The 115,343-nt window shown below is 35.4% G+C and carries 101 protein-coding genes, 2 tRNA genes, 3 rRNA genes and 1 other RNA gene (2 of these 107 only partly in view); 66 read left to right on the top strand and 41 right to left on the bottom strand.

What is annotated here, in order from left to right:
- The 6 genes from WHC90_RS04210 to dnaN all read right to left on the bottom strand — a co-directional run.
- On the bottom strand, positions 1–80 hold the start of the coding sequence (locus tag WHC90_RS04210; protein WP_188597252.1) for an RluA family pseudouridine synthase. The gene continues 790 nt to the left of window position 1, outside the view; 80 of the gene's 870 nt are visible here — the first part of the coding sequence; the start codon lies at positions 78–80; its stop codon lies off the left edge, out of view.
- On the bottom strand, positions 81–500 hold the full coding sequence (locus tag WHC90_RS04205) for a VOC family protein (RefSeq protein WP_188597251.1): 420 nt from the start codon (positions 498–500) through the stop codon (positions 81–83).
- A gap of 139 nt (positions 501–639) precedes the next feature.
- Positions 640–2,322, bottom strand: a complete 1,683-nt coding sequence (ggt, locus tag WHC90_RS04200; protein ID WP_188597250.1) for a gamma-glutamyltransferase — start codon at positions 2,320–2,322, stop codon at positions 640–642.
- The gene (locus WHC90_RS04195) at positions 2,319–2,924 is read right to left on the bottom strand and encodes an ACP phosphodiesterase (protein ID WP_188597249.1); all 606 of its coding nucleotides are present in this window, start codon (positions 2,922–2,924) and stop codon (positions 2,319–2,321) included. Before WHC90_RS04195 ends, ggt begins: the two co-directional genes overlap by 4 nt.
- 296 nt (positions 2,925–3,220) lie before the next feature.
- Positions 3,221–3,784: a hypothetical protein gene (locus WHC90_RS04190; protein ID WP_188597248.1), complete on the bottom strand. Its 564-nt coding sequence runs from the start codon at positions 3,782–3,784 to the stop codon at positions 3,221–3,223.
- 72 nt (positions 3,785–3,856) lie between these two features.
- Positions 3,857–4,975, bottom strand: coding sequence for a DNA polymerase III subunit beta (gene dnaN, locus WHC90_RS04185; RefSeq protein WP_188597247.1), 1,119 nt, complete (start codon positions 4,973–4,975; stop codon positions 3,857–3,859).
- A 234-nt stretch (positions 4,976–5,209) separates the two neighbouring features.
- On the opposite strand from dnaN, the gene WHC90_RS04180 reads away from it, so the two are divergent.
- Together WHC90_RS04180 and WHC90_RS04175 are read left to right on the top strand one after the other, a co-directional pair.
- Positions 5,210–7,741, top strand: a complete 2,532-nt coding sequence (locus WHC90_RS04180; protein WP_188597246.1) for a PIG-L family deacetylase — start codon at positions 5,210–5,212, stop codon at positions 7,739–7,741.
- A gap of 125 nt (positions 7,742–7,866) precedes the next feature.
- A complete protein-coding gene (locus tag WHC90_RS04175) occupies positions 7,867–9,537 on the top strand; it encodes a sodium:solute symporter (RefSeq protein ID WP_188597245.1) in 1,671 nt (556 codons plus the stop codon).
- Positions 9,538–9,594: 57 nt separating this feature from the next.
- On the opposite strand, the gene WHC90_RS04170 is transcribed toward WHC90_RS04175, so the two are convergent.
- The 3 genes from WHC90_RS04170 to WHC90_RS04160 form a co-directional block, all read right to left on the bottom strand.
- On the bottom strand, positions 9,595–11,763 hold the full coding sequence (locus WHC90_RS04170) for an acylase (protein ID WP_188597244.1): 2,169 nt from the start codon (positions 11,761–11,763) through the stop codon (positions 9,595–9,597).
- A 292-nt stretch (positions 11,764–12,055) separates the two neighbouring features.
- The gene (locus WHC90_RS04165) at positions 12,056–12,352 is read right to left on the bottom strand and encodes a putative quinol monooxygenase (protein WP_188597243.1); all 297 of its coding nucleotides are present in this window, start codon (positions 12,350–12,352) and stop codon (positions 12,056–12,058) included.
- Positions 12,353–12,367: 15 nt separating this feature from the next.
- Positions 12,368–13,201, bottom strand: a complete 834-nt coding sequence (locus WHC90_RS04160) for an SAM hydrolase/SAM-dependent halogenase family protein (RefSeq protein ID WP_188597242.1) — start codon at positions 13,199–13,201, stop codon at positions 12,368–12,370.
- A gap of 183 nt (positions 13,202–13,384) precedes the next feature.
- Between WHC90_RS04160 and WHC90_RS04155 the strand changes: the two genes are divergently transcribed.
- The 6 genes from WHC90_RS04155 to WHC90_RS04130 all read left to right on the top strand — a co-directional run bounded on the left by WHC90_RS04155 (position 13,385) and on the right by WHC90_RS04130 (position 18,554).
- Positions 13,385–14,332, top strand: a complete 948-nt coding sequence (locus tag WHC90_RS04155) for a PhoH family protein (RefSeq protein WP_188597241.1) — start codon at positions 13,385–13,387, stop codon at positions 14,330–14,332.
- Positions 14,329–14,943 (top strand): hypothetical protein, encoded by a 615-nt coding sequence (locus WHC90_RS04150; RefSeq protein ID WP_188597240.1) that lies wholly within the window; start codon positions 14,329–14,331, stop codon positions 14,941–14,943. Before WHC90_RS04155 ends, WHC90_RS04150 begins: the two co-directional genes overlap by 4 nt.
- A 49-nt stretch (positions 14,944–14,992) precedes the next feature.
- Positions 14,993–15,946: a phosphoribosylaminoimidazolesuccinocarboxamide synthase gene (locus tag WHC90_RS04145; RefSeq protein WP_188597239.1), complete on the top strand. Its 954-nt coding sequence runs from the start codon at positions 14,993–14,995 to the stop codon at positions 15,944–15,946.
- A 141-nt stretch (positions 15,947–16,087) separates the two neighbouring features.
- Positions 16,088–17,278: an enoyl-ACP reductase FabV gene (gene fabV / locus WHC90_RS04140; RefSeq protein ID WP_188597238.1), complete on the top strand. Its 1,191-nt coding sequence runs from the start codon at positions 16,088–16,090 to the stop codon at positions 17,276–17,278.
- Positions 17,278–18,081 carry an endonuclease/exonuclease/phosphatase family protein gene (locus tag WHC90_RS04135; RefSeq protein ID WP_188597237.1) on the top strand — a complete coding sequence of 268 codons (804 nt, stop codon included), beginning with the start codon at positions 17,278–17,280 and terminating at the stop codon, positions 18,079–18,081. Before fabV ends, WHC90_RS04135 begins: the two co-directional genes overlap by 1 nt.
- Positions 18,078–18,554: a hypothetical protein gene (locus WHC90_RS04130; RefSeq protein WP_188597236.1), complete on the top strand. Its 477-nt coding sequence runs from the start codon at positions 18,078–18,080 to the stop codon at positions 18,552–18,554. The genes WHC90_RS04135 and WHC90_RS04130 overlap by 4 nt, the downstream gene beginning before the upstream one ends.
- 8 nt (positions 18,555–18,562) lie before the next feature.
- On the opposite strand, the gene WHC90_RS04125 is transcribed toward WHC90_RS04130, so the two are convergent.
- Together WHC90_RS04125 and WHC90_RS04120 are read right to left on the bottom strand one after the other, a co-directional pair.
- Positions 18,563–19,336 carry a sulfite exporter TauE/SafE family protein gene (locus WHC90_RS04125; protein WP_188597235.1) on the bottom strand — a complete coding sequence of 258 codons (774 nt, stop codon included), beginning with the start codon at positions 19,334–19,336 and terminating at the stop codon, positions 18,563–18,565.
- Between the two features lie 102 nt (positions 19,337–19,438).
- On the bottom strand, positions 19,439–20,356 hold the full coding sequence (locus WHC90_RS04120) for an AraC family transcriptional regulator (RefSeq protein ID WP_188597234.1): 918 nt from the start codon (positions 20,354–20,356) through the stop codon (positions 19,439–19,441).
- A gap of 209 nt (positions 20,357–20,565) precedes the next feature.
- Here WHC90_RS04120 and WHC90_RS04115 point away from each other — a divergent pair, with 209 nt between their 5' ends.
- From WHC90_RS04115 to WHC90_RS04070, 10 genes are all read left to right on the top strand, one after another.
- Positions 20,566–22,062 (top strand): aldehyde dehydrogenase family protein, encoded by a 1,497-nt coding sequence (locus WHC90_RS04115; RefSeq protein WP_188597233.1) that lies wholly within the window; start codon positions 20,566–20,568, stop codon positions 22,060–22,062.
- Between the two features lie 67 nt (positions 22,063–22,129).
- Positions 22,130–22,489, top strand: coding sequence for a DUF779 domain-containing protein (locus tag WHC90_RS04110; protein ID WP_188597232.1), 360 nt, complete (start codon positions 22,130–22,132; stop codon positions 22,487–22,489).
- Between the two features lie 4 nt (positions 22,490–22,493).
- Positions 22,494–24,392: an AMP-binding protein gene (locus WHC90_RS04105; protein WP_188597231.1), complete on the top strand. Its 1,899-nt coding sequence runs from the start codon at positions 22,494–22,496 to the stop codon at positions 24,390–24,392.
- A gap of 6 nt (positions 24,393–24,398) precedes the next feature.
- Positions 24,399–26,309: an acetate--CoA ligase gene (acs, locus tag WHC90_RS04100; RefSeq protein ID WP_188597230.1), complete on the top strand. Its 1,911-nt coding sequence runs from the start codon at positions 24,399–24,401 to the stop codon at positions 26,307–26,309.
- Between the two features lie 80 nt (positions 26,310–26,389).
- Positions 26,390–27,481: a sensor histidine kinase gene (locus WHC90_RS04095; RefSeq protein ID WP_188597229.1), complete on the top strand. Its 1,092-nt coding sequence runs from the start codon at positions 26,390–26,392 to the stop codon at positions 27,479–27,481.
- A gap of 3 nt (positions 27,482–27,484) precedes the next feature.
- On the top strand, positions 27,485–28,810 hold the full coding sequence (locus WHC90_RS04090; RefSeq protein WP_188597228.1) for a sigma-54-dependent transcriptional regulator: 1,326 nt from the start codon (positions 27,485–27,487) through the stop codon (positions 28,808–28,810).
- Between the two features lie 384 nt (positions 28,811–29,194).
- Positions 29,195–30,490, top strand: a complete 1,296-nt coding sequence (locus tag WHC90_RS04085) for a Glu/Leu/Phe/Val family dehydrogenase (RefSeq protein ID WP_188597227.1) — start codon at positions 29,195–29,197, stop codon at positions 30,488–30,490.
- A 12-nt stretch (positions 30,491–30,502) separates the two neighbouring features.
- Complete coding sequence (locus tag WHC90_RS04080; protein ID WP_188597226.1) at positions 30,503–30,910, top strand: GreA/GreB family elongation factor; 408 nt, start codon at positions 30,503–30,505, stop codon at positions 30,908–30,910.
- Positions 30,911–30,918: 8 nt separating this feature from the next.
- Positions 30,919–31,296, top strand: a complete 378-nt coding sequence (locus WHC90_RS04075; protein ID WP_188597225.1) for a hypothetical protein — start codon at positions 30,919–30,921, stop codon at positions 31,294–31,296.
- A gap of 103 nt (positions 31,297–31,399) precedes the next feature.
- Positions 31,400–32,146, top strand: a complete 747-nt coding sequence (locus WHC90_RS04070) for a DUF6503 family protein (RefSeq protein WP_188597224.1) — start codon at positions 31,400–31,402, stop codon at positions 32,144–32,146.
- On the opposite strand, the gene WHC90_RS04065 is transcribed toward WHC90_RS04070, so the two are convergent.
- The 3 genes from WHC90_RS04065 to WHC90_RS04055 are packed head-to-tail and all read right to left on the bottom strand — an operon-like array spanning position 32,130 to position 34,926.
- On the bottom strand, positions 32,130–32,669 hold the full coding sequence (locus WHC90_RS04065) for an NUDIX hydrolase (protein WP_188597223.1): 540 nt from the start codon (positions 32,667–32,669) through the stop codon (positions 32,130–32,132). The genes WHC90_RS04070 and WHC90_RS04065 overlap by 17 nt on opposite strands.
- Before the next feature lie 6 nt (positions 32,670–32,675).
- On the bottom strand, positions 32,676–33,836 hold the full coding sequence (locus tag WHC90_RS04060) for an aminotransferase class V-fold PLP-dependent enzyme (protein ID WP_188597222.1): 1,161 nt from the start codon (positions 33,834–33,836) through the stop codon (positions 32,676–32,678).
- A 1-nt stretch (position 33,837) separates the two neighbouring features.
- Positions 33,838–34,926, bottom strand: coding sequence for a M42 family metallopeptidase (locus tag WHC90_RS04055; RefSeq protein ID WP_188597221.1), 1,089 nt, complete (start codon positions 34,924–34,926; stop codon positions 33,838–33,840).
- 136 nt (positions 34,927–35,062) lie between these two features.
- Between WHC90_RS04055 and WHC90_RS04050 the strand changes: the two genes are divergently transcribed.
- The 10 genes from WHC90_RS04050 to cmk all read left to right on the top strand — a co-directional run bounded on the left by WHC90_RS04050 (position 35,063) and on the right by cmk (position 48,073).
- Entirely contained in the window at positions 35,063–35,953 is an 891-nt protein-coding gene (locus WHC90_RS04050) for an ABC transporter ATP-binding protein (RefSeq protein WP_188597220.1), read from the top strand.
- 42 nt (positions 35,954–35,995) lie between these two features.
- A complete protein-coding gene (locus tag WHC90_RS04045; protein ID WP_188597219.1) occupies positions 35,996–39,646 on the top strand; it encodes an ABC transporter permease/M1 family aminopeptidase in 3,651 nt (1,216 codons plus the stop codon).
- Positions 39,647–39,778: 132 nt separating this feature from the next.
- Positions 39,779–40,495: a DUF4294 domain-containing protein gene (locus WHC90_RS04040; protein WP_188597218.1), complete on the top strand. Its 717-nt coding sequence runs from the start codon at positions 39,779–39,781 to the stop codon at positions 40,493–40,495.
- 611 nt (positions 40,496–41,106) lie between these two features.
- Positions 41,107–42,630: ribosomal RNA gene (locus tag WHC90_RS04035) — 16S ribosomal RNA — on the top strand.
- Between the two features lie 82 nt (positions 42,631–42,712).
- A tRNA-Ile gene (locus tag WHC90_RS04030) sits at positions 42,713–42,786 on the top strand.
- Positions 42,787–42,870: 84 nt separating this feature from the next.
- A tRNA-Ala gene (locus tag WHC90_RS04025) sits at positions 42,871–42,944 on the top strand.
- A gap of 158 nt (positions 42,945–43,102) precedes the next feature.
- Positions 43,103–45,977 (top strand): 23S ribosomal RNA (locus tag WHC90_RS04020).
- A 150-nt stretch (positions 45,978–46,127) separates the two neighbouring features.
- Positions 46,128–46,237, top strand: a 5S ribosomal RNA gene (gene rrf, locus WHC90_RS04015).
- Together the 16S, 23S and 5S rRNA genes with 2 tRNA genes alongside form the textbook arrangement of a ribosomal RNA operon.
- A 111-nt stretch (positions 46,238–46,348) precedes the next feature.
- Positions 46,349–47,380 carry a type IX secretion system protein PorQ gene (gene porQ / locus WHC90_RS04010; RefSeq protein WP_188599287.1) on the top strand — a complete coding sequence of 344 codons (1,032 nt, stop codon included), beginning with the start codon at positions 46,349–46,351 and terminating at the stop codon, positions 47,378–47,380.
- Positions 47,381–48,073, top strand: coding sequence for a (d)CMP kinase (gene cmk / locus WHC90_RS04005; protein ID WP_188599288.1), 693 nt, complete (start codon positions 47,381–47,383; stop codon positions 48,071–48,073). It begins immediately after the preceding gene.
- A gap of 26 nt (positions 48,074–48,099) precedes the next feature.
- On the opposite strand, the gene WHC90_RS04000 is transcribed toward cmk, so the two are convergent.
- On the bottom strand, positions 48,100–48,729 hold the full coding sequence (locus tag WHC90_RS04000) for a 7-carboxy-7-deazaguanine synthase QueE (RefSeq protein ID WP_188599289.1): 630 nt from the start codon (positions 48,727–48,729) through the stop codon (positions 48,100–48,102).
- A gap of 227 nt (positions 48,730–48,956) precedes the next feature.
- Here WHC90_RS04000 and WHC90_RS03995 point away from each other — a divergent pair, with 227 nt between their 5' ends.
- Positions 48,957–49,523, top strand: coding sequence for a hypothetical protein (locus WHC90_RS03995; protein WP_188599290.1), 567 nt, complete (start codon positions 48,957–48,959; stop codon positions 49,521–49,523).
- Positions 49,524–49,534: 11 nt separating this feature from the next.
- Positions 49,535–49,900 carry a cupin domain-containing protein gene (locus WHC90_RS03990; RefSeq protein WP_188599291.1) on the top strand — a complete coding sequence of 122 codons (366 nt, stop codon included), beginning with the start codon at positions 49,535–49,537 and terminating at the stop codon, positions 49,898–49,900.
- A 3-nt stretch (positions 49,901–49,903) separates the two neighbouring features.
- Here the strand turns inward: WHC90_RS03990 and WHC90_RS03985 are convergent, their stop codons facing one another.
- The 4 genes from WHC90_RS03985 to WHC90_RS03970 all read right to left on the bottom strand — a co-directional run bounded on the left by WHC90_RS03985 (position 49,904) and on the right by WHC90_RS03970 (position 53,209).
- Positions 49,904–50,779, bottom strand: a complete 876-nt coding sequence (locus WHC90_RS03985; RefSeq protein ID WP_188599292.1) for a bifunctional 5,10-methylenetetrahydrofolate dehydrogenase/5,10-methenyltetrahydrofolate cyclohydrolase — start codon at positions 50,777–50,779, stop codon at positions 49,904–49,906.
- A gap of 59 nt (positions 50,780–50,838) precedes the next feature.
- Positions 50,839–52,167, bottom strand: coding sequence for a signal recognition particle protein (ffh, locus tag WHC90_RS03980; protein WP_188599293.1), 1,329 nt, complete (start codon positions 52,165–52,167; stop codon positions 50,839–50,841).
- Between the two features lie 71 nt (positions 52,168–52,238).
- Positions 52,239–52,685, bottom strand: a complete 447-nt coding sequence (locus tag WHC90_RS03975) for a hypothetical protein (RefSeq protein WP_188599294.1) — start codon at positions 52,683–52,685, stop codon at positions 52,239–52,241.
- The gene (locus WHC90_RS03970; protein WP_188599295.1) at positions 52,682–53,209 is read right to left on the bottom strand and encodes a DinB family protein; all 528 of its coding nucleotides are present in this window, start codon (positions 53,207–53,209) and stop codon (positions 52,682–52,684) included. The genes WHC90_RS03975 and WHC90_RS03970 overlap by 4 nt, the downstream gene beginning before the upstream one ends.
- A gap of 139 nt (positions 53,210–53,348) precedes the next feature.
- Between WHC90_RS03970 and WHC90_RS03965 the strand changes: the two genes are divergently transcribed.
- From WHC90_RS03965 to WHC90_RS03945, 5 genes are all read left to right on the top strand, one after another.
- Entirely contained in the window at positions 53,349–54,725 is a 1,377-nt protein-coding gene (locus WHC90_RS03965; protein ID WP_188599296.1) for a hypothetical protein, read from the top strand.
- A gap of 80 nt (positions 54,726–54,805) precedes the next feature.
- Positions 54,806–55,996, top strand: coding sequence for a thioredoxin family protein (locus tag WHC90_RS03960; protein ID WP_188599297.1), 1,191 nt, complete (start codon positions 54,806–54,808; stop codon positions 55,994–55,996).
- A gap of 103 nt (positions 55,997–56,099) precedes the next feature.
- The gene (locus tag WHC90_RS03955; protein WP_188599298.1) at positions 56,100–57,113 is read left to right on the top strand and encodes a sensor histidine kinase; all 1,014 of its coding nucleotides are present in this window, start codon (positions 56,100–56,102) and stop codon (positions 57,111–57,113) included.
- Entirely contained in the window at positions 57,110–58,135 is a 1,026-nt protein-coding gene (locus WHC90_RS03950) for a histidine kinase (protein ID WP_188599299.1), read from the top strand. The genes WHC90_RS03955 and WHC90_RS03950 overlap by 4 nt, the downstream gene beginning before the upstream one ends.
- A complete protein-coding gene (locus tag WHC90_RS03945) occupies positions 58,135–58,890 on the top strand; it encodes a LytR/AlgR family response regulator transcription factor (protein ID WP_188599300.1) in 756 nt (251 codons plus the stop codon). Before WHC90_RS03950 ends, WHC90_RS03945 begins: the two co-directional genes overlap by 1 nt.
- Here the strand turns inward: WHC90_RS03945 and msrB are convergent.
- Positions 58,887–59,372 (bottom strand): peptide-methionine (R)-S-oxide reductase MsrB, encoded by a 486-nt coding sequence (msrB, locus tag WHC90_RS03940; protein WP_188599301.1) that lies wholly within the window; start codon positions 59,370–59,372, stop codon positions 58,887–58,889. The two genes, WHC90_RS03945 and msrB, sit on opposite strands and share 4 nt — an antisense overlap.
- Before the next feature lie 140 nt (positions 59,373–59,512).
- Between msrB and WHC90_RS03935 the strand changes: the two genes are divergently transcribed.
- The 3 genes from WHC90_RS03935 (at position 59,513) to lon (ending at position 64,294) form a co-directional block, all read left to right on the top strand.
- Positions 59,513–60,331: a M48 family metallopeptidase gene (locus WHC90_RS03935; RefSeq protein WP_188599302.1), complete on the top strand. Its 819-nt coding sequence runs from the start codon at positions 59,513–59,515 to the stop codon at positions 60,329–60,331.
- 30 nt (positions 60,332–60,361) lie between these two features.
- Positions 60,362–61,657, top strand: a complete 1,296-nt coding sequence (locus tag WHC90_RS03930; protein ID WP_188599303.1) for an MFS transporter — start codon at positions 60,362–60,364, stop codon at positions 61,655–61,657.
- Positions 61,658–61,837: 180 nt separating this feature from the next.
- Entirely contained in the window at positions 61,838–64,294 is a 2,457-nt protein-coding gene (lon, locus tag WHC90_RS03925; RefSeq protein ID WP_188599304.1) for an endopeptidase La, read from the top strand.
- A gap of 28 nt (positions 64,295–64,322) precedes the next feature.
- Here the strand turns inward: lon and WHC90_RS03920 are convergent, their stop codons facing one another.
- The 6 genes from WHC90_RS03920 to ruvX all read right to left on the bottom strand — a co-directional run bounded on the left by WHC90_RS03920 (position 64,323) and on the right by ruvX (position 67,983).
- Complete coding sequence (locus WHC90_RS03920) at positions 64,323–64,826, bottom strand: cupin domain-containing protein (protein WP_188599305.1); 504 nt, start codon at positions 64,824–64,826, stop codon at positions 64,323–64,325.
- Positions 64,813–65,553 carry an SDR family NAD(P)-dependent oxidoreductase gene (locus WHC90_RS03915; RefSeq protein WP_188599306.1) on the bottom strand — a complete coding sequence of 247 codons (741 nt, stop codon included), beginning with the start codon at positions 65,551–65,553 and terminating at the stop codon, positions 64,813–64,815. The genes WHC90_RS03920 and WHC90_RS03915 overlap by 14 nt, the downstream gene beginning before the upstream one ends.
- A gap of 139 nt (positions 65,554–65,692) precedes the next feature.
- Positions 65,693–66,472 (bottom strand): nucleoside triphosphate pyrophosphohydrolase, encoded by a 780-nt coding sequence (gene mazG / locus WHC90_RS03910; protein WP_188599307.1) that lies wholly within the window; start codon positions 66,470–66,472, stop codon positions 65,693–65,695.
- Positions 66,473–66,481: 9 nt separating this feature from the next.
- Positions 66,482–66,898, bottom strand: a complete 417-nt coding sequence (locus tag WHC90_RS03905) for a DUF5606 domain-containing protein (RefSeq protein ID WP_188599308.1) — start codon at positions 66,896–66,898, stop codon at positions 66,482–66,484.
- A gap of 26 nt (positions 66,899–66,924) precedes the next feature.
- A complete protein-coding gene (gene def, locus WHC90_RS03900) occupies positions 66,925–67,512 on the bottom strand; it encodes a peptide deformylase (RefSeq protein WP_188599309.1) in 588 nt (195 codons plus the stop codon).
- Positions 67,513–67,572: 60 nt separating this feature from the next.
- Positions 67,573–67,983: a Holliday junction resolvase RuvX gene (gene ruvX, locus WHC90_RS03895; RefSeq protein ID WP_188599310.1), complete on the bottom strand. Its 411-nt coding sequence runs from the start codon at positions 67,981–67,983 to the stop codon at positions 67,573–67,575.
- Between the two features lie 120 nt (positions 67,984–68,103).
- On the opposite strand from ruvX, the gene WHC90_RS03890 reads away from it, so the two are divergent.
- Genes WHC90_RS03890 through WHC90_RS03870 form a run of 5 tightly spaced genes read left to right on the top strand, consistent with a single transcriptional unit; the run spans position 68,104 to position 73,392 of the window.
- The gene (locus WHC90_RS03890; RefSeq protein WP_188599311.1) at positions 68,104–68,919 is read left to right on the top strand and encodes a 2,3,4,5-tetrahydropyridine-2,6-dicarboxylate N-succinyltransferase; all 816 of its coding nucleotides are present in this window, start codon (positions 68,104–68,106) and stop codon (positions 68,917–68,919) included.
- Positions 68,920–68,940: 21 nt separating this feature from the next.
- The gene (locus WHC90_RS03885) at positions 68,941–70,701 is read left to right on the top strand and encodes a glycosyltransferase (protein WP_188599312.1); all 1,761 of its coding nucleotides are present in this window, start codon (positions 68,941–68,943) and stop codon (positions 70,699–70,701) included.
- 12 nt (positions 70,702–70,713) lie between these two features.
- The gene (locus WHC90_RS03880; RefSeq protein WP_188599313.1) at positions 70,714–71,364 is read left to right on the top strand and encodes a class I SAM-dependent methyltransferase; all 651 of its coding nucleotides are present in this window, start codon (positions 70,714–70,716) and stop codon (positions 71,362–71,364) included.
- A gap of 6 nt (positions 71,365–71,370) precedes the next feature.
- Positions 71,371–71,946 (top strand): L-threonylcarbamoyladenylate synthase, encoded by a 576-nt coding sequence (locus WHC90_RS03875; protein ID WP_188599314.1) that lies wholly within the window; start codon positions 71,371–71,373, stop codon positions 71,944–71,946.
- Positions 71,947–71,973: 27 nt separating this feature from the next.
- Positions 71,974–73,392, top strand: coding sequence for a CCA tRNA nucleotidyltransferase (locus WHC90_RS03870; RefSeq protein WP_188599315.1), 1,419 nt, complete (start codon positions 71,974–71,976; stop codon positions 73,390–73,392).
- A 1-nt stretch (position 73,393) separates the two neighbouring features.
- On the opposite strand, the gene WHC90_RS03865 is transcribed toward WHC90_RS03870, so the two are convergent.
- From WHC90_RS03865 to WHC90_RS03850, 4 genes are all read right to left on the bottom strand, one after another.
- A complete protein-coding gene (locus WHC90_RS03865) occupies positions 73,394–75,229 on the bottom strand; it encodes an ABC transporter ATP-binding protein (protein WP_188599316.1) in 1,836 nt (611 codons plus the stop codon).
- Positions 75,229–76,938, bottom strand: coding sequence for a phospho-sugar mutase (locus WHC90_RS03860; RefSeq protein WP_188599317.1), 1,710 nt, complete (start codon positions 76,936–76,938; stop codon positions 75,229–75,231). Before WHC90_RS03860 ends, WHC90_RS03865 begins: the two co-directional genes overlap by 1 nt.
- 33 nt (positions 76,939–76,971) lie before the next feature.
- The gene (locus WHC90_RS03855) at positions 76,972–77,928 is read right to left on the bottom strand and encodes a glycosyltransferase family 2 protein (protein ID WP_188599318.1); all 957 of its coding nucleotides are present in this window, start codon (positions 77,926–77,928) and stop codon (positions 76,972–76,974) included.
- Between the two features lie 90 nt (positions 77,929–78,018).
- Positions 78,019–78,543, bottom strand: a complete 525-nt coding sequence (locus WHC90_RS03850; RefSeq protein WP_188599319.1) for a DUF4199 domain-containing protein — start codon at positions 78,541–78,543, stop codon at positions 78,019–78,021.
- Positions 78,544–78,717: 174 nt separating this feature from the next.
- Here WHC90_RS03850 and ffs point away from each other — a divergent pair.
- The 16 genes from ffs (at position 78,718) to WHC90_RS03770 (ending at position 92,137) form a co-directional block, all read left to right on the top strand.
- Positions 78,718–78,816, top strand: an RNA gene (gene ffs / locus WHC90_RS03845) — signal recognition particle sRNA small type.
- A gap of 83 nt (positions 78,817–78,899) precedes the next feature.
- On the top strand, positions 78,900–79,703 hold the full coding sequence (locus WHC90_RS03840) for an SDR family oxidoreductase (RefSeq protein ID WP_188599320.1): 804 nt from the start codon (positions 78,900–78,902) through the stop codon (positions 79,701–79,703).
- 139 nt (positions 79,704–79,842) lie between these two features.
- Positions 79,843–80,496: a fructose-6-phosphate aldolase gene (fsa, locus tag WHC90_RS03835; RefSeq protein WP_188599321.1), complete on the top strand. Its 654-nt coding sequence runs from the start codon at positions 79,843–79,845 to the stop codon at positions 80,494–80,496.
- 106 nt (positions 80,497–80,602) lie between these two features.
- The gene (gene menD / locus WHC90_RS03830; protein ID WP_188599322.1) at positions 80,603–82,276 is read left to right on the top strand and encodes a 2-succinyl-5-enolpyruvyl-6-hydroxy-3-cyclohexene-1-carboxylic-acid synthase; all 1,674 of its coding nucleotides are present in this window, start codon (positions 80,603–80,605) and stop codon (positions 82,274–82,276) included.
- A 4-nt stretch (positions 82,277–82,280) separates the two neighbouring features.
- Positions 82,281–82,700 (top strand): DNA-binding protein, encoded by a 420-nt coding sequence (locus tag WHC90_RS03825; protein ID WP_188599323.1) that lies wholly within the window; start codon positions 82,281–82,283, stop codon positions 82,698–82,700.
- Between the two features lie 31 nt (positions 82,701–82,731).
- Positions 82,732–83,574: a 1,4-dihydroxy-2-naphthoyl-CoA synthase gene (locus tag WHC90_RS03820; RefSeq protein ID WP_188599324.1), complete on the top strand. Its 843-nt coding sequence runs from the start codon at positions 82,732–82,734 to the stop codon at positions 83,572–83,574.
- Between the two features lie 81 nt (positions 83,575–83,655).
- Positions 83,656–84,264: a fumarylacetoacetate hydrolase family protein gene (locus WHC90_RS03815; RefSeq protein WP_188599325.1), complete on the top strand. Its 609-nt coding sequence runs from the start codon at positions 83,656–83,658 to the stop codon at positions 84,262–84,264.
- A 121-nt stretch (positions 84,265–84,385) separates the two neighbouring features.
- Positions 84,386–85,636 carry a CinA family nicotinamide mononucleotide deamidase-related protein gene (locus WHC90_RS03810; RefSeq protein WP_188599326.1) on the top strand — a complete coding sequence of 417 codons (1,251 nt, stop codon included), beginning with the start codon at positions 84,386–84,388 and terminating at the stop codon, positions 85,634–85,636.
- A gap of 77 nt (positions 85,637–85,713) precedes the next feature.
- Positions 85,714–85,953: a 50S ribosomal protein L28 gene (gene rpmB / locus WHC90_RS03805; RefSeq protein WP_188599327.1), complete on the top strand. Its 240-nt coding sequence runs from the start codon at positions 85,714–85,716 to the stop codon at positions 85,951–85,953.
- Positions 85,954–85,978: 25 nt separating this feature from the next.
- Entirely contained in the window at positions 85,979–86,161 is a 183-nt protein-coding gene (gene rpmG, locus WHC90_RS03800; protein WP_188599328.1) for a 50S ribosomal protein L33, read from the top strand.
- Positions 86,162–86,217: 56 nt separating this feature from the next.
- Positions 86,218–86,370, top strand: coding sequence for a DUF4295 domain-containing protein (locus tag WHC90_RS03795; protein WP_188599329.1), 153 nt, complete (start codon positions 86,218–86,220; stop codon positions 86,368–86,370).
- Positions 86,371–86,586: 216 nt separating this feature from the next.
- Positions 86,587–87,540 (top strand): signal recognition particle-docking protein FtsY, encoded by a 954-nt coding sequence (gene ftsY / locus WHC90_RS03790; RefSeq protein ID WP_188599330.1) that lies wholly within the window; start codon positions 86,587–86,589, stop codon positions 87,538–87,540.
- A gap of 264 nt (positions 87,541–87,804) precedes the next feature.
- Entirely contained in the window at positions 87,805–89,313 is a 1,509-nt protein-coding gene (locus tag WHC90_RS03785; RefSeq protein WP_308421302.1) for an amidase family protein, read from the top strand.
- A gap of 113 nt (positions 89,314–89,426) precedes the next feature.
- The gene (gene rimO, locus WHC90_RS03780; RefSeq protein ID WP_188599331.1) at positions 89,427–90,743 is read left to right on the top strand and encodes a 30S ribosomal protein S12 methylthiotransferase RimO; all 1,317 of its coding nucleotides are present in this window, start codon (positions 89,427–89,429) and stop codon (positions 90,741–90,743) included.
- Between the two features lie 87 nt (positions 90,744–90,830).
- The gene (locus WHC90_RS03775) at positions 90,831–91,568 is read left to right on the top strand and encodes a diphthine--ammonia ligase (RefSeq protein ID WP_188599332.1); all 738 of its coding nucleotides are present in this window, start codon (positions 90,831–90,833) and stop codon (positions 91,566–91,568) included.
- A gap of 89 nt (positions 91,569–91,657) precedes the next feature.
- Positions 91,658–92,137: a hypothetical protein gene (locus tag WHC90_RS03770; RefSeq protein ID WP_188599333.1), complete on the top strand. Its 480-nt coding sequence runs from the start codon at positions 91,658–91,660 to the stop codon at positions 92,135–92,137.
- Between the two features lie 41 nt (positions 92,138–92,178).
- On the opposite strand, the gene WHC90_RS03765 is transcribed toward WHC90_RS03770, so the two are convergent.
- Positions 92,179–94,674: a M14 family metallopeptidase gene (locus tag WHC90_RS03765; RefSeq protein WP_188599334.1), complete on the bottom strand. Its 2,496-nt coding sequence runs from the start codon at positions 94,672–94,674 to the stop codon at positions 92,179–92,181.
- A gap of 146 nt (positions 94,675–94,820) precedes the next feature.
- Between WHC90_RS03765 and WHC90_RS03760 the strand changes: the two genes are divergently transcribed.
- From WHC90_RS03760 to rlmF, 3 genes are read left to right on the top strand one after another with little or no spacing between them, the layout of a single operon-like run.
- Positions 94,821–95,489 carry a class I SAM-dependent methyltransferase gene (locus WHC90_RS03760; RefSeq protein ID WP_188599335.1) on the top strand — a complete coding sequence of 223 codons (669 nt, stop codon included), beginning with the start codon at positions 94,821–94,823 and terminating at the stop codon, positions 95,487–95,489.
- Positions 95,490–97,085 (top strand): bacillithiol biosynthesis cysteine-adding enzyme BshC, encoded by a 1,596-nt coding sequence (gene bshC, locus WHC90_RS03755; RefSeq protein ID WP_188599336.1) that lies wholly within the window; start codon positions 95,490–95,492, stop codon positions 97,083–97,085. It abuts the gene before it with no gap.
- Between the two features lie 37 nt (positions 97,086–97,122).
- Complete coding sequence (gene rlmF, locus WHC90_RS03750; protein WP_188599337.1) at positions 97,123–97,995, top strand: 23S rRNA (adenine(1618)-N(6))-methyltransferase RlmF; 873 nt, start codon at positions 97,123–97,125, stop codon at positions 97,993–97,995.
- A gap of 57 nt (positions 97,996–98,052) precedes the next feature.
- Here rlmF and WHC90_RS03745 read toward each other — a convergent pair whose 3' ends face one another.
- The 3 genes from WHC90_RS03745 to argS all read right to left on the bottom strand — a co-directional run bounded on the left by WHC90_RS03745 (position 98,053) and on the right by argS (position 104,770).
- Entirely contained in the window at positions 98,053–101,337 is a 3,285-nt protein-coding gene (locus WHC90_RS03745; protein ID WP_188599338.1) for a glycoside hydrolase family 2 TIM barrel-domain containing protein, read from the bottom strand.
- Between the two features lie 105 nt (positions 101,338–101,442).
- A complete protein-coding gene (gene lpdA / locus WHC90_RS03740; RefSeq protein WP_188599339.1) occupies positions 101,443–102,831 on the bottom strand; it encodes a dihydrolipoyl dehydrogenase in 1,389 nt (462 codons plus the stop codon).
- Between the two features lie 160 nt (positions 102,832–102,991).
- Positions 102,992–104,770, bottom strand: coding sequence for an arginine--tRNA ligase (gene argS, locus WHC90_RS03735; protein ID WP_188599340.1), 1,779 nt, complete (start codon positions 104,768–104,770; stop codon positions 102,992–102,994).
- Positions 104,771–104,894: 124 nt separating this feature from the next.
- On the opposite strand from argS, the gene WHC90_RS03730 reads away from it, so the two are divergent.
- Positions 104,895–105,419 (top strand): YkgJ family cysteine cluster protein, encoded by a 525-nt coding sequence (locus tag WHC90_RS03730; RefSeq protein WP_188599341.1) that lies wholly within the window; start codon positions 104,895–104,897, stop codon positions 105,417–105,419.
- A gap of 82 nt (positions 105,420–105,501) precedes the next feature.
- Entirely contained in the window at positions 105,502–106,329 is an 828-nt protein-coding gene (locus WHC90_RS03725; protein ID WP_188599342.1) for a sterol desaturase family protein, read from the top strand.
- A 52-nt stretch (positions 106,330–106,381) separates the two neighbouring features.
- Here the strand turns inward: WHC90_RS03725 and WHC90_RS03720 are convergent, their stop codons facing one another.
- The gene (locus WHC90_RS03720; RefSeq protein ID WP_188599343.1) at positions 106,382–107,641 is read right to left on the bottom strand and encodes an exo-beta-N-acetylmuramidase NamZ family protein; all 1,260 of its coding nucleotides are present in this window, start codon (positions 107,639–107,641) and stop codon (positions 106,382–106,384) included.
- A gap of 3 nt (positions 107,642–107,644) precedes the next feature.
- On the opposite strand from WHC90_RS03720, the gene WHC90_RS03715 reads away from it, so the two are divergent.
- Positions 107,645–108,880, top strand: a complete 1,236-nt coding sequence (locus tag WHC90_RS03715) for an ABC transporter permease (protein WP_188599344.1) — start codon at positions 107,645–107,647, stop codon at positions 108,878–108,880.
- Between the two features lie 105 nt (positions 108,881–108,985).
- On the top strand, positions 108,986–110,347 hold the full coding sequence (locus WHC90_RS03710; RefSeq protein WP_188599345.1) for a pyridoxal-phosphate dependent enzyme: 1,362 nt from the start codon (positions 108,986–108,988) through the stop codon (positions 110,345–110,347).
- A gap of 340 nt (positions 110,348–110,687) precedes the next feature.
- Here the strand turns inward: WHC90_RS03710 and lipA are convergent, their stop codons facing one another.
- From lipA to WHC90_RS03680, 6 genes are all read right to left on the bottom strand, one after another.
- Positions 110,688–111,557, bottom strand: coding sequence for a lipoyl synthase (lipA, locus tag WHC90_RS03705; protein WP_373284672.1), 870 nt, complete (start codon positions 111,555–111,557; stop codon positions 110,688–110,690).
- A gap of 80 nt (positions 111,558–111,637) precedes the next feature.
- Entirely contained in the window at positions 111,638–112,204 is a 567-nt protein-coding gene (locus WHC90_RS03700; RefSeq protein ID WP_262890154.1) for an RNA polymerase sigma factor, read from the bottom strand.
- Positions 112,195–113,295 carry a glycosyltransferase gene (locus WHC90_RS03695; RefSeq protein WP_188599347.1) on the bottom strand — a complete coding sequence of 367 codons (1,101 nt, stop codon included), beginning with the start codon at positions 113,293–113,295 and terminating at the stop codon, positions 112,195–112,197. The genes WHC90_RS03700 and WHC90_RS03695 overlap by 10 nt, the downstream gene beginning before the upstream one ends.
- 14 nt (positions 113,296–113,309) lie before the next feature.
- The gene (locus WHC90_RS03690; RefSeq protein ID WP_188599348.1) at positions 113,310–113,513 is read right to left on the bottom strand and encodes a membrane or secreted protein; all 204 of its coding nucleotides are present in this window, start codon (positions 113,511–113,513) and stop codon (positions 113,310–113,312) included.
- Positions 113,514–113,595: 82 nt separating this feature from the next.
- Positions 113,596–114,603, bottom strand: a complete 1,008-nt coding sequence (gene murB / locus WHC90_RS03685; protein WP_188599349.1) for a UDP-N-acetylmuramate dehydrogenase — start codon at positions 114,601–114,603, stop codon at positions 113,596–113,598.
- Positions 114,603–115,343, bottom strand: the 3' portion of a protein-coding gene (locus WHC90_RS03680; protein ID WP_188599350.1) for a pyridoxal phosphate-dependent aminotransferase. The gene runs 450 nt beyond the window's last position; the window shows 741 of its 1,191 coding nt (coding positions 451–1,191); the start codon falls outside the window, past its right edge; it ends in the stop codon at positions 114,603–114,605. Before WHC90_RS03680 ends, murB begins: the two co-directional genes overlap by 1 nt.

The following is a 115,343-nucleotide window of genomic DNA, read 5'->3' as shown; positions in this document are numbered from 1 at the left end:
TTAAAAATACCCACAGCATATTCTTGAAAGCGAATCGGTTTTTCTGTAGTAACCGCAATATGGCTTTCTATCATCTGCATCTAGACAGCAAACAATTGACTCATGTCTTTAAAGGCTTTAAACTCAAGCGCATTGTTTTCTGGGTCGTTAAAAAACAGGGTAGCCTGCTCGCCAACTTTGCCTTTAAAACGAATGGTTGGTTCTATAATAAATGTAGTGTTTGCCGCTTTTAATCTCTCTGATAAATCATGCCAATCTTCCCAAGTTAAGACCACGCCAAAATGAGGAACGGGTACCTGATGCCCGTCAACAGGATTGGTAATGGCCGTGCTAGGTTTGTGTCCTGCTTTTTGATGGATGACCAATTGGTGTCCAAAAAAGTTAAAGTCTACCCATTGCTCGCTACTTCTTCCTTCTGAACATCCTAAGATGTCTCTGTAAAAAGCACGGCAGGTTTCTAGATTTTGTACCGGAATGGCTAAGTGAAAAGGTTGTATCATTTTTTTAGGTTCAAACCTGCCTGAGGCAGGCAGGGGTTCAAGGGTTTGTTAGTTCGAGAACTTTTCTCGTTAGCAATGTTGTCCTCGATACAAATTTCATCAAATTTATTTTAAAAAATAAGTCCTATTGATAATTTTTTTAAAAACCAACCGCGGCATCATCTCCACGTGGATCTGCGCCTCCTTCTAATTTTCCGTTTGGCAAGACTAAAATGGCATCAACTCGACCAATAATCAAAGAATTTCGCTCTAGCAATTCATAACCCAAAGCTTTTAACTTGTTTTTGGTAATGCTGTCAAACCCATTTGGTTCCATTCTAATATTGTCTGGATACCACTGGTGATGAAAACGTGCTTGATTTACAGATTCTTGCATGCCCATATCATATGCTACCACATTTAAAATATTTTGCAATACCGATGTAATAATCGTTGATCCACCAGGGGTACCAACAACCATTTTTAATTTTCCATTGTAAGATACAATTGTTGGGGTCATAGAACTAAGCATCCTTTTTCCTGGGGCAATGGCATTGGCTTTAGAACCTAACAAGCCATATACATTTGGTGTTCCTGGTTTGCTGCTAAAATCATCCATTTCATTGTTTAAGAAAAATCCGCCTCCTTTTACAAATACCTTAGAACCATAACCAGTGTTTAAGGTAGTGGTTACAGAAACGGCATTTCCAAAAGCATCTACAATAGAGTAGTGGGTGGTTTCATTGCTTTCATATCCCAAAACAGTTCCATGAGAAATGTCTGAAGATTTGGTGGCCTTATCCCAAGAAAAACTCTTCATTCTATCGTTAATATAATCAGCGTCTGTTAAGCTGTCAATCGGCACATCTACATAATCAATATCGCCTAAATAATGAGCTCTATCAGCATAAGATCTTCTTTCTGCTTCTGTTAATAATTGAATGTATTTTGTAGAGTTGTGCTCAATTTTTGACAAATCATAAGGCTCAATCGCTTTTAAAATTTGTGCCAAACAGATTCCTCCACTTGCGGGCAAAGTCATCGAGGTAATGGTGTATCCTTTATAATCAAAGCTTACTGGTTTGCGCCACACTGCTTGATAGCTGGTAAGATCTTCATGGGTCATTTTACCGCCAAGTTCTGTTACATAGTTTACCATTAGATCGGCAGTTTTTCCTTTGTAAAACCCATCCATTCCTTTGTCGCGAATGCGCTCTAGGGTTTGTGCGAGTTCTTCTAGTTTAATAATATCGCCTTCTTTCCATTCGGCATCAAAAGCGATGGTGTAATTGTTTGCTTTCTGAAAGCGTTTTCGGGTTCCATTTAAAGCACGGGCTTGCATCTTTGAAACTTTAAAACCGTTTCGAGCCAAATCTATTGCGGGCTGTACCAACTCTTTAAACGGAAGGCTTCCAAATTTTTTATACACTTCCATAATACCAGCAACAGATCCTGGTACACCCACTGAGTGAACACCAAAGCTGCTCATCTCTGGAATCACATCGCCTTTTTCATCCAAATACATGTCTTTATGTGCAGAGTTTGGAGCTTTCTCTCTAAAATCAAGAGCTCCAGTACTACCGTCGTTTTGTCGGTATACCATAAAACCACCACCACCAATATTTCCTGCCTGAGGATATACGACAGCGAGTGCCAATTGGGTAGCGATCATTGCATCATAGGCGTTTCCACCTTTTTTTAAGATGTCAGAACCAATTGTAGAAGCTTCTACACGAGCAGAAACCACCATGGCTTTGTCTGCAATAACTCCGATTATTTTTTCTTCTTTACTACAACTTGCAACAAGAAATGCAATTGTAAGCAGGTAGGCTATTTTTTTCATGGATTGATAGTTGTTTGGTTGATTTCAATTATTTTATTCTTGGTAAAGGCTCTTAAATCTTCAAAGAACAGCGTAAAATCTTTTTCAAATTCTGTATAGTGATCTTTTAAATCTTCTAAGGCCAAATGCATTTGCGATTGCAAATGAGTTCTCTTGTTCATGCCGTTTAATACCTTTTGCATGCCTTCAAAAAATTGGTAGTTGTACAACCAATTGTATTCAATCATATAAGGTAGTAAATCTTGGGTTTTTTTAGGAAGTTTTTCTTTTTGATCTTCTAAGAGCTGATAAACTTTATCTACATAGATCTCTAGCGGAGTCTCTGAGTACTGATTCCAGTTTTTTGCTAAAAAATGATCGTAAAAAAGATCAATGATAATGCCTTTATAATGCCCGTAACGAGCATGAAGTCTGCGTTTGCTCTTTCTAACCACAGGATGTGCATCTGTAAAAGTGTCTATCTGTCTGTGTAAAAAGATGCCTTTTTGAATCTCTGGATCTAGATGCGTAAAGCGATTGCCTCGAATATGATCAGCAATAAAATTACCAGTCATTAGCTGAGGGTTGTCTTCTGACAAGTATAGGTGTGCTAGGAAATTCAAGGTGTATACATTTAAAGTCTAAATGTACGGAAAAAGAACTGAGTTTTAAATTGGAAAGTTAAAGGGTTTTTTTTGAGAGAGAAGAGAGAAGAGAGAAGAGAGAAGAGAGAAGAGAGAAGAGAGAAGAGAGAAGAGAGAGTTGGGGAGTAGCAGGGGGGTAGAGGGACAGAGGTGCAAACCTGCCTGCCGCAGGCAGGGGTGCAAAGTTACAGAGGTACAGAGGTACAGAGGTTAGAGGTGTGCGACAAGGACAATGCAGTTCTAATTGCTATTTCAATGTCCACGAACCTCACCAATCAACCAATAGTCCCAATGGGTGCCTGCCCTTTAATCAGCCATTCATTGTTTTCTTTTTTTAGAAAAAGAATCGTTGTACTACCTATTCCAGACTTTGATTTGCTAAATAAAACCAATGCTTTTTTTCTGTTCTTGCTGTAGATGGGTTCTGATATTCGAATATTGTAGCTGCGTTTGCAAGCATCTTTATTACCTATCTTAAGATGCTGGAGGTTTTTAAAGGGTAAAACCTCTTTTTGAGTCCACTCTTTTTTTTGCCAAGTAAATGTTTGCTTGTTTAATTGTTTTAAAAGTTTTTCATCTATCACCTGATCATTATTGATAAAAAAAGGATTCTGGGTGTTTGTCTCTTTAAGAAGATTAAAATTATGGCTTAGATGTTCAATAATCTCTTTTGGGCTAGCGTCATGCTCATCCACAGTTTTTTTGTCCAGGCAAGCAGTTAGGTTTTCCTTTAAGATAGTGTGTAAAATGGCTGTTGTATTCTCTCTAATGGCTAGAGTTTTAGATTTACAAGCAATTAAAAAAACAAATAGAATTAATAAGGATAGTTGCTTTTTCATAATTTAAAAATACAAAAAAAGCATCGTTCTAAAACGATGCTTCTCTCTATTTTGTTTTCTCTTCTCTCTTTTCTATGAATTCAACATCACTGGCATTACCAACATGGTAATATGTTCGCCTTCGTCTGTTCCGTCAATAGGAGTTAAGATTCCTGCGCGGTTTGGTAAAGACATTTCTATCAATACATCATTAGCGCTTAAATTGTTGAGCATTTCGCTTAAAAAACGAGAGTTAAAACCAATTTGCATATCGTCACCGTGGTAATCACAGCTTAAACGCTCATCAGCTTTGTTAGCATAGTCTAAATCTTCTGCAGAAATGTTTAATTCTGTACCCGCCATTTTCAAACGAATTTGGTGCGTAGTTTTACTAGAGAAGATAGACACACGTCTTACAGAGTTTAAAAATGAAGCTCTATCTACGGTTAATTTATTTGGGTTCTCCTTAGGAATAACAGCCTCGTAATTAGGATATTTTCCATCGATCAAACGACATACCAAAACAAAATTGTCAAAGGTAAACTTGGCGTTTGAGTTGTTGTATTCAATAGTTACATCTGTATTGGCACCGTTTAAAATTCCTTTTAATAAGTTTAAAGGTTTCTTTGGCATGATAAACTCTGTGGTTTCATTTGCCGTTACATCGGTACGTGTGTATTTAACTAATTTGTGAGCATCTGTGGCTACAAAAGTTAAGCTTTCTGAGCTAAATTGAAAAAAGACACCGCTCATTACTGGACGTAAATCATCATTACCTGCGGCAAAGATGGTCTTAGAAATGGCTGTGGCTAAAATGTTAGCAGGGATGGTTGTGCTATTTGGTGAAGACAAGCTTACCGCTTTAGGAAACTCATCACCACTAAAAAACGCCATATCATATTTTCCTTGATCAGAACTAATTTCTATGGTGTTGTCACCTTCTGTTTTAAAACTTAAAGGTTGGTCTGGAAATGTTTTTAAAGTGTCTAACAACAACCGTGCAGATACCGCTATAGACCCAGTAGAATCAGACTCTACATCAACCATAGCACTCATGGTAGTCTCTAAATCAGAAGCAGAAACTTTTAGTTGATTTTCTGTCAATTCAAACAAAAAATTATCTAAAATAGGCAATGTATTATTGCTGTTAATAACGCCCCCAAGTACTTGAAGTTGCTTTAATAATTGCGAACTTGATACTATAAATTTCATTCATTTATCTTTTTAAAATAGTACTGCCTTTTTGATTTCCTCATCCTGAGGTTGTTAAAAAAAGTGAGTTACAAATATATTCTAAATATGTGATTTTAAAAATATATTTATCAACAGTTTTCCCTTAAATTTAAAACATTTGCAAAAACGTTATAATTATGTTAATAGATTTTTCGAAATTCTGAATCAAAAATTATAAATGTTACATTTGTTTGTTAGTCAAAACCCTTTTTAATGAAAAAAATTACCTGCTTTTTTGCAATTATTCTGTTTACAATCAGTGCTATACAAGCTCAAGAACCTTTAAAGCTTAGTTCAAATGAGATGTATGAAAGGTTGCAAAAGCTTAACTTTCTTGGATCTGTTCTGTACATCGCAGCACATCCAGACGATGAAAATACCCGCTTAATTTCTTATATGTCTAATCAGGTAAAAGCCAGAACGGCCTATTTATCTTTAACCAGAGGAGATGGTGGACAAAACTTAATCGGTCCAGAAATTAGAGAATTATTAGGAGTCATAAGAACCCAAGAATTACTGGCAGCAAGAAGCATAGATGGCGGAGAGCAATTTTTTACCAGAGCCAATGATTTTGGCTATTCTAAGCATCCAGATGAAACACTAGCTATCTGGAACAAGGAAGCTGTTTTAAGCGATGTGGTTTGGGCCATTAGAAAGTTTAAACCCGATGTGATTATCAATCGTTTTGATCATAGAACTCCAGGAACCACACACGGACATCACACCAGTTCTGCCTTGCTAAGTTTTGAAGCATTTGATATGGCGGCTGATAGAACAAAATTTACATCGCAATTAGGGCTTACAGAAACTTGGCAGCCACAACGATTGTTTTTTAATACCTCTTCTTTTTTCTACGGATCTGATGCCGATTTTAAAAAGAACAACAAAGGCAAACTTTCTTCATTTGATGTTGGAGTTTACTACCCGTTAAAAGGCTTGTCTAATAATGAGGTAGCTGCTTTGGCCAGCAGTCAACACTTGTGTCAAGGTTTTGGTCGATTGACCACCAGAGGAAGTCAAACAGAATATGTTGAGTTTTTAAAAGGAACCAAACCCAAAGTAGACAATGATTTGTTTTCTGGAATCAATACTACTTGGAATAGAATCAAAGGTGGAGGTGCAGTTGGCGCTATTTTATACAAACTAGAAAAGAATTTTGATTTTGCCAACCCGTCTAAACATCTGCCAGAGCTTTTAGCAGCTTATGACTTGATAAAAAATCTAGAAGACAGTCATTGGCGCGAAATTAAAGAAGGGCAAATTAAAGAGCTAATTGAGGCAGCTGCAGGCTTATACTTAGAAGCTTCTTCCAACAGTTCAAGCAGTACACCTACCGCTACTGTTCCGTTGTCTATGGAGCTATTAAACAGAAGTGATGCGACAGTGTTTTTAGAAGGATATCGCATTTTTACCAAAGAAAGCACACAGTCTAAAGCACAGGTAAAAAAATTAGAGGCCAATAAAAAACTAACGATTAAAGATGTATTTAAGCTCAATGCAGCTGGTTATTCTGATCCTTACTGGTTGCGCAGCAAAGGAACTTTGGGTATGTATCAGGTAGACGATCAAAAACAGATTGGAAAACCTGAAACAGATAGACCGCTACAGGTGGAGTTTCAGCTAAGCATTTTGCAACACAAGATTACTATTGTAAAAAATGTGGTGTATCGCTATGCAAAAAGTGATAAGGGTGAAATTTACGAACCTTTTGAAATCTTACCAGAAGTAACCACTAGCATTGATAATAAAGTACTTATTTTTTCTGATAACACTCCAAAAGAAGTTAAGGTAACTATTAGAGCAGGTGCAGAAAATATAGCAGGAAACTTACATTTAAATCTGCCTAAGGGTTGGTTGGTAAGCCCTGCACAAATTCCTTTTTCGATCGCTCAAAAAGGAGATGTTTCTGTAGTGAATTTTCTGGTGACGCCACCTAGAGAACAAATGGAATCTGTAATGCAAGCAGTTGCTACCATCAACGGAAAAACGTTTAATAAAGAACTGATAGAAATTTCTTACGATCACATTCCTAAGCAAACTGTTTTGGTTGCATCCCAAGCAAAAGTTGTGCGCTTAAATATTCAAAAAACAGGAAGTAATATTGGCTATATTAAAGGAGCAGGAGATGCCATTCCAGAAAGCTTACAGCAAATTGGATATACGGTGGTTTCTATCGACCCAGAAAACATTACCGCCAACAGCTTGGACGGCTTTGATGCCGTGGTTATTGGGATTCGTGCCTACAATACAGTTGCAAGTTTAAAGTTTAAGCAAAAATTTTTATTAGACTATGTATCTAAAGGAGGTAATATGATTGTACAGTACAACACTAGTGGTCGTGGAGGTATCGATGTTGGAGCACCTTTTGATTTACAAATCTCTAGAGATCGAGTAACTGATGAGCATGCTGCAGTTAGTATTTTAGCAAAGCAACACTCGCTGCTAAACTTTCCGAATAAAATCAATGCCGATGATTTTGAAGGATGGGTACAAGAACGCGGCTTGTATTTTCCAAATAAATGGGCCAAAGAGTTTACACCCATCTTGTCTATGCACGATAAAAATGAAACGGCTAAAAAAGGAAGTTTATTGGTTGCAAAGTACGGTGAAGGACATTATATCTATACCGGTTTAAGCTTTTTTAGAGAACTGCCAGCAGGAGTGCCAGGCGCCTATAAACTCTTCGCAAACATGTTGTCTATCGGTAAAGAAAACATCCAAACACAAACAGAAATTAAAGAATAGTACTTATGGAAACAGAAAAACGTCCTTGGAAAAAAATATACAGTCTTGTTTTGATTGCAAATTTTATTTACATCATTCTTTTTTATTTTATCACTACTTATTTTTCTAATTAAGCAACTCAAAACATGGAAATTTTAGATTGGATAGTACTTTCTGCCACCTTAGCATTTATTGTGATTTTTGGTGCTTATAAAACTAGAAAGAACACTAGTGTACAAGATTATATCAAAGGAGGTAACGATACCAAATGGTGGACCATAGGGCTCTCAGTAATGGCTACCCAAGCCAGTGCAATTACCTTTTTATCAACCCCAGGACAAGCGTTTCATAGTGGGATGGGTTTTGTGCAGTTTTATTTTGGATTGCCCATCGCCATGGTGATTATTTGTTTGGTTTTTATACCCATTTATCACCGTTTAAAAGTCTATACGGCTTATGAGTATTTAGAAGGGCGCTTTGATTTAAAAACAAGAACGCTGGCCGCAATTTTATTTTTAGTACAGCGTGGATTGGCGGCCGGAATTACCATTTTTGCTCCTGCCATTATATTGTCTGCCGTATTGGGATGGGATCTGGTTTCTTTAAATATTATTATTGGTGTTTTGGTAATTATTTACACGGTTTCTGGAGGAACAAAGGCCGTAAATGTGACTCAAAAACAACAGATGCTTATTATCTTTTTAGGGATGTTGGTTGCTTTTTTTATGATTGTAGATCAATTGCCGCAAGATATTTCATTTAGCAAGGCGCTTGATATTGCAGGTGCTAGTGGAAAAATGGAAGTGCTAGATTTTTCTTTTGATCTGTCTAACCGCTATACAGTATGGACAGGTTTTCTTGGAGGGACTTTTTTAATGCTCTCTTATTTTGGAACCGATCAAAGTCAGGTACAGCGTTATTTGTCTGGGAAGTCTGTACGTGAAAGTCAGTTGGGCTTGTTGTTTAATGGATTGTTAAAAGTACCAATGCAGTTTTTTATTCTTTTAGTTGGGGTGATGGTGTTTGTTTTTTATCAATTTAATGCGGCCCCTTTAAATTTTAACCCAAAGGCAAATGAAGCAGTGTTAAATTCAGCCTATGCTTCTGAGTACAAAGCTTTGGAGAGTCAATACAGAGCCTTAGAAGATCAAAAAAAGACCTTGGTTTTAGATGGTGTGCAAGCAGGAGATAAAGCGCAAATTAAAGACTTAGAGCAGCAGAGTGTTGCTGTTAAAGAACAGGCAAAAGCAGTAATCAGCAAAGCAGATGATTCTGTAGAAACCAATGATAAAGATTATGTGTTTATTCATTTTATCTTAAACAATTTACCTCGAGGATTAATCGGTTTGTTATTGGCGGTAATCTTATCAGCAGCCATGTCATCAACAGCATCAGAATTAAATGCCTTGGCATCTACTACGGCTATTGATTTATACAAGAGAAATGTAAAAGGAGAAAAATCAGAAGCTCATTATGTAAAAATGTCTAAGTGGTTTACACTAGGTTGGGGAATCTTGGCAATTTTGGTGGCCTGTGTTGCCAATTTGTTTGATAACTTAATTCAGTTGGTCAATATTATTGGTTCTATTTTCTACGGAAACGTATTGGGTATTTTCTTATTGGCATTTTTTATTAAATACGTAAAAGGAAATGCTGTATTTATTGCAGCAATCATTACGCAGGCAATTATCATCGGTGTGTTCTTGATGGATTGGTTGCCGTATTTATGGTTAAACTTGCTGGGTTGTGTATTGGTAATGGCCATTGCCTTGCTTATACAAACCACCATGAAAAGAAAAGTAGAATTGACATCTTAAAAAGTATATTAACTCTATAAAAAAAAGGCGAACATTTCTGTTCGCCTTTTTTGATCTTTATTTTTCTTCACCTGGTCGGTAGCTCTTTTCTGCCCGTTTTAAAACATCTTCTTTGTAAAAGGCAACATCCTTAAACTGAGCATCGGCATAGCGCTGGGTTTGATCATCAAAATGTGGTGAGTTAGGATCACTACTCTGACCACCGGCTAGCATGCTTTTTGCTTTGACCTTAGCTCCAAATTCTACAACGGCTACAAAGCTATTTCCAGAGGTACCGTATTGACGTTTGGTATTGGTTCCTTTACGAACACCAAAAGAGGCCAAGGCTCCCCAAGAGCTTGAAGCCATTCCTATGGCAATACTAGGTTTTTTATCATCAAATTCTTGAAAAATTGCACCGTCATTTCTTTGGTAGCGATTGATTTCTCCCCAAGGAGTTTGCCATTTTCCAAAATCACTTTTAATATTTTCTAAAGCAGTTTTAAAGATAGCTAGGCGATCTTTTAAGTTTGATTGGCTTCCCATATAGTGTATTCTAGAAACAAAATCCATATTGCGAGGAGCTTTACCAGATCTGTAAAAAGCATTTAAATAATACTGACTCATGGTCATTCCCACAGAGGTAGTGCTCACAGTAAAATCCCAATTTTTTAAAACAGCAATGGCTTCTTGAACTTCTTTATCCTTGCTAGGGTATTTTTTATAAGCTTCTAGCAAACCCGTCATTAATGCCTTAGCACCTGGTAAATACGGATCATAGGCTAATGTAATTAAATTGTCCAAAGTAAGGTTAGAAGCCTTTGTTAATAGAGGGATGGCATGGATTCCTCTAAAGTTTTCTGGAAAAGAAGTCATATAGGTAGGGTAATCTTCTTTTTTAGGACTGTAGGCTAAAGCGGCGGTAAAGGGAGTTGAATTACAATTCTGAATCCATCCATTTGGTGGATTTTTAATAAAGATGTTTTCATTTAGGGCATGCAACCCTTGCCAATCTGTTGCAGGATTGCTTCCGTCTACGGGTTTTGTATAATCAAATTGTACATTTCTTTTTGGAATAAAGTTTCCATGATAATAAGCAATGGTACCATCTGCATCTGCATAAACCGTATTGTTAGATGAGTTAGTTCTAATTTCCATCATTTTATCAAACTCTTGATGATTTGATTTTTTTGTTCTTGTAAACGATTGTTCCAAAGCTTTTACAGGACTCCACATTAAGGCTGTCGCTACCCATTTGTCATTATTTTGATGTGTAATAGGACCGTGGTGTGTTCTGTAAATGGTAAATGGCCGAGTGGCTTCACCTGTATTTGTCTTGTATTTTAGTTGAACAACTAAAGAGTCTACAGGTCTCTTTTCATCGCCATAGATATAATGAGTTCCTTTGCTGCTTTTGCTGATGGTTTCTTCAAATTCATCAATAATATCAGTTCCTGTAGAGGTGTGCATCCAGCCTGTTTTTTCATTAAAACCTTGGTACACAAAAAATTGTCCCCAAGTAACTGCTCCATAAGCATTGAGTCCTTCTTCGCTAACCATATGAACTTCTCCTCTAAAGAAAAAAGAAGTATGTGGATTGATTAACAACATGGCGTTTCCAGATTTGGTTTTGCTTCCGGCAATTGCAAAGCCGTTAGAGCCTCTTGGTTCATCGTCTTTTAATCTGATGAAGCCTTCTGAAGCCGCAATTTTTGAGTTGCTCTTGTCGTAAAAGTCTTTTATTTTTCTTGTCGAAACGCGCTCAATATCACCACCGATAGATCCTTCGCTAAAATACATCGGCATCCAAGGTTCAAAATGAGTAATCAAAGCGGGTTTTACTTCTGGATTTTTTTCTAGGTAGTAATTAATCCCATCGGCAAAAGCGATGCATAATTTTTGCAACCACTTAGGCGCCTTAGCGTAATTTTCTTTGGCCTCTTCTTCTGTCATGTATAAGTTGGCTCTTAGATCACTGTAGAGTGATTTTTCTCCTTCTACCTCAGCCAATCGACCCAATGCCCAAATATAATTGCGTTCTACTCGGTTAAAATCATCTTCACTTTGTGCGTACATCAGTCCAAAAACAGCATCTGCATCGGTTTTTCCATAGATGTGGGGTACTCCAAAATCATCTCGTATGATTTCTGTGTTTTCTACATGCTGTTGCCAGCGAGTTTGTTCATCATTTTTAGTTGAACAGCTAATGATGAGTAGTAGCAATAAGAGGAAGGATAGTTTTTTCATGGTTTTGGTGTTGTTGATTGTCTTTTAACCTGTTAAGGTATTGCAAGATAATAAGAATGATTTAATTCTTTTTTAGAAAAGAGAAAAGAGAAAATAGAGAAGGGACAAACCTGCCTTCGGATTTCCTGTCGTAGGCATGGCAGGCAGGGGTGCAAAGTTACAAAGGTACAAAGGTACAAAGGTGCAGAGGTGCAGAGGGGTGCAAAGGTGCTGGTTTGAATTGAGTTTTAACTCACCACTCACCACTAAAAGGAAGTTTGCAATTCTATTGCAAGAACTTGGTGATCCTTGATTAAGAAAGACTCACCAATTTATCAACACTCCAGGCTTCAGGTTTGTCATTAAACCAGGTTTTCGTTTGTGCCCATACAGCTTTGAATAAAGCAGAATGTCTGTAGTTTTCCAAGTCTTGTTCTTCGTCCCAATAACTGTAAGTAAAGAAAATAGATGGATTGGTTTTGTCTCTGTAAAGTTCTAAGAGTTGGCAACCTTTGTTTTGTTTGATGAGTGCTTTTTTTTCTTCAAACATGGCCAAAAAATCAGGTACATCAGAAGGATTAAAGCTCATTTTTACAATTCTAACAAACATAATAGATGTGTTTTTTTATGAAATAAATTCAATGGTAATAGTATCTCGATATCCTAAGCCTAATAGGGTAGATGCCCCACCAACTGTATCAAGGTTGCTTCTGTAAATGGCAATTTCTAAATAGCCGGCTGAGTTAAACAGTGCTAATTTATTTCCATCGTAATGAGAGCGGTTTTCTTCTATATCAAAATTGATAATGTCATTGTATTTGTGGTGAATTTTATCAAATTCATAACGTCTAGCTTTTACTTTAAACGGCCTTCCTTTACCCGCATCTGCAAAGAGTTTTTTGCTGATATTGCTAATGACGTTTCCGTAATTGTCAATATAAACCACAGATCCTATAATCTGATTTTCATCTTGATTAAGCTTAGGCTGTATTTCGGTGATTTTTTTATAGGTATCAATGTCTTTTCCGATCACACCTAGGCTACCGCCTCTAGCGATAAAACAAGCTACTTGCACAAAGACATCCAACACAGGGAAGCTGCTTTCTACTCTGTCATGGATATTGATTGCTACGATTTGGGTCGGCTTAATTTCTGAGGCAATCATAGAAATTAAACCATTGTCTGGACAGATAAAATAATGATTGTCCAAAAGCAGTGCAATATGTTTGTTCTCTGGACTCAGCTCTGAGTCTACTCCAATAATATGGATGCTTTTATCTGGGAAACTCTTGTAAGAATTTTTTAAAATATAAGCAGTTTCGGTAATGTTAAATGGTGAGATTTGGTGAGTGATGTCAACAATTCGAGCATCGGGAAGCTGCGTATAGATGGCACCCTTAACCGCGCCAACAAAGTGATCTTTAATTCCGAAATCTGTAGTTAATGTGATTAAAGACATGTGAAAACCCCTGTTGATTAATTGTTTAAAAATTCATGAAAATTTTACACAAAGCTAATCATTTCTAAATTTTTATGCGTACTTTTCTTTAGTAAAAAATGACGAAATTGAATTTATTTTTACGCTGCATTTTTATTCTTTTATCATTTTTTGAGATTTTAACAATATTTAAAACCTAAACATTTGACAGAACGTACAATAGAGCTTACAGAAATCGATCCAAATGATTTTTTTGGCGCGCAAAATAGCACAATTACTCAGCTAAAAACCTACTTTCCTAAAATTAAAATAGTTGCCAGAGGTACCAACCTAAAGATCTATGGAGAGTCTGAGCTTTTGGATGAATTTGAAAAGCGATTTGAAATGCTTACTAAGTATTTTAACCGTTACAACAAATTGGATGAAAATAGCATAGAGCGTATTTTAACATCAACCGGAAAAGAAGAAAGCACCCGAGGAGCCTCTAAAGATGTTCTGCTACATGGTGTTAATGGGCGATTGATCAAAGCCCAAACAGAGAATCAGCGAAAAATGGTAAGCCTGATGCAAAAAAACGATATGCTCTTTGCTGTAGGGCCAGCTGGTACAGGTAAAACATATACCGCAGTTGCCTTGGCTGTTAAAGCTTTAAAGGAAAAAGAGGTTCGAAGAATTATTCTAACAAGACCGGCTGTTGAGTCTGGTGAGAACTTAGGGTTTTTACCTGGAGATTTAAAAGAGAAGTTAGACCCGTATATGCAGCCTTTATACGATGCGCTGCGCGATATGATTTCGCATGAGAAACTAGAATCATATCTAGAAAATCAAACCATCCAAATTGCACCTTTGGCATTTATGAGAGGACGTACTTTAGACAATGCATTTGTTATTTTAGACGAGGCTCAAAACACCACGCACAATCAAATGAAAATGTTTTTAACGCGTATGGGGAAACATGCCAAGTTTATTATTAACGGAGATCCAGGACAGATAGATTTGCCAAGAAAACAGGTTTCTGGGCTCAAAGAGTCTTTATTGGCACTTAAAGACATTGACGGAATCGCTCAGGTGTACTTAGATGATAAGGATGTTATTCGCCATCGATTGGTGCGTAAAATAATTACCGCCTATAAAAGCATAGAAACAGAATGATAAAAATAGAACAAGATAAATTAAGCTTACAAGATTATTTCTACATTGGTTATGTATACCTAATTATTTTGGGGATTATTAGTGATGCCATTTTCTATGGGATTTTCGGCATTTCATATTTAAATTACACCACCATCTTAGATGCCTTAATTTCTCCGATTAGTTTACTTACCAACAATTGGAAACTAAGCTTGTTCTTAGGGATCATGTTTTGGTTGATGTATATGTATTTTAATAAATGGATGTATAGGTTTTACGCTTATCTTAGAGAAAAAAAATGGTACGGAAAAATCTATAATATTGAAAAAATGGATAAGAAGTACGCCAAAATGAAAGCTCAAAAGAGCATGATCCCAGGGCTAATGTTTATATTTTTCCTCTTATTTGTTTCTATGAGAACAGGGATGGGGCTTGGCACAAAACAAAAGTTTTCAGAAAAAGAAATTATCCCCAATTACACATTGGTGTTTAAAGATAATACTCGTTTAGACGTAAGAAAGATTGGTCAGAACTCTATGTATTTTTTCTATTTTATTCCTGGCGAAAAAGTCATTACAGTAACGCCAATATCTGATAATATTAAGCAAATAAAAGTCTTAGAAAAGGACTAAAATTAATGGTTTAAATACTATTTTTGCATCCATAACAATATCCAAATTAATGAATACAATTAACGAAACAAACTTTAATTTCCCAAAGCAACAATCTGTATATAAAGGCAAAGTTAGAGAGGTCTACAATATCAATAATGAAGTATTGGTGATGATTGCTTCTGATCGCTTGTCTGCTTTTGATGTAATTCTGCCAAAGCAAATTCCATTTAAAGGACAAATCTTAAATCAGATTGCTACCAAAATGATGGACCAAACAGCAGCAATTGTTCCCAACTGGTTGCTTGCAACTCCAGATGAGAATGTTGCAGTAGGACATTTGTGTGAGCCGTTTAAAGTAGAGATGGTTATTAGAGGCTATTTGTCTGGGCATGCAGCCAGAGAATACAAGGCAGGTAAACGAATGATTTGTGGAGTAGCCATGCCTGAGGGGATGCGTGAAAACGATCGTTTTCCAACACCAATTATTACACCTTCTACCAAAGCAGATAACGGTGATCACGATGAGGATATCTCTAGAGAAGCTATCTTAGAACAAGGAATTGTTTCTGAACAAGATTATTTAATCTTAGAAGATTATACCCGTAAATTGTTTGCAAAAGGAACTGAGATTGCCGCAAAAAGAGGCTTGATTTTGGTAGACACCAAATATGAGTTTGGAAAAACAAAAGACGGTAAAATTGTATTGATTGATGAAATTCACACACCAGATTCTTCTCGTTATTTTTATGCAGATGGCTATGCCGAAAGACAAGAAAAAGGAGAGACTCAAAAACAATTGTCTAAAGAGTTTGTGAGACAGTGGCTTATAGAAAATGGTTTTCAAGGAAAAGAAGGTCAGCAGATTCCAGAAATGTCTGATGAGAAAATCACAGAAATTTCTAACCGATATATAGAATTGTACGAACAAATTACAGGCGAAAAATTTGTCAAAGCAAATACAGACAATGTCCTGGATCGTATAGAGAACAATATAACGAAGTTTTTAGCTTCAATTAATTAAAAAAATAAATCAATTTGATACTTAGTTAATTTTTCTATCGAATATTAAATTCACTCGAAAGACCATTTTATTAGTCAATTGGAGTGATTTTTTAGAAATAAATCGAAGAAAATAGTATCGAAAACACAAAACAGAACTACCATGATCATAGAACCAAGAACGAGAGGCTTTATTTGTTTAACTGCGCATCCAACAGGTTGTGAGAAAAATGTAATCAATCAAATTGATTACGTAAAATCAAAAGGAAAAATTAACGGAGCTAAAAAAGTGCTAGTCATTGGTTCTTCTACAGGCTTTGGATTGGCATCTAGAATTACAAGTGCCTTTGGTTCTGATGCAGCAACCATCGGTGTGTTTTTTGACAAGCCATCTGCTCCCGGAAAAACAGGATCTGCAGGCTATTACAATACCGCAGCTTTTGAAAAGCATGCACACCAAGCCGGCTTGTACGCAAAAAGCATCAACGGTGATGCCTTTTCTAATGAAGTTAAAGCTGATGTTATTAAGTTGATCAAAGAAGATTTAGGACAGATAGATTTGGTAATTTACAGTTTAGCATCACCAGTAAGAACGCATCCTGATACAGGTACTCGATACAAATCAGTATTAAAGCCAATTGGCGGCGTGTTTTCTAACAAGACCGTTGATTTTCATACCGGAGTAGTTTCAGAAATTTCTATCAATCCTGCAGAAGGAGATGATATTGCAAATACTGTAGCAGTCATGGGTGGAGAAGATTGGAAAATGTGGATTGACGCTCTTAAAAAAGAAAATGTATTAGCAACAGGAGCTAAAACAGTAGCCTATTCATATATCGGCCCAAAATTAACAGAGGCTGTGTATAGAAAAGGAACCATAGGTGCTGCAAAAGATCATTTAGAAGCAACTGCTTTTAGCATTACAAATAGCTTAAAAGACCTTAAAGGAGAGGCTTATGTTTCTGTAAATAAAGCTTTAGTAACTCAGGCCAGCTCTGCTATTCCTGTAATTCCATTGTATATTTCATTATTGTTTAAGGTGATGAAAGAAAAAGGATTGCACGAAGGTTGTATTGAGCAAATTCAACGTTTGTATAGTGAAAGATTATACACAGGAAATCCAATGCAATTAGATGCGAAAGGGAGAGTTCGTGTAGACGATTTAGAAATGCGTGAAGATGTACAAGCAGAAGTTGCTAAATTATGGGAAACAGCTACTACAGAAAACCTATCTGAGATCGGAGATTTAGAAGGATATAGCAATGACTTTTTTAACCTTTTTGGTTTTAAAGTGCCAAGTATAGATTATAATGCAGAGGTAGATGAAATGGTAGCCATTCCAAGCGAACACTAATGTTTTTTCTTAAAAAATACCTACTGATTGGGTTTTTGTTGACTGGAGTTTTGCTCTGGTCACAAGAATCAAACCCAACAACGGTTCGTGTTTTGAGTTTTAATATTTTGCATGGAGCCAATACCGATGGAAGTTTTGATTTAGACCGCATTGCGGCAGTCATAAAAAAAGCTGATGCTGATTTTGTTGCCCTACAAGAGGTTGATTTTAAAACCAAAAGGGCCAAGGGTTATGATTTGCCTACAGAATTAGGTTTTCGTACAAAAATGACTTCTTTATTTGCAAGGGCCATGCCTTATGATGGTGGTGAGTACGGTGAAGCAGTTTTGTCTACCTATAGTTTTATTAGTAGTAGAAATACAGCCTTACCTTATACCAATGGCAATGAGCCAAGAGCTGCTTTAGAGGTGACGGCTGTTTTAAAATCAGGAGATACTATTTCTTTTATTGGGACACATTTGGATCATTTAAAAACAGATACAGACAGAGTTTCACAAGCAAAAGCACTGAACAGCATTTTTAAAAACAATCGGTATCCAACCATTTTAGCGGGTGATCTAAACGACGAGCCAAAAAGCAATGCAATCTCAATTTTAGAAAACTATTGGAAGGCGGCTTATCATACAGAATCAAGTTTAAAGCTTACCTACCCATCAGAGAAGCCAATTAAAAAAATCGACTATATAATGACCGACCCAAATTCTGGATGGAAAGTTATTTCTACAGAAACCATCTGTGATACTATTGCCTCTGATCACTGTGGATATTTGGTTGTTTTGGCCTTAAATCCCAAGAAAAAGTGAAAAAAATCAGCCTAAAAAACCTAAAAGATGAATTGGGTCATCAATCTCAAGAAGAGTTGATAGGGCTTTGTATTGCGCTTACTAAGTTTAAAAAAGAGAACAAAGAACTACTTAGTTATTTGCTTTTTGAAGCCAGTGACGAAGAAGCTTATATAGAAGGCGTAAAAGAAGAAATTGATTCGCTTTTTGAGCAGATCAATACCAAGAGTTTTTTTTATATCAGAAAGAGTGTCCGAAAGATTTTAACGACTACAAAGAAATACATTCGCTATTCAAACAAAAAAGAAACAGAGGTTGTTTTGCTCATGTATTTTTGCAGAAAGCTTTTAGATTTTAAACCCTCAATTAAAAACAGTCCACGTTTGCAAAATACCTTTGATAGGCAGTTGGTTTTGATTAAAAAAGCACTTTCAAGCTTGCATGAAGATTTGCAGTTTGATTATCAGGCTGAGCTTGATGAACTTCAAAACTAATTTCTCGACTAGTAATTAGAAAGGTGTTTCCACAAAATTCGCAAACTTACAAAGGCAATTAAAACGGCAGTTAATTTTTTTAGTTGATTTGGTTTTAAGTATTGAGAGCTCATTCTGCTCCCGATTTGTCCTCCAATGGCTACGGCAATTAACAATAAACCTGTAAGTTTCCAATCAATAGAAAAACTTGGGTTGGCATATTGTCCTAATAAGCCCGCAATAGAATTTACGAGGATAAAGAGACTTGCCGTTGCTGCAATTTTTTTTGGGGTATCCCAATGAGTCAAATGTAATAAGGGTGCTAAAAAGATACCACCACCAATACCAACCATGCCAGAGACAAAGCCAATTAGTCCTCCAAATACGGCATTTGTTTGCTTGGATATTTTTGGTTTATTGCTTTCTGAGCTGGTAATTTTTTTTGAACCCCACATACTTACAGCGGCAAAGAAGAGTGTACATCCCAATAAAATAAAAAAGAAGGTTTCACTAATTTTTAAATAGCCCCCAATCATTGCAAAAGGAACGCTTAAAAGCACTAACGGGAGCACTTTTTTATAATTGTATGTCTTTTGTCGATGAAAAAAATAGACATTACCAGTAACCACCATAATATTACACAGTAAAGCTGTGGCTCTAATTTCTGAGAATGCGATGCCAGTTAAGGCCAGTACTGCCAAATAACTGGAGCCTCCTCCAAAACCGACAGAAGCATATAGCACTGCTATTGTAAAGAAGAGTAGGACTATAGGCCAAAACTCAAATAAGCTATCTAAAATCAAGATTTTTTAGGTGTTGTTTATGTGTCTAAATGTAGAAAAATATAAGTGAAACAACCGATAAGTTTTGTGTTTTTAACCAGTCAATAGTTTTAAGGAGCTTGTTTAGGATAGAATTGATTTTTTAAACTGCTGAGGAGTCATCATTTCCATTTTTTTAAACTGTCTATTAAAGTAGCTGGTGTTGTTAAAGCCAGATTTAAAAGCAATTTCTGACATTCTAAAGTCCTTAGATTCTTTAATTAGTTTCTTTGAAAATTTAATTTTTTCTGAATTTAAATAATCAATAGGTGATACTCCAAGTGTATTTTTAAATTTTTTATGAAAATGTGAACTACTCATGCATGCTTTTTCAGCAAGTGTTTCTACGTTGATGTCTTTATTGGTTAAGTTATCTTTAATGTATTTAATTACCATTCCCATTCTTGTATCACTAAACATTTGAGAAACATCGTTAATTAGGATTGTTTTTGCCTTGGTCTGTAAAAGCCGAACGATGAGTTCTTGAATCATTAAATCTAAAAGAACATCTTTAGAATTGTTGTTATTTGTAAAGGTATACGTTAAGCGTTTGATTAACTGGTTTACATCAACATTGTTTGTTAGATGATTGGTATTTGTGGCTATAGACCAATTGTTATTTTCATTTTCTATGGCAACTTGGTAGTTAAATCGATCAACCACTTCATTAATTTTTGTGCTATCGATTCCGAGTGCTAAACATTGAGTAGGTGAATTTTGATTTGCAATTGGAAAATCAATAATCATTTCTTTTTTACTAGGCATGACAACAGATTCTCCCGGAAAAAAATCAAAAGAAGGCAGGCCGTCAATATGCATGATTTTTTTTCCTGTAAGCATACTAGCAATAATTGGGAAATCAAATTCAAGAGCCACTTTTTCTGCATACTGATGAGTCTCATAGATATTTAATTCTGCAAAATCTGCATTGTAAGTAGTTCTATTCTCAACTAAGGTTGTGAGTTTTCTATGCTTTTTATGGTTGTCTAATAAATGACTCATACCCAAATATATAAAAAATATTGAAGAGAAAATCTTATATAATAGATTTGTTCAAGAATATAATATATATGTTCAATTTATAGTGAATTTAATAAAATAGCTTTACAAAAATTGATAATTAAGCATTTTATTCATGTAAATAGTATGAATATTTTAATCTGTTTTTTTATCGATAGTCTAATTATTCACTTTTAAAAAAACATATATTTATGAGTTATTCTAAACCAACATTTAAGGATGTTTATGGAAATTTTATAAACGGAAAATTTATAGCGCCCTTAGGAGGCCAATATTTTGAAAACACTTCGCCTATAGATTCTAGTCTTATTGCTAAATATCCTAGATCTCAAAAAGAGGATATTGATATGGCATTAGATGCAGCAAATGCTGCAAAAGATGCTTGGGGGAACACTTCAGTGACAGAAAGAGCAGCTATGTTAAATAAAGTTGCAGATATTATAGAGCAAAATTTAGAAGAGTTTGCCTTGGTTGAAACCTGTGATAATGGTAAACCGATTAGAGAAACTCTTAATGCTGATATTCCTTTGTCAGTTGATCATTGGCGTTATTTTGCTGCTTGTATTAGAGCAGAAGAAGGCAGTGCTACAGAATTAGATGCACATACTTTATCTATGAATATTAAAGAACCTTTAGGGGTTGTTGGGCAGATTATTCCTTGGAATTTTCCGATGCTAATGCTGTCTTGGAAATTACCGCCTGCATTGGCCACAGGAAACTGTGTGGTTTTAAAACCAGCAGAGCAAACGCCTTCATCAGCAACCTTATTAATGGAGAAAATTGCAGCCGTTTTTCCTCCTGGAGTCATCAATGTAGTTCATGGCTTTGGACCAGAGGCTGGCAAGCCTTTAGCGTCTAGTTCAAAAGTTGATAAAGTGGCTTTTACTGGAGAAACAACTACAGGGCAATTAATTATGCAATATGCATCCAAAAATTTAAATCCAGTAACGATGGAGTTAGGAGGTAAATCTCCAAACTTGTTTTTTGAAAGTGTAATGGATCAAGATGATGCTTATTTAGATAAAGCGATAGAAGGAGCAGTGATGTTTGCTTTTAACCAAGGCGAAGTATGTACTAGTCCATCTAGAATATTGGTGCAAGAAAGTATTTACGATGCCTTTATGGAACGAGTGGTTGCAAGAACCAAAGCCATTGTTCAAGACAATCCGTATGATGTACAAACCATGATTGGCGCTCAATCTTCTGTAGATCAGTACAACAAGATACAGTCTTATATCGCTATTGGTAAAGAAGAAGGCGCCAAAGTATTGTGTGGAGGAGCCGCAAATACCCAAGCAGATTTAGCCAAAGGTTTTTATATTTTGCCAACCATCTTAGAAGGACATAACAAAATGAGAGTATTTCAAGAAGAAATTTTTGGACCTGTAGTTTGTGTGACTAAATTTAAAGATGAAGCAGAAGCTTTAGAGATTGCCAATGATACGCTTTATGGTTTAGGAGCCGGTGTTTGGACCCGTGATGCGCATCAATTGTATCAAATTCCGAGAGCGATTAAAGCAGGAAGAGTGTGGGTAAACTGTTACCATGCTTATCCAGCACATGCTCCTTTTGGTGGGTATAAAAAATCTGGTTTTGGTAGAGAAAATCATTTGATGATGATGGGACACTACAGACAAACTAAAAACATGTTAATCTCTTATGATAAAAATAAATTAGGGTTCTTTTAATGGAAGAACTGAAATCGATAAGGCTGAATTGTAATAAAATTCAGCCTTTTTTTAATACATTTAAACAATGAAAAGAGTAGAAATCACTGAGCAAGCAAGACAGGTCGTTAAGCAAATAAAAGCGCTGCATGGCGATTTAATATTTCATCAAAGTGGAGGCTGTTGTGACGGTTCTACTCCGATGTTGTTAGAAAAAGGCGAGTTGTATCTTGATGAAAGTGATGTGCTTTTAGGTGTTGTAGAAGGTGTAAATTTTTACATGAATCAAGATCAATTTGACTATTGGAAACACACACATTTAACGGTAGATATAACAGCAGGAAGAGGTTCAAGCTTTTCTTTAGAGATTCCTCTTGGCTTGCGTTTTTTAATACATTCTAGATTATTAACGGATAAAGAAGATCGTTTTTTTAATTCTAAAAAATAAGGCTATGAAATATCAAAATTTTTATAACAAAAGCATTCAAAATCCAGAAGCATTCTGGAAAACACAAGCCGCTGAACTCGATTGGTTTAAAGCACCAAAAACGATACTGTCTAAAGATCAGTATGATTATAATCAATGGTTTGAGGATGGAGAACTCAACTTAAGTTATTTGTGTATAGACAAACATATTAAAGAGGGGTTTGGTGAGCAAAATGCAATCATTTATGACTCACCAGTTACCAATACGATACAACATATTACTTTTAATAATTTACATTACGAGGTCTCTAAATTAGCTGGAGGCTTAGAGCGATTAGGTCTGCAAAAAGGGGATACCTGTATTATTTATATGCCCATGATTCCGCAGGCATTGTTTGCTATGTTGGCCTGCGCAAGAATTGGGGTCATCCACTCTGTAGTCTTTGGAGGTTTTGCACCTCATGAGTTGGCTATTCGCATTGATGATTGTAAGCCTAAAGTTATCATAACGGCATCAAACGGGATAGAAATTGAACGGATTATTCCTTATAAGCCCTTTGTAGATGAAGCAATTGTCAAAGCTAACAGCAAACCAAAACACGTGGTGGTTTTTGATCGACAATTGGGTGTAGAAATTCCTAAAAAAGACTACGATGTAGATTATACAAAATTGGTAAAAGAATCAGTTGGTATAGAGGCGGTTCCGATGAAATCAATACATCCATCTTATATTTTATACACTTCAGGAACTACAGGAACACCAAAAGGAATTATTAGAGATACAGGGGGATATGCAACTGCTTTAAAATTTTCAATGAAACATATCTATGGTGTTGAAGAAGGAGAAACCTTTTGGGCTGCAAGTGATGTTGGTTGGGTTGTAGGACATAGTTTTATAACCTATGGACCTTTGTTAAATAGAAACACGACCATCGTATTTGAAGGGAAACCGATTAGAACTCCAGATGCTTCAACTTTTTGGCGAGTGATTAGTGAGCATGGTGTAAAAGCAATGTTTACTGCACCAACAGCGATAAGGGCAATAAAAAAAGAAGATCCAACAGGAGAACTACTAAAACGCTATGATTTATCCTGTTTAAAATATCAGTTTTTAGCAGGAGAACGCTGTGATGTGGCTACGTTAAATTGGGCAGAAGAAAAATTAAACATACCTGTAATTGACCATTGGTGGCAGACAGAAAGTGGCTGGCCGATGCTAGCAAATATGGTCGGTGTTGATTTGCAGACCATAAAGCCTGGGTCTGCAGGTTTGCCAGTATGTGGTTATGAAATCAAAATCTTAAACGAAGAGGGCCAGGAACTAGCGGCTAATGTCGAGGGATATGTAGCTGTAAAATTACCTTTGCCTCCAGGAGCTTTAAGCAATCTTTGGGGCAACCCAGAGCGTTTTAGATTCGGTTATTTAGAGCGTTTTCCCGGTTATTATTTTACAGGTGATGGAGGTTATACTGATGAAGATGGCTATGTTTTTATAACCGGTCGTGTAGATGATATTATCAATGTTGCAGGTCACCGATTGTCTACGGCAGAAATGGAAGAGGTTGTAGCTTCTCACAAATCAGTGGCAGAATGTGCAGTTTTTGGAGTACATTGTGATATTAAAGGGCAGAAACCATTGGGTCTGGTTGTTTTAAAATTAGATGAAGTATCAGAAGCACAAACTATACAAAAAGAAATCATTAACGATGTCAGAAAAGAAATTGGAGCAGTTGCTTCTTTTAGAGATGTGTTGATTGTTAATCGATTACCAAAAACAAGAAGAGGAAAAATTCTTCGTAAATTGCTGCGTAATATCGCTGACGAATTAAATTACAATATCCCTTCGACTATTGATGATCCTAGCATTATCAATGAAATAATTGTGGTTTATAAGGCCAACCAAATAGGAATACACAAAAATTAATCAATAATGAGTAATTATCACATAAAACACTTAGAAGAGTATTATCAAGTTTATAGAAAATCAATTAGAGAACCAGAAAATTTTTGGGAAGAAATAGCCGAAGAGCATTTTATTTGGAGGAAGAAGTGGGATAAAGTTTTGGAGTGGGATTTTTCTAAACCAGAAATTAAGTGGTTTCAAGGTGCTCAGTTAAATATTACAGAAAATTGTTTGGATAGGCATTTGGCAACAAGAGCCAATAAAACGGCTATTATTTTTGAGCCTAATAACCCTGATGAACCAGCAGAACATATTAGTTACCTGCAGTTGTATCAACGAGTGAATCAGTTTGCCAATGTGTTAAAGAGCAAAGGAATAAAAAAAGGAGATCGCGTATGTATTTATGTACCAATGATTCCAGAATTGGCAATTGCAACATTGGCCTGTGCCAGAATTGGAGCAGTGCATTCTGTGGTTTTTGCAGGTTTTTCATCAACAGCCTTAGCAACTCGAATTAATGACTGTGATTGTAAACTAGTCGTTACTGCTGATGGTTCTTACCGAGGCGCTAAAACGATCGATTTAAAAGGTATTGTTGACGAGGCTTTAGATTCATGTCCAGGAGTAGAATCTGTTTTGGTTGTAAAAAGAATTGATTCAGAAATCACGATGAAAGAAGGTCGTGATTTTTGGTTACAACCCTTATTAGACAATGCATCAACAGAAGGAGAAGCTGAGGTAATGGATGCAGAAGATCCTTTGTTTATTTTATATACATCAGGATCAACAGGACAACCCAAAGGAATGGTTCATACCACTGCTGGTTATATGGTTTATACAGCCTATACTTTTAAAAATGTATTCCAATATAGAGAAAAAGACGTGTATTGGTGTACCGCAGATATTGGTTGGATTACTGGTCATTCTTATATTGTTTATGGACCCTTAGCAAATGGAGCTACGACAATTTTATTTGAAGGTGTGCCGAGTTATCCAGATTTTGGACGTTTTTGGGAAGTGATCGAAAAACACAAGGTAAACCAGTTTTACACAGCGCCAACTGCCATTAGAGCCTTGGCAAAACAAGGACCAGAATTGGTAGAAAAATATGATTTAAGCTCTTTAAAAGTATTGGGTTCTGTTGGAGAACCTATAAATGAAGAAGCTTGGCATTGGTATAATGACAATGTTGGGAAAAGAAAAAGTCCAATTGTAGATACTTGGTGGCAAACAGAAACAGGAGGTATTATGATTACACCAATTCCTTATGTAACACCGACCAGACCAACCTATGCAACTTTGCCATTTATTGGTATTCAACCCGCATTAATGGATGCTACAGGAACTGAGTTAAAAGGTAACCAAGTAGAAGGACGTTTGTGTATTAAGTTTCCATGGCCAAGTATGGCCAGGACTATATGGGGAAACCACCAACGTTATAAAGAAACTTATTTTTCTGCTTATGATGGGATGTATTTTACTGGAGATGGAGCTCTGCGTGATGAGGTAGGTTATTACAGGATTACAGGTCGGGTAGATGATGTTATCATTGTGTCTGGACACAACTTAGGAACAGCACCAATAGAAGATGCTATTAATGAGCACCCTGCGGTTGCAGAATCTGCTATTGTTGGATTCCCACACGATGTTAAAGGAAATGCACTGTATGGTTATGTCATTTTAAAAGACTTTGGTGAAACCAGAGATCAGGACAATCTGCGTAAAGAAATCAACCAAATTATTTCTGAGCATATTGGCCCTATAGCAAAGTTGGATAAGATTCAATTTACTACGGGCTTGCCTAAAACACGTTCAGGGAAAATTATGCGTAGAATATTGCGAAAAATCGCACATAACGATTTGTCTACTTTAGGAGATATTTCTACGCTGTTAAATCCAGAGGTTGTGGAGGATATCACTAAAAATAGACTGGAGTAAATAATGAATTCTGTCTTTTGTTGATGTAAGATTTAGAATAACTCTTAACTTTGTGTTTGTTTCTATAAATCTGAAAGATTGTGAATTCAACAGAAGAAAAATTAAAAGAGCGGATTAAAGAGCTAACTTGTTTGTATACAGTTAGCTCTTTGGTGCGTGATAAAAAGGTTACGGATAAAGAGGATCTTCTTCATCAAATAGCTGTGAGTGTAAAGGAGTCTATTCGTTTTCCTGAAAAAGCATTTGTAGAGATTAATGTTAAAGATCATAATATCTCATTAGGATCTCCTAGTAAAGAAACTATCTTTATTATTTCTGCTGTTCATGTTTTTCAGCAAATAGAAGGCTCTATAAAAGTTGGCTATCCAAAATTAGAATTTTCTCAAAACTCTTTTTTAAAAGAAGAACAGCTCTTGCTAAATAAGATTGCTTCAGAAATTGGTGATTTTTTTGAGAGAAAAGAAGTTGAAGCAAAAGAAAAGATTGCAAAAATGCAACTTGAACGGGTTGATAGATTGGCAATTTTAGGTGAAATTATTGCCGGAATTGCTCATGAGTTAAACACTCCTTTGGCAAATATCTTAGGCTTTACAGAATTGTTGCAAGAGCGAATTACTAAAAATGATCAAGATTATAAAGATCTTCAAAAGGTAATCAATAGTGCTATCTATTCTAGAGAGGTTGTAAAAAAATTAATGTTTTTTTCTTGCGAAATGCCTCAGCAAATGTCCCTTACCAATATACTGCCTATTATCAAAGAAGCGATTGGTTTGCTAAGTCCAAACTTTCAGAAGAAAGAGATTCATTGTGATTTATCTTATTCTAACGATAGCATCATGCTAAAGGTAGATGCCATACAAATGACACAGGTTATGTTTAACTTGCTAATCAATGCAATTTATTTTTCACCAATCAAAGGAAAAATACAAGTAACTGTAGAGGATACTGCAGAAGAAGTGGTCTTAAAAATTTATGACCAAGGAACTGGCATAAAAAAAGAAGCAGCAGATAAAATCTACAATCCATTTTATACAACAAAAGGAGTAGGCGAAGGTTCTGGCCTAGGTTTGAGTGTGGTTCATGGAATTGTTAAAAGTCATAAAGGATCCATTAGTTATAAAAAAAATAAACCCAAAGGGACTATTTTTACGATTAGCTTTCCAAAATCTTAAAGCATGTTAGAAAAAGAAAACATCTTAATTGTCGATGATGATATTCATATATTAGAGCTCATTCAGCGGCATTTAAAAAATTTAAACTTTCACACTTTTAAAGCGGTTTCTGTACAAGAAGCCTTGACTATTTTAAAGGATCAAACCATAGATTTATTGATCACAGATTTGCAAATGCCTGGAGTTGACGGTATGCAGTTGATTAAATATACCACAGAGCATTATCCTAGTTTACCTACCTTGGTGGTCACTGGATATCCTTCAATCGATGGTGCAATAGAGGTCATGAAACATGGAGTTGTAGATTATTTAACCAAGCCTTTTACCAAAGAAGAATTAAAAGCAGCAGTGTTTAAATCTTTTTCCAGATCAGACCAACCTAAAAAGACCCAAAAAGATATAGTCACAACCAGTAAAACAAGTTATGGCGATTTGATAGGAAGTTCAGAAGCCATGCGCAAAGTAACTGAAACGATTGATCGCTTAAAAAATAACAAAGCCACTGTTTGTATTGTTGGAGAAAGTGGAACAGGAAAAGAGTTGGTGGCTAGGTCTATACACTATATGGGTAAATTTTCAAGAGGGCCTTTTATCGCTGTTAATTGTGGTGCTATCCCAGAGAATTTGTTAGAGTCAGAGTTGTTTGGTTATGTTAAAGGCGCTTTTACAGGAGCAGAAACTACAAAAACAGGTTTTTTTCAAGCAGCCAATCAAGGAACCCTTTTTTTAGATGAAATAGGCAATGCTTCTATGGCCACACAACTGCGATTACTTCGAGTACTTCAAGAAAAAGAAGTGGTCAAAGTTGGTGCACAAAAACCAGAAAAAATTGATCTTAGAGTGGTAACGGCCACCAATATAGATTTGCAAGAGCTTATTAAAAAAGGCGGCTTTAGAGAAGATTTGTATTATCGATTAACTGTGGTGCAAATAGATGTGCCAACATTAAGAGAACGCAGTACTGATATTCCATTGTTGGTCGATAAGTTCTTGCTTAAATACGCTTTAGAATATAGAGATCGTTATTTAAAAATAAGTCCAGAAGCCTTAGAAATTTTAAAGAGATATCATTGGCCGGGTAATATTAGAGAGTTAGAGAATACAATTCAAAGAGCTGTAATTATGTGTGAAAACTCTGTTGAGGTTTCTGATCTGCCTGAGCATGTCAAATACCAGATTGAGTTTTCTGATTCTAAAAATTTAAGCACTTTAAAAGAGGTAGAAAAACGTTATATTCTAAAAGTTTTAGACGCTACAAATCAGAATAAAACAAAGGCTGCAGAAATACTTCAGATAGATAGAAAAACACTCAGAGAGAAATTAAAATAAGCAATAGTTGCTTTTGGGGATAAATGAATCAGCCGGGGAATTACTCCCCGGTTTCTTTTTGTCTTGTATTTAAATATTGTAACGCAAGTAGCAGATATTCATTTAGTTATGTGTTGTTCTTTAGGTTCTTTGTTTTTTTGGTACAGCAGTTGCCTCTTGGTATTTGTATTCGAAAAATAATTATATATGAACTCATTAGAGAAAAGTTTATGCAGCACTTGTGCTTATCTAGAATCGTGTGCTTTGACCACAGATAAAAATTTTATTTGGTCTTGTAGTGAATATATGCACAACGAAGATTACCAACAAAGTATAAAAAATGTATCATCAACAGATTTTGATTTCATTGAAAATGAAAAAAAAGTTGAATTTAACTATTAGAAAATGACATTAGTAAAAGAATTAAAAAAGAAAGAAGAGCCAAAAAGCGGTATGTTAAATAATGTATTGCAGCAATTTAACACGGCTTCTGATTTGGTTGGATTAAACCCAAACATTAGAAAAATCTTAGGAATCACAAACAATGAATTAATTATTCACTTTCCTGTTCGTATGGACAACGGTGAAGTTGAGATTTTTAAAGGGTACAGAGTACAGCACAACAATGCATTAGGTCCGTACAAAGGGGGTTTAAGATATCATCCAACAATTGATATTGATGCCGTGAAGGCTTTGGCCATGTGGATGACCTGGAAAACTTCTTTAGCAGGCTTACCATATGGAGGAGCAAAAGGGGGTATTCAGATGGATCCAAACTTATATTCTCAGTCAGAGTTAGAGCGTATTACTAGACGTTTTACCTATGCTTTAGGTGATAATATTGGACCAGAACATGATATTCCTGCACCAGATGTGAATACAAATTCACAAACTATGGCCTGGATTGCAGACACCTATATGTCTACAAAAGCGCCATCTGAGCGTTCAAAAAATCAACATGTAGTTACAGGTAAACCTGTTGGATCAGGAGGTCTAGAAGGTAGAGATAGAGCAACTGGTTATGGAGTTTATTTAAATATAAAATTTTGGGCAGAGCACAAAAACATTCCGCTTAAAGACAAAAGATTTATCGTACAAGGTTTTGGAAATGTAGGATACTGGGCTGCACACTTTTTAGAAAAAGATGGTGCTAAATTGGTTGGTGTTCAGGATGCTTTTGGAAGTATTGTTAATCAAGAAGGGATTTCTGTAGACAGCCTATTTCAATATACAAAAATTAACGAAGGAAGCTTGGTAGGTTTTTCGAATGCAGCTGCCATAGAGAAGGATGATTTTTTTGGTGTTGATTGTGATATTTGTATACCAGCAGCATTGGGGAATCAAATTACAGCAGAAAATGCACCATTAATTAAAGCTTTTTTAGTTGCAGAAGGAGCAAATGGACCTACAACTGTAGAAGCAGAAGAAATTTTGTTAGAAAAAGGAGTGACTATTATACCTGATATTTTATGCAACTCTGGTGGAGTTATTGCTAGTTATTTTGAATGGCTTCAAAACAGAAACGGAGAGCTCTGGGAGCTTGATGAAATTATGGCAAGACTTGACAAAAAAATGAAAGAAGTATTTATTAGAGTACTTAACATGTCAGAAAACAGAAAACTAGATATGAGATCTGCGGCTTATGTAATAGCTATAGAACGAATAGAAAGAGCATATGTTCAAAGAGGTATTTTTCCATGATAAATTGAAACTATGAAGTATAAACGGTTACAAGTAGAAAAAGAAGAGTACGCTGTCTTAAAGCAGTTGTTGCATTTAGAAGGACCAGCCTTAGCGAGCTCAATGCCAAAACACCTGTACAAATTGCAGGCAGAGTTGAGAGAAGCCAATGTACTTAATGAAGCTGATATGGTTGATGATGTAGTTCGATTAAACTCATTAGTGACCATCAGTACTATGGATAATAGTTGGACAAATACCTTTAGATTGGTTTTACCTACGAAGAGCAATGCCAAAGAGAAAAAAATATCTGTACTGTTGCCCATGGGGGCAGCAGTACTTGGATATGCGAAAGGAGATCCAATACAATGGGAGTTTCCAGGAGGAATTAAAGAATTAAAGGTGGTAGATGTCGTACAACACACTACCCAAGAAAAATAGATAGATTTATGCAACCATTAGTAAATTACGAGCATGATTCTGAGATAGTCATCATACAGAAGAGAAGTTTTAAAGAGTTAGATATTTGGATTTCTGATATAAATTTCAGCATTGAAGAGTGTGATTATTTGGCTAAAATTGCTTCGAATAAACTTAAAGACAGTGCTTTGAGGGATGAGTTTTTAGATATGATACATCAAAGTATGGATTTGTTAAGCAATCTTCAAAGTTTTAGAAATGCCACAGAAAATTTGAGTGAGTGTACAGATCTTGAATGTGATTTGGTGTTTTTAAATGAACATGAAGAGATACGTCTATTGTATCTTAATCATCTTAAAAAATATAGAAGCCTAAAAAAGAAAGCCTTTACTGTGCTTTTAAAATAAACAATTTAAATGTGATACTTTTCTAAGTATCACATTTTTTAATTTAGTTTGTAAGTAATAAAGATCAAAGGCGACTATGACTTGAAACGTATATTTTAAGTCAATGAAAAAAGCAATTATTTTAGTAGTCGTATTGATGATGGTTTCTTGTAAAGAGGAAGCAAAGAAAGAAGTGAAAACAACCAATTTTCCCGCAGAAATGGAGCAAGTTTTTACTGCTCATGGAGGTTATGATGCATGGAAAGCGGCAACGTTATTGTCTTTTCATAAGGGAGATGAAGTACATACGATAGATTTACAATCGAGAAAAACACGTATTAGCGCTGCTAATTATTCGCTTGGGTTTGATGGATCGGAGGTTTGGTTGTCTCAAAAAGATAGTACAGCTTTTAAAAGCAATAAAGATTTTTACCACAATTTATACTTCTATTTTTATGCCATGCCCTTTGTCTTGTCGGATGATGGGATTCACTATGAAAAAACTGAAGATTTAGTTTTTGAAGGCAATCACTATCCTGGATATAAGATTTCTTACGGTGCTAATGTAGGATCTTCTCCAGATGATAATTATATGATTTATTACAATAAAGATACGCATCAGATGGAATGGTTGGCTTATACGGTTACCTTCAACTCTAAAGCTCCTTCAGAAAAATTTAGCATCATTCGTTACAATGATTGGCATAAAGTAGGTGATTTGTTATTGCCTAAATCAATTACTTGGTATCAACAAGACGCTAATGGAGTTCCTACCAAACCTAGAGGAGCTGCAACTGAATTTATAGAGCCAAAAATTAGCAACGAAGAAGTACAAGCTTCATTTTTTGAGAAACCTACAGCGCTGCAGTAATTTTATCATAGATAAAATCGTAGTAATTTTTAAAATTAGGCACCATAAAACTACCGTGTTTTGTGGTGTTTTTTAGTATAGCAAGATCAAACAATTGTAAATCATCAACTTCTCCAATTTGCATTGTTAACTCTGATACTTCCTTAGTTAATTTGCAGAGAAAAATATGCTTAAACTCATTGTCTAAGATCCCATTTGGATGGATAATTTCATCCTTGCGCAAACCAACCTGGACAAAATCAGTTTTAGGAACCGTCAAGCCAATCTCTTCTTTTACTTCTCTAGCAGCTGCTGATAGAATAGGTTCACCAGCACCAATATGGCCTGCAACAGAAACATCCCACAAATTTGGGAATACTTGTTTAATGGAGGCTCTTTTTTGCAATAGTACTTTTCTGTGTGTTGTATAAAACCAAGCATGAACTGTTTGATGATAATACCCTTTTTGATGTGCTTCAGATTTTAAACAAGTTTTACCTGTCAATTGTCCTTCAGGAGTAAGTATGTCTAAGAGCTCATCCAAAATAGGTTAGTCTAGAGCTGCTATTAAACAGGTGCTTAATTTTTTAAGATCTTCTTTTGTGTTAAAGAGATGGCAAGAAATTCGCAAAGAGTTTCCGCGAAAAGAAACATAGATGTTTTCTTCTGCTAGTCTTTCTTTTAAGGCAGTTTGATTTAGCCTTTCTGGTAATTCTACACCAAACAAATGCTGTGCTCTTTGTTCGCTTTCAGCTATATAGAACCCAGCTTCTTGTAGTTCTTTTACCGCATCGAGGGTAATACTAGCACAGTATTCTTGAATGGACTTTGGGGACCATGCGATGAGTTGTTTTAGCGCTGCAATTTGCATTTTTACGTAGATAAAACTAGCGTGCTCACCAACAGCATATCTATTGGCTAATGGTTTGTACTTGGATTGATAATTGGTTAGTCCGCTTAAGTTTTCACTATCCAAACGATTGGACCAATTTTCTTCTATGGGTTGTCCTTCATCAAAATAAGAACCAAAATAGGCATAGGCACAGCCATATGGACCAAACAGCCATTTGTAGCCTGCGCAAATTAATGCGTCAGGATCAATTTCTAAAACAGAAAAAGGAAGTGCGCCTACAGATTGACTTCCATCAACAATTAAGAGTGCTTTGTGTGCTTTGGTTTTTTTACGAATCGCTTTTAAATCAAAAATGGTTCCGTGTACCCAATGAATGTTTCCCAAAGCAATTAGGGCAGTTTTATCACTAATTGCATTTAAAATTGCTTCATTCCAAAGTTTTCCGAAATCTTTATTTTGTTTAGGTTTTGGTATGATGGTAATTTGAGCTTCAAATTTTTGAGCCAATTTTTCCCATACATAATAGTTGCTAGGGAACTGTTCTTCTATCAACAGAATTTCATCTCCTTTTTTGAGTTTAATATTATTTGCTACAGTGGCCATCCCGTATGAAACAGAAGGAATAGGGGCAATTCTATTAAGATCTGGAGCTTGGATAAGATTTGCAAAAAGTTGTTTTAGTTCTTTTACAGGATCAAAATAAGCTAAACTTGGAATTAAAAAGGGTTGGCTTTTTTCTTTTACGGCATCTAAACCAGCCTTTTCTACCGTCTTAAAAGACGGAGAAAGGCTAGCGATGTTTAAATAGGATACCTCAGAAGGAATCTCAAATTGACTTCTTTGTTCTTGTAGTTTCATTTTATTTAAAATAAGAAAACGTTTCCCCTTCTTCTATTTTTAATAAAGATTCATAAATCATTTTTATCACGTTTTCAACATCTTCTCTATGAACCATTTCTACTGTGGTGTGCATATAACGCAAAGGCAAAGAAATTAACGCAGATGCAACACCTCCATTGCTGTATGCAAATGCATCTGTATCTGTACCTGTAGCTCTAGATAAGGCAGAGCGTTGGAACGGAATTTTATTGCTTTCTGCTGTATCGGTAATAAGATCTCTAAGTTTTTGCTGAACAGCAGGTGCAAAAGCAATTACTGGACCTTTGCCCATTTCTATATGACCTTCTTTCTTTTTGTCAATCATTGGTGTGGTGGTGTCATGGGTTACATCAGTAACAATCGCCACATTAGGCTGAATGCGATGCGTAATCATCTCAGCACCTCTAAGACCAATTTCTTCTTGAACAGAGTTGGTAACGTATAAACCAAAAGGCAGTTTCTTTTTGTTTTCATGTAATAATCTTGCAACTTCTGCAATCATAAAACCACCCATTCTATTGTCTAATGCTCTACAAACAAATTTATCGCCATTTAAAATATGAAATTCATCTGGATAGGTAATAACACAACCAACATGTACTCCAAGCTTTTCTACTTCTTCTTTTGTCGTACAACCACAATCGATAAAAATGTTTTCTGGTGTTGGAGCTTCTTCTTTTCCTTTTAAGCGCGTGTGGATTGCTGGCCAACCAAAGACCCCTTTTACGATTCCTTTTTTGGTATGGATATTAACCACCTTACTCGGTGCAATTTGATGGTCAGACCCACCGTTTCTAATTACGTAAATTAGACCGTTATCAGAGATGTAATTAACATACCAAGAAATCTCATCAGCATGTCCTTCGATCACAACTTTATAAGGAGCATCTGGATTGATAACTCCTACAGCAGTTCCGTAAGTATCAGTAATAAACTCATCAACATAAGGTTCTAGATACTTCATCCAAATTTTTTGACCTTCCCATTCATAACCCGTAGGGGCTGCATTGTTCAAATAACTTTCTAAAAAATTAAGTGACTTTTTATTTAATATTGATTTTTTTGACATCTGTTTCTTTTTTTGTAAAAATAATCGTTTTCTTTTTTTTAAAAGAATACTTTGATGCTAATTTTTTCTTTTTGTAACAAAAGTCCTTATATTGATACCAATAAATTAATCAACACAAACTTTAAACCAACCTATCATGAAACTTCGTATACAAAACCTTACCAAGACCTATAAAAATGGGGTAAAGGCCATAGACAATTTAAGTATTGAAATAGGCACTGGAATGTTTGGACTTTTAGGGCCAAATGGAGCCGGAAAGTCATCGTTAATGAGGACTATAGCTACTTTGCAAAGTCCAGATTCTGGAAGCATTCATTTTGGTGATATCAATGTCTTAGAAGACCCGATGTCATTAAGGAAGTTGTTGGGGTATTTGCCACAGTCTTTTGGGGTTTATCCAAAGATGTCTGCAGAAGATTTGTTGGATTATTTTGCCACTTTAAAAGGAGTGAGTTTAAAATCGGATCGGGTAAAATTAGTGAAAGAAGTTTTGGAGATTACAAATTTATATGAAGTCCGAAAAAAACATGTTGCAGGTTACTCTGGAGGGATGAAACAACGTTTTGGGATCGCGCAATTGCTGCTAAATAATCCCAAACTAATTATTGTTGATGAGCCGACAGCGGGATTGGATCCTGCAGAGCGGCACCGTTTTTTAAATGTGCTCCGCGAAGTAGGTACCAATTGTACCGTTATTTTCTCTACACATATTGTAGAAGATGTTAAAGAGCTGTGTAATGAGATGGCTATTTTAAACGGTGGAAAAATACTAAAGCATACCACACCCCAGGATGCTGCTAAAGAAATTGAAGGGAGTATTTGGACCAGAAGCATCGATAGAGATGATCTAGAAGCAATGGAAAAGCAGTACAATGTACTGTCGTCTAATTACAATCAAGATAATAGTTTAAATATTCGAGTGTATGCTGAGCAGCAACCTTCTGAAGATTTTGTTTTGGCCAAGCCACAGTTGGATGATGTCTATTTTATCGCTTTAAAACAAGATGAGTTTGTCGCTGTTTCTTAAATGCGCAACAGTACTTTATCTTTTCACCTTTAAACAATTATTATGTTTTTTACGATATACAAACAAGAGTTAAACTATTGGTTTAAAAGACCAGCCTTTTATATTTATGCGGTAATATTTTTCTTACTAGCTTTATTTATTGCCGCATCTACCGCAGGTGTTTTTGATTCATTTACCACAACTACAAGTTCATCGTCTATTGTCAACTCACCTATTGGGATAAACAATTTGTTTAATTCTTTGACGGTACTTATTTTCTTTTTGTTTCCTTCTATTATTGGAGTGTCTGTTTATAGAGATTATAAAAGTGAGATGCATTCTATCTTGTATTCCTATCCATTTACAAAGACTGATTATTTGTTTGCTAAATTTTTAAGCGCCATTACGGTGGTTCTTGTAATTGTATTCATAATTGGGTTGGGTATGTTTCTCGGGTTTCGATTTCCTGGGACAAATGCAGACTTGGTCTCTCCATTTGCTTTTTCTGCCTATGCACATGCGTACATTATATATATTATACCTAATGTTTTGTTGTATGGAGCTATTGTCTTTGGAGTTGTCACTTTTACCAGAAATATAGCAGCAGGATTTATTACAGTCATTTTATTAATGCTTGTTCAAGGAATCGTAGAAGGTGTGCTTTCTGATCCAGATAATCGTTTTGTTGCTGCTTTATTAGATCCTTTTGGTGCTGCTGCTTCAAATTACTATACTCGCTATTGGACAGTTGCAGAACAAAACGAACTCTTTTTGCCTTTTAAGGGAGTAATTATATACAACAGGCTTTTGTGGATGGGTATTTCTATACTGATTTTTGGTTTGGTGTATCGTTATTTTTCATTTAGTCAGAATGCTTTTAGTTTTTCTTTTAGAAAGAAATCCGCAGAACGCTCTACAAAATCAAATTTTGGAGGGATCACAAGAATTAAGTTGCCTACAGTTAAGTTTGATTATTCTCCTAAGCAGCATCTAAAAACAATGTGGAGGTTGTCTAATTTGGATTTTAAATACATTATTACAAGTTGGCCATTTATCAGCATCGTTTTGGTAGGCTTTATTTTTATTGTTTTAACAGCAAGTGTGATTGGCGAAGTTTTTGGAACCAATACCTATCCGGTAACCTGGCAAATGTTGCTAGTGCCCGGAAATAGTTTTGCTTTGTTTATTAATATTCTTACCTTTTTATATGCAGGGATGCTTATTCATAGAGCAGGGATTGCTAGAGCCAATCATTTAATAGATGTCACCCCCATTCCAAATTGGACGCTTTTAGGGTCTAAGTTTATCGCCTTGTTAAAAATGCAGATGGTTTTGTTGTTGGTAATTATGATAGGAGGGATGTCTGTACAGATTTACAAAGGCTATTACAATTTTGAGATTGGTCATTACCTTTATGAGCTTTATGTCTTAAACTTTATCAGTTTTGTCGTTTGGGCCCTGTTATCGCTTTTTATTCAAACCTTAATGAAGAATCCTTATTTAGGTTTGTTTGTTTTGCTGGTTATTTCTATTGCCATCCCTTTTTTAAGTATGATCGGTATAGAGCAAGCAGTTTTTAAATTTAATCAAGCTCCTGGCTTTTCATATTCTGACATGAACGGTTATGGTATTTCGTTTAATAGCTATATGATTCATAAAGTATATTGGTTGCTCTGTGGTTTGATGCTGTTGATTTTTGCAAACTTGTTTTGGGTTCGTGGTATTCCAAATTCTTTTAAAGAACGAATTAAACTGGCAAATCAAAGATTTAAAGGTCGATTGGTATTCACTCTTTTTGTGTTTCTGATTGGTTTTTTGGCATTGGGATTCACCATTTATAAAGAGAACAACATAGACAACAAAAGTTTTACTTCTAAAGAGCGAGAACAACAACGTGTTGATTGGGAGAAGAAGTATAAGAAGTATGAGGATTATGCACAACCTAGAATTGTAGCCGTCAAAGCAACAATGGATATCTATCCAAAGCAGCTAAATTTTGAGGCGAGCGCAAGGTATACGATGGTCAATAAAACTCAGGAGAAGATTGATACCGTATTTGTAAATCACAATGGATATCCTTCTACCTTTACTTTTAACAAAGAAGTTGATCTGGTCTTAGAAGATTCGATAATGCATTTTGATATGTATAAACTTAAAACAAGTCTGCTTCCTGGTGAAATCTTAGAACTTGTGACCACAGTTAAAAACAAGCCAAATTCGTTTCTGAGAACTAACTCTCCTGTAATTGAGAATGGTACTTTTATTAATAATTTTAGTCTTTTTCCTACCCTTGGGTATAGTGATTCAAATGAGTTAACAGATAATGAGGCAAGAAAAAAATACAAGCTACCTGAAAATTCGTTAAAACCAAAACCATCTGATTCAACAGCCTTGGGCAACACTTATATTTCTAAGGATTCAGATTGGATAGATTTTGAGGCGACTGTTAGTACCTCTAAAGATCAAGTTGCAATTGCCCCAGGGTATCTGCAAAAAGAATGGACAGATGGAGATAGAAGATACTTTCATTATAAAATGGATAGTAAAATTCTTAATTTTTATGCCTTTAACTCTGCCCGCTACGAAGTGGTTAAAGATCAATGGAAGGATGTGAGTTTAGAAATCTACTATCGAAAAGGTCATGAATTTAACTTAGAGCGCATGATTAAAGGTATGAAAGCTTCTCTGGCTTACAATTCTGAGAACTTTAGTCCTTATCAACACAAGCAGCTGCGGATTATTGAATTTCCAAGAGGAGGTTTTGCTCAATCTTTCCCTAACACCATTCCTTATGCCGAAGACGCTGGTTTTATTGCTGATGTAGATGACTCGGATGAAGGCGGAGTAGATTATCCTTTTGCTATTACGGTTCATGAGGTTGCGCATCAATGGTGGGCACATCAAGTAATAGGAGCAGATGTCTTGGGTTCAACCATGCTTTCTGAAAGCTTGTCAGAATATGTTGCTTTAAAGGTTTTAGAGCATCAACATGGAAAAGAAAAGATGCGAAAATTCTTGAAAAAATCATTAGATGACTATTTAACGCAACGAACTTTTGAAGTTAAAAGAGAAAATGCTCTAATGTATAATGATGGACAAGGTTATATTCGTTACCAAAAAGGATCCTTGGTGTTTTATGCCTTGAGTGATTATATAGGAGAAGCTACTTTAAATGCTGCTTTAAAAACCTATGTAGAGAAAGTTAAGTTTCAGGAACCTCCATATACAACTTCCATAGATTTGGTCAATCATATTAAAGCAGTCACACCAGATTCTTTGCGCTATATTATTAAAGACATGTTTGAAACCATTACTTTGTATAAAAATAGTGTGACCAATGTCACTTCTACAGCCTTGCCAAATGGCAAATATCAGGTTGATATAGAATTCCTGGTAAGTAAATATAGAAACAACGATCAAGGAAGACGCTATTATGGAGAGCAAGTAGGGGATACCTTAACCTACACTTCTAAGAATTTAAAGAGACCTGTACTATCTGTTCCTTTAGCTGATTATATTGATATCGGAATCTTTACAGAAGAAGAAGTAGATGGCGCAAAGAAAGAAGTGGTTTTATACCTAAAAAAGCATAAGATTACAAACATTCACAATACCTTAACGATTATCGTAGATAAAAAGCCAACTGAAGTAGGTGTAGATCCTTATAATAAGTTGATCGATACATCCTCACAAGATAACAGAAGAAAGCTCTAAGTGTACATTACTTAGTAAGCCTCACTATTTGTGAGGCTTTTTTATGTTTGATTCTGTTCTGATAGACTTTGGTGCTCTTTTTGCAGCATTCAAATTTAAAGTATATTTACACCCTCAAAAAACAAGACCATTTTGAAAGGATTAGTGACTTTATTATTATTGTTGTGCAGCTGCACTTTTTTCGCACAGAAAAAAGACAGTATTCCTTTGTCTAAGCAATACCTTGTTATAACTGATACAACCACTATTAAATTAAAAGAGGTAGTGCTATTGTCCAAACGAAAATTTGAAGCGCAAGAAGATGTACATTATTATTACTGGTTTCGAAAAAAAGTTTTTAAAGCATATCCGTATGCAATCTTAGCAGTAAAAAGAATGGATACGCTCTCTGGACGATTGGCAAAAATAGAAAGTAATAGAGATAAGAAGAGGTATACCAAAATTATTCAACGATATTTAGAAGGAGAATTTACGGATCAGTTAAAAAAAATGACCAAAACTGAAGGGCGAATCTTAATAAAGTTAATTTATCGGCAGACTGGTTTAACTGTTTTTGATCAAATACGTGAGTTCCGAAGTGGTTGGAACGCCTTTTGGTATAATACCACAGCCAATCTTTTTAGCCTTTCTTTAAAAACAGAATATGACCCAGAACACGAAAATGAAGATTTTTTAATTGAAGAAATCTTACAAAGAGCATTCACAGATGAGCTTCTGGTAGAGCAAAAACCCCGCATTACCTTTGATTTTAATAAAATTTACCAAGAAAGGGATGGGAAAATTGACGTGGAAACCTATAAGCTGATGTTTGCTAAAGCTAAGAAAAAGCAGGAAAGGCGTTCAAATTAGCTTTTGTTTTGTTTGGTTTAAAAAAAAGTTTTGAGTGTAAGTTGTTTTGGATTAGGCATTTAAATAGTTGTGTAAAAAAAAGGTTAAGAAAAAGGTTGTGGGATTGAAAATGGGGTGTATATTTGCAGCCGCTAAGGGCTAAAAAATGGTTTAGTTTAGGTGATGTTCATTGAGGATTAGGTATTGATTTGATTAGGAAAAAAGATTAAAAAAAAGTTTTATTTTTTTTGTTATTTAATTAAAAAAGTTAGTATCTTTGCCGTCCGTTATTACGGGGCAGTTCACAGAAAAATATCGGGATAAATTTTTTTTAAAAAACTTTCAAAAAAGTTTTTGTAGTTCAAAAAGAGTTTATACATTTGCACCCGCTTTGAGACACAAGCGAAGTTCAGGAATTTTTGGAAGGGTTTTTAAGGAGTAAAAATCGGTTAGTTCGAGTCTAACAATTCTACAAATGATTAGTTAAAAAGGCAGAGTTTAAAAGCTGTGTTGGCTTGATTAAGAAGTTCATTGAAAATATTGAAATTGACAGCGTAAAACAAAGAGTAAGATTACATGGTTTTCGAACCATAATTCTTTTGAAACGAAATCATCCAAATTATTAAAAATATACGATGAAGAGTTTGATCCTGGCTCAGGATGAACGCTAGCGGCAGGCTTAACACATGCAAGTCGAGGGGTAACAGGGAAAAGCTTGCTTTTCCGCTGACGACCGGCGCACGGGTGCGTAACGCGTATAGAACCTACCTTATACTGAGGAATAGCCTTTAGAAATGAAGATTAATGCCTCATATTATTAGTTTATGGCATCATAGATTAATGAAAGATTTATTGGTATAAGATGGCTATGCGTCCTATTAGTTAGTTGGTGAGGTAACGGCTCACCAAGACAGCGATAGGTAGGGGTCCTGAGAGGGAGATCCCCCACACTGGTACTGAGACACGGACCAGACTCCTACGGGAGGCAGCAGTGAGGAATATTGGGCAATGGAGGCAACTCTGACCCAGCCATGCCGCGTGCAGGAAGACGGCCCTATGGGTTGTAAACTGCTTTTATACAGGAAGAAACCGTCCCTCGTGAGGGACCTTGACGGTACTGTAAGAATAAGCACCGGCTAACTCCGTGCCAGCAGCCGCGGTAATACGGAGGGTGCAAGCGTTATCCGGAATCATTGGGTTTAAAGGGTCCGCAGGCGGTCAATTAAGTCAGAGGTGAAATCCCATAGCTTAACTATGGAACTGCCTTTGATACTGGTTGACTTGAGTTATACGGAAGTAGATAGAATGTGTAGTGTAGCGGTGAAATGCATAGATATTACACAGAATACCGATTGCGAAGGCAGTCTACTACGTATATACTGACGCTCATGGACGAAAGCGTGGGGAGCGAACGGGATTAGATACCCCGGTAGTCCACGCCGTAAACGATGGACACTAGTTGTTGGGATTTATCTCAGTGACTAAGCGAAAGTGATAAGTGTCCCACCTGGGGAGTACGGTCGCAAGATTGAAACTCAAAGGAATTGACGGGGGCCCGCACAAGCGGTGGAGCATGTGGTTTAATTCGATGATACGCGAGGAACCTTACCAGGGCTTAAATGTGGTCTGACAGCTTTAGAGATAGAGTTTTCTTCGGACAGATCACAAGGTGCTGCATGGTTGTCGTCAGCTCGTGCCGTGAGGTGTCAGGTTAAGTCCTATAACGAGCGCAACCCCTATCGTTAGTTGCTAGCAGGTCATGCTGAGGACTCTAACGAGACTGCCGGTGCAAACCGTGAGGAAGGTGGGGATGACGTCAAATCATCACGGCCCTTACGTCCTGGGCTACACACGTGCTACAATGGTATGGACAATGAGCAGCCACTATGCAAATAGGAGCGAATCTATAAACCATATCACAGTTCGGATCGGAGTCTGCAACTCGACTCCGTGAAGCTGGAATCGCTAGTAATCGGATATCAGCCATGATCCGGTGAATACGTTCCCGGGCCTTGTACACACCGCCCGTCAAGCCATGGAAGCTGGGGGTACCTGAAGTCGGTCACCGTAAGGAGCCGCCTAGGGTAAAACTGGTAACTAGGGCTAAGTCGTAACAAGGTAGCCGTACCGGAAGGTGCGGCTGGAACACCTCCTTTCTAGAGAAAAGATGGTGAGTTACAAAAGAAGTATTTTACTCTTTGCTGTTAATTTTAAAAAACAATATATTAAAGCTATTATAGTCTCGTAGCTCAGCTGGTTAGAGCGCTACACTGATAATGTAGAGGTCGGCAGTTCGAGTCTGCCCGAGACTACAAAAAGTTTGATATATACAGGAAATTCTAGGACTGAGAATTCTAACTCACATTAAGAATTCTAATTATTTAGGATTTAGAAATGGGGGATTAGCTCAGCTGGCTAGAGCGCCTGCCTTGCACGCAGGAGGTCATCGGTTCGACTCCGATATTCTCCACAAAAGTCGGAAGACTTAAAAGTTCATTGACATATTGGTATAATGATATCGTAAGAATCAAATAGATAGAGAAGGTTTAGACTTTAAATAGTCTAAGCGAAAAATTTATAAAAATAATAAAAGAGCTCGTTGTAGAAGTAATTCTACAGCAAAAAGTACAATAAGCTAAATAAGGGCGTATGGCGGATGCCTAGGCTCTCAGAGACGATGAAGGACGCGATAAGCTGCGAAAAGCTACGGGGAGGGGCACATACCTTATAATCCGTAGATATCCGAATGGGGCAACCCGGCATGCTGAAGGCATGTCACCTAGCAATAGGGGTAAACCCGGTGAACTGAAACATCTAAGTAACCGGAGGAAGAGAAAACAATAGTGATTCCGTTAGTAGTGGCGAGCGAACGCGGATTAGCCCAAACCAAAGTTGTTACGGCAATTTTGGGGTTGTAGGACCACGATATTCGATGCTAAGTGAATTAGAACTGTTTGGAAAGACAGACCAAAGAGGGTGATAGTCCCGTATAAGTAAGCGAAGTTATTGATAGTGGTATCCTGAGTAGTGCGGGACACGAGTAATCCTGTATGAATCCACCGGGACCATCCGGTAAGGCTAAATACTCCTGAGAGACCGATAGTGAACTAGTACCGTGAGGGAAAGGTGAAAAGAACCCTAAGTAAGGGAGTGAAAGAGATCCTGAAACCGTACGCCTACAAGCGGTCGGAGCACATTTACTGTGTGACGGCGTGCCTTTTGCATAATGAGCCTACGAGTTACTGTTTCTAGCAAGGTTAAGTGATTAAGTCATGGAGCCGGAGCGAAAGCGAGTCTGAATAGGGCGCATAGTTAGTAGTAGTAGACGCGAAACCGAGTGATCTACCCATGGGCAGGTTGAAGCTGTGGTAACACATAGTGGAGGACCGAACCAGTTGACGTTGAAAAGTCTTTGGATGACCTGTGGGTAGGGGTGAAAGGCCAATCAAACTCGGAAATAGCTCGTACTCCCCGAAATGCATTTAGGTGCAGCGTTGTGGTAAAGTTTTATAGAGGTAGAGCTACTGATTGGATGCGGGGGCTTCACCGCCTACCAATTCCTGACAAACTCCGAATGCTATAAAATATACACAGCAGTGAGGGCATGGGTGCTAAGGTCCATGTCCGAGAGGGAAAGAACCCAGACCATCAGCTAAGGTCCCCAAATATATGTTAAGTTGAACTAACGAGGTGAAACTGCTTAGACAGCTAGGATGTTGGCTTGGAAGCAGCCATTCATTTAAAGAGTGCGTAACAGCTCACTAGTCGAGCGGTTTTGCATGGATAATAATCGGGCATAAACATATTACCGAAGCTATGGATTTGTATTATATACAAGTGGTAGGGGAGCATTGTAATCTGCGCAGAAGGTGTACTGTAAGGTATGCTGGAGTGATTACAAAAGAAAATGTAGGCATAAGTAACGATAATGCGGGCGAGAAACCCGCACACCGAAAGACTAAGGTTTCCTCAGCGATGCTAATCAGCTGAGGGTTAGTCGGGTCCTAAGGCGAATCCGAAGGGAGTAGTCGATGGATAACAGGTTAATATTCCTGTACTTCTTATAATTGCGATGGGGTGACGGAGTATTGAAAGCACCGCGTACTGACGGAATAGTACGTTGAAGGATTTAGGTATAGGACCAGATTAAGAGTTAGGTTTTGCTGAAGTCTGATAGTACCACGCGTCTTCGGACAAGTGGATAGTGTGCCTAAAAGCTTCCAAGAAAAACCTCTAAGCTTCAGATTATAAGAACCCGTACCGTAAACCGACACAGGTAGTTGGGATGAGAATTCTAAGGTGCTCGAGAGATTCATGGCTAAGGAACTAGGCAAAATAGACCCGTAACTTCGGGAGAAGGGTCGCCCCACTCCGGTGGGGCCGCAGTGAAAAGGTCCAGGCGACTGTTTATCAAAAACACAGGGCTTTGCTAAATTGAAAGATGATGTATAAGGCCTGACACCTGCCCGGTGCTGGAAGGTTAAGTGGAGGGTTTAGCTTCGGCGAAGATCTGAAATGAAGCCCCAGTAAACGGCGGCCGTAACTATAACGGTCCTAAGGTAGCGAAATTCCTTGTCGGGTAAGTTCCGACCTGCACGAATGGTGCAACGATCTGGACACTGTCTCAGCCATGAGCTCGGTGAAATTGTAGTATCGGTGAAGATGCCGATTACCCGCAGCGGGACGAAAAGACCCCGTGAACCTTTACTATAGCTTAGTATTGACTTTGGATAAGTAATGTGTAGGATAGGTGGGAGACTATGAAGTGGCGTCGCTAGGCGTTGTGGAGTCGTCCTTGAAATACCACCCTTTGCTTGTCTAGAGCCTAACTCAGAAATGAGGACAGTGCTTGGTGGGTAGTTTGACTGGGGTGGTCGCCTCCAAAAGAGTAACGGAGGCTTCTAAAGGTACCCTCAGTACGCTTGGTAACCGTACGTAGAGTGCAATGGCATAAGGGTGCTTGACTGAGAGACATACAGGTCGATCAGGTTGGAAACAAGAGCATAGTGATCCGGTGGTTCCGCATGGAAGGGCCATCGCTCAAAGGATAAAAGGTACTCCGGGGATAACAGGCTGATCTCCCCCAAGAGCTCACATCGACGGGGGGGTTTGGCACCTCGATGTCGGCTCGTCACATCCTGGGGCTGGAGAAGGTCCCAAGGGTTGGGCTGTTCGCCCATTAAAGTGGCACGCGAGCTGGGTTCAGAACGTCGTGAGACAGTTCGGTCTCTATCTGCTGTGGGCGTTAGAAATTTGCGTGGATCTGACTCTAGTACGAGAGGACCGAGTTGGACGAACCTCTAGTGTACCAGTTGTTCCGCCAGGAGCACTGCTGGGTAGCTACGTTCGGAAGGGATAAGCGCTGAAAGCATATAAGCGCGAAACCCACCACAAGATGAGATTTCTTTAAAGGGTCGTTGGAGATTACAACGTTGATAGGATACAGGTGTAAAGGCAGTAATGTCATAGCCGAGTATTACTAATAACCCATAGGCTTATGTACAGTCCCCGACTTTCGGGTCGGGGCGACACTCTTTTTTATGCTGAACTTGTTCAGTAACTAGATGACTAAAACGATATTATTAGACCAATATGTTAATTTTTACAGTTAGCAATAACTGAAGTGAAATTTCGGAGCAATCCGATAAAGACTTAAGGTGATTATAGCGATGGGGCTCACCTCTTCCCTTCCCGAACAGAGAAGTTAAGCCCATTTGCGCCGATGGTACTGCCACTAGGTGGGAGAGTAGGTCGTTGCCTTTCTTTAATCCTCAATCTATTTTTAGATTGAGGATTTTTTTTGCTCTTTTTTTAAAAATACAGTTCATTATTTTACGTTATAAGCTATAATTATTATTTCTTTGTGATTCAGATATGAGCAAACAGGTTTACTATATTTTCTTTTTTATTTCCTTTCTATGCTTTGAGTCAATTTCTGCTCAAGTTGGAGGTGAAAAAGTCTATCAATTTTTAAATATTTCTACTTCAGCTAGACAAACTGCTCTTGGAGGGAAAGCACTAACCTTATTTGATGACGTTAACCAACCTTTGTGGAATCCTTCTACCATTAATGATCGCATGGATCGTTTGTTAGGAGTCAATTATACCAGCTATTTAAATGGTATTCAAATTGGATCGGTAACTTATGCTACCCAACTTTCTAGAAATTTAGGAACATTTCACACTAGTGTACAATATCTTAACTATGGGAGTCTGATAGCTGCGGATGAAAATGGAAATGAAACGGGTACTTTTAATGCAAGTGATATCGCTATTTCTGCTGGATATGCTCTAAGTTTACCTTGGAGAGATTTCTATGCAGGAGCCAATATTAAACTAATAAGCTCATCAATAGGAACCTATAATTCATTTGGTGTTGCTGCTGACCTTGCTATTAGTTATTACAATCCCTATAATCCATTAGCTTTGAGTTTTGTAATTAGAAATTTAGGAAGTCAATTGACTACGTATTCTGGAGTTAATGAACAGTTACCTCTTGAAATTATGTTAGGGGGTTCTTATCAGTTAGAGAATGTTCCACTTAAATGGTTTGTTACCCTAGATAATTTGCAACAATGGGATGTTTCTGTTAGTAATCCTTCTAACCAGACCTCAGATATTGATGGGAATATTACAGAAGAAAATATCAATTTTTTTAACAATGCTATTCGCCACTTTGTTATAGGAGCAGAACTATTCTCTGATCGTGCAATCAATATTCGTTTGGGATATAATTTTAGAAGAGCTAAAGAATTGCAACTTCAAAACATACGTGCTTTTGGAGGGATTTCTTTTGGTTTGGGGATTAAAATGAATAGGTTTGCATTTAATTATGCATTTTCTAAAGTTCATGCAGCTTCGAATGTTAGCACCTTTAGTTTGCAAATTAACTTAGACAGCAATTAAATGAATAAAAAAATTACGATAGCCATTGATGGCTTTTCATCTACAGGTAAAAGCACCATAGCCAAGCAATTAGCTAAAGAATTGTCTTATATATACGTTGATACAGGTGCCATGTATAGAGCGGTTGCTCTGTATGCAAAAAACCATCAATTTATAGGGTCTGATTTTATCCGTAAAGATGATTTAATACAAGCCTTAGACGCAATTCAATTATCTTTTCGATTTAACGAAAATTTGGGTTTTGCAGAAATGTATTTAAACAATGTAAATGTAGAAAAAGAAATACGAAACTTAGAAATATCAAATCTGGTAAGTACCGTAGCAACCATTTCTAAAGTGCGTCAAAAATTGGTTGCTGCACAACAAGAAATGGGAAAAAACAAAGGCATCGTGATGGACGGAAGAGATATTGGTACGGTTGTCTTTCCGGATGCTGAACTTAAATTGTTTATGACTGCTTCTGCAAGTACGAGAGCAAAAAGACGCTATGATGAATTAATCGCTAAAGGAGAGAATGTTACCTATGATTCTATCTTAAAAAATGTAACTGAGCGGGATGCCATGGATACTTCGAGAGAAGATTCACCTTTGGTAAAAGCAAAAGATGCTATAGAGATCGATAATTCTCATCTAACAAAAGAACAACAATTTGAGCAGGTTTTAAAACTGGCAAAGGATACTATAAACTCATAAAAAAAGCGACCTACTGGTCGCTTTTTTTATGGTATGTCTAAATACTTATGGGTTTGTAATGATATTTTCCATTTAGGATTTTTCATTACATAATCTACAATCAAGGGAGTCATTTTATCTCTTTTACTCCACTCTGGTTGTAGGTATAATTTACAGTCAGTTGAAACTAATTTGGCTTGCTGTTCTGCAAATTCAAAATCACTATTATTATGGATTATCATTTTAAGCTCATCTGCTTCTGGATATACTTCTGCTAATGGAAGTTTTGTTTTTTTAGGTGATAGGCAAAACCAATCCCAAACACCAGAAAACGAATAGGCACCAGAGGTTTCTATATGCGTTTTTATCTGATTTTTTTGCAGTTGATTTGTAATATAATCCAAACTCCACATCAAGGGTTCTCCACCAGTAATTACGACAGTATTAGCATAGGCTTTTGCATGTGCCACAATTGTATCTGTGGCAGTGGGAGGGTGTAGTTTTGCATTCCAACTTTCTTTAACATCACACCAATGACATCCAACATCACAACCACCAATTCTAATAAAATAGGCTGCTGTACCAGTATGAGCTCCTTCTCCTTGTATGGTGTAAAATTCCTCCATCAAAGGAAGCATTTCACCTTTATCAATTAAATCTTGTACTTCTTTTTTCATCAGTGGGCAAAGATACAGATTCTATATCGATATTTTTAAAGATCTCATTGATAAAACATGGAGTATTAGTTTCTAATAATCAGCTTACTAGCTAAATTTAACGCAATTTTAGAATTTTAAAACAACTAAAATATTTTATATGATTTAAACTTTGACTATTTTTAAACCCTTAAACAAAAGAAAAGTCCATCTTATCCGTTATTATACTGATACTTAAATTATATAAAATGATTAAAAATATTTTTAGACTGTTTTTTTTAGTAGTATTTTCTATCACATTCATTCAATGTGGCGATGGTGGTAAATTTTCAATTGCCAAGGGAAAAGTTGGACAATTAAACACCAAAACTAAAATTTTAGAATTAGAAAATATATTTAAAAACGATTCAATCGTTAAAAATTTAAGTGAAGGCTCATTAGGTGATGATTATTTTCAGGATGATGATGAATATTTGATTTATGAAAAAGGAGGGAAGCATTTACTTACAATTATTCCTAAAGAACAATTAGATTCTACATCAACAATAAAAAGTGTTCAAATTTTTGACAAGCGTTATAAAACAAAAACAGACTTGTCTTTAACTTCTACTTTTGAAGAAATAAACTTATCAAATAACATTTCTAAAGTAGAGACAACTTTAAGTTCTGCAACCTTGTTTATTGATGAATTAAACGTTACAATTTCTTTAGACAAAGAAGAGTTAGGTTTAAAAAGTTTTACAACCCAAAAGGTAACCCTTGAACAAATTCCTGGTTTGGCAAAAATTAAGACCTTTATCGTTTGGTTTAATTAAACCTATCTAAAATGTCAAAAAAATACACCATTCAAAAATCTCCTTTTGTGGTTCCTACTACAGATGGTAAATTAATTGAAGAACATTTTGGCAAGGCTACAGATTTAAATTCAGCAATAAGTATTGCTCATATGGTTGCTCCACCTAATTGGAGTGAGCCTTATCAAACACCTCATTTTGATGAGTATACCTATATAATTAAAGGTAAAAAACAGTTTATGATTGACGGTGATCGAGTAGTTTTAGAAGCTGGTCAATCTATTAAAATAGAAAAAAACACCCGAGTTCAATATGCAAACCCTTTTGCAGAACCTTGTGAGTATCTAGCAATTTGCCTGCCTGCATTTTCTATTGATTTAGCTCATAGAGAAGACTAGTAACTAGGCTCTTTTCTTGGCTGCAATCAATGTATTCTTAAGTAACATTGCGATGGTCATTGGTCCAACTCCACCTGGTACAGGAGTTATATGACTAGCTTTTTTTGCAACGGATTCAAAATGTACATCACCTGCCAAACGATACCCGTTTTTCTTAGTATCATCGGCTATTCGAGTAATCCCAACGTCAATCACCGTTACGTTATCTTTTACCATGTCTGCGGTTAAAAACTCAGGAATCCCCAAAGCTGCAATTACAATATCAGCTTGTAGTGTTATTTCTTTTAAGTTTTTTGTTCTACTGTGAGTGATAGTCACTGTAGCATTCCCTGCAGGTCTTTTTTGAGACATTAAAATACTCATTGGGCTACCAACAATATGACTTCTACCAATCACAACAACGTGTTTTCCGCTGGTCTCAACTTTATAACGTTCTAAAAGTTCTAAGATACCAAAAGGAGTTGCAGGCAAAAATGTCGGTAAATTTAAAGTCATTTTACCTACATTCATCGGATGAAATCCATCCACATCTTTGTCTGGGTCTATAGCTAATAAAACCTTTTGTTCATCAATGTGTTTAGGGAGTGGTAATTGAACGATAAATCCATCAATTTCAGCATTATTATTTAATTTATTGATTTCTTCTAATAGACTTTCCTCAGAGATTGTTTCTTCTAAACTGACTAATGTAGACTCAAATCCAGCCTTTGCACAGGCCTTTACTTTTGCGTTTACATAGGTTAAACTAGCTCCGTTACTTCCAACTAAAATAGCTGCTAGATGTGGTGCTCTAACACCTGATTTGCAGAGTTCTTGAACTTCGATTGCAATTTCTTCTTTCAGTTGATTTGAAGTGGCTTTCCCGTCTAAAATTATCATAAGTTATGCTGTGTTATCTATCTTAAAAAAAGAGATAAACATTGTTTATCTCTTTGTATTTATTTCATGTTTTTCATCATTTGCATCATCTTCTTTCCGCCGCCGCCTTGCATCATTTTCATCATTTTGCTCATTTGGTTAAACTGCTTCATTAGCTGATTAACTTCTTGAACTGATGTTCCCGATCCTTTAGCAATGCGTTTTTTTCTACTTGCATTAATAGAACTAGGAGTACTTCTCTCTAGGGGTGTCATAGAGTGGATGATGGCTTCAATACCTTTAAAAGCATCGTCATCGATATCTACATCCTTTAGTGCTTTACCTGCTCCAGGAATCATTCCCATCAGGTCTTTCATGTTCCCCATTTTTTTGATTTGATGAATTTGACTTAAAAAATCATCAAAACCAAATTGGTTTTTAGCTATCTTCTTTTGAAGCTTTCTAGCTTCTTCCTCATCGTATTGTTCTTGAGCGCGTTCTACTAAAGAGACCACATCACCCATTCCTAAAATACGATCAGCCATACGATCTGGATAGAAAATATCGATGGCTTCCATTTTTTCACCAGTACCAATAAACTTGATAGGTTTATCTACAACAGACTTAATAGTTAATGCTGCTCCACCTCGTGTATCTCCGTCTAATTTTGTAAGAATAACTCCATCAAAATTTAAAACATCGTTAAAGGCTTTTGCTGTATTTACAGCATCTTGACCTGTCATAGAGTCTACAACAAATAAAGTTTCTTGAGGATTTACTGCTTTGTGAATGTTCGAGATTTCGGACATCATTTCCTCATCAACAGCCAAACGTCCAGCGGTATCAATAATCACCACATTCTTTCCAGTTGCTTTAGCGTGTTTAATAGCATTCTGAGAAATCTCAACAGGGTTTTGATTTCCAATTTCTGCATATACTTCTACACCAATCTGCTCTCCAACTACTTGCAGTTGATTGATAGCAGCAGGTCTGTACACATCACAACCAACTAATAAAACTTGCTTGCTTTTTTTGCTGGTTAAGTAATTGGCTAGTTTTCCAGAAAAAGTAGTTTTACCAGAACCTTGTAAACCTGACATTAAGATAACTGTTGGTGAACCACCTAAGTTGATCCCTACAGATTCACCTCCCATTAACTCAGTCAATTCATCTTTGACAAGTTTTACCATTAACTGTCCAGGATTTAAGGACGTTAAAACATTCTGACCAAGGGCCTTTGTTTGAACATTTTTAGTAAAATCTTTTGCTATTTTAAAGTTTACATCGGCATCAAGTAATGCTCTTCGAACTTCTTTTAAAGTTTCTGCAACGTTAACCTCTGTTATGCTTCCGTGACCTTTAAGGGTGTGTAAGGCTTTATCTAATTTATCGCTTAAATTATTAAACATGTGTTTTGTCTTCTTTTTTTGGAAGCACAAATATAAGAAAATAGCATGATTTTTAGAATGAAAAAGTAGGCTTATTTAGATTTTCTAAACAAGCTTATAAAGAAGTTAATTAAATGGATAAAAGTTGCAAGGAGAAAAATGAGAAAAGCCATAAAAAAGATAAAGTTTGGACTTCCAAAGACAGCTGTTGTAGACTCATTTTGAGTCTCGTCTCCAGCTAACCAAGTCCAATGATTTCTTGAGATAAGCAAAATTAGTGCAGTACACTGTAGCAGTATATGTGCTCTCGTTAACCCTTTTATAAGCGGCTTATTTGCCCAATGAACAGAATAATAATTAAACCCAATTAAGGTAAAGAATAGGGCCGAAAAAAAATAGATATACTTTAAAGGAGCTTCTATAAAACCACCATAATATTCAAACTCTATTAAATCTTTAAAAAAGACAAAAGCTAAAACAATACAGACAGGCACTAAACCAAAAAAGAAACGATGTGGTTGGCTAATTAATTTTTTCACGAATATTTATTTTTTAATATTTGGGTATGATGTTCTGTATGATGTGCTGTCCACATAATAATTTCTCTTACTGGCATTCTACCCATTAATGGATGTGGGATTAGCAAACGATCCAAATCTTTGTCTTTCCATTTTAGGGTTGTTTTTTGGAGTTTGTTCTTTTGTAATTGAAGAATTCTAACTAATTTCTCTTTTTCCTGAGCAGATGGCATGCTTAATTTGCTGTTAAACTGTTTAGCACGATCTTTATTAGCCGCTAATTTTTCTTTGTAACGCAGCACAATTTCATCATAGTCTCTAAGAGGTCTATTTGCTATTCCAAATTTGTATTTCAATATAAACTTAGGGTAACTTAAAGCTTTATTTAATAAAGTAAGAGACTCTGAGAGATGTAAAACATGCTGGCCAAAAGTCCATTTTTCTGAGGGGCCATCATTCCATTCCTTATCAGAGCATTGCGCTATATGTTCAAATAAATGTACGTGTTTCTCTTCTAAAATTGCAACAATTTGATCTTTATTCATTTAGGTGATTTTTTGAAGGAAAGATACAAAATTAAATGATTTGACAGTTCACTACAAGAAAACTGCAGTTCACTACATTCATTTTTTTTAAAAAGAAATGAGCTAGTACATTTACTGTATAATTTTAAAAACAATAAAAATGGTTACAATAAAATCTATCAATGCTAAAATTATAAGTTACAGTTTGTTGGTCCTTTTTTTACTTGGATCTGCTACTTTTTACGGACAGAACACGGTAATTAGTTCTAACAATACTTCGTATACGGTTACATCCTCAAACAAAAAAGGGGTACGTACTTATAAAGTTAAAAACAGTAAAAGTAATTTTCAAGTAGAATACGAAGGAGAAATTACCTTATCTGATGATGATAAAGATGTTATTGGGGTTTCAAGAGGTGGATTTATAGAAATTAAAAAAACAAGCTTTGGAAGTAAAAGACGGATACTCATTCATGCAGAAAGCGGGAAGCTGGTTAAGAAATATTATGTTGGTTGGTCAGAAAAAGGATTCGCTCCTGCAGGGAAAGAATGGTTGGCAGAAATTTTGCCAAAAATCTTAAGAAGCACTACCATTGCTGCAGCATCTAGGGTGGATCGTTTTTATAAAAAAGGTGGAACCAATGCGGTGTTGGCTGAAGTCAGAAAAATGGATAGTGATTATGTACAAGCAGCCTATATAAAGTTATTGCTAGAAAAAAGTTTAAGCACCAATGATTTAGTGGGTGTCTTACAAGCGACAGGTAAAAATATTAAATCTGATTACTATATCTCTCAAATTTTAAAAAGCAATCAAAAAGCATTTTTTAAAAATGATAAAACGGTTAGTGCTTATATCAAAACGACATCAGGTCTTAAGTCTAGTCATTATATGACACAGATCTTAAAAAGCTTAATTAAAGATACGAGTATATCTGACAATCAATTGGATGAGATGTTAGAAATAACAAAGAGTTTAAAATCAGATCATTATTTGACTCAAATTTTAACTGAGTTGATGAATACAAGAACTTTAAATTCAACAAACATCAACAAGCTGCTTGAAATTTCTGAACAGTTAAAGTCTGATCATTACAGAACGCAAGTACTGCAAAAAGCATTAAAATCAAATAAGCTTTCTAAGAGTGGTTATGATAGTTTTTTAGGTTCTTTAAAAAATATTAAATCAGATCATTACAGCTCAACTATTATCATGGATTTATTAGATCAAAATCTAGATGACAAAGAGCTAAGTAAGGTGTTAGGAATTCTTACAGTAAATGTAAAATCTGATTTTTATGCAGGTAAAATCTTTAAGAAAATGGCACAAAACAAACAGTTGTCTGACAAGCAAATTGTGATTTTATTACAAGCGATTTCTAAGAACATAAAATCTAGTTATACCTTGTCTTCAGTTTTGGTTAGTTATGCTGATCGTGTTAAGAAAGGGTCTCAACAAGTTAGGGATGCGTATCTGAGTGTTGCCAAAAAGATTAGCTCTGACACCTACTACGGTAAGGTTATGAAGGCCATCAATTAAGTTAAAGAGCAATGTCATTCTATACGCATATTTAAATGTAATAGGATGACATTTTAATTTATTTTTTAACCAAACTTATTATGAAATATATATCTTTAATAGCAGTTGCAGTATTCTTGCTGGGTTGCAACCAGAAAAAAAACTCAACTAAAACTGAAAATTTTATTAGTATTGATCAGGATTATGAACTGGCATTAAAAACTGCTTCTAAAGAAAATAAACTACTCTTTATTGATTTTTACACCACCTGGTGTGCCCCTTGTAAAGAAGTCGATGAACTGGTTTTTCAAAATGATTCTATACAGCAAATTCTTAAGAAAGATTATGTGTTTTTGAGGTATAATGCAGAGAATGACACGGTTTTTCATTTGTCAAAAAAACATCATGTAAGTAGTTACCCCACAGGGCTTGTTCTAAATAGTAATGGTTATGTTGTTAATAGAAAATATGGTTTCCCCGGAGATGACTTTAAATCACTAAGCAAAAGCGTTCTAGAGTTTACTACACAGAGTAAAGAGTTGAGTAAGCAAGCTAAGTTCTTAGATGGATATTCAAACAGCATTTCTATTTCTAAGTACCCGAAATTTTACATCGATTATATCAATAGAACAAATACAAAAATTAACCCTTCAGAGCTTAATGCTTACTGGGCTAAAGAGCAAGATGTTTTTTCTGAAGAGTATTTTTCTACATTGATTTATTTTGCGAGAGAAGCCTCAAACACAATTTCTAATACAACCTTACAAAACAAAAAAAAGTACGTTGCTCTTTTTGGTAAGACGGATGTGGATATTTTGTTTTATTTTTTAACCTCAGGTAAATTTAATACAGCAATTTTAGAGAAAGACCAATTAAAGTACGATGAGGCAATAGTCTTTGCAAAAGAGGCGCTAAGTAAAAGTTGGACCGACGATATTTTACCTTCTTTTGAGATTGATTTTTTAAAGGCGCAAAACAAATGGAGAACTGTTTTTGAGATCAATCATCAATTGAAAAAAGAAGGGAAGTTTAGCAGTGGGGAAATCAATTATTTTTGTTGGGATGTCTATCAAAATTGCGATGATATGGAGGTTGTTAAAAAATGTCTTTCATGGATGCAAGAAGTAATCAGTGAAGAACCAAGTTATGCCTTTTTAGACACCTATGCCTTTTTGATGTACAAATCTGGAGATAAAAATGAAACCAAAAAGATTGTTGAAGTAGCTATTGAAGCTGCTATCAAGGAAAATAAAAAAACTGAAGACCTAAAAAAGCTCTTAAATAAACTTTAAAATTATTTTAAAAGCAGGCAAGAACAAGTTCATAGGTTTTTTATCCAAGACTTATTGATTAACTTCGTTTATACAATTAAATTGATCAATGAAAAATTTGCAATTGAAAAAGCATCTTCTACTAATTTCTCTAGGACTACTAATTAGCTGCCTAATTGCTTATTATTTAATAGAGAGCGATGCAGATCAATTAGAATTTTTTACGCTAAGTACTTTTATTTATGTTGGAACTACTGGTGTAATCAATGCCTATGTATTGTATTTTGTTACTAAGTTCTTAGATCGATTTTTTCCTTGGCATACACAAACAGGAACTCGATTACTTATTGGGGTTCTTGTAGATTTTAGTCTGGTATCTTTTATTAGTTTTCTTGCCTTTTATGGCTATCATTCTGTAGAACTTTCTTTGGATGAAATAACAGAAGCGTATCAGCAAGTTTTTATCAAATTTGCTATCGTATTGTTGATGGTGATCTTACTCTATGCGGTAATTTATTTTGCGCTGTATTCATATTATATGTACACCAATCTTCAAATAGAAAAGGTAAAACAAGATCGAAAACAAATTGATCTTCAGTTGACTGCCTTAAAAAACCAACTGAGTCCTCATTTTTTATTCAATAGTTTAAATACGATATCTTCATTGGCATACCAAAATACAGACAAAGCAGCCCTTTTTATACGAAAGCTTGCTGTGATGTATCAATATACAATCAAAAGCTATCATAAAACATTAATTTCTTTGGCAGAAGAATTGGATTTTGTCAATTCTTATGTCTATTTGATAAGCACGCGTTTTGAAGATAAATTTTCTATCAATATTAATTTACCTAAAGAAATCTTGCAAAGTCGTATACCACCATTAACCTTGCAAATGCTCATAGAGAATGCTGTAAAACACAATAGCATGAATGTCAATCAAAAATTAGAAATTAATCTCTATTTTCAAAACAATAAGATCTGTGTTCAAAATTCGATTACTCAAAAACCACTGCAGGTAAGTTCATTTCAGATTGGTTTAAAAAATATTAACGCAAGATATTTACTGCTCGCTAAAAAAGGAATCTCGACGACTAATGGTGCTAATTTTATTGTAAAGCTACCTCTCATTCAATGAAAAAACTATTTATACATAAACCGTTTTTTCGCCTGCTAAGTCCAATATTTAGTGGGGTCATTTGCTATTTGTTGGTGCTCTTAGTCAACAACAATGTAGGGCAGCTAACTGAGGACTTTTTAGGACAAGAGTTGTATTTCTGTATTCTGTTATCCTACGCGGTTCAAGAGTTTTCGAGACTTTTATTACAGTTGTTTCAAAAGCTACCCACTATTGGGGGCACCCTGTTAACTATTAGTGTTAAATGCCTAGTTTCTCTAATTTTGAGTATGGTTATTATTACTGTGTTTATTTCTGTGTATTACCAATTGATACTTGGATTTTCGCCTTCTACAGAAGAGTTACTACTCTTTAATAGTATTTTTTCTAGCATTACGTTTGTTTATATCTGCCTTTATATCAGTCATCAATACTTGTATAAAATCAATAGTCAAAAACTGGCAATGGAGTTGTTGAGAAAAAAGAATATTGAAGAAGATTTTAAACAGTTTAAGCAAGAAATAAACCCAAAACTGCTATTTGAAAGCCTTGAGTCTTTATTGGTTTTACTAAATGAAAACAATGATCAAGTTGATGATTTAATTGATCAACTGGCAATTATTTATCGATATATTTTAAGCAATAAAACAACAGAGTTGGTCACTATAGAAAAAGAATTAGAAGTCCTAAATCATTTTATATTGCTCTATAATTATCTACCCTATAGAAAGGTTGTTTTAAATGTATCTGCACTCACCAATTTTTTAATAGTGCCTGGAAGTTTACTTTTTGTAATAGAACAAGTCATTAGAAGTGTTATTATTTCTCAGCATTCAAAACTACTCATAACTATAGAACAACAAGCAGAATCTATAGAAGTGAGGTATACTCCAGAGGATTTGTTGATTGCAGGTTTTGATGCAGTTAATTTTGTCTCTTTAAAAAAAGCCTATAGTATTTACAGTAAAAATGAGATCCAGATACAAGAGCTAGACAATATGCGTGTGATATCAATTCCTAAACTAATTTTAAAGCCTAACTAATGAAAGTAGTACTTATAGAAGATGAAGTGTTGGCTAGTGAAAAATTAGAACGTTACTTAGAAAAGTATGGCAGTCAAATTTCTGTTGTTCAAAAACTCACAAGCATATCAGAATCTGTAGCTTGGTTTCTGGAAAACCATGACTATGATTTGGTTTTTATGGATATTCAATTAATAGATGGTCTGAGTTTTGAAATTTTAAATCAAGTTTCAATACAGAAACCCATCATCTTTATTACGGCCTTTGATGAGTATGCCATTGATGCTTTTAAGGTAAACAGTATCGACTATATCTTAAAGCCTATTACGTTTACAGACATCTCTAAAGCTTTAAAGAAGTTAAAATTAATGCAGTCGGTCTTAATTTCAAATGAGGTTATAGAAAAGGTAACGAAAGAATATTCAGAAAAAAAGGTTAAGGATCGGTTTTTGGTTCGACTAGGAAATCATATCCACGCAATAAATACTAAAGATATTGCATTGTTTTATGCAGAGGGTAGAACTGTTTTTTTAATGACCAATCAGCAAAAAAAATACATTATAGAATACACTTTAGAAAACCTAATTGAAATCCTTGATTCAAGAGCTTTTTATCGTGTTAATAGAACTTTTATCGTTGGGTATAATAGCATTCATGATTTGATAGTTTACAGCAATAGTAGGCTTAAAATAAGTCTAAAAATCACTCTTGATAAAGAGGTTATTGTCAGTCGAGAAAAAGTAAGTGATTTTAAAAAATGGCTAGAAGGGGTTTAGCTTTTTTTCTCCGGAATAAACTTTAACGCAGCGCCATTAATACAGTGTCTTTTTCCTGTGGTTGCTCTAGGTCCATCATCAAAAGAATGTCCTAAATGACTCCCGCAAGTGGCACATTTTAGTTCTGTCCTAGCCACACCTATTTCAAAATCAACATCCAAAGCTACCTTGTTTTTAATAGCTCTATCAAAACTCGGCCAGCCTGAACCTGAATCATATTTATACTCAGAGGCATAGACTGCTGTATTACAAGCTGCACAGACATAAGTTCCAGGGCTATAGTTTTTGTCTAAAGGGCTAGAAAAAGCTCTTTCTGTTTCTGATTTTCTCAAAACAGCATATTGCAATTCAGTAAGTTGTGCTTTCCATTCTGCTTCGGTTTTTTGGACTGGATAAGTCTGTTTTTTGATCTTTACAGTTTGAGCATTGCTATTACAGCTCATAAAAATGACTAAAAAAAGAAGTGAGATGCTATTTTTCATACAGAGATGGGTATTGTTATTTTAGTAGTTAAGGTCGTTATAATTTAAAGGTTCTTACATAATTTAAGCATGTTTCTTTTGTATCTGGTAAGATATGAGTAATTTTAACTATTCTAAAGAGAATATATAAAAAGATATCAATGAAGAGAGTAATAGCAATTTTTTTAGTTAGTGTTTTGTTGGCAGCATGTAGCACTGTACCAATCACAGGAAGATCAAGGATAATACCCGTAAATGACGATCAGGTTTTACCTGCAAGTTTTGCTCAGTATAAAGGGTTTTTAGAAGAGAATGAAAAATCTAAAGACATAGAAAAAACCAATCAAATAAAAAATGTTGGACTAAAAATCTCTGCAGCAGTAGATCGATTTATGAGAACCAATAAAATGACTAAGGAAGCAGACTCATATAAATGGGAGTTTAATCTAATTGAAGATAAAACTGTAAATGCTTGGTGTTTACCGGGAGGAAAAGTTGTTTTTTATACTGGAATTCTACCTATTTGTGCAAATGAGGATGGCATCGCTGCCGTTATGGGACATGAGGTTGCACACGCCTTTGCTAAACACGGTCAAGAGAGAATGAGACAAGGTCAGATCCAGGCATTAGGAGGGGTAGCTGTTGCTTTAGGGACCAACGGAAAGAGTGAGCAAACTCAGCAAATTTGGAGTACAGTTTACGGTGTAGGAACTGGAGTAGGAATGCTTGCATATAGTAGAGAACACGAGTCAGAAGCAGACAAATTAGGCTTAATTTTTATGATTATGGCAGGGTATAATGGAGAAGAGGCCTCAGAGGTTTGGGTTCGAATGAGTCAGCAAACAGGAAAGAGCAGTCAACCAGAATTTTTGAGTACACACCCTTCAAACGAAAGCAGAATCAAAGCCCTTAAGGAGTATTTACCAGAAGCTAAAAAGCTAGCAGCCAAATTTAATGCTGTGAGTTTGACGAAAAATTAATAGCTTTACCCAAACCACAAAACATTACAGATGCTAAAAAAAGGGAGTAAAAAATTAATCAATGCTTGGTCTTTTTATGATTGGGCAAATTCTGTTTACTCACTAGTGATTAGTACTGCTGTTTTTCCGCTGTATTACAGTGCTATCACAAAAGATGAAACCGTTGTTTTTTTAGGAACTGAATGGGCACATCCTGATAGTTTATACAGTTATGCATTGTCTTTTTCATTTCTAATTGTGGCAATGTGCTCACCTATATTATCAGGAATTGCTGATTATACCGGAAACAAAAAGAAATTCATGCAATTTTTCTGCTACCTAGGGTCAATTTCGGTTATGTGTTTGTTCTTTTTTAAAGGTGTAGAAACTATTTGGGTCGGAATTATCTGTAGCATGTTGGCTAGTATTGGTTTTTGGGGAAGTTTGGTATTTTACAACGCTTATTTACCAGAGGTTGCCTATCCAGAACAACAAGATGCTGTGAGTGCAAAAGGATTTATTTATGGTTATATAGGTTCTGTTATTTTGTTGGTTATAAATCTAATAATGATCCAAATGCCAGATACTTTTGGAATCACCGCTGGCTTAGCCTCTCGAATTTCATTTGTCATGGTTGGTCTTTGGTGGATGGGCTTTGCTCAAGTTACCTTTGCAAGGTTACCCGCTAATAAAACCTACCAAAAACCAAAAAAAGATTATATCTGGAAAGGGTTTAAGGAGTTAAAGACCGTGCTTGCAGAAATTAAAGATTACCCTACATTAAAACGGTTTTTAATCGCTTTTTTCTTATTGAGTGTTGGTGTTCAGACAATTATCTTATTGGCAACTATTTTTGGATCAAAAGAATTGGGTTTAGAGACCATTAGCTTAATTATAACTGTTTTACTTATTCAACTAGTAGCAATTGTTGGGGCGGCTGTTTTTTCTAGAGTTTCTAAAAGATTCGGAAATTTAAAAGCCTTGAAAATTACCATTAGCATTTGGATCGTCGTTTGCTTTTGTGCCTTTTTATTGCATAAAGACATGCCAAATGTTTCTCTGTATTTTTATGGGTTAGGAGGGCTTTTAGGCCTTGTTTTAGGAGCTATTCAATCTTTAACTCGTTCTACCTACTCAAAGCTTTTACCAGAAACGAATGATCATGCTACCTATTTTAGTTTTTATGATGTTACAGAAAAAATTGCCATCGTCTTAGGAACTTTTGTCTTTGGGTTTTTAATTTATTTGACTGATTCTATGCAGTGGAGTGTTTTGTGTCTTGGGTTGTTCTTTTTGGCTTCTCTTATCATTATCAGCACTTTAAAAAAGACCAAATACGTACGCTAATTTCGTATTTATTAAAATCCTTTTCCATTTGCTATACTTGGCATAAGAATTGAACTTATCAATTAAATCACAGCTGTAATTAATTACTAAGCTCTTTGTTATTAGTAGTTTACAGTTTCTGTGTTTTGTAAACCTTATTAGAAAATCCAATTATAATGTCATTTTGACAGAAATACAAGTATGAGTAAACATAAAATTTTAGGATTAGACAGTTTGTCGCTTCACAATATGTTAGATGAAGATTCAGAGTTAATTCCATTAATGACACCCGAAGATGAGGAGTTAATTAATAATGAGGAAGTACCTGGTGTTTTGCCAATTCTACCTTTGAGAAACACAGTTTTGTTTCCAGGTGTAGTGATTCCAATTACAGCGGGTAGAGATGCTTCAATTCAATTAATTAAGGATGCCAACGCAGGTGATAAGATTATCGGTGTGGTTGCCCAAAAAAATGAAGAAGTAGAGAACCCGACAGAACAGGATATCTACAAAACGGGAGTTGTTGCACAGATTCTACGTGTTTTAAAAATGCCTGATGGTAATACAACTGTTATAATTCAAGGGAAGAAAAGATTTGAGATTGATCAAATTATTGAGACCAAACCTTATTTAAAGGCCACAACCAAAGAAATTATTGAAAACAGAGATTTAGACAAGACCAAAGAATTTATTGCGATCATTGATTCAATAAAAGAATTGGCCCTGCAAATAATCAAAGCCAATCCAATGTTGCCAAGTGAGGCTTCATTTGCCATTAAAAACATTCAAAGCAGTTCTTTTTTGGTGAATTTCATTTCTTCAAATATGGATTTGACTGTTAAGGAAAAGCAAGAATTGTTGGGGCAAAATGATTTAAAAGAACGTGCCTTGTTGACGCTTAAAAAATTGAATAAAGAGTTGCAGCGCTTAGAGCTTAAGAACGATATTCAATCGAAGACGCGTTCTGATATGGATCAACAGCAACGCGAATACTATCTACATCAGCAGCTAAAAACCATTCAAGAAGAATTAGGAGGTGTTTCTAACGATGAGGAGTTAGAAGAAATGCGTTTAAAATCTCTAACTAAAAAATGGAGTAAAGAGGTGGCTGATACTTTTGAGAAAGAATTAGGTCGTCTTAGAAGAATGAATCCGCAAATGGCAGAATATGGAGTTCAGAGAAATTATCTAGAACTGATGTTAGAATTGCCTTGGGGTGAGTATTCTGAAGATAAATTTGATTTAAAAAGAGCGCAAAAGATCTTAGATAGAGATCATTTTGGCTTGGAGAAAGTAAAAGAAAGAATCATAGAACATTTGGCAGTTTTAAAACTGAGAAATGATATGAAATCTCCTATTATTTGTTTGTATGGACCTCCTGGAGTAGGGAAAACATCTTTAGGGAAATCAGTTGCAGAATCATTAGGGAGAAAATATGTTAGAATGTCTCTTGGTGGTTTACGTGATGAAGCAGAAATCCGTGGACACAGAAAAACATATATCGGAGCAATGCCAGGTCGCTTGATTCAGAATTTGAAAAAAGCAGGAACTGCAAATCCAGTTTTTGTGTTGGATGAAATTGATAAATTGAGCAATAGTCATCAAGGAGACCCTTCTTCTGCTATGTTAGAGGTATTAGACCCTGAGCAAAATACTGAGTTTTACGATAACTATTTAGAGGTTGGTTTTGATCTTTCTAAAGTGTTGTTTATTGCTACAGCAAATAACTTAGGAGAGATTCCTTGGGCCCTAAGAGACAGAATGGAAATCATTAATGTTTCTGGTTATACTACCGAAGAAAAAATAGAGATTGCTAAAAGACATTTGCTGCCAAAACAATTAAAAGAACACGGGTTAACAAAAGAGCATTTAAAGCTTGGAAAAGCGCAGATTGAAAAGATTATTGAAGGGTACACGCGTGAATCTGGAGTTCGTGGTTTGGAAAAACAAATTGCAAAAGTAGTGCGTTTTGCTGCAAAATCTATTGCAATGGAGGACGCTTACGAAATTGACTTAACCAATGATGATATTGAAAAAATATTAGGGCCAGCAAGATTAGAACGCGATAAATACGAAACGAATGATGTTGCAGGAGTGGTTACAGGTTTAGCTTGGACCGCAGTTGGTGGAGATATTTTATTTATTGAGTCTATTTTATCGAAAGGTAAAGGAAGTCTAAGCATTACTGGAAATTTAGGAAAAGTGATGAAAGAATCTGCAACCATTGCGATGGAATACATCAAAGCAAATGCAGAAGATTTTGGAATAAATCCTGAGGTTTTAGAGAAGTACAACGTACATATTCACGTTCCAGAAGGTGCAACCCCAAAAGATGGGCCAAGTGCTGGAGTTACCATGTTAACCTCGTTGGTTTCTGTGTTTACTCAACGCAAAGTGAAAAATAAACTAGCGATGACTGGTGAAATTACTTTAAGAGGAAAAGTATTACCGGTTGGTGGTATCAAAGAAAAAATATTGGCTGCAAAAAGAGCGAATATTAAAGAAATCATTCTGTGTAAAGAAAACGAAAAGGACATCTTAGAGATCAAAGAATCTTATTTAAAAGGCCTGACCTTTCATTATGTTACTGATATGAGTGAAGTGATACAATTAGCACTTACAAAACAGAAAGTAAAAAATGCTAAGAAATTAGCTTAACAAAAAAGCCGCTCATTGAGCGGCTTTTTTATTTTTGAGTATACTCCGTGATTAATTGTTTGTGCTCTGGATATTTTGTGATCAATTGATCCCTTGTTGGGAGAATAAAATCACTGAAATCAAATCCAGGTGACACCGTACAGCTAACCAAAGCGTAAGAATTTTTTTCTACTACAGAAGCTGCAAACCAATGGTTTCCATAAACAACTAATTGAGGCTCTTGCCCGTTTAAAAGATCATTGCCAATTAAATATTCTTTATGGGTGCCCTTTTCTGATATGGTATGTAATTTAATTGAGGAGCCTTCATGAAAATGCCAAATTTCATCTTGTTTTATTTTATGAAAAGCAGAAAAATCACTCGAAGTAAGTAGGAAATAAATACAAGTAGAATAATTCCTTTTCCCAGTATAGCTTTTATCTAAATTTTCAGGGTGAAAACTTTCAATACTTCTGTATGTTTCTTTGTAATATCCTCCTTCGGGATGAGGAACCAACCCAAGCTTTTCTACAATCTGGTTAACTCTTTTCATAATTAAATTTTCTAAGGTCAATAATAGCTCCAGACTCTAATTGATATAAAGTATCAATCTGATAAATTTTATCTGCAACAAACTCTGGGCTGTACAATTCATTGTTGCTTTTTAAATCTTTAAAACGTTGCACAGCTTTAAATTTACTCTCAGGAGTTTTTCTGATAGCAACCTGCATATTTGTATCGACAACACCTGGGTAAATTGCCATAGATTTCATGCCGTTTTCTATTTGGCTTTGCTCTGTAGCAATGACTCTGGTTATCATATCCAAAGCAGCTTTAGAGGCACAATAAACTGACCAGCCAGAATATGGATTTATTGCTGCGCCAGAAGAAATACTAATGATCTGTTTTTTACAAATTAATTTCTTGGTGAGTCTTATAAACTCATTTGCAAGAACTAATGGAGTGGTGGTGTTTAGATGTATAGTTTGCTGAATTTTTTCAGAATCTAAATTTCCAAGCGTATTTATGTTTCCTAAACCCCCGGCATTATTTAGTAAGGTAATCGAGGAAATCGTTTTTGTTTCAATAGAAGAAAACACATTATTGATGGCTCTGATAGTTTCAGAGGTGTTGCTTAAATCTGCAATAATTTGTTCAAAAGTAACATCCTTTGCTTTGCTTCTTGAAATTGAAAATACGGTGTGATTTTCTAAGGCATATTTTTCTGCAATGGCTTTTCCGATCCCGTTAGATCCGCCGGTGATGATAAGTACATTCATAAAAGTAAAAATAGAAAGAATTTTCTACTTAAAATACTTTTTAGACTTGTTCCAATTTTTTTCTTATTTGTAAAACTCTTTCGAGTTTTCCCAATGCTGTGTTATTTGTAAAACTCTTTTGAGTTTTCCCAATGTTGTGTTATTTGTAAAACTCTTTCGAGTTTTCCCAATGCACATCCATTTCAGGAAGGGACATGTTAGAAAGTTCTTTGCCTTCTTTTTTAGCAGCGTTTTCTAAGTATTGGAAACGCTTGATAAATTTTTTATTGGTTTTTTCAAGGGCATTTTCTGGATTGACTCCAATAAAACGAGCGTAGTTGATCATAGAAAACAAGACATCGCCAAACTCCTTTTCAATATTTTCTGTATGCTGATTTTTGATCTCTTCATTAAGCTCGGACAATTCTTCTTGAACTTTCTCCCAAACCTGTTGAGGCTCTTCCCAATCAAAACCAACCCCGGCAACCTTGTCTTGTATTCTGTTAGCTTTAACCAAAGCAGGTAAGCTTTTAGGGACACCTTCAAGTACAGAAGAATTCCCTTCTTTAAGTTTTAGTTTTTCCCAGTTTTGTTTTACTTCTTCTTCATTTTTAACCTTTACATCCCCATAAATATGAGGATGTCTGCTGATTAATTTATCAGAAATGGTATTGGCAACATCAGCAATGTCAAAAGCCTTTTTTTCACTTCCTATTTTAGCATAGAATACGATGTGCAAGAGTACATCTCCTAGTTCTTTTTTAATTTCTCCTAGGTCGTTTTCTAAAATAGCATCTGCCAATTCATAAGTCTCTTCTATGGTTAGATGTCTAAGGGATTCTAAAGTTTGCTTTTGATCCCATGGACACTTTTCACGGAGCTCGTCCATGATATCTAATAACCTATTAAAGGCTTCTAATTGTTTGCTTCTGCTATTCAAAGGATGTTTTTATGCGTTTTCTTCTTCTGATGGACTTTCTACTTTTGAAAAATCAAAACCAGAAAGGATTAAAGCATTGTACCATTGTAATACTTTTTTGATATTAGATGGGTAAACACGCTCTTGATCAAAATTTGGTAGAATTTCTGAAAAATAAGCTACTAATTTAGCATTGCTTTCTTTAGGGCTTATGGCAGCTTTTCCTTCTTCTTTTTCTGCAATACTCTTAAAAACATCTAAGAGAAGTACTTCATCTTCATAAGTAAATATTGCGATGTTCTCTAACAAGCTAACATTATGAGTAGAGAGGATTGGAAAGCGTTTTCCGTCTGTTAAAGATTGAACAATGATTCCTGTTTTGCTTTGAGACAAAACTTCATACAAACCAGGTTTACCAGTAACAGCAATAATTTTATTAAATTCCATATGTGTCTTTTTACGCCTTTGGCGATTTATTTTCTTTTTAAATTAGGAAATCGCATTCTGTATTCTGCGTTAATTTTCCCTTTTGATATATTTTCTAATTTCTTTTTGATCAATCGCTTTTTTAAGGTCGATAATTTGTCAGTAAATAAAATACCTTCAATATGATCGTATTCGTGTTGAAAAACTCTTGCAGCTAGACCATTGAGAGTTTGTGTATGCTTTTCAAAATTTTCATCTTGATATTCAATGGTGATTTCTTCTGGTCTAAAAACATCTTCTCTAATATCAGGGATGCTTAGACAACCTTCATTAAAAGCCCATTCATCTCCATTTTCTTCTATGATTTTTGCATTGATAAAAACATGCTTAAAATCAGCTAGGCTTTTTTTATCTTCCTCACTAAGATCTTCATCTTCAGAAAAAGGTGTAGCATCAATTACAAACAAGCGAATTGCTTTACCAATTTGTGGAGCAGCCAATCCAACACCATGGGCATTGTACATGGTTTCTTTCATGTTGGCAATTAAAGTTGTCAACTCTGGGTAGTCTGCATCAATCTCTTTACCGACTTTTCTTAATACAGGATCTCCGTATGCTACTATGGGTAAAATCATTCTTTAAAATTTACTTTTTTTGTGACTGCAAAAGTACAAAGAAAGAAGAAGTTGAAAAACTTATTTGTTATATAAATACGATTGTAAGATGATTGTGGCGCTAATTTCATCAATTAATTCTTTGTTTTTACGCTGCTTCTTTTTTGCTCCTCCATCTAAAAGGCTCTGAAAAGCCATTTTTGAGGTAAAACGCTCATCTACACGTTCAACAGGTATGCTGGGTATTGACTGTTTTAATTTTTTTAAAAACGGAACAATCAAGGCTTCACTTTGGCTAGGAGTATTGTTCATCTGTTTTGGCAAGCCCACTAAAAATAGTGAAACATTTTCGTTTTTAGTATAGTCTTGTAAAAACTTAATTAGATCAATTGTATTAACAGTTGTTAGACCAGAGGCTATTAACTGAATTTCATCCGTAATAGCAATTCCAGTTCTTTTTTCTCCAAAGTCAATAGCAAGTATTCTACCCATTCTGTTTTTTTTTGTAAAAATACAGATTTTAAACAAGGCAACGATATCTGTTTAAAAAATGTATCTTCGCGGTAGTCACAATCAATCGATTTATATTTGCAGAAATATAGCATTATACCTATGAATACATTAAGGAAAACGATAGAAGAAGCTTGGGAAAACCGAGATTTATTACAGGAAGAATCAACAATAAAGGCCATTAGAGAAGTGGTTCGATTATTAGATGAAGGAGATTTGCGAGTTGCAGAACCAACAGCAGAAGGTTGGCAAGTAAACGAATGGATTAAGAAAGCCGTTGTTTTGTATTTTCCAATTCAGAAAATGGAAACCTTAGAAGCTGGTATTTTTGAATATCACGATAAAATTCCACTTAAAAAGAATTTTGCAGAAAAAGGAATCCGAGTGGTTCCTAACGCAGTTGCACGTCATGGAGCTTATATATCTCCAGGGACTATTTTAATGCCGAGTTATGTAAATATTGGAGCTTATGTTGATGAAGGTACCATGGTAGATACTTGGGCAACCGTAGGAAGCTGTGCTCAAATAGGAAAGCATGTGCACCTTTCTGGAGGTGTGGGTATTGGAGGAGTTTTAGAGCCTTTACAAGCTGCACCTGTGATTATTGAAGATGGAGCTTTTATCGGTTCGCGTTGTATTGTTGTAGAAGGTGTTCGCGTAGGAAAAGAAGCTGTTTTAGGAGCAAATGTGGTCCTTACGATGAGTACAAAAATCATCGATGTTACTGGAGATGTTCCTGTAGAAACCAAAGGCTATGTTCCAGAACGTTCTGTAGTAATTCCAGGTAGTTATACCAAAGAATTTGCAGCAGGATCTTACAATGTTCCCTGTGCTTTAATTATTGGAAAACGCAAAGAAAGTACAAATAAAAAAACCTCATTAAACGATGCACTGCGTGAATACGATGTCGCTGTATAAAAGTCATTAAAGAGATTTCTATTGAAGATAACTGCAATCATTCCAACTTTTAATGAAGAAATTCATATAGAAGCAGCAATCAAGTCTGTTGATTTTGCTGATGAGATTATTGTAATAGATTCATACAGCACTGATCAAACTGTAATCAAAGCACAGGCCTTTGATGTAAAGATAATTCAGCGTGTTTTTGATGAGTTTTCCTCGCAAAAAAACTTTGCTATTGAGCAAGCAAGTAATGACTGGATCTATATTTTAGATGCAGATGAGCGTGTGAGTCTAGCCTTGAAATCAGAAATACTTGCTTTGACTAAAGCAAGCCCTGCCCATGTAGGTTATTATGTGAAGCGAAATTTTTACTTTTCCAATACTAAAATACGTTTTAGTGGTTGGCAAAGAGATAAGGTACTTCGGTTGTTTCGCAAAGACTCTTGTAAATATGAGAAGATGGTACATGAAGAAATTACCACCAATGGAACACTCGGGTATTTAGAAGGGAAAATTGAGCATTATTCATATAGAAACTACAAGCAGTACATCAATAAGCTAAAACTTTACGCAAAATTACAAGCAAAAGAACTACATAAAAAAGGGCAGTTTGTTACGCCATACCATTTAATTGTAAAACCTATTGTACGCTTTGTTATACAATATATAATTCAACTAGGTTTTTTAGATGGCTATAAAGGCTTTGTTATTTCTTGGGCACATGCCTATGGCGTGCTTTTAAGGTATCTTGAATTGCTAAAATTAAAACACAGTTCAAGACATCGAGTTGCCATAAACTCTATCGAAAATTTTGATGAGGAATTAGCAGAAAAAGAGCTGTCTATCTTGATTGTCAATTATAAAAGTTGGAAACACTTAGCGCCTTGTTTGGATGCTTTAAAAAGCATTTCTCAAGAGCAATTCTCTTTTGAGGTGATTGTAGTTGACAATCAATCTAATGATGGAAACTTAGCGCTATTCTCCAAAAAATACTCTTGGGTTCGTTTTGTAGAAAATTCTGGTAACAACGGTTTTGCCAATGGATGTAATCTTGCCGCTTTAAAATCAGTGGGTGCTCAATTATTGTTTTTAAACCCAGATACCATTGCTTCTGAAAAGCCCATACTAGAAATGCTTCGCTACGCAAAAGCAAATCCTTCAACGGGTATTGTTTCTTGTAATCAGTGTAATACTGATGGATCTTATGAAGATACGGAGAGGTTGTTTCCAGATCTGTTAACCTTGTTTGGTTTGAGTCGTGCCCTATACAGGTTGTTTCAGAAAAAGACTCCTGACACAGCAAAAGTAATTTTTCCTGATTGGGTTTCAGGCTCTTTAGTTTTTATCAGTCGTAAGTGGTTTGCTAAAGTTCATGGTTGGAACGAAGATTATTGGATGTATTTTGAAGATGTTGATTTGAGTAAAAAAGTGCGTCTTGCTAAGGGAGATATTGCTTTGCTTAAAAATGTTGAAATTATTCACAATCACGGAGGTGCTTCTAGAATCAATATCAAAACAGCGACCATTACAAAATCTGAAGTACTGATTTCTAAACATGTATATCTGCATAATCACTTTAAAGGTTTTAAGCGATTTTTGATGCTAAGTCTTTTAATTGCTAGTACATTTTTAACCAAATTTCTCTTAGCTATAATTGGGGTAGTTTTCTTTTTTATTCCTAAACTAAGGTTGAATATTTATTTATTTAGTATCTTGATAGGCTATTATTACAATTCTTGCAAGTTTGGAACTTGGTTGAGTAATAGATCTATTAATTATTTAACAAATACTAAATAAATCAATTTTACTATGGGTAGTAAGGCGCCTGATTATTTTATCAACAGACGACCAGAAATGTTGAAGTTTATCCCTAAAGAAGCTAAGCTTATTCTTGAAATTGGTTGTGGAGAAGCTAATTTTTCTGAACAACTAGTTGGTTTAAAAAAAGAAGCATGGGGAGTAGAGCCTGATTTGAAATCAGCAAACATAGCTAAGACAAAATTATTTAAAGTGTTGGTTGGAACCTTAGATGAGGTTTTAGATCAATTACCTGAAGGTTATTTTGATGTGATTGTCTTAAATGATGTTTTAGAGCATTTGCTAGAGCCTTGGGATGATTTAAAATCACTTAAAAGTAAGCTGAATGATCAAGGTGTACTGGTTTCTTCAATTCCAAACGTTCGCTACGCAAAGAACCTGTTTAAAATGATTTTTAGAAAGGATTGGAAGTACACAGAAGATTTAATTTTAGACCGGACACACTATCGTTTTTTTACTAAAAAGAGCATAAAAAGAATGTTTCAAGAATCTGGTTATCAGATTCAGAAAATCAAAGGGATTAACACCACAAAATCCTTTTTTTATTTTCCTTTTGCTATTCTGTTTAATATCTTATTTTTAGGTTCTCAATTAGATATGTTTTATATGCAATATGCTACTGTTGCAAGAAAACAGCAATGATAAATTATGTCAAATACTGTAAATAATCAGGAAATTAGTTTGATGGCTAAATTGTTAGAGCAGGCCAAAACTATTTTATATCCAACAGATACTGTTTGGGGAATTGGTTGTGATGCAACAAATGAACAGGCGGTTTCAAAAATTTATCAGATTAAGCAAAGAGCAGAGAGTAAGAGTTTAATAATTTTGGTAGACTCTAAAAAAATGCTTCAAAACTATGTGCAAAAGATACCTGCTAAAGCGCTAGAGTTTTTAGAATCTAGTACGCGTCCGACAACTATTATTTATAAAAATCCACAAAATTTAGCTAAAAATGTGATTGCTAGTGATGATACTATTGCAATTAGAATTGTTCAAGATGGTTTTTGCAAAGAATTGATTCAAAAATTTGGAAAACCTATTGTCTCGACCTCAGCGAATGTTAGCGGTGAAGCGACTCCTAATTCATTTTCAGAAATAAGCAGAACTATTTTGGAGAGCGTAGATTATATAGTAAATTTGCAGCTAGAACATCAGTGTGATACGCCTTCTAGAATTTTAAGAATTACAGATTTGGGTACCATTGAAGTTATCAGAGAATAATTTAAGCTGCCAAGAATTTACAACTGTATGTCGACTACCGTCTATAAAGAAGCCATTGAAAATCCTATTTTTAACTACATCACAAATGCTTCTCAAATTCTGGGTTGTAAAACCTATGTAATAGGAGGTTTTGTCAGAGATTTTATCCTTAAAAGAGGTACTGCCAAAGATATCGATGTTGTGGTAGTTGGTAGTGGTATAGACTTGGCTTTAAAGGTGGCAGAACTTCTTCCTAATAAACCAAAGGTACAAGTGTTTAAAACCTATGGTACCGCGATGTTAAGGTATCAGGATGTAGAAATTGAGTTTGTTGGTGCTAGAAAAGAATCCTATACAGTAGAAAGCAGAAACCCAGAAGTATTAGAAGGAACGCTTGAAGACGATCAAAACAGAAGAGATTTCACCATCAATGCACTAGCTTTAAGTTTAAATGAAGAAAACTTTGGACAACTGCTAGATCCTTTTAATGGAGTAGAGGACTTGGAGACAAAGACCATTAAGACGCCTTTAAATCCAGATATCACTTACTCTGATGATCCTTTAAGAATGCTTAGGGCTATTCGCTTTGCTAGTCAATTGAATTTTAAAATTGAAGAAGAATCTCTACTTGCAATTTCTAGAAATGCACATCGATTAAAAATCATTACCAATGAGCGTATCATAGATGAGGTCAATAAAATCTTATCTTCTTCTAAACCATCCATTGGGTTTTTGTTATTAGAACAAACACAATTGTTACCATATATCTTGCCTGAGCTAATCGCTTTAAAAGGAGTCGAAGAGGTTGAAGGGCAAAAACACAAAGATAATTTTTATCACACCTTAGAGGTTGTTGATAATATCGCAGAAAACACGGATGATGTTTGGTTGCGTTGGTCTGCCTTGTTACATGATATAGGAAAGGCTCCCACTAAAAAATTTCACAAAAAGATCGGTTGGACTTTTCACGGACATGAATTTGTGGGTTCAAAAATGGTCTTTAAATTGTTCAAACGCTTAAAAATGCCATTGAATAATAAGATGAAATTTGTACAGAAAATGGTTTTACTAAGCTCTAGACCAATTGTCTTAGCTTCAGAAGTAACAGATTCTGCAGTAAGAAGATTGATCTTTGATGCGGGTGATGATATCGATTCATTAATGACTCTTTGTGAGGCAGATATAACCACTAAAAACCCTAAGAAGTTTAAAAAGTACCATCAAAACTTTGAGTTGGTAAGACAAAAGATAAAAGAGGTAGAAGAACGCGACCAGGTTCGTAATTTTCAACCTCCAATTTCTGGTGAATTGATCATGGAAACCTTTCAGTTAAAACCATGTAGAGAAATAGGTCAACTAAAAGAAGCTATAAAAGAAGCTATTTTAGAAGGCGTAATTCCAAATGAATACGAAGCTTCTTATCAGTTTATGATAGAAAAAGGGAAAGCCTTAGGTTTAAAAAAATAAGCTATAAAGATTGCATAGAGACCAATTTAAAGTAGTCTCCTTGTTCTTGCATTAAGTCATCGTGTTTTCCTTGCTCAATTATTTTTCCCTTTCTCAATACAACAATTGTATCTGCTTTTTGAATGGTAGATAAACGGTGTGCAATCACTAAGGAAGTTCTGTTTTGCATCATTTTTTCAAGTGCCAATTGAACCAGCTGTTCTGATTCTGTGTCTAAAGCAGAAGTGGCTTCGTCTAAGACCATAATTGGTGGATTCTTTAGTACGGCTCTTGCGATGCTTAATCGTTGTTTCTGTCCTCCTGAAAGTAGATTTCCGCTATCACCTATATTAAATTCATACTGATTTGGTAAATCTTTGATAAACTCATGGGCATTGGCAATTTTTGCGGCTTCAATAATTGCTTCTTCACTCGACTCTTCAGTGCCCAAGGCAATATTATTTGAAACAGAATCATTAAACAAAATAGAATCCTGGGTTACGATTCCCATCATTTTTCTCAAAGAGTTTTTTGAGATGTCTTTAATGTTGATTCCGTCAATATAAATAGCGCCTTCGTTTACATCGTAAAAACGTGTTATTAAATTTGCTAGCGTAGATTTTCCACTACCAGATTGACCAACCAGAGCTACTGTTTTTCCTTTAGGGATAGTTAGTGAAAAATCTTTTAAAACATACTCATCCTTATACTTAAAAGAAATGTTATCAAATATAATTTCACTGTTAAAGCTTGTCTTTGTTTGAGCGTTTTCTTTATCAGAAATAGTGTTTTCTGTTTCTAACAGCTCTAATACTCGCTGTGCAGATGCATCTCCTTTTTTAATTCCATAAATGGCATTAGAAATTGATTTTGAAGGAGTTAAAATATTATAAGCAAGTGCCATAAATCCAATAAAGGCTCCTCCAGTAATCGTTTCGTCAATCAATACCATTTTACCTCCGTACCATAAAATAATTACGATGACACTGACACCGAGAAACTCACTGGTAGGTGATGCTAAATTCTTTTTATTCATTAAACTATTCATGGTTCTGAATAATTTGTTGGTAGAGTTTTGAAATTTACCTGTAAACTGCTTTTCAGCAGTAAAGCCTTTGATAACTCTTAATCCTGTAAGGGTTTCTTCTATTAACGATAAGAAAAATCCATTTTCTTTTTGAGCAACATCAGAATCTGCTTTTAATCTTTTTCCGATAAAACCAATAATTAAACCAGCCAAGGGTAGAAAAATAAAAATAAACAGGGTTAGTTTAGCACTGATAGAAATCATTGCAATTAAAGTAAAGATAATGGTAAGTGGATCTCTAATAATCAACTCTAAAACCATTAAGAAAGACCATTCAACCTCTTGAACATCCGATGTCATTCTGGCTATGACATCACCTTTTCTTTTCTCAGTAAAATAAGAAATAGGCAAGGTAACAAGCTTATTGTACAAGGCGTTTCTAATATCTCTAATAATACCGTTTCTTAAAAAAGTAATAAAAAACAAGGCCGCATAATTGGCGATATTCTTTAAGAAAAAAAGCAAAATCATGGTGCCACAGATATAGCCTAGTGCGGCAATTTCTCCATTTTTAGCTATTTCCTGATTTAAAAAAAAGTTTAAGGATTGTTCAAGGTATTCTTTATAGCCACTTACTCCAGTAGCACTGTCATAAATTGGCTTTATAGAGATGATATCCCCGCTTTGCTTAAACAAAACATTTAGCATCGGGATAAATGCAACAAAACTTAAAGTACTAAAGAGTGCATAAAAAACATTACTGATAGCATTTAAAATCGCATATTTCCTGTATGGTTTTGCAAAGCGTAATATTTTTTTAAAATAATTCATTATAGGTTCAATTCTTTTATAATTCGTTGAATTTTAGCATCCAAATTAGCTTCTGTACTTACCGCATTTTCGATGGCATCTAATTTAGATTTTACGCTAAAATAGAACTTTATTTTTGGTTCGGTTCCACTTGGTCTTGCGGCAACTTTTGTTCCGTCTTCAGTTTGATAAATGAGCACATTAGATTTAGGAATGTCAATACTGGTTTCTTCGCCTGTAATTAAATTCTTTTTGATTGACGATTGATAATCATATAGAAATTGAACCTTGGATCCATCCATTTGTGTAAAAGGATTGTTTCGCAAGTCCACCATCATTTGTTTTATTTGGGCTGCGCCATCCATTCCTTTTTTTACTATAGAAATTAAATGTTCTTTGTAAAAGTGATTTTTTACATACAATTGCAGTAAGTCTTTGTAAAAAGAGCTTCCGTTTGCTTTTGCATTTGCAGCAATTTCACAGGCTAAAAGCGTAGAGGTTACAGCATCTTTATCACGAACAAAATCGCCAACCATATAACCAAAACTCTCTTCTCCACCACCAATAAACTCTTGTGCAGGGAAGTCTTTGATCATCTTTGCAATCCATTTAAAACCCGTTAGCCCAACTTTTGTTTCAACTCCGTAACTCGTAGCAACTTCATTCACCAAGTTGGTTGATACAATTGTTGACCCTACAAATTGATTGCCGTTTAATTTTCCTTTTGCTTCCCATTGTTTAATTAAGAAGTCGGTCATTAAACTCATGGTCTGGTTACCATTTAGCAATTTCATGTTGCCGTCTAGGTCTCTAACCGCAATTCCTAATCTATCAGAATCTGGATCTGTACCAATCACGATATCTGCATCCACTTTATTGGCCAAATCTATAGCCATCTTTAAAGCTTCTGGCTCTTCTGGGTTTGGTGATTTTACTGTTGGAAAATCTCCATTTGGAACAGCCTGCTCTTTAACGATATGAACATTGGTATATCCAGCGCGTTTTAATGCCTCAGGAATTAAGGTAATAGATGTTCCGTGTAAAGAAGTAAAAACAATTTTTAAATCAGATCGATCTTTAACATCAAAAGTTCCATTTTTGATAGATGCATTCCAAAAAGCCTCGTCAACTTCGGTTCCAATTTTTGTAATTAAACGCTCATTGGTATTAAAGTTTATCTCAGAGAATTGCAAAGAGTTTACTTGGTTGATAATTTCAGTATCCTGTGGAGGAACAATCTGTCCACCATCATTCCAATATACTTTATATCCATTGTATTCTGGCGGATTGTGTGAGGCTGTTAATACAATTCCGGCATCACAATTTAAGTGATTAACGGCAAAGGATAATTCTGGGGTAGGACGTAAGTCTTCAAATAAATACACTTGGATTCCATTGGCAGACAATACATCTGCAACCAATTTAGAGAAAGAAACACTGTTGTGTCTACAGTCAAAAGCAATAGCAACTTTTAGCTGCTTGTTTGGAAACTGTTTTTGCAAATAATTGCTTAAGCCCTGGGTTGCTTTTCCTAACGTATATTTGTTAATTCGATTGGTTCCTGCGCCCATGATTCCGCGCATTCCACCAGTTCCGAATTCCATATTTTTATAAAATCGATCTGCTAAATCATCTGAATTAGAATCGATAAGTTGTTTAATTTCTTGCTGTGTTTCTGTATCAAAAGTATCAGAAAGCCATAATTTTGCTTGCTCTTTAATCTCTTTCATATAATCAGGTAATAGTTGTATTAAAAGACAGGTTTATAAATTAAGGTTTTGTCTTATCTTATAATGTTTTTCATTGCTTTTGGTTTTGATCAAAAGCTCTCCGATAAAACCAGCTAAAAATAGCTGAACCCCTAAAATCATTGCTGTTAAGGCAATATAAAACCATGGGTTGTCGGTTACTAAAATTGTTTTTGCGCCCACAGATAGTTTGTATAATTTCATGGCGCCAATATAGCCAGCTGAGAGCAAACCAAAAATAAACATTAGCGTTCCCCAAAGACCAAAAATATGCATGGGTCTTTTGCCGAATTTTGACAAAAATGAAATGGTAATTAAATCTAAAAAACCATTGATAAAACGGCTCATGCCAAATTTTGTTTCTCCATATTTTCTAGCTTGGTGCTGTACAACCTTTTCTCCAATCTTATCAAAGCCTTCGTTTTTGGCTAAAACTGGAATGTATCGATGCATTTCACCACTAACCTTTACACTTTTAACCACCGTGTTTTTATAGGCTTTTAAGCCACAGTTAAAATCGTGTAACTTAAGTCCAGAGGTTTTTCTTGCAGCTAAATTGAATAATTTTGAAGGAATGTTTTTGGTAATTACGTTGTCATAACGTTTCTTTTTCCAGCCAGAAATCAAATCAAAATCTTCTTTGATAATTAGATCGTATAATTCTGGAATTTCTTCTGGATTGTCTTGTAGGTCTGCATCCATGGTAATTACGACTGCGCCATTTGCTTTTTCAAAACCAGCATCCAAAGCTTGACTTTTACCGTAATTTCTCTGAAATCGAATTCCTTTAACCTCTTTGTGTTCTGATGAAAGCTCTTCAATGACTTTCCAAGAACCGTCAGTGCTCCCGTCATCTATAAAGATAATCTCATAGGCATATTGATGGGATTGCATTACTTTGAGTATCCAAGCGTATAGCTCTTGTAAAGAATCTTTTTCGTTTAATAAAGGGATGACAATGGAAATGTCCATGAGTTAATTAAGTTAAGGAGCTATATAAAAAAGGTAAAGGTAAAACATCCTAAAATATTTTACCCTTCTTCCTTTTAATTTTTTCTTAAATTAGTACTGCTCTTCTTTCGATTGTTTCATAATAGCACCTGCTATGGCAGAAATTACAAATCCTAAGAAAGCTGAAACGATTAATCCTATAGCTGAAGAAATTACTGGTCCAGAGAAGTTTTTACCCATTTCATTTGCAGCATCTATTTGCTCAGAGGTAAGTCCTTGATCAATCATTCGTTGATTTTGAAGCTCCATAGCTACATTCATGAAATCTGGCTCAATAAAATTAACAAACACTTGTTGGTATGCAATCGATATAACAGCACTAATAAGTGCAATTCCTACACCAACTTTTACCGCCTGTCCCCAGCTAATAAAACCGTCATTAGATTCTTTGTATTTTTTTATTCCCAATACAATTAAGACGACAAGCAACGCAAAACCAATAAGGCTAATAGACCAGTGTGGGGTATGTGCGTCACCCATCGCATAAACGATAAGACTTAATAAAACAGATATAATTCCTAGATATAAACCGTAGTTTAAAATAATACTCTTGCTAGTTGCTTTTTGATTTTCCATTGTGTAATAATTTAGTTAGTGATACAAATATATTGATTTCGTTCTTAAAAAAAGCCTTTCTAAACTCTTTAGCAAAGACTTCATTAATGCATTAGTAGTCAAAAGACTAAACTTGTTACAGAAAAATTGATAAAAAAACGTTGTACAACATGAAAAATGATTGTAAATTTGCAGCGGCAAGTCCTACACAACTAGCTCCCTTTGAATCCCCCAGGGCGGGAACGCAGCAAGGGTATTAGGTTGTAGCAGTGTGATGTAGGTAGCTTGCCTTTTTTTATGCCCTAAAATTCCCTTTCAAATCCTTAGTTTTCTTCATTTACTTTTAAGATATTTGTACTGTAATTCAATAGTATTTCATGTCTAAAGTTGTTTTAATTACTGGTGCCTCTTCTGGTATTGGAAAATCCATTGCAGGTTATCTTCATCAAAGGGGGTATATCGTTTACGGTACAAGTAGAAAAGCCTCTATTAGTACTTCTGAAGGTTTTCAAATGGTACAATTAGACGTATTAGATCCTACATCTATTGAACAGGCCATTAATTATATCCTTGAAAAAGAAAATAGATTGGATGTATTGATTAACAATGCAGGTATGGGGATCACAGGTCCTATAGAAGATACGCCAACTAAAGAGATGAGAGCTGTTTTTAACACCAATCTTTTTGGTGCTATTGATGTAGCAAAGGCTGTTTTGCCTACTATGCGAGCTCAAAAATCTGGAACAATTATAAATGTTACTTCGATTGCTGGCTATATGGGCTTGCCGTATCGAGGGATGTATTCTGCAACTAAAGGTGCTTTAGAATTGGTGACTGAGTCGATTCGAATGGAGGTAAAACCATTTGGGGTTCAGGTGATTGCGGTTGCTCCTGGTGATTTTGCAACAAACATTGCTGCGGGAAGATACCATACACCTGTTTTTGAAGAGTCTGCCTACAAAAAGACTTATCAAGAAAACCTAAATCTAATGGACACTCATGTGTCTGAAGGATTGGCTCCAGAGGTGATGGCTAAAGCAGTCTATAAGATTTTACAAACCAAACAACCAAAAGGGCATTATAAAGTTGGTGGTTTTTTAGAGAAGTTTTCTGTTGTTTTAAAGCGAGTACTTCCAGACAAATTGTATGAAAAATTATTAATGAATCATTATAAATTATAAATTAGCACTGCGTTAGGGATTGGAGCAATTGTTTGAGCTCTTTTGCATTTTTGATGCAAAAAGCAAGTGCGGAAAGCCCGCTCGAACGCCCAAGAAAAACACAGCACGCAAAAGTAAGTACGAATTTAAATAGATACCGATGAAGTTTTTTATAGATACTGCAAATTTAACTCAAATTAGAGAAGCACAAGCCTTGGGAATCTTGGATGGTGTAACAACCAATCCATCGCTGATGGCCAAAGAAGGGATTACCGGAGCTGCCAATATCATTAATCATTATAAGGCTATTTGCCAAGAAGTAGAAGGCGATGTTTCTGCAGAGGTTATTGCGACAGATTTTGCAGGGATGGTAAAGGAAGGTGAGGCTTTAGCGGCATTGAATCCACAGATTGTTGTAAAATTACCGATGATCAAAGAAGGGATTAAGGCCTGTAAATATTTTTCATCAAAAGGAATTAAAACCAATGTAACTCTTGTGTTTTCTGCCGGACAAGCTTTATTAGCAGCCAAAGCAGGGGCCACCTATGTGTCTCCTTTTATAGGAAGGCTAGATGATATTTCTACAGATGGTTTAAACCTCATTGCAGAGATCCGTCAAATCTATGATAATTACGGTTTCAAAACTCAAATTTTGGCTGCCTCAGTTAGACACACTATGCATATTATAGATTGCGCAAAGCTGGGGGCAGATGTAATGACGGGTCCTTTGAGTGCTATTGAAGGTCTATTAAAACATCCCTTAACGGATATCGGTTTGGCAAAATTTTTAGAAGATTATAAAAAAGGAAATTAAACAAGATGAAGTTTAAAACTTCTTTTTGTTTTTAGTTATTGGTGCTCACTTATAACTTAAAAGTATTAACTCAAAATTTTTAGTCTTTTGTAAAAGATTAAAACGAATGTACCCAAAGAACGAACTTGCACAACTAGTAGTTTCAGCTTGTCATCAATATGGTCTTACCAATGTTGTGATTTCTCCTGGTTCTCGAAATGCTCCTTTAACGGTGGGTTTTGTAAATCATCCAGAGATTAAAACTTATAGTATCGTTGATGAAAGAAGTGCTGGTTTTGTAGCCTTGGGAATGGCACAACAGACTCAAAAACCTGTTGCAGTGGTCTGTAGTTCTGGATCGGCATTGTTAAATTATTATCCTGCTATTGCAGAAGCATTTTACAGTAATATTCCATTGGTTATTATTTCTGCGGATCGACCAAAAAAAATGATAGACATTGGCGATGGTCAGACAATTAGGCAGGAAAACGTATATGAGAATCACTGCTTGTTTTCCGCTAATTTAGAAAGCCAAGAAGATCCTATTGCTAAAAACGCAGGCCTTGTGCTGCAAGCTTTACAGACGGCGACAGAAAAGAAAGGTCCTGTACATATTAATGTGCCTTTTGATGAGCCCTTGTATGAAACCGTTGATCAATTGACGGATTTTTCATTGGGTCAATTTAAGGAGTCCTTTTCTGCTGATTTTTCTGCTGCTAAAAAACCGATACTTTACAAAGAACTTTCAGCCATTTGGAATAGTGCAACTAAAAAAATGATTCTGATTGGGGTGCAGTTCCCTGATAAAGCATTGCAAAAAATTATCAACCATTTTGCCGAGGATCCTTCTGTAATTATTTTAACAGAAACGACCTCTAACGTACATAACAGTAGGCATATATCAGCCATAGATAAGTTAATTTTTCCTTTAAACGAAGATCAATTTAAGGCTTTTGCTCCTGAGGTATTGCTCACTTTTGGCGGAATGGTGGTTTCTAAAAAGATTAAGCAGCTGCTTAGAGCTTGCAAACCAATACACCATTGGCATGTAGATATGTTTAAAGAAATGGATACCTTTTTTTGCCTGTCTGAGTACCTGCAAGAAAAGCCAGTTACGTTTTTAAATGAATTGAGTAAGCTAACAAGGAGTGGTACAAGTGAGTACCAGTCTATTTGGTTGGCTCAAAAGAAATTGAGATCAGAAAAACATCAATCATATCTAGCAAAGATTCCGTATTCAGATTTAAAGGTCTTTGAAAAAGTTTTAGCGAGCATTCCTAATAATGTTCAATTGCAAGTAGGCAATAGTTCTATCATTCGTTATGCACAGCTTTTTGACATGAATCCAACTCATACGGTTTTTTGCAACCGAGGGACTAGCGGAATCGATGGTAGCACAAGTACGGCTATAGGAGCTGCGATGCAAGTAGACAAACCGACAGTTTTTATTAGCGGTGATCTGAGTTTTTTTTATGACTCAAATGCTTTGTGGAATTCACAGATTCCAACAGATTTTAGGTTGGTAATTATTAACAATGCAGGAGGAGGGATCTTTCGATTTTTACCAGGACCAAAAACCACCAATGCGATGGATTATTTTGAAACACCGCATCAATTAACAGCAGAGCCTTTGTGCGCTATGCATGGTTTAGGTTATCATTCTGTATCAAATTTAGAAGGATTAACAAGTGTTTTGACAAGCTTTTATAAAGCGAGTTCAAAACCACAGGTTTTAGAAATATTTACAGACAAATTGGTCAATGAAACCGTATTAAAAGAGTATTTTACATTTTTAAAATAAACATATGGATTTAGAAGTAGGAGATAAAGTATCATTAATTATCGGAACAGAAACACATTTGGGATTTACGGTTTTGATCGATGAATCTTTTGAGGGCTTGTTGTACAGAAATGAGATTTTTGAAGAGTTGAAAGAGAATCAGCGTATTGCGGGTTATGTTAAAAATATTAGAGAAGACGGAAAGATAGACGTTTCGCTTCAGCCACAAGGTTTTAGAAATGCTATTGAGCTGGACACAGAAAAAGTTATTGAGGCAATTTATGACCATGATGGTTTTTTAGCCCTAACAGACAAAAGTGATCCAGAAGACATTAAGAAGGAGCTTAGAATGAGTAAAAAAGCCTTTAAACGCGCCATTGGTAGTTTGTACAAGCAAAAGCAAATTGTTATCGGAGAAGAAGGGCTAACCTTGGTTAAAGAATAATAAAGCTAGGTATATACAAAATCACACAATTATGAATACACAAGCAGTTTGGAAAACGGCAAAAGAATACGAAGACATCACCTATAAAAAATCAAATGGAGTCGCTAGGATTGCATTTAATAGACCTGATGTTCGAAATGCGTTTAGACCCAAAACAACTAAAGAATTATACGATGCCTTTTACGATGCAGGGGAGGACACTTCAATAGGAGTCGTTTTATTATCTGCAGAAGGTCCTAGTAGTAAAGATGGGGTATATTCTTTTTGTTCTGGAGGTGATCAAAAAGCAAGAGGTCACCAAGGGTATGTTGGAGAAGATGGCTACCATCGATTAAATATTTTAGAAGTTCAGCGCTTGATTAGATTTATGCCTAAGGCAGTAATTTGTGTAGTTCCGGGATGGGCTGTTGGAGGAGGACATAGTTTGCATGTGGTTTGTGATTTAACCCTTGCAAGTAAAGAGCATGCTATTTTTAAACAAACCGATGCCGATGTAACCTCTTTTGATGGAGGATACGGATCTGCATATTTGGCAAAAATGGTTGGACAAAAAAAAGCGAGAGAGATCTTTTTCTTAGGAAGAAATTACTCTGCGCAAGAAGCCTATGAAATGGGAATGGTTAACGCTGTGATTCCTCATGATGAGCTAGAAGATACCGCTTATGAATGGGCCCAAGAAATATTGGCAAAATCACCAACCTCTATAAAGATGCTCAAGTTTGCTATGAACCTAACCGATGATGGCATGGTTGGTCAGCAAGTGTTTGCTGGAGAAGCTACGCGATTGGCCTATATGACTGATGAAGCAAAAGAAGGAAGAGATGCTTTTCTTGAAAAGAGAAAACCAAACTTCCCGAAAAGATGGATTCCATAGGGTTTAAGTATCAATGAATAATGAGTAGGTCGAGCAAGGTTAGACCAATTTCTATCATTCAATCTTTCAAAAAAAAGTAAGATGAAAATAATTTGTATCGGGCGTAATTACGCCAAACATATTGCAGAACTTGCAAATGAACGTCCAGAGAATCCTGTGGTTTTCTTAAAGCCAGATTCTGCAATTTTACCAAATAAGAACCCGTTTTTTATACCGCCTTTTTCTGATGATGTACATTATGAGGTTGAGGTTTTGGTAAAGATAAACAAAGTAGGAAAGCATATCGATGCCAAATTTGCACATAAATATTATGATGAAATTGGCTTAGGGATTGATTTTACAGCCAGAGATGTACAGGCCAAATGCAAAGAAAAGGGCTTGCCTTGGGAAAAAGCCAAGGCTTTTGACGGAAGTGCTGTTGTTGGTAATTTCTATCCAAAAGAAGAGTTTGATTTAGAAAACTTACAGTTTCAGTTGGATAAAAACGATGAGGTAGTTCAGGATGGAAACACGCAAAGCATGCTTTGGAAAATCGATGAGCTAATCGCTTATGTATCGCAATATTTTACCTTAAAAAAAGGGGATATTCTATTTACAGGAACTCCCGAGGGAGTTGGAAAAGTAAAAGAAAATGACGTCTTAACGGGTGTTTTAGCAGGAAAAAAGGCTTTTCAGATTCGCGTAAAGTAGGATTTAGGTGTAGTGCCAATAAGAAACACAAGGCCTTTGAGTCTTTGTACCTTTGACTTTTAGATGCTCAGTCACTAAACTCAAGCTTTATCACTAATAAAAATTTATTTATACCATAAGAATGAATGCAGAAATCATAACCATTGGAGATGAAATACTCATAGGGCAAATAGTAGATACCAACTCTCAGTGGATTGCTATAGAGCTAAATAAAATAGGTGTTTCTGTGTATCAAATCTCATCAATTCAAGATGAAGAGCAGCATATCTTAAACGCTTTAAAAGAAGCGCAGGAACGGGCCGATATTGTTATCCTAACTGGAGGTTTAGGTCCAACCAAAGACGATATCACAAAAAAAACCATCGCTAAGTATTTTAAGGATGATCAATGGACTAATTATCCTGAAGTTACTGAGCATATTAAAGCGTTGTTTAAGAAGATTAACCACCCTTATAAAGAGGTGCAGAATGAACAAGCCATATTGCCTTCTAAGGCCAGCTATTTAAAAAATGCTTTTGGAACAGCGCCAGGGATGTGGTTTTACGAGAATGAGACTGTTTTTGTATCCTTGCCAGGAGTTCCTTATGAAATGAAAGGGCTAATAACTAATGAGGTTTTACCAAGAATTCAAAAGCAATTTAAACTTCCTTTTGTTTTGCATAGAACTGTGTTGACTTACGGACAAGGTGAAAGTATCGTTGCAGAAAGGATTGAAGATTGGGAGACCAACCTGCCTAGTTTTATCAAATTGGCATATTTGCCTTCTTTTGGAAAAGTTCGCTTACGTTTGTCTGCAAAAGGACCAGATAAAGCGATTCTAGAGGCTGCTTTAAAAACACAGTTGGATGCCTTATCTTTGCTTATTCCAGACATTATCACTGGTTATGAAGAATCAGAGACTCTTGAGAAAAAAGTGGGAGACTTGCTTACAGAACAAGGAGCAACTTTGTGTACTGCAGAAAGTATGACAGGCGGTAAAATTGCAGCAACCTTGGTAGCTGTTCCAGGTGCCTCGACTTATTTTAAAGGAGGAATGGTTACCTATACGGCAGCAATGAAAATAGCTCTTTTAGGGCTTTCTCCTGAGCTAATTGATCGTTATTCAGTGGTGAGTAAAGAAGTTACTGCCCAGATGGCTGTAGCTGCCTTAAAAAAAATGCAAACAGATTATGCAATTTCAGTTACCGGAAATGCAGGCCCAACAACAGATGACACGGATGCTTCCGTTGGGATTGTTTATATTGCAATTGCCACAAAAGGAGGTGTTTATGTAGAAGAATTTGATTTTGGCCAGCCTAGAGAAAAGGTTATCAACAGAACGGTAACCAAGTCTTTAGAAATTTTACAAAAAGAAATAATAAAAAATAGTTGAATTTCTTTTGTTGAATGTGTAAAAAATTCATAAATTTGCACCTCGTTTAGAAATAACACTAAAAAACTGTCAAGAAGATGTCTAGAGTTTGTGAACTTACAGGTAAAAAAGCAATGGTTGGGAACAATGTTTCTCACGCTTTGAACAGAACAAAAAGAAAATTTGACGCTAACTTAATGGTGAAGCGTTTTTATATTCCAGAAGAAGATAAATGGATTACATTAAAAATTTCTGCTTCTGCTTTAAAAAACATTAATAAAAAAGGAATCTCTGCTGTCATTAAAGAAGCAAGAGCAAATGGATTTTTAGCTAAATAATCCTACCTAAAAAACGTAAAGAGAGATGGCAAAAAAAGGTAACAGAGTTCAGGTAATCTTAGAATGTACAGAACACAAGGCTTCAGGAGAAAGAGGTACTTCTAGATACATTACAACTAAGAATAAGAAAAACACTCCAGATAGATTGGAAATTAAAAAATTCAACCCTATCTTGAAGAAAATGACAGTTCATAAAGAAATTAAATAATTAGAGATTTTAAGATTCAAATTTATTTGAAAACTAAAGTCCAAAACCAATAAGACATGGCAAAGAAATCAGTAGCATCGTTACAGACAGGATCAAAGAGATTGTCTAAAGCAATCAAAATGGTAAAATCTCCTAAAACTGGAGCTTACACTTTTGTAGAAGCGATCATGGATCCAGAAAAAGTAAATGAATTTTTAGCAAGTAAATAATTACTTCATATAGACATCATATATAAGCTACTTTCTTTATTGAGAGTAGCTTTTTTTTTGACAATTAAATACGTATTTTTGAAAAGATTGTTTGTGAGATTTTTGTTTTTTAGCTTGATGTATACAGGTTAAGACAAGAAATTAGATACTGACAATTTGACTAACTATTGTGTCTGGTACGATTTTGATAGTTTAGTTTCATTATAAATTTAGATCATGAGTTTTTTTAAAAAAATATTTTCAAAAGATAAAAAAGAAACCTTAGACAAAGGTTTAGAAAAAACCAATACAAGTTTTATTGCAAAGCTTTCTAAAGCTGTTGCAGGGAAATCAAAAGTTGATGATGATGTTTTAGACAATCTAGAGGAGGTTTTGGTTGCCTCTGATGTAGGAGTTAATACCACTCTAAAGATTATTGAGCGCATAGAAAAGCGCGTAGAGAGAGATAAGTATTTAGGAACGGATGAATTAAATAAAATCCTTAGAGAAGAAATAGCGGGTTTACTTTCTGAAACCAATACTGGTGAGGCCGTCGATTTTTCGATTCCAACAGCCAAAAAACCTTATGTAATTATGGTTGTGGGTGTTAATGGTGTTGGTAAAACAACAACCATTGGGAAACTTGCAGCACAGTTTAAAAAACAAGGACTTAAAGTTGTTTTAGGTGCAGGAGATACTTTTAGAGCTGCTGCCATTGATCAATTACAAGTTTGGGCTGATAGAGTAGATGTGCCAATTATACGTCAAGAGATGGGCTCTGATCCAGCTTCAGTGGCCTTTGATACTTTAAAATCTGCAGTAAGTCAAGATGCGGATGTTGTTATTATTGATACAGCAGGTCGTTTGCACAATAAAATTAACTTGATGACTGAGCTTACCAAAATTAAAAGAGTAATGCAAAAAGTGGTTGCTGATGCGCCACATGAAGTGTTGTTGGTCTTGGATGGTTCAACTGGTCAAAATGCCTTTGAGCAGGCCAAGCAATTTACCTTGGCGACAGAGGTGACTTCTTTGGCTGTTACTAAGTTAGACGGAACCGCAAAAGGTGGCGTTGTTATTGGTATCTCAGACCAATTTCAAATTCCTGTAAAATATATTGGAGTAGGTGAAGGGATTGATGATTTGCAAGTGTTTAACAAACTTGAGTTTGTCGATTCGTTTTTTAAATAAATAAACTTTCTTATAAAATTGAAAAGCTCCTTGTATCTGCAAGGAGTTTTTTTTGTTTTGATATTGAGGATTTGAAATCCTCAATATTAGTATTATGCTTATATTTAACAAGTTAAAAACAAATTTAAAATGCATAAAAACGTACTCTTACTCTTGGTTTTACTGCTTTTGACTTCGTGTGAAAACAAAGAAGCGAAACTTTTTTTTTAAAAATATGATGAAACTGCTGAGCTTGCAAACCAGCAAGAACACGCTAATAAGCGTATGAAGTTTAAACTGCTTCAATCCAAATATTTGGATATGAACGCTGTTTTTAAACCTTTTGAAAGGGAACTAGCTACTTTTACAGAAGAGGATTACTCAAGTTTAAAACCACTTGTTTTAGAGCAAAACATACCTAGTTTACAGCAAAAAATAAAAGAAGGTTCATTGAGTTATGAAAAGTTGACCTTGTTTTATTTGTATCGAATTAGAAAGTTTGAAAGTGATACCACTTTGTATTTAAATAGTATTATAGCTTTAAACCCAGATGTACTTAAAGAGGCTCGTAAAAAAGATAAAGCTCCCAAGGCTGGCATTGATGACTATAGTTTGTTTGGGATGCCTATTTTACTAAAAGATAATATCAATACCAAAGGGATGCCTACGACTGCTGGGGCAATCGCTTTAGCAAACAATAACAATACTGAAGATGCCTTTATCGTACAAAAACTAAAAGCCAATGGGGCGTTGATTTTAGGAAAGGTAAACCTTAGTGAATGGGCTTACTTTTTCTGTTCTGGTTGCCCTGTTGGTTATAGTGCTGTTGGGGGGCAAACTCTTAATCCCTATGGGAGAAAAATCTTTGAAACTGGAGGCTCAAGCTCTGGTAGTGGGGTAAGTGTGGCTGCTAATTTTGCTGTGGCTGCTGTAGGAACAGAAACGTCAGGATCCATTACATCACCATCGAGTCAAAACTCGGTAGTGGGCTTAAAACCGACTGTTGGTGTGTTGAGTAGAACAGGGATTGTCCCTATTTCGAGTACGCTTGATACTCCTGGTCCAATGACCAAAAATGTACTAGACAATGCCATTTTTTTAAAAGCGATGTTGGGCTATGATGCTAATGATGCAGCTTCAAAACAAAAGAAAATACAACCCTTACAAAAGCGCTTTGATCTAAGTATAAAAGGCAAGCGATTAGGAGTGCTCAAATCTTTGTTATCGAATTCAATGTATAAAGCTACCGTAGACCAATTGAAAAACGCCGGTGCAGAAATTATAGAAATTGCGCCTCCCAATCTAAGACTCACGGGTTTTATTTCTATTTTAAACATTGATATGAAGTACGATTTGCCAAACTACCTAAAGAACAATGCAGATACCACTGTAACTCTAGGTGATATCGATGAAATTAGAAAGTTTAATTCTCAAGATTCATTGTTGCGTATGCCTTACAATCAGGAATTGTTTGATGGTATTTTAAAAGATAGTACCACTCTAGAAGACCTAACAGTTATTAAAAAAAACCTGCATAAACAAGCAAGTAATTATTTAGGAGCTTTGCAGAGTCAGAATTTATCCTCAATTCTATCAATAAATAATTATCATTCTGGCATTGCAGCTGCGGCTAATTATCCAACATTGACAGTGCCTATGGGATATAAAAATAGCGGTGAACCAATGAGCTTAACCTTTATTGGGAGTCCATTTTCTGCACCTGAACTTTTAGAAGTTGGTGCTGCATTTGAGCAGTTAACAAAGGTGAGAAAGTCTCCAGAAAACTATAACTAATATTTTTGATATGGCACAGACTTCAATTCTGTTCCTTCAAGTTAGATATTTTTAGATTTAGTTCATTAAAAAGCCAAAGAGTGGTATCTTTGCAAGCTAAAATTTACACAGGCATGCGCACCAAAACGATCAAACAAAATAAGATTAATGTAGTTACTTTAGGCTGTTCTAAGAATGTTTATGACAGTGAAGTATTGATGGGGCAACTTAAAGCCAACGGAAAAGACGTGGTTCATGAGGATGAAAATGACGAAGGAAATATTGTTGTGATCAATACCTGTGGTTTTATAGGTAAGGCCAAAGAAGAATCTATAGATACCATTTTGCATCATGCGCAACGTAAAGAAGCAGGAGAGATTGATAAAGTCTTTGTGACAGGTTGTTTAAGTGAGCGTTATAAGCCTGATTTAGAAAGAGAGATTAGCAATGTAGATCAATACTTTGGTACACATGATTTGCCAAATTTATTAAAAGTTTTAGAAGCTGATTATAAGCATGAGTTGATTGGAGAACGTTTAACAACTACTCCTAAACACTATGCCTATTTAAAAATTGCAGAAGGCTGTGATAGACCTTGTTCTTTTTGTGCCATTCCTTTAATGCGTGGAAAGCACGTATCTACACCTATAGAAGATATTGTTATTGAAGCTACCAAACTAGCAGAGAAAGGGATCAAAGAGGTGATGTTGATTGCTCAGGATTTAACCTATTATGGTCTAGATATTTATAAAAAAAGAGCCCTTGCAGATCTGTTAAGAGCTTTGGTAAAGGTTGAAGGGATTGAATGGATTCGTTTGCATTATGCTTTTCCTACAGGTTTTCCGATGGATGTTTTAGAGGTGATGAAAAATGAGCCAAAGGTGTGTAATTATTTAGACATTCCATTACAACACATCAACACAGAATTATTGAAATCAATGAAGCGTGGGACCACTCATGAAAAAACGACTTCATTGATCCATAAATTTAGAGAGGCTGTTCCAGAAATGGCTATCAGAACTACTTTAATTGTTGGGTACCCTGGAGAAACAGAAGCAATGTTTCAAGAGCTTAAAGATTGGGTAGAAGAAATGCGTTTTGAGCGCTTAGGTGCTTTTGAGTATTCTCATGAAGAAAATACGGGTGCCTACGTCTTAGAAGATGATGTTCCTGAAGATGTAAAATTTAGACGCGTTAATGAAATTATGGAAATTCAAAGCCAAATTTCTTGGGAATTAAATCAAGAAAAAATAGGCAAAACCTTCCGTTGTTTATTTGATCGTAAAGACGGTGAGTACTTTTATGGTCGTACAGAGTTTGATTCACCAGACGTAGATAATGACGTCTTAGTTGATGCAACCAAACACTATATCAAGATTGGTGAGTTTATTGATATCACCATCAATGAAGCCGGTGATTATGATTTGTACGGTACTCCTGCTGTAAAATAAGCAAAGAAAGTTTCTCGTTAATTTAGGTAGACTAAAATTTAAAAGAGATTATTGGTCAGTTAACACCTGTTAAGAAAAAGATAGTTTATGAAAAAAACCTACTTTAATTGGAGTTCTGGCAAGGATTCTGCAATGGCCTTATATACCTTGCAACAAGATAAAAACTATGCTGTTGACTTATTGTTAACCAACGTTAACAAAGACTTTAAGCGAGTCTCTATGCATGGTTTGCATGAAAGCCTCTTAGACAAACAGGCAGAGAGCATAGGGCTTCCCTTAAAAAAGATTTATTTTCCAGCCAATGTTACGATGGACCTTTACAATGAGCATATGCAAACAGCCATGAGCAGCTTGGTAAATGCCCACTATACACATGCTGTTTTTGGGGATATTTTTTTAGAGGACCTCAAGGCATACAGAGAGTCAAAATTAGCTGAGGTTGGTGTTCAAGGAGTTTTTCCGCTATGGAAAAGAGATACAAAAGCTTTACTTTCTGAGTTTATCGCTTTGGGTTTTAAAGCCATTACTGTTTGTGTAAATGCTAAGTTACTCGGTAAGGAGTTTGTTGGTAGGGTTCTAGATGATCAATTTATAGAAGACTTGCCAGACGGGGTTGATGTTTGTGGAGAAAATGGTGAATTTCACACCTTTGTATTTGATGGGCCAATTTTTAAAGAAGCTATTGATTTTACTATTGGAGAGAAGGTTCTAAAATCCTATACTTTAGAAGAAGATGATGATGCTAACTGTTTCTCATCAGCAGATAAAAAGAAAAACTACGATACCAGTTTTTGGTATTGTGATTTACATCTAAGCAAGGCCTAGTTTGCTGTTTTTTAAATAAGGATTTCTGCGTATTGTCAGTTTTTGAATAATGGCTTAGTATTGTTTGATCAACAAAAGCCTATTAACTCATGAAGTCTATCTACACGTTTATTTTTATCTCTCTTTTTTTTATAACAACTCTTAAAGCTCAAGAAAAAGATGATTTTTCTATTTTTATAGGACCATCCTACCAGTTGATTCACAACTCAGATCTTGGGGTTAATGTGGGGCTAGAGTATTTTTTAACAACAGGTACTGCTATAGCACCGAGTTTTTCATACTATTTCTCTGCAAAAGGGATTCGTACCTATGCTTTTAATGCTGATGTGCGTTATTATTTAAATACCAGTAGCCGATTTCATTATTTTGCGATCGGAGGTTTTAGCTATTTAATGATTAAAAATACGCTTACAACACCTGCGTTAACGGATTCAAATATTGGAATCAATGCAGGAGGAGGTTTTGTTGTTGCGCTAAATGACAAAATAGGGCTGCTTGGTCAGTTAAAATACGATTCTTCTGGAGCAGCATCTATAGAACCCATGCTTGGAGTTACCTATAAATTTTAATAAAAAAAAGCCCGAAATTAATCGGGCTTTTTTTTTGTGATTTATAACTGCTTCATGCTCGGTTTAGTCATAAAGAGTGCATTGACAAAGAACAGTTTTCCATTGTCCCAAAAGCTTCTAAACAATGGGTTGTCGACCATATAAATAACACTTCCTCTACCTAGAGAATCTTCTCCAAAAATAAGCGTATCTGTAAGATTGTCTAATGTTTTATGTCCGGCAAATCCAGAAACAGGTTGGTTGTCTTTAAGTCTAACTACGTTATTGCCATTTTTTAAATATTTATAAGAAGTACTTCCTAGCTTTAAGCTAAAATAGCTATCGCTATAACCAAAAGCTAAAGGATGTGTGTTGTCTACAACTGTTTTAAAGATGGCTCCAGTAATGCTGCTTTGAATTCGCTCTCTCTCCTTTTCGTCATATTTGATAAAATGTTCATCCAAATCTGCTTTGTCATCGTCTTTGCTATCACGACCGCTTTTACTAGTCAATCCAAATCCAGATTGTCCTGCAAAAAGACGATTGGCATTTCCAATGGCGATTACCTTACCACCTTTTCGAACCCAGCTTTTTAGAGCTTCCAATTGACTTTTTCCGAAGACACTTCCATAAGAACCATTTGGTAAAATTAAGGTATGGTAGTTGTCTAGCATGCTCGTAGAGAAATCATCAGAATTAATCGCAGTATACGGGTACTTTAATTCTTGTTCAAAAAAGTATTGAATCTCTCCAAAACTTAATGAAGACGCAGCACTTCCTGCTATGATTGCAATCTTTTGATTTTTAATTTCTTTAACCTCTGAAGAACCCATGTCAGGTCCACTTTGTGAAAATCCAGTAGCAATCGTTTCTGTTTTTTTATCATGTGCATTGGCTAACTGAGTTAAAACCTGATCAAAATTAACGATGTGTTTATTGTCTCCTCTGGTGATTATCAAAGAACCTTTTGGTAATTGTTTGCCGCTGTTAACCATGTCTTTATTTGTAAAACGAACTCTAAAATTCTTTTGAAGCAATGCAGCTAACATGGTTCCGTCAGATACATGGTTCCAAGAAAAGGTATAGGCATACGCATTTCTGTTCATCGGATTTACCATAGGCATTTTTCCTTTCGCCTTGATTCCAACTAGTTTTTCACTTGCGATGGTTTTTAAACCATAAGCATAAGGAACAGACCAGGCGGTGATATCATAGGTAATAGAATCACTTAATTTAGCAGCAGGCTCAAATAAAGCCTTAACAAGCTTTCCTTTAGGTTGATTGGTAGAAACCACCAAATCATTATTGGTTGCTCTCATAGATCCTTTCTTGTTTGCTTCATAATCAAAGCCAGAAACCGATTGAGTTTTAGAATATCCGTATCTAATTTCGTGTTTATCCAATAAAGCAATTAGTTTGTCTTTTTTGCTTTTTGTTCCTTGCATTACATAACTCTTGTAAGTAAAATCACCATCCTTAAAGTATTTTTTAAACTCAGTATTGAGTTTTACGGCATTATTGGCAGCCATTTCTACTGTAGAAATTCCAGTTGTGGTATGGTGAATTAAACGGTCCCAAAGAGTTAACTCTTCACCATCAGCTTTTACGATTCCCAATCCAGCCATTCCATGTCCGGCTTGTTCATAGGTCATTCCGATAGCTCCGTTGTAAGTAGGGTAGGTATCCCCGTAACTTGGGTACAATAGATCAAAACTTTCTTTGGTAAAATAATACCAACCGTTTTTGTCAAAATATTTTGCGTTGTTTTTTCCTATCTGAGTTTGAAAATCACGTTGCCAATCAGTGATTACTTCATGGTAAGGTTCTACAGCTGGAGCAAAATAATAAGGGTTATTTATTCCTTGCTCATGAAAATCAACATGAATATGAGGCAGCCATTTGTTGTAGACTTTTAAACGGCTTTGTGTTTCAATTTGAGTAGCCCAAGCCCAATCTCTATTTAAGTCAAATAAGTAATGGTTAGGTCTTCCTCCTGGCCAAGGCTCATTGTGCTCTCTGGCATTAGAATTGTTGTTGTATGGGTTTCCAGCAGCTTGATTGTACCAGTTTACATAGCGGTCTCTACCATCTGGATTGATAGAAGGATCCATGATTACGACAGTTTTTTCTAAAAGATTGCTGTTTTCTGTTATTAATTTATACAGGGTAAGCATAGCTGCTTCTGTAGATGAAGCTTCGTTTCCGTGCACGTTATAGCTTAACCAAACGATAGAAATATCATTTAACTCAGTCATTTTTTCTAGACCAGCATTGCTAAGGTGTTGCTTTCTGATGGTCTCTAAGTTTTGTATGTTTTTTTCGGAAGAAACAAATGAAACCGATAGGGTTCTCAACTCATTGGTTTCGCCATAAACTTGAAATTTAACTTTATTTGATTGTGAAGCTACGTATTGAAAATAGTCCACCACTTTGTGATGTCTTGTAAAGCGAGAGCCTAATTCATAACCTAAAAATTCACTGGGTGTTTGTATTTTTTGAGCCGATACAGGTATGCATAATAAGGCTGTTAAAAAAAATAAGTAGATAGTTTGTTTCATTGTTGTTCCTTTTTAATAAAGCACCAAAGTACTAAAATATTTAGAATCCTTGGTCTTTTTAACTTGCCGTTAAAACTTTGTTAGATTTAAGGAGAAGTTTCGACCAACCATCAAAATATTGTATTTTTATAAAAAATATTGACTAGATGATTTTGAGCACAGAGAGTGATTGTGTACAGCCAGGCCAAACAGACTACAAATGTCACTGGGATCGTGCATATTTAAAGGTTCCTTCAGAGAAATTAGGCTGGTATGAAACTCATTCAGAGCCAAGCTTATCGCTGATAAAAGAATTAGAACTTTCAAAAGCTGCTCGTATTTTAAACATCGGTTCTGGATCATCTACCATACTTGATGATTTAGTTGCTTTGGGATATTCTCAACTAATTGCCTCAGATATTTCTACAAATGCTTTAGAGATTTTACAAAATCGCCTTGGGCTTAGAGGTAAAAATGTTCAATATATTGAAGATGATCTAACTCAGTCAAAAAAACTAATTCAATTAAAGGAAATTGATTTGTGGAATGACCGCGCGGTACTTCACTTTTTTGTCAATGAAAAAGATCGCAAAGCCTATATAAACTTATTACACACACTTGTAAGAGAAGGAGCTTATGTAATTATAGCAGTCTTTGCAAAAGAGGGTGCTGTAAAATGTTGTGGTCTAGATGTGGTTCCGTACGACGTAGAAATGATTCAAGAGCTTTTAGGAGCTGATTTTGAATTGCAAAAATCCTTTAAGTATACCTATACCAATCCAAATGGTCATCTAAGACCTTATATATACACTTTGTTTAAAAGAACAGCGGCCTAAATGAAAGTAACGCACCTTCCATACCAAAAAACAGGGTTTTTCTCTACAATCATGCTTGATTATTTAGAGCAAAAGCCATCTATACGTCCTTTTTACAATCACTTTTCTGATTTAAAAGGTTTTGAGCTTCAGATTGAAGAAAAAAAAGTATCGTATACACACCACACGAGAACTACGCTTGTTGAAGCTTTAAAAGAGCAATACAAGACAGTGAGTCTAAGTGAGGAGACACAGCATAATATTACAGTTTTAGCAAAAGAAAATACCTTTACAGTAACTACTGGGCATCAATTAAACTTGTTTACGGGACCTTTGTATTTTTTGTATAAGATTTTTTCTACTATCAACTTATGTGAAACACTAGCAGCCAAACATCCAGACAAAAATTTTGTGCCAATTTATTGGATGGCTACAGAAGATCACGATTTTGAAGAGATTAATTACTTTAATTATCAAGGAGAGAAAATCGCTTGGAATCGTACTGATGGTGGAGCTGTCGGGCAGTTTTCTACAGCTGGGATGGATTCGGTTTTTGAAGAATTTGCTAGCAAGTTAGGTGCTTCTAAAAACGCAAGCTACTTAAAAGAGCTTTTTAGTAAGGCCTATTTAGAACACAATAATTTGGCGGCTGCAACGCGGTATCTTGCAAATTGTTTGTTTGGAACCTATGGTCTGGTGATTGTTGATGGTGATGATGCAAATTTAAAACGTTTGTTTACACCATATGTTCAACAAGAACTTCTAGAGCAAATTTCATCAAAAGTAGTAAGTGCCAGCAATAAAGCATTAGAACAAGAAGGCTATCCGATTCAGGTAAACCCAAGAGAGATAAATTTGTTTTACCTGTCAAAGAACAACCGAGAACGAATTGTATTTGAAAAAGGTTTGTATCGAGTACATCAAACAGATATCACATTTACACCGGAGCAAATAGAAAATGAGCTTCAAGAATTCCCTGAGCGTTTTTCTCCAAATGTTATAATGAGACCCTTGTATCAAGAAACTATTTTACCAAACTTAGGTTATATTGGTGGAGGAGGAGAGCTGGCCTATTGGTTGCAGTTAAAAGATTATTTTACTACCGTGAAGATTCCTTTTCCTGTTTTGGTATTGAGAAATTCAGTACAAGTAATCTCAACTAAACAGCAAAAAAAATTAGATCGTTTAGCCATTACTTCTGAAGAATTATTTTTAAAACAATCAGAGTTGCTCAAGCAAAAAGTTATTGAAAATTCTGATATTTCTGTTGATTTTTCTAAACAAAAAGACCTGTTGAAAGCTCAGTTTAGTCAGTTAAAAGAGGTTGCTTTAAAAACAGATCAATCTTTTATTGGTGCAGTCAATGCTCAAGAGAAAAAACAATTAAACGGTTTGGATGCTCTAGAAAAGCGATTGTTAAGAGCAGAGAAAAGAAGACAAAAAGATTTGGTAACTAGTATCGTAGCCTTGCAAGATAACTTGCTACCGAATCATGGCTTAGAAGAAAGACAACGCAATTTTTCTGAGTATTATGAGGCTTATGGCAATGATTTATTAGAGTCATTAAAAGCCTCTTTAAACCCATTAGATTTTAACTTTACCATTTTAGAACTATAATTTTAACAACAAAAGATCTTAGTTAGATCAGCAAAGAATGACAGCAAATACAAAGAATTTTCATCCTAAGAATATTCACAATACGGGTTACGATTTTAAGGTTTTAGTAAAAGCCAATCCCGGATTGGAGCCTTATATTTTTACAAATACTTATGACAATTTAACGGTTGATTTTTCAGATCCAAAAGCAGTTAAAGAAGTAAATAGAGCTTTGTTGTTTGCGCATTATGGTCTTAAGCGTTGGGAGTTTCCAGATGAAAACTTATGCCCGCCTATTCCGGGTCGAGTAGATTATATTCATCATTTGAATGATTTGATAACTGATTCAAAAATTTCTGAACCGATTTCTGTCTTAGATATTGGTACAGGAGCCACCTGTATTTATCCTTTATTAGGATCTGCTATTTACAATTGGAATTTTGTGGGAACAGATATAGAACTTGATTCATTAGATGCTGCTCAAGATATTATTGATGACAATGATTTGGATGCGCAGATCCAATTGCGTCAACAATTTGATGAATCTCATGTTTTAAAAGGAATAATAGAGCCAGAAGATGCTTTTAGTATTAGCATGTGCAATCCACCATTTTTTAAATCAGAAGAAGAGGCGCGTGGAGCCAATAGAAGAAAAACCAGAAATCTTGGAACCAATGCCGTTCGAAACTTCTCTGGTAATAACAATGAATTATGGTATATAGGAGGTGAAAAAGCTTTTTTACATACCTATCTTTATGAAAGTTCATTGTATCCCAAAGCTTGTAAATGGTTTACCTCTTTGGTTTCTAAAAAAGAGAATGTAGAAAGTCTACAAGCTTCTGCTACAAAATTAAAAGCGAGCCAATTTAAGGTGATACCAATGCATCAAGGAAATAAAGTGACACGTATAGTAGCTTGGAGTTTTAGCTAAAAAAAAAACACTGCAAAACGGAGCTAACTCACCTTACAGTATTTCATCTTTTAACGCTTAGTTTTTTGTTTGAAGTTTTTGCTGCGTTTCAATAAAAGTATTGGTGCTTCCATTTGTAAAAGGAATCAAATAAAAGAAATACTCATGGCTTTTATTTGGATCTATTTGATATGCTTTTTGTGGTTTAGAATACCAACTGTCATCACCTGCCAAGCCTCGTTGTTGTAAATCTATATTTAATTGTACGAGATCTTTTTCTTTGATATCAGTGGTGTGTTTGCTGTAATTTGCCTTTAAATTTTTCTTTGTATAATCCAATCCATCTGTAATGTCAAAATCTTCGTTTGGCATGTGCAGAGCAGTAATGCTTAAGCCATGGCTAAGGGGGGCTGCAATTAACAAGCCCTGCTTATTTTGATTGCTTAAAGCCATCCAGCGAACATCAGTTCGATTGCCATTTTCTTGAGGTCTTATATAAGGTACGTACATGCTTTTTACAAAGCTGTGGTAAATATCAATAAAGCTAGAAGTTTTACGGTCTTGATAGTTTTCCCAAGGCCCTCTACCATAATAGGATACCGAATTGAATTCTTTTAAGAGTTGCATACGCATCCCAACTCTTGGGATGTCTGCTTTGTAATCGGAGCTGTTTAGTGTGTTGCCTATTTTTAGCAGCCCATTTCCATAGACTACATAAGTGGTTTTATGCACTGTATGAACACCTGGGAGGCTGTAATTGACTGTAACTTTAACACTGTTTTCTGTGCTTCGCTCATATTTAAATTTACTAACTTTTGCATGCAAGCTTGCTTCTTTCCAGGCAATGTTGTTTCTTTCCATTCCATTCCCAAGATCGTTGTCTGTTGGTGCTCTCCAAAAGTTAATTTTAGGGCCTTCTTGATTTTTTAACAACTCTTTAGACTTGTATACATAAGAGCTAATTTGTCCTGATTTTTTATTAAAAACCAAGCGAACATCCTTTGATTCTAGTTGTAAGTTTTTAGAATCAGAAGTGATGCTAAGTTTAGCTCCATTGTGTAAAGGCGCTTTTTTGAATTTAAATTTTTTGGCTAGATAAATCTGCTCTCTAGCGACTTCAAAACCTTTAGGAAGCAAAGACCATGCTGCTTTAGTGGTTGCGTTTATGATGATAAAATACTCTGTATTCTCTTTAAAGTCAATTCCATCAAGAGAGATTCTAACCAATTTACTTGTATGGGTTTCTACATCCAAACTTGGTAGTAGAATAGTCTTTATAACCTGACCATTGGCTTTTATTTTTGCTGTAAAATTAAATTGATTTAGGTTTGTAAAATCATAGAGGTTTTCAATTAAAATACGCTGCTCATTAAAGTCGTTTAGCCCCTCGTCTTTAAAGTTAATATATTCATGAGCTTTTTTAACCTCAAAGAGTGCGGGTTGGGCAGTTCTGTCAGGAAATACAATGCCGTTGTTTAAAAATGAATTGTCCGATGGCATACCTTTTCCATAATCACCACCATAGGCATAAAAGCGTTCTCCTTTGTCATTGGTTTTCCAAATGGATTGATCTACCCAATCCCAAATAAAACCGCCTTGAAGATTTTCATATTTCTCAATAATTTCCCAGTAATCGGCAAAGTTCCCGGTACTGTTACCCATGGCATGTGCATATTCACTAGGAATAAAAGGCCTGTCTGTTTTGCTGCTTCCAATTTTTTCGAATGTAGCTGGTGATGGGTACTGTGGTACAATAATATCGGTATTCCAATCCATGTCATACAAACTACCGTCTCGGTCTTTATAAGGACGTTCATATTGAACCGGTCTTTTGCTTTTGTCATGAGCTTTAATCGCTTTATATCCTGCATAAAAATTAATGCCATTTCCAGCTTCATTTCCCATAGACCAAATGATTACAGAAGGATGATTTTTATCTCTTTTAACCATTCTTAGCATTCTATCCACATGAGCTTTTTCCCAATTTGCTTTTTTTGCCAACGAATATTTGCCATAATACATGCCGTGGGATTCTATATTGGCTTCATCAACGACATAAATCCCGTAGATGTCACACAGTTCATAAAAACGTCTGCCTCGTGGGTAATGACTTAAACGTACTGCATTGATATTGTTTTCTTTCCAAAGTTGGATGTCTTTTAAAATTAAAGTTTCCTCCATTACATGGCCCGTTTCTGGATCGGTTTCTTGGGTGTTTACCCCTTTTAAAGTAACCACCTGGCCATTGACTAAAAGCAAACCTTTTTTTATCTCGACAGATCGAAATCCTATTTTTCGTTCGGTGGCCTCTAAAAGACTTCCTTGATTATCTTTGATAAATATTTTTAGCGTGTATAGGTTTGGGTGTTCTGCACTCCAAGCTTTTACATCAATTACAGAAGTTTTAAAACTAACTGTATTAATTGCTTTTTTGTTAAGATCTATGTTCTTTGTTTCTTTGGTTAATAATTTAGATCCATCGTATAACTGGTACTGAACCTGTGCTTGTTTTACAGTGTTTTCATGGTTTTGCAGTTGGACATCTAATTCTAAACGCCCATGCTTGTAGGTTTTATCAAGGGTCGATAGCACTTCAAAGTCTTGTAATCTTATTTTTGGCTGTCCGTAGATATATACACTGCGTTCAATTCCGCTAATTCTCCAAAAATCTTGGCCTTCTAAATAACTACCGTCAGTCCATCTAAAAATCTGAATCGCAAGGGTGTTTTTACCTTTTTTTGCAGCCTTAGTAATGTTAAATTCACTGGGTAGTTTACTGCCTTGAGAATAGCCAATATAGGTTCCGTTAAGCCAAACAAACCCACCTGATTTCATAGCCCCAATATGCAAAAAGAGTTCTTTGGCATTCCAGTTTTTATCAAGGTTAAAGTCTCTTCGATATGAACCTACGGGATTGTATTGATGAGGTACCTTGCCTGGATTTTTTGGGTAAACTCGATCCACTAATTCCATATCATCGGCAACCATGGCTTTGTAATCCGAAAACTCGTACTGATGGTTTACATAAATTGGAACTCCATAGCCTTCAACTTCCCAGTTAGAAGGGACTCTAATTTCATTCCAGCCTCTTAAATGTTCTTTGGGATTCATAAAAGACATCGGTCTGTCTTTTGGAGAACGCACCCATTTAAATTTCCACATTCCATCCAAAGACATAAAAAAAGTTGGCTGGTTATTTTCCAATTCTTTTATTGAGCTGAATGAGGTAAAACTTGCATGTGACTCTTCTTTGTTCTCAGCGATGACTTGCTCATTTTCTATATAATGCCAAATGTTTTTTTCTTGAGCATTGCCGGTAAAAACAAATGCTAAGGCTGCGAATAATTCGAGTACTTTTTTCATATCTATTGCTTGGTTTTCAAATATAAAAAAACCGAAGCATTTTGCTTCGGTTTTTTACAATTTATCGAATGAGTTTCTTGCTATACTAAGAAGCTCATTTTTATTTTACAAGTGAATCACTTCACCATAAGCGTCAGCAACAGCTTCCATAACCGCTTCACTCATGGTTGGGTGAGGATGTATTGCTTTTAGTACTTCATGACCTGTGGTTTCTAGTTTGCGTCCTAAAACAGCTTCTGCTATCATATCAGTTACACCAGCTCCAATCATATGACAACCTAACCATTCTCCGTATTTAGCATCAAAAATTACTTTGACAAAACCATCAGGGGTTCCTGCAGCTTTTGCTTTCCCAGAAGCAGAAAATGGGAATTTTCCAACTTTAAGTTCATAGCCATTTTCTTTTGCTTGTGCTTCAGTCATTCCTACTGATGCAATCTCAGGAGTAGCATAAGTACAACCAGGGATATTTCCATAGTCAATCGCTTCTGTATGCAATCCTGCAATTTTCTCAACACAGGTAATTCCTTCTGCAGACGCAACGTGTGCCAAAGCAGGACCAGGAACTACATCACCAATAGCATAATATCCAGGGATGTTGGTTTGATAAAAATCATTTACTAAAATTTTATCTCTATCAGTAATAATTCCTACATCTTCTAATCCAATGTTTTCTATATTGGTTTTAATACCTACAGCAGACAATACGATATCAGCTTCTAGTATTTCTTCGCCTTTTTTAGTTTTAACGGTAGCTTTTACACCCTTTCCAGTGGTATCAACAGACTCTACAGAAGAGTTTGTCATTACTTTGATTCCAGCTTTTTTAATTGATCTCTCAAATTGCTTAGATACATCAATGTCTTCTAAAGGAACAACATTGGGCATAAATTCAACGATGGTTACATCAGTTCCCATAGAATTGTAAAAATGTGCAAACTCTACACCGATAGCGCCTGACCCAACGACAATCATAGATTTAGGTTGCTTAGGCAAACTCATTGCTTCTCTGTATCCAATTACTTTTTTTCCATCTTGTGGTAAGTTTGGCAATACTCTAGAACGTGCTCCAGTAGCAATGATAATATGTTCTGCACTGTATTCTGTTACGGTACCTTTGGCATCAGTAACATCAACTTTTTTACCCGTTTTAATTTTTCCAAAACCGTCAATGATATCGATTTTGTTTTTCTTCATTAAGAACTGAACACCTTTGCTCATTCCTTCTGCAACACCACGACTTCTTTTGATTACTGCTTCAAAATCTTTGTCAATGGCTTCGGCTTTTAATCCGTATTCATCAACGTGTTTTAAATAGTCATATACCTGAGCTGATTTTAACAAAGCTTTGGTTGGGATACATCCCCAGTTAAGACAAATTCCGCCTAAGTTTTCTTTTTCTACAATGGCTGTTTTTAATCCCAGCTGAGAAGCTCTAATAGCTGTTACATAACCTCCAGGACCACTTCCAATAATAAGTACGTCGTATTTCATTGTGTATTGTTTTTGATTTAATTTTGAAAACCGAAATTTTCAATAGTTTTTATTTCGTTGTTTATATTCTCGCTGGGGTCTCAAAATATGATTCCTTTCTGAGTGACAAATTTAAGCATTCTCGTTATAAATGTGTCCAAGTTCACAATCAAATTACCAACTACATTCTTTCTGGCACTTGAATTCCCAATAAAGAAAATGCTGATTTTATGATTTCGCTTACTTTTTTAGACAGCTGAACTCTAATAATTTTACTGCTAAGAACTTCTTCACCTAAAATAGATACGTTCTGGTAAAAAGAATTGAATTCTTTAACTAAGTCGTACGTATAATTTGCAATCAATGCAGGTGAGTGGTTGGCAGCAGCTAGTTGAATAACCTCTGGGTAATTTTCAATAATCTTGATTAGCTCTTTTTCTTTAGGATGCAATTCAATATCGTTGACAGGCTTCGAATAATCGAAGTTTGCTTTTCTTAAGATAGATTGAATTCTCGCATAGGTGTACTGAATAAAAGGCCCTGTATTTCCTTGAAAATCTACAGATTCTTTTGGGTCAAATAAGATGCGTTTTTTAGGGTCTACTTTTAAAATATAATATTTTAAGGCACCCAAACCGATGGTTTTATAGAGCGCTTCTTTCTCTTCTTCAGAATATCCTTCTAACTTTCCTAATTCTTGAGATAAACTTCTTGCAGTGTCTGTCATCTCAACCATTAGTTCATCAGCATCAACCACAGTACCTTCTCTAGATTTCATTTTACCAGACGGTAAATCGACCATCCCATAACTTAGGTGATACAGTTGATCAGCCCATGAGTAACCTAGTTTCTTTAAGATTAAAAAAAGCACTTTAAAATGATAGTCTTGCTCGTTTCCGACTGTATAGACCATTCCTTTTAGCCCTGGATAATCTTTAGATCTTTGTATGGCAGTCCCAATATCTTGTGTCATATAAACAGCAGTACCATCAGATCTTAAAACGATTTTCTCATCCAATCCATCTTCTGTTAAATCAATCCAAACAGAACCATCTTCTTTTTTGTAAAAAACGCCTTTTTCAAGACCTTCTATAATATTGTCTTTTCCTAATAGATAAGTATTGCTTTCATAATAATACGAGTCAAAATTAACTCCCATATTTTTATAAGTAGTTTCAAAACCTTCGTACACCCAAGTATTCATGGTTTCCCAGAGCTCTTTGGTTTTAGGATCACCAGCTTCCCAAGCCTGAAGCATCTCTTGAGCTTCAATTAACAAAGGAGCTTCCTTTTTAGCGGTTTCTTCAGTAAGTCCCTCGGCTATTAAGGTAGCGACTTCTTTTTTGTATTCTTGATCAAACTTAACATAGTAGTTACCTACTAATTTATCACCTTTTAATCCTGTTGAACTTGGCGTTTCTCCCTTGCCGAATTTTTGCCAAGCGAGCATTGATTTACAAATGTGTATTCCTCGATCGTTAATAATCTGAGTTTTGTACACGTTGTTTCCGGCTGCTTTGAGTATTTCTGCAACAGAAAAACCCAATAGGTTGTTTCTGACATGTCCTAAATGCAAAGGTTTGTTTGTGTTAGGTGATGAATATTCTACCAAAATAGCATCACTTTCTTCAGCTGCGTTTACAAAACCATAATTGGTGTTGCTAAAAATACCAGCAAAAGAATTTAAGTAGTTGGCATCTTCAATTACTAAATTTAAAAAGCCTTTGACTACATTAAATCGGATAATTTCTGAAAGATGTGTTACCAGGTAGTTTCCTACAGCTTCTCCTATTTGAACAGGGTTTCCTTTTACATAGCGCAGCATCGGAAAGATCACTACGGTTATATCTCCTTCAAATTCTTTTCTAGTAGCTTGAAACTCAACAGAAGGAATCTCTGTTTTGTATAGGGTTAAAATAGCTTCTTTTACGGTAGTTTCTATGCGGGTTTGAATACTCATTTCTTCTTGCAAATTGAAGTGCAAAACTACATATTTTATTTGATTTTTATGTTCAAAATTTCTCCTTCATATTTAAAAGGGCTATTGAAATTAATATTGGTATTTTTGCACTTGTATGGAAGACATGGATAAACGATTAGAAGCTTTGCCTAAATTGGCTAAGGACGCAAAGAAAGAAGGACAAAAATATTTTGCAAATCTTAGAAGGAGAACTCCTAAGAACTTAGATTATGTTATGCAAGAGCTCCATGAAGAAGAGTTTAAGAAGACAGATTGTTTAAGCTGTGGAAATTGCTGTAAAACCACAAGTCCTATTTTTACAGAAAAAGATGTAGAGCGTATCTCTAAGCACTTGCGAATGAAAGTGGCAAAGTTTAAAGAAGAATACTTAGTGAGAGATGAAGATGATTTTATGGTCTTAACTTCTGCTCCTTGTACCTTTTTTGATGAAACAGACAATAGCTGTTTTATCTATGAAGTTAGGCCCAAAGCTTGTGCAGAATACCCACATACAAACAGAAAAAAGTTTATTCAAATAACTGATTTAACGCTTCAAAATACAGAGATTTGCCCTGCTGCTTACAATATAGTAGAGGCTTTGAAAGAAAGACTGCCTATGCATTCAAATAAAAAAGTGAGACGGAGTTAGTGAAGGGTTTTATACGTTGAGCTAATTTTATCAGATTCATTAAAAAATATTTTTTGGTTATCTTTAGAAAAAATAGATCTCATTGGAAACCATTATCAATTATTTTGAAACCATCCCTTCATTGCACAGAAGCATAATTTTAGTAGGAGGGATTACTTTTTTTTGGCTTTTAGAAGGCGCTTTGCCTTTGTTTAACTTTAAGTATCACAAATGGAAACACGCGTTTCCTAACCTTTTTTTTACTGCGACGACTGTTGTCATTAATTTTGCTTTGGCTTTTGTTTTATTAAAAACAGCTGATTGGGTACAAACCCATCAGTTTGGTTTGATTAATTGGATGCCAGAAATGCCATTGGCATTGTATGTATTGTTGGGCTTGTTGCTCCTTGATTTTTTCGGGGCCTATTTGGCTCATTTTATAGAGCACAAAGTTTCTTATTTATGGATGATACACTTGGTGCACCATACTGATCATAAGGTAGATACTACAACTGCTAATAGACATCATCCACTTGAGAGTTTAATCCGATTTGCCTTTACTTTATTTGGTGTCTTTATCATTGGAACACCCATTGCTATTGTAATGTTGTATCAATCCATGTCGTTGATCTTTACTCAATTGACCCATGCAAATATTAGAATGCCCAAAAAGCTTGATAAATTTTTAAGCTATTTTATTGTTTCTCCAGACATGCATAAGATCCACCATCATTATCAATTGCCTTATACGGATTCTAATTACGGAAATATCTTTTCTATTTGGGATCGATTGCTTGGTACTTATAAGTATTTAGATCGTGAGAAGATTGTTTACGGAGTCGATACTTTTCCGGACGAGGTAAGTAATTCTTCTTTAAAAGAGCTGCTAAAACAACCTTTTCAGGGCTATAGAAAGCCAACAAACAGCTAAGTTCTTTGCAGGGGTTTTTATTAAAATGAATTGTAAATATAAATTGAAAAAGCTACTGATAGATTAAGTATTTTTTTCGTGTAATCTTAAAGTTGTTTAAGTCTTTTTGCCAAGTTTTTTTAATTTCTTTTTCAGATAAACCCGCTTCAATTTGTTGCTGAAGCTTTTTTGTTCCTGCATGAATCGTAAACGTGCTTCCAAAGAACTTTTCTGTTTTTGGAGTCTTCTTATAGGCGTCAATCAACCATGCTAAGTTTAAAGCACTTAATTCTTTAGTAGCCCTTAAGTCGACACCATAACAAAGCTTTCCTTTTTCTTTAGGGTACTTCGAGCCAAAATTTGGACTTGGAGTATACCTAAAATCGCTTTTTGGAAAAAAAGATGCTCCATACCTTTGAAATTGAAACTCTGTTCCTCTGCCGGCATTAATTGTTGTTCCCTCAAAAAAACCTAAACTAGGGTAGAGGTTTATAGATTTGTCATTTGGTAAATTAGGTGAAGGTCTAATGGTTAGGCTATAAGCTGTTTTGTGTGTGTAATTTTCTAAAGGAATCACTGTTAAATCACATTGTACTTTGTTTTTTAACCATTTCTCTCCATTGATCATTTGACCGTATTCTCCAATCGTCATTCCGTAAACAACAGGAACAGGATGCATGCCTACAAAAGATTTGTGCTCTAGTTCTAAAACAGGGCCGTCAACATAATGTCCATTTGGGTTTGGTCTGTCTAAAATGATTACAGAAATCCCCGCTTCAGCGCAGGCTTCCATTACATAATGTAAAGAAGAAATATAGGTGTAAAAACGCGCGCCTACATCTTGAATGTCAAAAACAACAATATCAATTCCTTCTAATTGTTTTGCTGAAGGTTTTTTACTTTTTCCGTATAAAGAAACAATTGGCAGGCCTGTTTTAGTGTCTAAACCATCTTTTACTAGTTCAGCAGCATCTGCATCTCCTCTAAATCCGTGTTCTGGCGCAAATACTTTTTTAATATTTATATTGTTGTAATTATGCAGAAAATCGACCAAATGTTGGGTTACTTTTTTAGAACCCATAACGTTTGGTGCAACTTCGTCTCTTTGTAAAATACTTAAAACAGAAGTTTGGTTTGCAACAATGGCAATATTTTTACCCTTTAGTAAGTTTAGGTATACATCCGTTCGTTCTGCTCCGGTTTTTACAGCGGTAATTTTTTCTATTGTTTTTTCTTGAAGGGGTTTTGTTTTCTGAGCGCAAGAAATCAGCTGGTAATTCAGTAAAAGAAATAAGAATAAATATGTACTTTTGAAAGGTTTAAAATCGATCATAATTTGAATTACGAATTATTTATTGCAAAACGCATTATTGCTGGAAAAGAATATAAAAATAGTATTTCTTCTCCAATAATAAAAATTGCTATAACTGCAATTGCTTTAGGACTTATCATTATGATGATTTCTATAGCAACGGGTACTGGTTTACAGACAAAAATCAAAGAAAAAATCTCTGGTTTTAAAGGGCATGTTGTGATTACAAATTACAATGATAATAGCTCGGATGTTTCTATAAGTCCTGTGGATAAAAATCAAGATTTTTACCCGAAATTTCAAACGGTTGACGGCATTAAAAATATTCAGGTTTTTGCCAATAAAGCGGGTTTAATTAGAACTGCAACTGATTTTGAAGGAATCGTTTTTAAAGGAGTTTCTGATGATTATGATTGGACTTTTTTTAAAGAGTATATGGTCTCGGGATCCGTACCCGATTTTAACCAGCAAAGAACCAGAGATGTGCTATTGTCAAAAAGCTTGATTGATCGCCTTCAATTACATCTAAACGATACCATTAATGTCTTTTTTATGAAGTCTGAGGCAAACAAATTGCCAAGTAGATATAAGATGGTGATTACCGGTATTTTTGATACGGGATTCAATCAGTTTGATAAAAACATGATGATTGGTGACATCCGAGAAGTACAACGCTTAAATAAATGGACAGATGATCAGGTTGGGGGTTTTGAAGTTTTATTGGATGATTTTAATGAGATTGAACAAAAGGGCAATGAAATTTATACAGCGATAGGATCAACACTAAACAGTGATACCGTCGTAGATTTATATCCTATTATTTTTGAATGGGTTGGTCTTTTTGATAATAATATTTGGTTTATTATTGGCATCATGATTTTGGTAGCGAGCATCAATATGATTACGGCTCTGTTAGTTCTTATCTTAGAGCGGGTGCAAATGATCGGGATTTTAAAAGCGCTTGGAAGTACTAACTGGAGTATTCGAAAGGTCTTTCTATACAATGCAGCCTATCTTATTTTAAAAGGCTTGTTTTGGGGTAATTTGATCGGATTTTTATTGCTGTTTGCTCAGTCTTATTTTGGTTTTATCACCTTAAATCCAGAAACCTATTATGTGTCTAAAGTTCCTGTTACTCTTGATCTTTTTACCATCTTATTGCTTAATATTGGGACGCTGGTGATGTGTTTTTTAATGTTGTTATTACCTTCTATTATTATCACAAGAATTAGTCCTGTAAAGTCTATCAAGTTTGCTTAAACTTAATTGTTGATGGTATTTGATACTTAATTTAAGGGGATTAAAGAATGATCTTGTGCCCTTCAACTCTAAAATATTTTGTTTCTTTGCAGCATAATTTACGATATGAAATACGCAAAAAATATATTAGAAACCATCGGAAACACGCCGTTGGTTCAATTAAACTCTGTAACTAAAGAAGTGCCGGCATTGGTCTTGGCCAAAGTAGAAACTTTTAATCCAGGAAACTCTATCAAGGATAGAATGGCTCTTAAAATGATAGAAGATGCTGAGGCAGATGGGAGATTAAAGCCAGGAGGAACTATTATAGAAGGAACTTCTGGAAATACTGGTATGGGCTTGGCATTGGCTGCTATTATAAAAGGTTATAAGTGCATTTTTGTCATTTCTGACAAGCAGTCTAAAGAGAAGATGGATATTTTAAGAGCAGTTGGGGCAGAGGTTGTGGTTTGTCCTACCAATGTAGATCCTTCAGACCCTAGATCATACTATTCAGTATCTAAAAGATTGGGAGAAGAGACGCCAAATTCTTGGTATGTAAATCAATATGACAATCCTTCGAATGCATTAGCGCATTATGAGCAAACAGGACCTGAGATCTGGGAGCAAACGGATGGTAAGATTACTCATTTTGTAGTGGGAGTTGGTACAGGTGGTACCATTTCTGGAACTGCTAAATATTTAAAAGAAAAAAATCCAAATATTAAAGTTTGGGGTATTGATACTTATGGATCTGTATTTAAAAAATACCACGAAACAGGAGTCTTTGATGAAAATGAGATTTATCCTTATATCACAGAAGGGATTGGAGAAGATATTTTACCTAAAAATGTTGATTTCAGTCTTATTGATGGTTTTACCAAAGTAACAGATAAGGACGCAGCTGTTTACACTCGTAAAATAGCAAAAGAAGAAGGGATTTTTGTAGGGAACTCCGCAGGATCTGCAATCAAAGGTTTGTTGCAATTAAAAGAGCACTTTACAAAGGATGATGTTGTAGTGGTATTATTCCATGATCACGGATCAAGATATGTTGGTAAAATGTTTAACGATGCATGGATGCGTGAGCGAGGTTTTTTAGATGAAAAAATTACTACTGCAGAAGATTTGATAAAAGATCATACAGATAAGCCACTTCTCACTGTTCAGACAGAAGAATTGGTTTCTCATGCAATAGAAAGAATGAGAGCTTTTAAGATTTCTCAAATTCCGGTAAGAGATGCCAATGGCTTTGTTGGTTCTATTGATGAAACAGATGTACTTAGAAGTTATTTAGAAGATGCAAATATTGCAAATCTTCCTATAAAAAAAGTAATGGGTGCTGCTTTTCCTATCGTTCCAAAAAACGCAAGTATAGAAGAGGTTTCAAAATTAATAACAAAAGAAAATCAAGCCGTGTTGGTTGATTTGGGAAATGATACCTACCATATTATTACAAAGCACGATATTATAAGTGCTATTTCTTAGGTTTAAATTATACTTAATTATATAAAAAAAACCACTCTTTATAGGAGTGGTTTTTTTAATCAACTAATTCAAATAATTTACACAATGAAAACAAGTCTCTCACCTTTGTTTTCAATTTGGTAATTAACAAGTATTGTGCCAAACTGTATATTTATGGGTGATTTTGTTAATTTTGTATGATTTTTATATTTCTTTAACATAATATTATATTTTTTTATGGATAATACACTTAAAGCTGTTTTTTGCTGTTGATTATTCTATTTTAGTGTGATTTTACTATAAAAAAAGCGCTCTGAAACTTTCAGAGCGCTTTTTTAAGTATATATAAAATTGAAATCTTTTAGCTGGCGTGTTTATGTGCTTTGTATGATGAACGTACTAATGGTCCACTTTCTACGTACATAAAGCCCATTTCTAACCCTAGAGTTTCGTATTTTTTAAATTGCTCTGGAGTGATAAATTCTTTAACAGGTAGATGCTTTTTGGTAGGTTGTAAATACTGGCCAATCGTAATGACATCCAATCCAACTCCTCTTAGGTCCTTCATGGTTTCAATTACTTCTTCTTCAGTTTCACCAAGACCCAACATAATACCAGATTTGGTTCTCATTCCGTTTGCTTTTAGGTATTTTAAAACCCCTAGACTTCTATCGTATTTTGCTTGAATTCTAACTTCTCTAGTAAGTCTTCTAACGGTTTCCATATTGTGTGAAACAACCTCTGGAGCTACTTTAATAACTCGATCTATCTGTTGTTCGTTCCCTTGAAAATCTGGAATTAAAGTTTCTAGCGTAGTGTTAGGATTTGCTCTTCTAATAGCATTTACTGTTTCTGCCCAAATAATAGAGCCTCCATCTTTTAAATCATCGCGATCTACAGAAGTTATCACCGCGTGTTTGATTTTCATTATTTTGATAGATCTAGCAACTTTTTCTGGCTCATCCCATTCTACAGTATCAGGTCTTCCGGTTTTAACCCCACAGAAACCACATGAACGCGTACAAGTATTTCCTAAAATCATAAAGGTAGCGGTACCTTCTCCCCAGCATTCACCCATGTTTGGGCAACTACCACTAGTGCAAATAGTATTTAGCTTGTATTTGTCAACTAAACCTCTTAGGTCTGTATATTTTTTACCTACAGGTAATTTTACACGTAACCATTTTGGCTTTTTAACTTTTTCTTGAATTTGTACTGATTCATTTATCATGCTACTCATCTTTGATGAGGCAAAGTTACAAAGAAAAGTCTAATTAACGTAGTTTTTAGTCCTTAGGTACAGCTGCAAAATTAATAGGATTTATGAATAATTTCTGCCAATAATTTTTTAGCTCTTAAGAGTTTGACTTTAATATTATTCATGGGCTCATTAAGCTCTTCTGAAATCTCTTTATAGCTTAATTCTTGAAAATATCTCAAATTTATAACCTCCTGATATTTGGGCTTTAACTGTTTGATATCTCTTAAGAGTTTAGCGAGGTTTTGCTCTGTGATAATTTTATCTTCTGGAGTAGGGCTGTCATCTGCTATTCGATGAAGCTCGTTTTCTTTTTCTTTAAAAGATGCTGCTTTGATACTGGATTTTTTTTTGCGAAAATCATCAATTTGAACATTTTTTGATATGGCAATTAGCCAAGTTTTAAATTGATATTTAGTATCAAAGCTGTCAATTTTATCAAAGGCCTTAGAAAATGTTTGAATAGTGATGTCTTCTGCATCATTCTCGTCTAGATTGTGCTTTAACTGATAATTGTGTACACTGTTCCAGAAGCTATCCAATAGCGTATTGAATGCCATTTGATTGCCTTCTTTGGCTTTTTCAATGACTTTTAGCAGTGCTTCGCCTTTTATTTCCAATGCGTAGGTTTTGTGATTTTATTCGATATAAAGATACTAAATTGAAACAAAAGTAAACAGACTTCTAATAAAGGGATTAAATAGGTCAACTTTTTTTCATGAAGCTTTTTTGCAAACAAACCAAAGACACAAAGTAAGATAATGTAATAGACAGCAAGTATGGCTGTTGTTAGTTTCCAACTATAAAAAATCATCAATGGAATTAACAGCATATAAAGTATAAATTTACTAGCAACATAAAGCCCAAGTAATAATTGGTGTTTTAATTTGTAAAACGCTGATGTTGAAACATGTCTTCTCTTTTGTCGAAACCATGAGGACCAACTTAGAGGTGGTTCTGATACTGTATAACTTTTGGGATCCAAGCAAATTGCTGTATTGCTGCTGTCGGCGGCTTCTTGGATAAAAAGGTCATCATCACCCGATTTTACTTGAATATGACTTATAAACCCTTTGGTTTTAAAAAAATTACTTCTTAAATATGAGAGGTTTCTTCCAACACCCATATATGGTGAGCCAAGGTGAGCATAGCTAAAATATTGCACTGCAGTGAGTAGTGTTTCAAACCGAACCATTGCATTGAGAAATGAGTTTGGAATTCTTTTGTATTTACCGTAACCTAAAACAATGGTTTTTTCTTCTGAGAAATTTTCAACCATTTTTTCAATCCAGTCTTTGGAAACTGGTTTGCAATCAGCATCAGTAAACAATAAGTGCTCGTAACTTGCGGTTTTTATACCTAAAGTAAGAGCATATTTTTTGTTTCCCCAAAAGGCTTCATTATTTTGTACATTGACGATTTTAAGGTTTGGATGTGCATCCTGAAAATCTTCCATGACCTCTAAAGTACAGTCTGAAGAGGCATCATTAATTAAAATAATCTCAAAGTTAGAATAGGATTGCTGTAAAATGGAAGGAAGAAACTTTGATAAATTTTTCTCTTCATTTTTAGCGCAAATAATAACAGAAACAGGAGTTTTTTGAGTGTCTTTTTTTTCTTTTTTTATAAATAAAACAGAAGAAAAACTAAAAAGGTATACTACTTGGATGATAGTTGCAGCTACAAAAATGTAGAATAGAATCACCATCATCAATTAGTTTTCTTTTAAGAGTGTTGTGGTTCTGAACAGTTTTCAAACTGGTCTGGTGTCTTACCACAAAAGCCACAAGCTTCTCCACCTGTGTTGATCATTGGGTTTTGACTAGCACAAGTACCTGCGAATTTCCCATCTTTTTTTGCCCAAATTTTAATGGCAATTCCTGCAAAAGCGATTGATAATAAACCGATAGTAATTAAGACAAGTTTCATGTTAAGTGAAGTGTTAAATTATACAGGCAAAGGTACAGAAATCTTAAAAGGAAAAAAAATCAAAAGCGATTAAAGTACTTGCTTAAAGTATATTCACTTCAATTTCTAGGTTGATGCTAAAAAGTTCAAGAATTTTCTCTTGGATTTGTTTGGCAAGTGTATAGATTTCTTGCCCAGAAGCTTCTCCGTAGTTAACAAGTACTAGGGCTTGTTTGCTGTGCACACCCGTGTTTCCAAAACGCTTTCCTTTAAAACCAGCTTGCTCAATTAACCAACCAGCAGGAATTTTTATTTGATCTTCTGAAACCTGATAATTAGGAATGTTAGGATGGCTGTTTTTTAAACCTTCAAAAATTGATTTTGCAACAATAGGGTTTTTAAAAAAACTACCACTGTTTCCAATCTCTTTTGGGTCGGGTAATTTTGATTTTCGGATCGCTATCACAGCATTAGAGATGTCTTTAATGCTAGGGTTTTGAATTTTGTTTTCTTGTAAAGCAGTCTCTATAGCTCCGTAAGAAGTTTGTAAATTGTGTTTGTTTTTTGTTAGCCTAAAACTTACAGATGTAATAATGTATTTACCTTTTTCCTCATTTTTAAAGATAGAATTTCGATAACCAAAACTACAAGCTTCATTTGAAAAGTGAACTCTTTTTTGATCGCTAATTCTCAAGGCTTCTACCTGAGTGATTACATCTTTAACTTCTACACCGTAGGCGCCAATATTTTGGATAGGGCAGGTACCCACATTTCCTGGTATTAAAGATAAATTCTCCAAGCCTCCATATCCTTGATCTATGCACCAAAGAACAAATTCATGCCAGTTTTCACCAGCATTAACAGTAACATAGGCATAGTTTTCATCTTCTCGATCAATAGAGATTCCTTTAATATTTAGATAAACAACAAGCTGTTCGATGTCTTTGGTTAAAAGCATATTGCTGCCACCACTTAACAAAAAAAGATCTTTTTCTGTTTTTAGAAGCTCTTGAAGCTGATAAAAAGAATCGATAGAAACAAAACGTTTGGCATTAACATGAACGCCAAACGTATTGTATTCTTTTAAAGATATGTTGTTTAATATAGTCACTAGTCTTTGTAAACTTTTAAAGCTTCTTTAAGGATGTTTATTGCTTTAACTAAACTCTCATTGTTTAAAACATAAGCAATTCGTATTTGATTTAAGCCCATCCCTGGTGTTGAATAAAAACCTGCAGCAGGAGCAACCATAACAGTTTCTCCATCTAGATCATAAGATTCAAGCAACCACTGTGCAAAATGATCTGCATTCTTTACAGGTAATTCAACGATACAATAAAAAGCTCCTTTTGGTTTGGCAACGATTACGCCGTCAATTTCTTGAAGCCCATTGATAAGGGTATTTCTTCTTTTTACATACTCTTCTTTTACTTCATCAAAGTAACTTTGTGGTGTATCTAAAGCTGCTTCAGAAGCAATTTGTGCCAATGTAGGAGGGCTTAATCTCGCTTGAGCAAATTTTAAGGCCGTTTTAATAACTTCTTTATTTTTTGACACTAAGCAACCGATACGTGCTCCACACATACTGTATCTTTTTGAAACAGAGTCGATAATTATTGCGTTATCATCTAAAGTTTTTTCTTGCAAAATAGAATAATGCTCAATTCCATCATATGCAAACTCTCTATATACTTCATCAGAAATTAAAAACAAATCGTGTTTTTTTACGATTGCTGCTAATTTTTGAATTTCTTCTTTACTGTAGATATATCCAGTTGGGTTTCCTGGGTTACAGATTAAAATTGCTTTGGTTTTTTTGGTGATTAGCTTTTCAAACTCTTCAATTGGAGG

Source organism: Polaribacter pacificus (genome assembly GCF_038024035.1).
GTDB lineage: Bacteria > Bacteroidota > Bacteroidia > Flavobacteriales > Flavobacteriaceae > Polaribacter > Polaribacter pacificus.
Note: the sequence above shows the minus strand (reverse complement) of the source record. Positions and strands in the feature narration are given on the sequence as shown.

Excerpts from the sequence above, each read along its gene's own strand:
- rpmB (WP_188599327.1), top strand. The coding sequence starts at position 85,714 with ATGTCTAGAGTTTGTGAACTTACAGGTAAAAAAGCAATGGTTGGGAAC.
- WHC90_RS03860 (WP_188599317.1), bottom strand. The coding sequence starts at position 76,938 with ATGAAAGAGATTAAAGAGCAAGCAAAATTATGGCTTTCTGATACTTTT.
- rpmG (WP_188599328.1), top strand. The coding sequence starts at position 85,979 with ATGGCAAAAAAAGGTAACAGAGTTCAGGTAATCTTAGAATGTACAGAA.
- dnaN (WP_188597247.1), bottom strand. The coding sequence starts at position 4,975 with ATGAAATTTATAGTATCAAGTTCGCAATTATTAAAGCAACTTCAAGTA.
- WHC90_RS03855 (WP_188599318.1), bottom strand. The coding sequence starts at position 77,928 with ATGGACATTTCCATTGTCATCCCTTTATTAAACGAAAAAGATTCTTTA.
- WHC90_RS04050 (WP_188597220.1), top strand. The coding sequence starts at position 35,063 with ATGAAACTTCGTATACAAAACCTTACCAAGACCTATAAAAATGGGGTA.
- lon (WP_188599304.1), top strand. The coding sequence starts at position 61,838 with ATGAGTAAACATAAAATTTTAGGATTAGACAGTTTGTCGCTTCACAAT.
- WHC90_RS03810 (WP_188599326.1), top strand. The coding sequence starts at position 84,386 with ATGAATGCAGAAATCATAACCATTGGAGATGAAATACTCATAGGGCAA.
- WHC90_RS04085 (WP_188597227.1), top strand. The coding sequence starts at position 29,195 with ATGACATTAGTAAAAGAATTAAAAAAGAAAGAAGAGCCAAAAAGCGGT.
- WHC90_RS03745 (WP_188599338.1), bottom strand. The coding sequence starts at position 101,337 with ATGAAAAAAGTACTCGAATTATTCGCAGCCTTAGCATTTGTTTTTACC.
- def (WP_188599309.1), bottom strand. The coding sequence starts at position 67,512 with ATGATTTTACCCATAGTAGCATACGGAGATCCTGTATTAAGAAAAGTC.
- ftsY (WP_188599330.1), top strand. The coding sequence starts at position 86,587 with ATGAGTTTTTTTAAAAAAATATTTTCAAAAGATAAAAAAGAAACCTTA.
- WHC90_RS03930 (WP_188599303.1), top strand. The coding sequence starts at position 60,362 with ATGCTAAAAAAAGGGAGTAAAAAATTAATCAATGCTTGGTCTTTTTAT.
- menD (WP_188599322.1), top strand. The coding sequence starts at position 80,603 with ATGTACCCAAAGAACGAACTTGCACAACTAGTAGTTTCAGCTTGTCAT.
- WHC90_RS03985 (WP_188599292.1), bottom strand. The coding sequence starts at position 50,779 with ATGATAATTTTAGACGGGAAAGCCACTTCAAATCAACTGAAAGAAGAA.
- WHC90_RS03785 (WP_308421302.1), top strand. The coding sequence starts at position 87,805 with ATGAAGTTTAAACTGCTTCAATCCAAATATTTGGATATGAACGCTGTT.
- WHC90_RS03960 (WP_188599297.1), top strand. The coding sequence starts at position 54,806 with ATGAAATATATATCTTTAATAGCAGTTGCAGTATTCTTGCTGGGTTGC.
- WHC90_RS04075 (WP_188597225.1), top strand. The coding sequence starts at position 30,919 with ATGCAACCATTAGTAAATTACGAGCATGATTCTGAGATAGTCATCATA.
- WHC90_RS04055 (WP_188597221.1), bottom strand. The coding sequence starts at position 34,926 with ATGTCAAAAAAATCAATATTAAATAAAAAGTCACTTAATTTTTTAGAA.
- WHC90_RS03770 (WP_188599333.1), top strand. The coding sequence starts at position 91,658 with ATGAAGTCTATCTACACGTTTATTTTTATCTCTCTTTTTTTTATAACA.
- WHC90_RS03965 (WP_188599296.1), top strand. The coding sequence starts at position 53,349 with ATGGTTACAATAAAATCTATCAATGCTAAAATTATAAGTTACAGTTTG.
- WHC90_RS03990 (WP_188599291.1), top strand. The coding sequence starts at position 49,535 with ATGTCAAAAAAATACACCATTCAAAAATCTCCTTTTGTGGTTCCTACT.
- WHC90_RS03865 (WP_188599316.1), bottom strand. The coding sequence starts at position 75,229 with ATGAATTATTTTAAAAAAATATTACGCTTTGCAAAACCATACAGGAAA.
- WHC90_RS03890 (WP_188599311.1), top strand. The coding sequence starts at position 68,104 with ATGAATACATTAAGGAAAACGATAGAAGAAGCTTGGGAAAACCGAGAT.
- WHC90_RS03850 (WP_188599319.1), bottom strand. The coding sequence starts at position 78,543 with ATGGAAAATCAAAAAGCAACTAGCAAGAGTATTATTTTAAACTACGGT.
- WHC90_RS03775 (WP_188599332.1), top strand. The coding sequence starts at position 90,831 with ATGAAAAAAACCTACTTTAATTGGAGTTCTGGCAAGGATTCTGCAATG.
- rimO (WP_188599331.1), top strand. The coding sequence starts at position 89,427 with ATGCGCACCAAAACGATCAAACAAAATAAGATTAATGTAGTTACTTTA.
- WHC90_RS04180 (WP_188597246.1), top strand. The coding sequence starts at position 5,210 with ATGAAAAAAATTACCTGCTTTTTTGCAATTATTCTGTTTACAATCAGT.
- WHC90_RS04115 (WP_188597233.1), top strand. The coding sequence starts at position 20,566 with ATGAGTTATTCTAAACCAACATTTAAGGATGTTTATGGAAATTTTATA.
- WHC90_RS04000 (WP_188599289.1), bottom strand. The coding sequence starts at position 48,729 with ATGAAAAAAGAAGTACAAGATTTAATTGATAAAGGTGAAATGCTTCCT.
- WHC90_RS03690 (WP_188599348.1), bottom strand. The coding sequence starts at position 113,513 with ATGAAACTTGTCTTAATTACTATCGGTTTATTATCAATCGCTTTTGCA.
- ffh (WP_188599293.1), bottom strand. The coding sequence starts at position 52,167 with ATGTTTAATAATTTAAGCGATAAATTAGATAAAGCCTTACACACCCTT.
- WHC90_RS03905 (WP_188599308.1), bottom strand. The coding sequence starts at position 66,898 with ATGGAATTTAATAAAATTATTGCTGTTACTGGTAAACCTGGTTTGTAT.
- fabV (WP_188597238.1), top strand. The coding sequence starts at position 16,088 with ATGATCATAGAACCAAGAACGAGAGGCTTTATTTGTTTAACTGCGCAT.
- WHC90_RS04165 (WP_188597243.1), bottom strand. The coding sequence starts at position 12,352 with ATGTTTGTTAGAATTGTAAAAATGAGCTTTAATCCTTCTGATGTACCT.
- WHC90_RS03825 (WP_188599323.1), top strand. The coding sequence starts at position 82,281 with ATGGATTTAGAAGTAGGAGATAAAGTATCATTAATTATCGGAACAGAA.
- lpdA (WP_188599339.1), bottom strand. The coding sequence starts at position 102,831 with ATGAAATACGACGTACTTATTATTGGAAGTGGTCCTGGAGGTTATGTA.
- ggt (WP_188597250.1), bottom strand. The coding sequence starts at position 2,322 with ATGAAAAAAATAGCCTACCTGCTTACAATTGCATTTCTTGTTGCAAGT.
- WHC90_RS04135 (WP_188597237.1), top strand. The coding sequence starts at position 17,278 with ATGTTTTTTCTTAAAAAATACCTACTGATTGGGTTTTTGTTGACTGGA.
- WHC90_RS04150 (WP_188597240.1), top strand. The coding sequence starts at position 14,329 with ATGATAAAAATAGAACAAGATAAATTAAGCTTACAAGATTATTTCTAC.
- argS (WP_188599340.1), bottom strand. The coding sequence starts at position 104,770 with ATGAGTATTCAAACCCGCATAGAAACTACCGTAAAAGAAGCTATTTTA.
- WHC90_RS03695 (WP_188599347.1), bottom strand. The coding sequence starts at position 113,295 with ATGATGGTGATTCTATTCTACATTTTTGTAGCTGCAACTATCATCCAA.
- WHC90_RS04145 (WP_188597239.1), top strand. The coding sequence starts at position 14,993 with ATGAATACAATTAACGAAACAAACTTTAATTTCCCAAAGCAACAATCT.
- WHC90_RS03820 (WP_188599324.1), top strand. The coding sequence starts at position 82,732 with ATGAATACACAAGCAGTTTGGAAAACGGCAAAAGAATACGAAGACATC.
- WHC90_RS03765 (WP_188599334.1), bottom strand. The coding sequence starts at position 94,674 with ATGAAACAAACTATCTACTTATTTTTTTTAACAGCCTTATTATGCATA.
- WHC90_RS03840 (WP_188599320.1), top strand. The coding sequence starts at position 78,900 with ATGTCTAAAGTTGTTTTAATTACTGGTGCCTCTTCTGGTATTGGAAAA.
- WHC90_RS04110 (WP_188597232.1), top strand. The coding sequence starts at position 22,130 with ATGAAAAGAGTAGAAATCACTGAGCAAGCAAGACAGGTCGTTAAGCAA.
- porQ (WP_188599287.1), top strand. The coding sequence starts at position 46,349 with ATGAGCAAACAGGTTTACTATATTTTCTTTTTTATTTCCTTTCTATGC.
- WHC90_RS03945 (WP_188599300.1), top strand. The coding sequence starts at position 58,135 with ATGAAAGTAGTACTTATAGAAGATGAAGTGTTGGCTAGTGAAAAATTA.
- acs (WP_188597230.1), top strand. The coding sequence starts at position 24,399 with ATGAGTAATTATCACATAAAACACTTAGAAGAGTATTATCAAGTTTAT.
- WHC90_RS03815 (WP_188599325.1), top strand. The coding sequence starts at position 83,656 with ATGAAAATAATTTGTATCGGGCGTAATTACGCCAAACATATTGCAGAA.
- WHC90_RS04045 (WP_188597219.1), top strand. The coding sequence starts at position 35,996 with ATGTTTTTTACGATATACAAACAAGAGTTAAACTATTGGTTTAAAAGA.
- WHC90_RS04090 (WP_188597228.1), top strand. The coding sequence starts at position 27,485 with ATGTTAGAAAAAGAAAACATCTTAATTGTCGATGATGATATTCATATA.
- msrB (WP_188599301.1), bottom strand. The coding sequence starts at position 59,372 with ATGAAAAATAGCATCTCACTTCTTTTTTTAGTCATTTTTATGAGCTGT.
- WHC90_RS03875 (WP_188599314.1), top strand. The coding sequence starts at position 71,371 with ATGTCAAATACTGTAAATAATCAGGAAATTAGTTTGATGGCTAAATTG.
- WHC90_RS03795 (WP_188599329.1), top strand. The coding sequence starts at position 86,218 with ATGGCAAAGAAATCAGTAGCATCGTTACAGACAGGATCAAAGAGATTG.
- WHC90_RS04120 (WP_188597234.1), bottom strand. The coding sequence starts at position 20,356 with ATGAGTCATTTATTAGACAACCATAAAAAGCATAGAAAACTCACAACC.
- ruvX (WP_188599310.1), bottom strand. The coding sequence starts at position 67,983 with ATGGGTAGAATACTTGCTATTGACTTTGGAGAAAAAAGAACTGGAATT.
- WHC90_RS04060 (WP_188597222.1), bottom strand. The coding sequence starts at position 33,836 with ATGAAACTACAAGAACAAAGAAGTCAATTTGAGATTCCTTCTGAGGTA.
- WHC90_RS04105 (WP_188597231.1), top strand. The coding sequence starts at position 22,494 with ATGAAATATCAAAATTTTTATAACAAAAGCATTCAAAATCCAGAAGCA.
- WHC90_RS03710 (WP_188599345.1), top strand. The coding sequence starts at position 108,986 with ATGAAATACGCAAAAAATATATTAGAAACCATCGGAAACACGCCGTTG.
- WHC90_RS03935 (WP_188599302.1), top strand. The coding sequence starts at position 59,513 with ATGAAGAGAGTAATAGCAATTTTTTTAGTTAGTGTTTTGTTGGCAGCA.
- WHC90_RS03970 (WP_188599295.1), bottom strand. The coding sequence starts at position 53,209 with ATGAATAAAGATCAAATTGTTGCAATTTTAGAAGAGAAACACGTACAT.
- WHC90_RS04160 (WP_188597242.1), bottom strand. The coding sequence starts at position 13,201 with ATGTCTTTAATCACATTAACTACAGATTTCGGAATTAAAGATCACTTT.
- WHC90_RS03760 (WP_188599335.1), top strand. The coding sequence starts at position 94,821 with ATGATTTTGAGCACAGAGAGTGATTGTGTACAGCCAGGCCAAACAGAC.
- WHC90_RS03920 (WP_188599305.1), bottom strand. The coding sequence starts at position 64,826 with ATGAAAAGAGTTAACCAGATTGTAGAAAAGCTTGGGTTGGTTCCTCAT.
- WHC90_RS04170 (WP_188597244.1), bottom strand. The coding sequence starts at position 11,763 with ATGAAAAAACTATCCTTCCTCTTATTGCTACTACTCATCATTAGCTGT.
- cmk (WP_188599288.1), top strand. The coding sequence starts at position 47,381 with ATGAATAAAAAAATTACGATAGCCATTGATGGCTTTTCATCTACAGGT.
- rlmF (WP_188599337.1), top strand. The coding sequence starts at position 97,123 with ATGACAGCAAATACAAAGAATTTTCATCCTAAGAATATTCACAATACG.
- fsa (WP_188599321.1), top strand. The coding sequence starts at position 79,843 with ATGAAGTTTTTTATAGATACTGCAAATTTAACTCAAATTAGAGAAGCA.
- bshC (WP_188599336.1), top strand. The coding sequence starts at position 95,490 with ATGAAAGTAACGCACCTTCCATACCAAAAAACAGGGTTTTTCTCTACA.
- WHC90_RS03720 (WP_188599343.1), bottom strand. The coding sequence starts at position 107,641 with ATGATCGATTTTAAACCTTTCAAAAGTACATATTTATTCTTATTTCTT.
- WHC90_RS04190 (WP_188597248.1), bottom strand. The coding sequence starts at position 3,784 with ATGAAAAAGCAACTATCCTTATTAATTCTATTTGTTTTTTTAATTGCT.
- WHC90_RS03730 (WP_188599341.1), top strand. The coding sequence starts at position 104,895 with ATGGATAAACGATTAGAAGCTTTGCCTAAATTGGCTAAGGACGCAAAG.
- WHC90_RS04175 (WP_188597245.1), top strand. The coding sequence starts at position 7,867 with ATGGAAATTTTAGATTGGATAGTACTTTCTGCCACCTTAGCATTTATT.
- WHC90_RS03915 (WP_188599306.1), bottom strand. The coding sequence starts at position 65,553 with ATGAATGTACTTATCATCACCGGCGGATCTAACGGGATCGGAAAAGCC.
- WHC90_RS03870 (WP_188599315.1), top strand. The coding sequence starts at position 71,974 with ATGTCGACTACCGTCTATAAAGAAGCCATTGAAAATCCTATTTTTAAC.
- WHC90_RS03950 (WP_188599299.1), top strand. The coding sequence starts at position 57,110 with ATGAAAAAACTATTTATACATAAACCGTTTTTTCGCCTGCTAAGTCCA.
- WHC90_RS04070 (WP_188597224.1), top strand. The coding sequence starts at position 31,400 with ATGAAAAAAGCAATTATTTTAGTAGTCGTATTGATGATGGTTTCTTGT.
- lipA (WP_373284672.1), bottom strand. The coding sequence starts at position 111,557 with ATGATAAATGAATCAGTACAAATTCAAGAAAAAGTTAAAAAGCCAAAA.
- WHC90_RS03880 (WP_188599313.1), top strand. The coding sequence starts at position 70,714 with ATGGGTAGTAAGGCGCCTGATTATTTTATCAACAGACGACCAGAAATG.
- WHC90_RS04080 (WP_188597226.1), top strand. The coding sequence starts at position 30,503 with ATGAAGTATAAACGGTTACAAGTAGAAAAAGAAGAGTACGCTGTCTTA.
- WHC90_RS04205 (WP_188597251.1), bottom strand. The coding sequence starts at position 500 with ATGATACAACCTTTTCACTTAGCCATTCCGGTACAAAATCTAGAAACC.
- WHC90_RS03995 (WP_188599290.1), top strand. The coding sequence starts at position 48,957 with ATGATTAAAAATATTTTTAGACTGTTTTTTTTAGTAGTATTTTCTATC.